This window comes from Mesorhizobium sp. EU05-FHT14A09 (genome assembly GCF_058790995.1).
Genome location: NZ_JBYTDF010000001.1, coordinates 845,342 through 956,933 on the forward strand (window position 1 = coordinate 845,342; position 111,592 = coordinate 956,933).

At 61.0% G+C, this 111,592-nt stretch carries 104 protein-coding genes, 2 tRNA genes and 1 pseudogene (2 of these 107 cut by a window edge); 52 read left to right on the forward strand and 55 right to left on the reverse strand.

The genetic code is table 11. The annotated features are described in order from the left end of the window. From AC3WTO_RS03825 to rpsF, 6 genes are all read right to left on the reverse strand, one after another. A protein-coding gene (locus AC3WTO_RS03825) for a small ribosomal subunit Rsm22 family protein (RefSeq protein WP_492459355.1) crosses the window boundary here: on the reverse strand, positions 1-574 show its 5' portion. The gene continues 416 nt to the left of window position 1, outside the view; 574 of the gene's 990 nt are visible here — the first part of the coding sequence; it begins with the start codon at positions 572-574; its stop codon lies off the left edge, out of view. A gap of 2 nt (positions 575-576) precedes the next feature. Beyond that, entirely contained in the window at positions 577-900 is a 324-nt protein-coding gene (locus AC3WTO_RS03830) for a YnfA family protein (RefSeq protein WP_492459356.1), read from the reverse strand. 72 nt (positions 901-972) lie between these two features. Continuing rightward, positions 973-2,250 carry a cyclopropane fatty acid synthase gene (locus AC3WTO_RS03835; protein ID WP_492459357.1) on the reverse strand — a complete coding sequence of 426 codons (1,278 nt, stop codon included), beginning with the start codon at positions 2,248-2,250 and terminating at the stop codon, positions 973-975. A 156-nt stretch (positions 2,251-2,406) separates the two neighbouring features. Continuing rightward, the gene (rplI, locus tag AC3WTO_RS03840) at positions 2,407-2,991 is read right to left on the reverse strand and encodes a 50S ribosomal protein L9 (protein WP_492459358.1); all 585 of its coding nucleotides are present in this window, start codon (positions 2,989-2,991) and stop codon (positions 2,407-2,409) included. A 194-nt stretch (positions 2,992-3,185) separates the two neighbouring features. Then, positions 3,186-3,434: a 30S ribosomal protein S18 gene (gene rpsR, locus AC3WTO_RS03845; protein ID WP_024923879.1), complete on the reverse strand. Its 249-nt coding sequence runs from the start codon at positions 3,432-3,434 to the stop codon at positions 3,186-3,188. After that, positions 3,434-3,919 carry a 30S ribosomal protein S6 gene (rpsF, locus tag AC3WTO_RS03850; protein ID WP_492459360.1) on the reverse strand — a complete coding sequence of 162 codons (486 nt, stop codon included), beginning with the start codon at positions 3,917-3,919 and terminating at the stop codon, positions 3,434-3,436. The genes rpsR and rpsF overlap by 1 nt, the downstream gene beginning before the upstream one ends. Positions 3,920-4,280: 361 nt before the next feature. On the opposite strand from rpsF, the gene AC3WTO_RS03855 reads away from it, so the two are divergent. Together AC3WTO_RS03855 and AC3WTO_RS03860 are read left to right on the forward strand one after the other, a co-directional pair. Continuing rightward, positions 4,281-4,508 carry a DUF4287 domain-containing protein gene (locus tag AC3WTO_RS03855; protein WP_492459361.1) on the forward strand — a complete coding sequence of 76 codons (228 nt, stop codon included), beginning with the start codon at positions 4,281-4,283 and terminating at the stop codon, positions 4,506-4,508. A 142-nt stretch (positions 4,509-4,650) separates the two neighbouring features. Further along, positions 4,651-5,382: a class I SAM-dependent methyltransferase gene (locus AC3WTO_RS03860; protein ID WP_492459362.1), complete on the forward strand. Its 732-nt coding sequence runs from the start codon at positions 4,651-4,653 to the stop codon at positions 5,380-5,382. 6 nt (positions 5,383-5,388) lie between these two features. On the opposite strand, the gene AC3WTO_RS03865 is transcribed toward AC3WTO_RS03860, so the two are convergent. The 5 genes from AC3WTO_RS03865 to topA all read right to left on the reverse strand — a co-directional run bounded on the left by AC3WTO_RS03865 (position 5,389) and on the right by topA (position 12,709). Then, entirely contained in the window at positions 5,389-6,573 is a 1,185-nt protein-coding gene (locus AC3WTO_RS03865) for an MFS transporter (protein WP_492459363.1), read from the reverse strand. A 24-nt stretch (positions 6,574-6,597) separates the two neighbouring features. Beyond that, complete coding sequence (locus tag AC3WTO_RS03870) at positions 6,598-7,335, reverse strand: NUDIX hydrolase (protein ID WP_492459364.1); 738 nt, start codon at positions 7,333-7,335, stop codon at positions 6,598-6,600. Positions 7,336-7,408: 73 nt separating this feature from the next. Then, the gene (locus AC3WTO_RS03875) at positions 7,409-7,843 is read right to left on the reverse strand and encodes a DUF983 domain-containing protein (RefSeq protein ID WP_492459365.1); all 435 of its coding nucleotides are present in this window, start codon (positions 7,841-7,843) and stop codon (positions 7,409-7,411) included. Further along, positions 7,843-10,143: a ribonuclease R gene (rnr, locus tag AC3WTO_RS03880; RefSeq protein WP_492459366.1), complete on the reverse strand. Its 2,301-nt coding sequence runs from the start codon at positions 10,141-10,143 to the stop codon at positions 7,843-7,845. Before rnr ends, AC3WTO_RS03875 begins: the two co-directional genes overlap by 1 nt. Before the next feature lie 4 nt (positions 10,144-10,147). Beyond that, positions 10,148-12,709: a type I DNA topoisomerase gene (gene topA / locus AC3WTO_RS03885; protein WP_492459367.1), complete on the reverse strand. Its 2,562-nt coding sequence runs from the start codon at positions 12,707-12,709 to the stop codon at positions 10,148-10,150. A gap of 502 nt (positions 12,710-13,211) precedes the next feature. On the opposite strand from topA, the gene AC3WTO_RS03890 reads away from it, so the two are divergent. From AC3WTO_RS03890 to AC3WTO_RS03905, 4 genes are all read left to right on the forward strand, one after another. Beyond that, on the forward strand, positions 13,212-13,958 hold the full coding sequence (locus AC3WTO_RS03890) for a cytochrome c biogenesis CcdA family protein (RefSeq protein ID WP_492460029.1): 747 nt from the start codon (positions 13,212-13,214) through the stop codon (positions 13,956-13,958). Between the two features lie 286 nt (positions 13,959-14,244). After that, complete coding sequence (gene glmU, locus AC3WTO_RS03895) at positions 14,245-15,594, forward strand: bifunctional UDP-N-acetylglucosamine diphosphorylase/glucosamine-1-phosphate N-acetyltransferase GlmU (RefSeq protein ID WP_492459368.1); 1,350 nt, start codon at positions 14,245-14,247, stop codon at positions 15,592-15,594. A 249-nt stretch (positions 15,595-15,843) separates the two neighbouring features. Continuing rightward, positions 15,844-17,667 carry a glutamine--fructose-6-phosphate transaminase (isomerizing) gene (gene glmS / locus AC3WTO_RS03900; protein WP_492459369.1) on the forward strand — a complete coding sequence of 608 codons (1,824 nt, stop codon included), beginning with the start codon at positions 15,844-15,846 and terminating at the stop codon, positions 17,665-17,667. Positions 17,668-17,773: 106 nt separating this feature from the next. Beyond that, positions 17,774-18,526, forward strand: coding sequence for a DUF502 domain-containing protein (locus tag AC3WTO_RS03905; protein WP_492459370.1), 753 nt, complete (start codon positions 17,774-17,776; stop codon positions 18,524-18,526). Here AC3WTO_RS03905 and recG read toward each other — a convergent pair. The 3 genes from recG to AC3WTO_RS03920 all read right to left on the reverse strand — a co-directional run bounded on the left by recG (position 18,478) and on the right by AC3WTO_RS03920 (position 22,910). Then, a complete protein-coding gene (gene recG, locus AC3WTO_RS03910) occupies positions 18,478-20,586 on the reverse strand; it encodes an ATP-dependent DNA helicase RecG (RefSeq protein WP_492460030.1) in 2,109 nt (702 codons plus the stop codon). The genes AC3WTO_RS03905 and recG overlap by 49 nt on opposite strands. Positions 20,587-20,660: 74 nt before the next feature. Next, complete coding sequence (locus AC3WTO_RS03915) at positions 20,661-22,526, reverse strand: RiPP maturation radical SAM C-methyltransferase (RefSeq protein ID WP_492459371.1); 1,866 nt, start codon at positions 22,524-22,526, stop codon at positions 20,661-20,663. Positions 22,527-22,655: 129 nt separating this feature from the next. Continuing rightward, positions 22,656-22,910 carry a hypothetical protein gene (locus AC3WTO_RS03920; RefSeq protein ID WP_492459372.1) on the reverse strand — a complete coding sequence of 85 codons (255 nt, stop codon included), beginning with the start codon at positions 22,908-22,910 and terminating at the stop codon, positions 22,656-22,658. Positions 22,911-23,109: 199 nt separating this feature from the next. Between AC3WTO_RS03920 and AC3WTO_RS03925 the strand changes: the two genes are divergently transcribed. Together AC3WTO_RS03925 and mfd are read left to right on the forward strand one after the other, a co-directional pair. Continuing rightward, on the forward strand, positions 23,110-23,412 hold the full coding sequence (locus AC3WTO_RS03925; protein WP_492459373.1) for an FAD assembly factor SdhE: 303 nt from the start codon (positions 23,110-23,112) through the stop codon (positions 23,410-23,412). Positions 23,413-23,419: 7 nt separating this feature from the next. Then, complete coding sequence (mfd, locus tag AC3WTO_RS03930) at positions 23,420-26,908, forward strand: transcription-repair coupling factor (protein ID WP_492459374.1); 3,489 nt, start codon at positions 23,420-23,422, stop codon at positions 26,906-26,908. Here the strand turns inward: mfd and AC3WTO_RS03935 are convergent. Then, complete coding sequence (locus AC3WTO_RS03935) at positions 26,905-27,579, reverse strand: DsbA family oxidoreductase (protein WP_492459375.1); 675 nt, start codon at positions 27,577-27,579, stop codon at positions 26,905-26,907. The genes mfd and AC3WTO_RS03935 overlap by 4 nt on opposite strands. A gap of 115 nt (positions 27,580-27,694) precedes the next feature. After that, complete coding sequence (locus AC3WTO_RS03940; RefSeq protein WP_492459376.1) at positions 27,695-29,509, reverse strand: extracellular solute-binding protein; 1,815 nt, start codon at positions 29,507-29,509, stop codon at positions 27,695-27,697. Between the two features lie 288 nt (positions 29,510-29,797). On the opposite strand from AC3WTO_RS03940, the gene AC3WTO_RS03945 reads away from it, so the two are divergent. Both AC3WTO_RS03945 and AC3WTO_RS03950 read left to right on the forward strand, forming a co-directional pair. After that, positions 29,798-30,421, forward strand: a complete 624-nt coding sequence (locus AC3WTO_RS03945) for an invasion associated locus B family protein (protein WP_492459377.1) — start codon at positions 29,798-29,800, stop codon at positions 30,419-30,421. Between the two features lie 199 nt (positions 30,422-30,620). Then, positions 30,621-31,667: a glycerophosphodiester phosphodiesterase family protein gene (locus AC3WTO_RS03950; protein ID WP_492460031.1), complete on the forward strand. Its 1,047-nt coding sequence runs from the start codon at positions 30,621-30,623 to the stop codon at positions 31,665-31,667. Between the two features lie 71 nt (positions 31,668-31,738). On the opposite strand, the gene rpsI is transcribed toward AC3WTO_RS03950, so the two are convergent. The 3 genes from rpsI to AC3WTO_RS03965 all read right to left on the reverse strand — a co-directional run bounded on the left by rpsI (position 31,739) and on the right by AC3WTO_RS03965 (position 33,326). Continuing rightward, a complete protein-coding gene (gene rpsI, locus AC3WTO_RS03955) occupies positions 31,739-32,215 on the reverse strand; it encodes a 30S ribosomal protein S9 (RefSeq protein ID WP_129410384.1) in 477 nt (158 codons plus the stop codon). Positions 32,216-32,217: 2 nt separating this feature from the next. Beyond that, positions 32,218-32,679, reverse strand: coding sequence for a 50S ribosomal protein L13 (gene rplM, locus AC3WTO_RS03960; RefSeq protein WP_129410383.1), 462 nt, complete (start codon positions 32,677-32,679; stop codon positions 32,218-32,220). A gap of 218 nt (positions 32,680-32,897) precedes the next feature. Next, positions 32,898-33,326 (reverse strand): winged helix-turn-helix transcriptional regulator, encoded by a 429-nt coding sequence (locus AC3WTO_RS03965; RefSeq protein ID WP_492459378.1) that lies wholly within the window; start codon positions 33,324-33,326, stop codon positions 32,898-32,900. 156 nt (positions 33,327-33,482) lie between these two features. Between AC3WTO_RS03965 and AC3WTO_RS03970 the strand changes: the two genes are divergently transcribed. Further along, entirely contained in the window at positions 33,483-34,340 is an 858-nt protein-coding gene (locus AC3WTO_RS03970; protein WP_492459379.1) for an SDR family oxidoreductase, read from the forward strand. A 51-nt stretch (positions 34,341-34,391) separates the two neighbouring features. Here the strand turns inward: AC3WTO_RS03970 and AC3WTO_RS03975 are convergent, their stop codons facing one another. Continuing rightward, positions 34,392-34,847, reverse strand: a complete 456-nt coding sequence (locus AC3WTO_RS03975; RefSeq protein WP_492459380.1) for a carboxymuconolactone decarboxylase family protein — start codon at positions 34,845-34,847, stop codon at positions 34,392-34,394. A 113-nt stretch (positions 34,848-34,960) separates the two neighbouring features. Between AC3WTO_RS03975 and AC3WTO_RS03980 the strand changes: the two genes are divergently transcribed. Then, the gene (locus tag AC3WTO_RS03980) at positions 34,961-35,836 is read left to right on the forward strand and encodes a sigma-70 family RNA polymerase sigma factor (RefSeq protein WP_492459381.1); all 876 of its coding nucleotides are present in this window, start codon (positions 34,961-34,963) and stop codon (positions 35,834-35,836) included. Positions 35,837-35,842: 6 nt separating this feature from the next. On the opposite strand, the gene AC3WTO_RS03985 is transcribed toward AC3WTO_RS03980, so the two are convergent. After that, the gene (locus AC3WTO_RS03985; RefSeq protein ID WP_492460032.1) at positions 35,843-36,289 is read right to left on the reverse strand and encodes a PaaI family thioesterase; all 447 of its coding nucleotides are present in this window, start codon (positions 36,287-36,289) and stop codon (positions 35,843-35,845) included. 171 nt (positions 36,290-36,460) lie between these two features. Here AC3WTO_RS03985 and AC3WTO_RS03990 point away from each other — a divergent pair, with 171 nt between their 5' ends. The 5 genes from AC3WTO_RS03990 (at position 36,461) to AC3WTO_RS04010 (ending at position 40,439) form a co-directional block, all read left to right on the forward strand. Beyond that, positions 36,461-37,279: an enoyl-CoA hydratase gene (locus AC3WTO_RS03990; protein WP_492459382.1), complete on the forward strand. Its 819-nt coding sequence runs from the start codon at positions 36,461-36,463 to the stop codon at positions 37,277-37,279. A 53-nt stretch (positions 37,280-37,332) separates the two neighbouring features. Beyond that, positions 37,333-38,097 (forward strand): GNAT family N-acetyltransferase, encoded by a 765-nt coding sequence (locus tag AC3WTO_RS03995; RefSeq protein WP_492459384.1) that lies wholly within the window; start codon positions 37,333-37,335, stop codon positions 38,095-38,097. Beyond that, entirely contained in the window at positions 38,094-38,615 is a 522-nt protein-coding gene (locus AC3WTO_RS04000; RefSeq protein ID WP_492459385.1) for a CoA-binding protein, read from the forward strand. The genes AC3WTO_RS03995 and AC3WTO_RS04000 overlap by 4 nt, the downstream gene beginning before the upstream one ends. Before the next feature lie 146 nt (positions 38,616-38,761). Further along, the gene (locus AC3WTO_RS04005; protein ID WP_492459386.1) at positions 38,762-40,045 is read left to right on the forward strand and encodes an O-acetylhomoserine aminocarboxypropyltransferase; all 1,284 of its coding nucleotides are present in this window, start codon (positions 38,762-38,764) and stop codon (positions 40,043-40,045) included. Between the two features lie 43 nt (positions 40,046-40,088). Continuing rightward, positions 40,089-40,439, forward strand: a complete 351-nt coding sequence (locus tag AC3WTO_RS04010; protein WP_492459387.1) for a cupin domain-containing protein — start codon at positions 40,089-40,091, stop codon at positions 40,437-40,439. A gap of 130 nt (positions 40,440-40,569) precedes the next feature. Here AC3WTO_RS04010 and AC3WTO_RS04015 read toward each other — a convergent pair whose 3' ends face one another. The 5 genes from AC3WTO_RS04015 to AC3WTO_RS04035 form a co-directional block, all read right to left on the reverse strand. Further along, entirely contained in the window at positions 40,570-41,382 is an 813-nt protein-coding gene (locus tag AC3WTO_RS04015) for a methyltransferase domain-containing protein (protein ID WP_492459388.1), read from the reverse strand. Positions 41,383-41,506: 124 nt separating this feature from the next. Next, the gene (locus AC3WTO_RS04020; protein WP_492459389.1) at positions 41,507-42,754 is read right to left on the reverse strand and encodes a cytochrome P450; all 1,248 of its coding nucleotides are present in this window, start codon (positions 42,752-42,754) and stop codon (positions 41,507-41,509) included. 10 nt (positions 42,755-42,764) lie between these two features. Beyond that, positions 42,765-43,091, reverse strand: a complete 327-nt coding sequence (locus AC3WTO_RS04025; RefSeq protein ID WP_492459390.1) for a barstar family protein — start codon at positions 43,089-43,091, stop codon at positions 42,765-42,767. 259 nt (positions 43,092-43,350) lie between these two features. Continuing rightward, positions 43,351-44,106, reverse strand: a complete 756-nt coding sequence (locus AC3WTO_RS04030; protein WP_492459391.1) for an SDR family oxidoreductase — start codon at positions 44,104-44,106, stop codon at positions 43,351-43,353. 308 nt (positions 44,107-44,414) lie between these two features. Further along, on the reverse strand, positions 44,415-44,990 hold the full coding sequence (locus AC3WTO_RS04035; protein ID WP_492459392.1) for a TetR/AcrR family transcriptional regulator: 576 nt from the start codon (positions 44,988-44,990) through the stop codon (positions 44,415-44,417). Between the two features lie 51 nt (positions 44,991-45,041). Between AC3WTO_RS04035 and AC3WTO_RS04040 the strand changes: the two genes are divergently transcribed. Then, positions 45,042-45,731 (forward strand): DUF4336 domain-containing protein, encoded by a 690-nt coding sequence (locus AC3WTO_RS04040; protein ID WP_492459393.1) that lies wholly within the window; start codon positions 45,042-45,044, stop codon positions 45,729-45,731. Positions 45,732-45,801: 70 nt separating this feature from the next. On the opposite strand, the gene AC3WTO_RS04045 is transcribed toward AC3WTO_RS04040, so the two are convergent. Then, the gene (locus AC3WTO_RS04045; RefSeq protein ID WP_492459394.1) at positions 45,802-46,392 is read right to left on the reverse strand and encodes a hypothetical protein; all 591 of its coding nucleotides are present in this window, start codon (positions 46,390-46,392) and stop codon (positions 45,802-45,804) included. A gap of 239 nt (positions 46,393-46,631) precedes the next feature. Here AC3WTO_RS04045 and clpP point away from each other — a divergent pair, with 239 nt between their 5' ends. The 4 genes from clpP to hupB all read left to right on the forward strand — a co-directional run bounded on the left by clpP (position 46,632) and on the right by hupB (position 52,088). Further along, the gene (clpP, locus tag AC3WTO_RS04050; RefSeq protein ID WP_448114207.1) at positions 46,632-47,261 is read left to right on the forward strand and encodes an ATP-dependent Clp endopeptidase proteolytic subunit ClpP; all 630 of its coding nucleotides are present in this window, start codon (positions 46,632-46,634) and stop codon (positions 47,259-47,261) included. A 303-nt stretch (positions 47,262-47,564) separates the two neighbouring features. After that, entirely contained in the window at positions 47,565-48,839 is a 1,275-nt protein-coding gene (gene clpX / locus AC3WTO_RS04055; protein ID WP_492459395.1) for an ATP-dependent Clp protease ATP-binding subunit ClpX, read from the forward strand. A gap of 270 nt (positions 48,840-49,109) precedes the next feature. Further along, a complete protein-coding gene (lon, locus tag AC3WTO_RS04060; protein WP_492459396.1) occupies positions 49,110-51,518 on the forward strand; it encodes an endopeptidase La in 2,409 nt (802 codons plus the stop codon). A gap of 297 nt (positions 51,519-51,815) precedes the next feature. Beyond that, on the forward strand, positions 51,816-52,088 hold the full coding sequence (hupB, locus tag AC3WTO_RS04065; RefSeq protein ID WP_129410362.1) for a DNA-binding protein HupB: 273 nt from the start codon (positions 51,816-51,818) through the stop codon (positions 52,086-52,088). Positions 52,089-52,179: 91 nt separating this feature from the next. Here hupB and AC3WTO_RS04070 read toward each other — a convergent pair whose 3' ends face one another. Together AC3WTO_RS04070 and AC3WTO_RS04075 are read right to left on the reverse strand one after the other, a co-directional pair. Further along, a complete protein-coding gene (locus AC3WTO_RS04070) occupies positions 52,180-54,264 on the reverse strand; it encodes an O-antigen ligase family protein (RefSeq protein ID WP_492459397.1) in 2,085 nt (694 codons plus the stop codon). A 287-nt stretch (positions 54,265-54,551) separates the two neighbouring features. Then, positions 54,552-54,628, reverse strand: a tRNA-Asp gene (locus AC3WTO_RS04075). A gap of 211 nt (positions 54,629-54,839) precedes the next feature. Between AC3WTO_RS04075 and AC3WTO_RS04080 the strand changes: the two genes are divergently transcribed. Then, positions 54,840-54,915: transfer RNA gene (locus AC3WTO_RS04080), tRNA-Val, on the forward strand. A gap of 139 nt (positions 54,916-55,054) precedes the next feature. Here AC3WTO_RS04080 and AC3WTO_RS04085 read toward each other — a convergent pair. From AC3WTO_RS04085 to AC3WTO_RS04105, 5 genes are all read right to left on the reverse strand, one after another. After that, a complete protein-coding gene (locus AC3WTO_RS04085; protein ID WP_492459398.1) occupies positions 55,055-56,098 on the reverse strand; it encodes an ABC transporter permease in 1,044 nt (347 codons plus the stop codon). A 31-nt stretch (positions 56,099-56,129) separates the two neighbouring features. Further along, positions 56,130-57,665 carry a sugar ABC transporter ATP-binding protein gene (locus tag AC3WTO_RS04090; RefSeq protein ID WP_492459399.1) on the reverse strand — a complete coding sequence of 512 codons (1,536 nt, stop codon included), beginning with the start codon at positions 57,663-57,665 and terminating at the stop codon, positions 56,130-56,132. A 91-nt stretch (positions 57,666-57,756) separates the two neighbouring features. Beyond that, positions 57,757-58,689 (reverse strand): sugar ABC transporter substrate-binding protein, encoded by a 933-nt coding sequence (locus tag AC3WTO_RS04095; protein ID WP_492459400.1) that lies wholly within the window; start codon positions 58,687-58,689, stop codon positions 57,757-57,759. Positions 58,690-59,062: 373 nt separating this feature from the next. Beyond that, positions 59,063-60,367, reverse strand: a complete 1,305-nt coding sequence (locus AC3WTO_RS04100; RefSeq protein ID WP_492459401.1) for a M23 family metallopeptidase — start codon at positions 60,365-60,367, stop codon at positions 59,063-59,065. Positions 60,368-60,487: 120 nt separating this feature from the next. Then, a complete protein-coding gene (locus tag AC3WTO_RS04105) occupies positions 60,488-60,955 on the reverse strand; it encodes a peroxiredoxin (protein ID WP_492459402.1) in 468 nt (155 codons plus the stop codon). Between the two features lie 208 nt (positions 60,956-61,163). Between AC3WTO_RS04105 and AC3WTO_RS04110 the strand changes: the two genes are divergently transcribed. Continuing rightward, entirely contained in the window at positions 61,164-64,562 is a 3,399-nt protein-coding gene (locus AC3WTO_RS04110) for a YhdP family protein (protein WP_492459403.1), read from the forward strand. Between the two features lie 12 nt (positions 64,563-64,574). Here the strand turns inward: AC3WTO_RS04110 and tyrS are convergent, their stop codons facing one another. Then, positions 64,575-65,825, reverse strand: a complete 1,251-nt coding sequence (tyrS, locus tag AC3WTO_RS04115) for a tyrosine--tRNA ligase (protein ID WP_492459404.1) — start codon at positions 65,823-65,825, stop codon at positions 64,575-64,577. Positions 65,826-65,929: 104 nt separating this feature from the next. Here tyrS and AC3WTO_RS04120 point away from each other — a divergent pair, with 104 nt between their 5' ends. The 5 genes from AC3WTO_RS04120 (at position 65,930) to AC3WTO_RS04140 (ending at position 70,995) form a co-directional block, all read left to right on the forward strand. Then, positions 65,930-67,054: an anhydro-N-acetylmuramic acid kinase gene (locus tag AC3WTO_RS04120; protein ID WP_492459405.1), complete on the forward strand. Its 1,125-nt coding sequence runs from the start codon at positions 65,930-65,932 to the stop codon at positions 67,052-67,054. A 153-nt stretch (positions 67,055-67,207) separates the two neighbouring features. Next, positions 67,208-67,942, forward strand: coding sequence for a glycosyltransferase family 2 protein (locus AC3WTO_RS04125; protein WP_492459406.1), 735 nt, complete (start codon positions 67,208-67,210; stop codon positions 67,940-67,942). Next, positions 67,935-68,267, forward strand: coding sequence for a lipid-A-disaccharide synthase N-terminal domain-containing protein (locus tag AC3WTO_RS04130; RefSeq protein ID WP_492459407.1), 333 nt, complete (start codon positions 67,935-67,937; stop codon positions 68,265-68,267). Before AC3WTO_RS04125 ends, AC3WTO_RS04130 begins: the two co-directional genes overlap by 8 nt. A 121-nt stretch (positions 68,268-68,388) precedes the next feature. Further along, positions 68,389-70,029: an ArnT family glycosyltransferase gene (locus AC3WTO_RS04135; RefSeq protein WP_492460033.1), complete on the forward strand. Its 1,641-nt coding sequence runs from the start codon at positions 68,389-68,391 to the stop codon at positions 70,027-70,029. A gap of 99 nt (positions 70,030-70,128) precedes the next feature. Further along, the gene (locus AC3WTO_RS04140; protein WP_492459408.1) at positions 70,129-70,995 is read left to right on the forward strand and encodes a phosphatase PAP2 family protein; all 867 of its coding nucleotides are present in this window, start codon (positions 70,129-70,131) and stop codon (positions 70,993-70,995) included. Between the two features lie 90 nt (positions 70,996-71,085). Here AC3WTO_RS04140 and AC3WTO_RS04145 read toward each other — a convergent pair. The 3 genes and pseudogenes from AC3WTO_RS04145 to AC3WTO_RS04155 all read right to left on the reverse strand — a co-directional run bounded on the left by AC3WTO_RS04145 (position 71,086) and on the right by AC3WTO_RS04155 (position 73,043). Next, positions 71,086-71,733 (reverse strand): annotated as a pseudogene (locus AC3WTO_RS04145) (FMN-binding negative transcriptional regulator). A gap of 79 nt (positions 71,734-71,812) precedes the next feature. Beyond that, complete coding sequence (locus AC3WTO_RS04150) at positions 71,813-72,250, reverse strand: acetyltransferase (RefSeq protein ID WP_492459409.1); 438 nt, start codon at positions 72,248-72,250, stop codon at positions 71,813-71,815. 118 nt (positions 72,251-72,368) lie between these two features. Further along, positions 72,369-73,043, reverse strand: coding sequence for an alpha/beta hydrolase (locus AC3WTO_RS04155; RefSeq protein WP_492459410.1), 675 nt, complete (start codon positions 73,041-73,043; stop codon positions 72,369-72,371). 244 nt (positions 73,044-73,287) lie between these two features. Here AC3WTO_RS04155 and AC3WTO_RS04160 point away from each other — a divergent pair, with 244 nt between their 5' ends. The 7 genes from AC3WTO_RS04160 to sufA all read left to right on the forward strand — a co-directional run bounded on the left by AC3WTO_RS04160 (position 73,288) and on the right by sufA (position 80,704). After that, positions 73,288-74,448: a cysteine desulfurase family protein gene (locus AC3WTO_RS04160; RefSeq protein WP_492459411.1), complete on the forward strand. Its 1,161-nt coding sequence runs from the start codon at positions 73,288-73,290 to the stop codon at positions 74,446-74,448. A 180-nt stretch (positions 74,449-74,628) separates the two neighbouring features. Beyond that, positions 74,629-76,158: a Fe-S cluster assembly protein SufB gene (sufB, locus tag AC3WTO_RS04165; protein ID WP_492459412.1), complete on the forward strand. Its 1,530-nt coding sequence runs from the start codon at positions 74,629-74,631 to the stop codon at positions 76,156-76,158. 295 nt (positions 76,159-76,453) lie between these two features. Next, the gene (gene sufC / locus AC3WTO_RS04170; RefSeq protein WP_379072684.1) at positions 76,454-77,209 is read left to right on the forward strand and encodes a Fe-S cluster assembly ATPase SufC; all 756 of its coding nucleotides are present in this window, start codon (positions 76,454-76,456) and stop codon (positions 77,207-77,209) included. Between the two features lie 10 nt (positions 77,210-77,219). Next, complete coding sequence (sufD, locus tag AC3WTO_RS04175; protein WP_492459414.1) at positions 77,220-78,488, forward strand: Fe-S cluster assembly protein SufD; 1,269 nt, start codon at positions 77,220-77,222, stop codon at positions 78,486-78,488. Positions 78,489-78,596: 108 nt separating this feature from the next. Next, positions 78,597-79,832: a cysteine desulfurase gene (locus AC3WTO_RS04180; protein WP_492459415.1), complete on the forward strand. Its 1,236-nt coding sequence runs from the start codon at positions 78,597-78,599 to the stop codon at positions 79,830-79,832. A gap of 5 nt (positions 79,833-79,837) precedes the next feature. Continuing rightward, positions 79,838-80,230, forward strand: a complete 393-nt coding sequence (locus AC3WTO_RS04185) for an SUF system Fe-S cluster assembly protein (protein ID WP_492459416.1) — start codon at positions 79,838-79,840, stop codon at positions 80,228-80,230. An 87-nt stretch (positions 80,231-80,317) separates the two neighbouring features. Next, positions 80,318-80,704 carry a Fe-S cluster assembly scaffold SufA gene (sufA, locus tag AC3WTO_RS04190; protein ID WP_492459417.1) on the forward strand — a complete coding sequence of 129 codons (387 nt, stop codon included), beginning with the start codon at positions 80,318-80,320 and terminating at the stop codon, positions 80,702-80,704. A 124-nt stretch (positions 80,705-80,828) separates the two neighbouring features. On the opposite strand, the gene AC3WTO_RS04195 is transcribed toward sufA, so the two are convergent. Next, entirely contained in the window at positions 80,829-81,326 is a 498-nt protein-coding gene (locus AC3WTO_RS04195) for a GFA family protein (protein WP_492459418.1), read from the reverse strand. Positions 81,327-81,539: 213 nt separating this feature from the next. Between AC3WTO_RS04195 and AC3WTO_RS04200 the strand changes: the two genes are divergently transcribed. After that, positions 81,540-81,863 (forward strand): TfoX/Sxy family protein, encoded by a 324-nt coding sequence (locus AC3WTO_RS04200; RefSeq protein WP_492459419.1) that lies wholly within the window; start codon positions 81,540-81,542, stop codon positions 81,861-81,863. A 30-nt stretch (positions 81,864-81,893) separates the two neighbouring features. Here AC3WTO_RS04200 and AC3WTO_RS04205 read toward each other — a convergent pair whose 3' ends face one another. The 3 genes from AC3WTO_RS04205 to AC3WTO_RS04215 form a co-directional block, all read right to left on the reverse strand. After that, positions 81,894-82,313, reverse strand: a complete 420-nt coding sequence (locus AC3WTO_RS04205) for a hypothetical protein (protein ID WP_492459420.1) — start codon at positions 82,311-82,313, stop codon at positions 81,894-81,896. Positions 82,314-82,418: 105 nt separating this feature from the next. Beyond that, positions 82,419-83,336, reverse strand: a complete 918-nt coding sequence (locus AC3WTO_RS04210) for a pseudouridine-5'-phosphate glycosidase (RefSeq protein ID WP_492459421.1) — start codon at positions 83,334-83,336, stop codon at positions 82,419-82,421. Positions 83,337-83,400: 64 nt separating this feature from the next. Then, positions 83,401-84,345, reverse strand: a complete 945-nt coding sequence (locus AC3WTO_RS04215; protein ID WP_492459422.1) for a carbohydrate kinase family protein — start codon at positions 84,343-84,345, stop codon at positions 83,401-83,403. 263 nt (positions 84,346-84,608) lie between these two features. Between AC3WTO_RS04215 and recA the strand changes: the two genes are divergently transcribed. After that, positions 84,609-85,694, forward strand: a complete 1,086-nt coding sequence (recA, locus tag AC3WTO_RS04220) for a recombinase RecA (RefSeq protein WP_492459423.1) — start codon at positions 84,609-84,611, stop codon at positions 85,692-85,694. Positions 85,695-85,884: 190 nt separating this feature from the next. Then, positions 85,885-88,545 (forward strand): alanine--tRNA ligase, encoded by a 2,661-nt coding sequence (alaS, locus tag AC3WTO_RS04225; RefSeq protein WP_492459424.1) that lies wholly within the window; start codon positions 85,885-85,887, stop codon positions 88,543-88,545. A 67-nt stretch (positions 88,546-88,612) separates the two neighbouring features. Here alaS and AC3WTO_RS04230 read toward each other — a convergent pair whose 3' ends face one another. The 4 genes from AC3WTO_RS04230 to AC3WTO_RS04245 all read right to left on the reverse strand — a co-directional run bounded on the left by AC3WTO_RS04230 (position 88,613) and on the right by AC3WTO_RS04245 (position 92,413). Beyond that, positions 88,613-89,596, reverse strand: coding sequence for a glycerophosphodiester phosphodiesterase family protein (locus tag AC3WTO_RS04230; protein ID WP_492459425.1), 984 nt, complete (start codon positions 89,594-89,596; stop codon positions 88,613-88,615). A gap of 207 nt (positions 89,597-89,803) precedes the next feature. Beyond that, on the reverse strand, positions 89,804-90,640 hold the full coding sequence (locus AC3WTO_RS04235; protein ID WP_492459426.1) for a ribonuclease E inhibitor RraB: 837 nt from the start codon (positions 90,638-90,640) through the stop codon (positions 89,804-89,806). 118 nt (positions 90,641-90,758) lie between these two features. Next, positions 90,759-91,580: an aldo/keto reductase gene (locus AC3WTO_RS04240; protein WP_492459427.1), complete on the reverse strand. Its 822-nt coding sequence runs from the start codon at positions 91,578-91,580 to the stop codon at positions 90,759-90,761. Between the two features lie 191 nt (positions 91,581-91,771). Further along, the gene (locus AC3WTO_RS04245; protein ID WP_492459428.1) at positions 91,772-92,413 is read right to left on the reverse strand and encodes a glutathione S-transferase family protein; all 642 of its coding nucleotides are present in this window, start codon (positions 92,411-92,413) and stop codon (positions 91,772-91,774) included. 127 nt (positions 92,414-92,540) lie between these two features. Between AC3WTO_RS04245 and AC3WTO_RS04250 the strand changes: the two genes are divergently transcribed. After that, the gene (locus AC3WTO_RS04250; protein WP_492459429.1) at positions 92,541-93,383 is read left to right on the forward strand and encodes an AraC family transcriptional regulator; all 843 of its coding nucleotides are present in this window, start codon (positions 92,541-92,543) and stop codon (positions 93,381-93,383) included. 106 nt (positions 93,384-93,489) lie between these two features. On the opposite strand, the gene AC3WTO_RS04255 is transcribed toward AC3WTO_RS04250, so the two are convergent. Continuing rightward, positions 93,490-94,701: an NADP-dependent isocitrate dehydrogenase gene (locus AC3WTO_RS04255; protein ID WP_492459430.1), complete on the reverse strand. Its 1,212-nt coding sequence runs from the start codon at positions 94,699-94,701 to the stop codon at positions 93,490-93,492. 214 nt (positions 94,702-94,915) lie between these two features. Here AC3WTO_RS04255 and AC3WTO_RS04260 point away from each other — a divergent pair, with 214 nt between their 5' ends. Continuing rightward, a complete protein-coding gene (locus tag AC3WTO_RS04260) occupies positions 94,916-95,542 on the forward strand; it encodes a LysE family translocator (RefSeq protein ID WP_492459431.1) in 627 nt (208 codons plus the stop codon). 53 nt (positions 95,543-95,595) lie between these two features. On the opposite strand, the gene AC3WTO_RS04265 is transcribed toward AC3WTO_RS04260, so the two are convergent. Further along, the gene (locus AC3WTO_RS04265) at positions 95,596-96,582 is read right to left on the reverse strand and encodes a hypothetical protein (RefSeq protein ID WP_492459432.1); all 987 of its coding nucleotides are present in this window, start codon (positions 96,580-96,582) and stop codon (positions 95,596-95,598) included. Between the two features lie 286 nt (positions 96,583-96,868). Between AC3WTO_RS04265 and AC3WTO_RS04270 the strand changes: the two genes are divergently transcribed. The 3 genes from AC3WTO_RS04270 to AC3WTO_RS04280 all read left to right on the forward strand — a co-directional run bounded on the left by AC3WTO_RS04270 (position 96,869) and on the right by AC3WTO_RS04280 (position 98,807). Continuing rightward, positions 96,869-97,744: an RNA methyltransferase gene (locus tag AC3WTO_RS04270; RefSeq protein WP_492459433.1), complete on the forward strand. Its 876-nt coding sequence runs from the start codon at positions 96,869-96,871 to the stop codon at positions 97,742-97,744. 9 nt (positions 97,745-97,753) lie between these two features. Then, entirely contained in the window at positions 97,754-98,554 is an 801-nt protein-coding gene (murI, locus tag AC3WTO_RS04275) for a glutamate racemase (RefSeq protein ID WP_492459434.1), read from the forward strand. 64 nt (positions 98,555-98,618) lie between these two features. Next, positions 98,619-98,807 carry a DUF3008 family protein gene (locus AC3WTO_RS04280; protein WP_492459435.1) on the forward strand — a complete coding sequence of 63 codons (189 nt, stop codon included), beginning with the start codon at positions 98,619-98,621 and terminating at the stop codon, positions 98,805-98,807. A gap of 41 nt (positions 98,808-98,848) precedes the next feature. Here the strand turns inward: AC3WTO_RS04280 and AC3WTO_RS04285 are convergent, their stop codons facing one another. Continuing rightward, complete coding sequence (locus AC3WTO_RS04285; protein WP_492459436.1) at positions 98,849-99,487, reverse strand: NAD(P)-dependent oxidoreductase; 639 nt, start codon at positions 99,485-99,487, stop codon at positions 98,849-98,851. Between the two features lie 147 nt (positions 99,488-99,634). Between AC3WTO_RS04285 and AC3WTO_RS04290 the strand changes: the two genes are divergently transcribed. From AC3WTO_RS04290 to AC3WTO_RS04305, 4 genes are all read left to right on the forward strand, one after another. After that, on the forward strand, positions 99,635-100,042 hold the full coding sequence (locus AC3WTO_RS04290) for a winged helix-turn-helix transcriptional regulator (protein ID WP_492459437.1): 408 nt from the start codon (positions 99,635-99,637) through the stop codon (positions 100,040-100,042). Between the two features lie 304 nt (positions 100,043-100,346). Further along, the gene (gene rpsD, locus AC3WTO_RS04295) at positions 100,347-100,964 is read left to right on the forward strand and encodes a 30S ribosomal protein S4 (protein WP_326891463.1); all 618 of its coding nucleotides are present in this window, start codon (positions 100,347-100,349) and stop codon (positions 100,962-100,964) included. Between the two features lie 150 nt (positions 100,965-101,114). Beyond that, positions 101,115-101,981 carry a tRNA 2-thiocytidine(32) synthetase TtcA gene (gene ttcA / locus AC3WTO_RS04300; protein WP_492459438.1) on the forward strand — a complete coding sequence of 289 codons (867 nt, stop codon included), beginning with the start codon at positions 101,115-101,117 and terminating at the stop codon, positions 101,979-101,981. Continuing rightward, positions 101,971-102,795: an inositol monophosphatase family protein gene (locus AC3WTO_RS04305; protein ID WP_492459439.1), complete on the forward strand. Its 825-nt coding sequence runs from the start codon at positions 101,971-101,973 to the stop codon at positions 102,793-102,795. Before ttcA ends, AC3WTO_RS04305 begins: the two co-directional genes overlap by 11 nt. A 91-nt stretch (positions 102,796-102,886) precedes the next feature. Here the strand turns inward: AC3WTO_RS04305 and AC3WTO_RS04310 are convergent, their stop codons facing one another. Both AC3WTO_RS04310 and grxD read right to left on the reverse strand, forming a co-directional pair. After that, on the reverse strand, positions 102,887-104,155 hold the full coding sequence (locus tag AC3WTO_RS04310; protein WP_492459440.1) for a multidrug effflux MFS transporter: 1,269 nt from the start codon (positions 104,153-104,155) through the stop codon (positions 102,887-102,889). Between the two features lie 113 nt (positions 104,156-104,268). Next, on the reverse strand, positions 104,269-104,604 hold the full coding sequence (grxD, locus tag AC3WTO_RS04315) for a Grx4 family monothiol glutaredoxin (RefSeq protein ID WP_129415847.1): 336 nt from the start codon (positions 104,602-104,604) through the stop codon (positions 104,269-104,271). A 367-nt stretch (positions 104,605-104,971) separates the two neighbouring features. On the opposite strand from grxD, the gene AC3WTO_RS04320 reads away from it, so the two are divergent. Next, a complete protein-coding gene (locus AC3WTO_RS04320; protein ID WP_492459441.1) occupies positions 104,972-105,655 on the forward strand; it encodes a phosphodiester glycosidase family protein in 684 nt (227 codons plus the stop codon). A 2-nt stretch (positions 105,656-105,657) separates the two neighbouring features. Here AC3WTO_RS04320 and AC3WTO_RS04325 read toward each other — a convergent pair whose 3' ends face one another. Then, positions 105,658-106,110: an Lrp/AsnC family transcriptional regulator gene (locus AC3WTO_RS04325; protein ID WP_492459442.1), complete on the reverse strand. Its 453-nt coding sequence runs from the start codon at positions 106,108-106,110 to the stop codon at positions 105,658-105,660. Positions 106,111-106,446: 336 nt separating this feature from the next. Between AC3WTO_RS04325 and AC3WTO_RS04330 the strand changes: the two genes are divergently transcribed. The 3 genes from AC3WTO_RS04330 to AC3WTO_RS04340 all read left to right on the forward strand — a co-directional run bounded on the left by AC3WTO_RS04330 (position 106,447) and on the right by AC3WTO_RS04340 (position 109,629). Further along, the gene (locus AC3WTO_RS04330; RefSeq protein WP_492459443.1) at positions 106,447-107,271 is read left to right on the forward strand and encodes a transporter substrate-binding domain-containing protein; all 825 of its coding nucleotides are present in this window, start codon (positions 106,447-106,449) and stop codon (positions 107,269-107,271) included. A gap of 91 nt (positions 107,272-107,362) precedes the next feature. Then, complete coding sequence (locus tag AC3WTO_RS04335; protein WP_492459444.1) at positions 107,363-108,661, forward strand: NAD(P)/FAD-dependent oxidoreductase; 1,299 nt, start codon at positions 107,363-107,365, stop codon at positions 108,659-108,661. Continuing rightward, positions 108,658-109,629, forward strand: a complete 972-nt coding sequence (locus AC3WTO_RS04340) for an amino acid ABC transporter permease (RefSeq protein ID WP_492459445.1) — start codon at positions 108,658-108,660, stop codon at positions 109,627-109,629. Before AC3WTO_RS04335 ends, AC3WTO_RS04340 begins: the two co-directional genes overlap by 4 nt. A 32-nt stretch (positions 109,630-109,661) precedes the next feature. Here the strand turns inward: AC3WTO_RS04340 and AC3WTO_RS04345 are convergent, their stop codons facing one another. The 3 genes from AC3WTO_RS04345 to purL all read right to left on the reverse strand — a co-directional run. Then, positions 109,662-110,288 (reverse strand): HAD-IA family hydrolase, encoded by a 627-nt coding sequence (locus tag AC3WTO_RS04345; protein ID WP_492459446.1) that lies wholly within the window; start codon positions 110,286-110,288, stop codon positions 109,662-109,664. Continuing rightward, a complete protein-coding gene (locus tag AC3WTO_RS04350) occupies positions 110,285-110,518 on the reverse strand; it encodes a BolA/IbaG family iron-sulfur metabolism protein (RefSeq protein ID WP_492459447.1) in 234 nt (77 codons plus the stop codon). The genes AC3WTO_RS04345 and AC3WTO_RS04350 overlap by 4 nt, the downstream gene beginning before the upstream one ends. A 384-nt stretch (positions 110,519-110,902) precedes the next feature. Beyond that, positions 110,903-111,592, reverse strand: the end of a protein-coding gene (gene purL, locus AC3WTO_RS04355; protein ID WP_492459448.1) for a phosphoribosylformylglycinamidine synthase subunit PurL. 1,536 nt of this gene lie beyond the right edge of the window; the window shows 690 of its 2,226 coding nt (coding positions 1,537-2,226); its start codon lies beyond the right edge, outside the window; it ends in the stop codon at positions 110,903-110,905.

Consider the following 111,592-nt stretch of genomic DNA (forward strand, 5'->3'; position numbering starts at 1 on the left):
CTGGCGTGCCGGGTTCCACGATGATCAGCGTTCCCGTGGTGAGTTGCCATAGGCGTTCGATCAGCCGGGGCAGAGCAACTGGCGCGATTTCGTCCATGACATAGGCCATGGTGACGAGGTCGGCAGGCGGCATGTCGGCCAGATCGATGGTGACGTCGCCGGCGTGCCAGCGGATCTGCGGCCCGTCGATGCTTGCTGCCAGCGTTTGGCCCACCTTGCGGGCGGCATTGCTCGCTTCCAGCAGCGTTGCGGCTTCGACCGACGCCCATTGGTCCGCCGCCGCCCACAATACGGTCCCTGGGCCTGCACCGATGTCGAGCATCGTCTTCGGAGCAAAATCCGGCAAGCTGTCGGCGAGCGCCTCGAGGCTGCTGCGCACAGCGGCGTAGGTGGCCGGCAAGCGAGTGGCGAGATAGGCCTTGGCGGCGACGTCGTCGCCCATATGCAGGCGTCCGTCACGCACCTCCGCGCGATAGCGGTCGGATAGCGTCCGGGAAGCCTGCTTCAAGGTGGCTAGCGGCACATTGTCCAGCAATTGCTCGACGGCCTGGCGCAGTGGGATGGGCAGTTCCATGCCTAGACGCTCCTCGGCGCGAACAGGATCACCGACGCTCCCGCCACGCAGACCGCAGCCCCAATCATATCCCAGCGATCGGGACGAACGCCTTCAGCGAGCCATAGCCAGAGCAGGGATGCAGCGATGTAGATGCCGCCATAGGCCGCGTAGGCACGCCCGGCGGCGTCCACCGGCGCCAGCGCCAGCAACCAGGCGAAGGCAACAAGAGAAGCGAGACCCGGCAGCAGCCATAGCGGTGATTTCTCCAGTCGCCACCAGGCCCAGAACGAAAAACAGCCGGCAATTTCCGCGATCGCCGCAACGACAAAGAGGAGGATGTTCATCCTCCTCTCTTAGTCCATATCAATAGCCATGGCATCAGTCCGGCAAGACGCCGGGCGTGGAATATTCGCGCCTTATTCCTTCACTTTGCGGCGCCGGGCCGGCTTGGCGAACAGTGGCCTCTGCGGTGCATCACGCACTTCCAGGGCCTTTTCGCATTTGCTGATGTAGTCGCGTGTCACGGGGAGAACATCGTTCTTGCGCGTGAGCTGGATCTGGAACACGACGAGGTCCTGCCAGCGGAAGGACGCTTCGGAGCCGGACAAGTAGAATTCCCACATGCGGCAGAAGCGCTCGTCATAGATCGCCTTGACCTTGTCGCGATTGGCCAGGAAGCGCTCGCGCCAGTGCTTCAGGGTATCGGCATAGTGCAGCCTCAGGATCTCGACATCGGTGACGGCGAGGCCCGAACGTTCGATATGCGGCATCATCTCCGACAGGGCCGGGATGTAGCCGCCGGGGAAAATATGCTTGCGGATGAACGCGTTGGTGGTGGTGGCCGGCCCAGTCCGGCCGATCGTGTGCAGCAGCATCACGCCATCCGGCTTGAGCAGCTTCGCACTCTTGTCGAAGAAGGTCTTGTAGTGGTTTATGCCGACATGTTCGAACATGCCGACCGACACGATGCGGTCGAAGCGCTCTGACAGGTCGCGATAGTCGCGCAGTTCGAAATGGACGCGGCGATCGAGGCCCTGCGCGTGGGCGCGGTCGGTCGACACCTGATGCTGTTCGGTGGAGAGCGTGACGCCCAGCACATCCGCTTCGAAGGCTTCTGCGATGTAGAGGCCAAGCCCACCCCAACCCGACCCAATGTCAAGCACGGTCTGGCCGGGTCTTACTTTCAGCTTGGCGGCGATATGCCGTTTCTTGGCAAGCTGCGCTTCTTCCAGCGTCATGTCGGGCCGCTCGAAATAGGCGCAGGAATACTGCATGTCGGTGTCGAGGAAGAGCTTGTAGAGATCCCCCGACAGGTCATAGTGATGCGCGACGTTACGGCGCGACTGGCGGGCATTGTTGAGCTGCTGCAGCGGACGAATGGTCAGTCTCGCCGAGTTGACCAGTTTGCCCCAGGTCGACTCGATCCAGGAGATGCCGGTGTTCTGATAGACGAGGTGCAGGAACGACAACACGTCGCCTTCAACGAAGTCGAGATCCTCTTCCATGAACGCTTCCGGGATGGCCAGGGAAGGGTGCAAAGTTATGGCGCGCTCGGCGTGGCGCGTATGGATCACCATATGCACCTTCGGGCCGCTGCCATCGCCGAAAGTGCGGGTTGCCCCATTCGGCCCGGTTATGACCAGATTGCCTCTGCGAACAACGCGTTCGGCAATGCGTTCCAGAAAAACATTCATGACGTGCCCTCAAAGAACGATAGTGACAGCAGAGCTGTCCAATCCGTCAAAAAAGGCGGAAGCGTCAAAAAGTTCCGTTGGCATAAAAAAACCGGGCGCCAGGCCCGGTTTCTTGATCCAGTAGCAGCACTGGCTTTATGACAGATCTCTAAAAGATCAGGCGTTCTCTTCGTCGCCTTCGAAATCGGCGTTCGGATCGAAGAAGCTGTCCGGACGAGCGTTTTCGTTGATGTCGTCGCCATAGATGGCTTCGGCGGTGGTGAGCATCTCGCCCTTGGACTGGCGCTCGGCCTCTTCGGACGAACGGGCGATGTTCAGCGTCACGGTGACTTCGACTTCCGGATGCAGCGCGATCGCCACATTGGTCAGGCCGATGGTCTTGATCGGGTGGTTCAGCTCGACCTGGTTGCGGGCAACCGTGAAGCCTTCGGCGGTGAGCAGGTCAGCGATGTCGCGGGTCGAAACCGAACCGTAGAGCTGACCGGTCTCACCGGCCGAACGTACGATGATGAAGCTCTTGCCGTCGAGCTTGTCGGCGATCTGCTGGGCTTCGGACTTGCGCTCGAGGTTGCGGGCTTCCAACTGGGCGCGCTGACCTTCGAACTTCTTCTTGTTGCCTTCGTTGGCGCGCAGCGCCTTGCCCTGCGGCAGCAGGAAGTTACGGGCAAAGCCGTCCTTGACCTTGACGGTGTCGCCCATCTGGCCGAGGCGGGAAATACGTTCGAGAAGAATGACTTCCATTGTTTTCTCCATCTGCGTCGTAGCCGACGCTGTTCGGGAGACAGTCAGGAAGAGAAGGGCGCTTTGGCGCCGGTTTCGCTGTCCTGCCTGTCGAGGCAGTTAGGGCTCGCGCCCAACTTGGGATTTTCGGCATACCCGCCATGCCCATCATGGTCGGGGAAAACCCGCGGGCGTTGCCGCCCGCGGGTAAACTGTTAGCGAACCACGTAGGGCAGCAGGCCGAGGAAACGGGCGCGCTTGATCGCCTGGGCGAGTTCGCGCTGCTTCTTCTGGCTGACGGCGGTGATGCGCGACGGCACGATCTTGCCGCGCTCGGAAATGTAGCGCTGCAGCAGACGCACGTCCTTGTAGTCGATCTTCGGAGCATTGGCGCCGGAGAACGGGCAGGTCTTGCGACGGCGATGGAACGGGCGCCGGGTCGGGATCTGGTTGATGTCGACCATTATTCTGCACCCCCTTCAAAGCTGCGCTGCGGACGCGGGCCGCGATCGCCACCGTCACGGTCGCCGAACGAGCGCGGACCACGATCGCCGCGGTCGCCGAACGAACGCGGACCACGGTCGCCACGGTCACGGTCGCCGAAGCCACCGCGCTCGGAACGCTCTTCGCGCTTCTGCATCATTGCCGAAACGCCTTCCTCGTGCTTCTCGACCTTGATGGTCAGGAAGCGCAGGACGTCTTCCGACAGACCCATCTGGCGTTCCATTTCGCTGAGCGCTGCCGGCGGGCAGGTCAGGTCCATAAGGGTGTAATATGCCTTCCGGTTCTTCTTGACCCGGTAGGTGAGGGACTTCAGTCCCCAATTCTCGACCCGGCCAATTGAGCCGCCGCCTGCGGTGATGACGCCCTTGAAACGTTCAACGAGCTCATCGACCTGCTGCTGCGACAGATCCTGCCGGGCAAGGAACACATGTTCGTAAAGAGCCATTTGTCTTGCCTTTCTTCGTTTCTCTCCCGGTTCCCGGCGGCTAAAGCCTCTGCAACTTCTCTTTATCCGCGAAGCGGAGAAGAAAGGAGCACGACGAGACGGTCGAGAGCGGAGACACGGGAGGCGGAAGCGCTTTCGCTCCACACGGCGGTTTCCTGGGAAACCTCCGGCCCTCCGTTCAGCCCCCAGCTGGGACCGGCAGATTGGGCGCGTCTATACAGCAATTTGGCTGGAACACAACCCTGACCGGCCGTGCTGCGGCAAATCACGCAGATACGGCCTGGGGATGGCGCAAATCACGACCATTGCGGGAAGCGATGGCGCATCTCATATTCCGCCGTCTCAACAACCGGAGAAGTTCATGTCTTTCCAGGCCTATCTCGATACGATCAAGACCAAGACGGGCCAGGGGCCGGATGATCTGATGCGCCTGGCCGACGCAAAGGGGCTTTCGGAAGGCGGAAAGCTCAAGCCGGGTATCAAGGCAGGGCAGGTCATCGAGTGGCTGAAGGCGGACTATGATCTCGGTCATGGCCACTCCATGGCCGTTTATGCCCTGCTGACTGGCAAGAAGAAGCCAGGCGATTGAGAGACAGGTTCGCAGGGACCTGCATGTAGCCTCTGTTGATCTGCAGGCGGTCTCTGGAATATCAGCAGGTGGCGATTGGACATTGTACGGCGTGCGAGAATGAGCCATCAGGGCGGTTTCGTCTCGAAACAGGGAGCCCGCCATGACCGCCGCGAAGACAGATCACGATCATTGGTCCGCTGTCGCGTCGGAATGGATCGAATGGGCGCGCGCGCCCAATCACGACGCCTTCTGGGCCTACCGGCCAGCCTTGCATGAATTTATCGGCAAAGGCGCCGGCGATGCGTTGGAAGTCGGCTGCGGCGAGGGGCGCGTTTCGCGATTGCTCAAGGAGCGCGGGTATCGCGTGACAGCGACGGATACGGTCGAGGCTTTTGTCGCCGCCGCCGAAGAGGCCGGTTCAGCCGACCGCTATGAGGTTGCGCCTGCCACGGCTCTGCCGTTCGAACAAGCCAGCTTCGACTTCGTCATGGCTTATAACGTGCTGATGGACGTCGACGATGTGCCCGCAGCGGTGCAGGAGATACGGCGCGTGCTGCGGCCCTCAGGCACACTGTTCGTCTCTATAGTACATCCCTTTGCCGATCGCGGCCGCTTCGACCGCGAGCGTCCACATGCGCCTTTCGTGGTCGATGGTGCCTATTTCGGCCGCGAACATTTTGAGGGTGCTGAGGAACGGGACGGCTTGCGCATGCGTTTTGCCGGCTGGTCGCAGCCGCTGCAGAATTACATGGCCGCACTGGAAGCAGCCGGATTGGCAGTCACTTCGCTTCTCGAACCGACGCCTGACACCGGGCCGCAATGGGCTGCCTTGCGCAACTGGGATCGGATTCCGCTGTTCCTGTGGCTCAAAGCTCGGCCGCTTGCGGCCTGATGTCCGTCAGCCTCTGCTCGACTTCAGGATGAGGCGCCCGACCGCCAGCAGGATATAGGCACCGAAGAACAGGGAAAGCGCGCCGCCGAAGCCGGATGGCCCGAAGGCGTCCATGCCGAGGCCGATGGCTTGTGGCCCGAGCACCATGCCGACACCGTAGCAGAGCACGAAGGCGGCGTTGGCCGAGGCGAGCTCGTGGCCGGAAAGCTGCGAACCGAGATGGGCGAGGCCGACAGTATAGAGCGCCGCCACCACGCCCCCCCATACGAACAGCAGGGCAGCCATCAGATGCCAGTTCGAGGCGAGGTGCGGCATGACCAATGTCCCGAGAAGCCCGACCGCAGCACAGCCGAGCAGCAGATAGCGGCGGTCGCCGACACGGTCGCTCACCATGCCGATCGGGATCTGCAGCAGCACGTTGCCAAGCCCGATCATGGTGAGCAGCAGCGCCGCGTCTGCCTCCGAATAGCCTATGCGGTTGCCATAGATCGGGAAGAGCGCAAAGCCCCCAGTTTCCACAGCGCCGAACACGAGAACGGCAGCGGTCGCGGTCGGAACCAGCCAGATGTAGCGTAGGAAGCCGCTGGTTTCTTCGCCCTCCGGCCGGATTGGCGGGCTCTCCTTGCGTGCAGCCAGCACGGGGATCGCTGCGATGGCCACAAGCACGATAATGACGCCGAAGGGCAGGAAGCCGGTGCTTCCGATCCGCGAGAACAACCAGGGTCCGGCGGCAAAACCCAGAGAAAGCACGGTGGCGTAGATGCCGAGCACCAGGCCGCGACGCTTTGGTGGCGCTGAAGTGCTGATCCAGAATTCGGACAGGATGAAGAGCACCGTCAACGCGATGTGAAGCACGATGCGCAGCGGAAACCACATCCAGAAGGCCGGTGCGAAATGGAAGCCGACAAAGGCCAGTGCCCCGGCTGCGATCATGATCAGCATGGACCATGCGACACCGAGGCGTGTGGCGATCGGCGTCGCCAGCGGTGCTCCCGCGATCGAGGCAAGGCCGGCGACCGCCGTATTCAGGCCGATCATCGAGGCGGAGTGGCCGCGCGATTCCAGGATCACGCTGAGCAGGGGCATGCCGAGGCCGATCGCAATGCCTACTACGCTGATCGAGGAAATGGCCGCCGTCATCGGCAGCCAATGTACGCGCTCCTCGTCCTGCGCCATGGTTTCGTCCGTCATGCCAGCCTGATTATGGATTTCGTCTTAGAGAACGTCGCGCACGAAACGATTGTGGAGCATGCGGTAGAAGGGCACTGCCCCGCCGGGCCGCAACAGCGGGTCGTCACTGAGCCGCTTTTCCAGTTCGTCCAGGATCGTTCGCGTGATTGTCGGAATGTCGGCCTTCTTCGCCTCGGCCAGTGGCAGCCAGACCAGTTCCTCAAGCTCGTTGGTCGGACCATTCGGCAAGGCGACGGCCACGTCCTCGCGCCACGCGGCGAGGAAACGGGTATCGAAACGGCGCACGCGCCCGGGCGGGGTGATTGCGCGGGCGATGAAGCGCACGGCCTCCAGTGAAGGCTGCACGTCGTGTTCGACGAAACCCTGCCAGTCGCGTTTGCTCGTGGTGAGGGCGCCTTTGCGACCGATCAGCAGGCCGGCTTCCTCGTAGGTTTCGCGGATCGCCGACAGGGCTATGGCGCGGGCGCGGGTTGGCCCGGTACGCCCGGCGCGGGTGGTCAGTTTGGCTTCGTCATCGGGGTGCAGCGCGGTTGCGACTGGGACACGGCTGTCGGCCGGATCGGTGCGGCCACCTGGAAAGACAAATTTGCCGGGCATGAAGGCATGGGCCGCGTGGCGGCGACCCATCAGCACGCGGAATTCGTTGCCGTGGCGATCGAGCAGAATGAGCGTCGCTGCGTCGCGCGGACGCTTTGGCCCATTCCCAAGCGCGGATTCGTTGCGCTCGGCCTTGTCGACTTCCGCCTTGGTCATCCCTTGCATGCGACCGACCTAGCGGAAACTCATGTCAAATTAAAGGGGTGGTCTGGGCTTGTGCATTGCACCAGCCCAGACGTCAGGTCTCGGGATGACCTTCGACGTGGTCGACCTCGCCGCCGAAACCATGCATGTAATAGGCCCATTGCAGACCGATTACGGCGCCTTTGATCGGCTGCAGAAGCGCCAGCGACATGATGATGGTGAGTGGCGCCCAGATTGCCAGATGCTGCCACATGGTCAGTGTCGAGGTCGCCTCAATACCCATGAAACCGCCGAGGATGACGTGGCCGACGATCACGATCACCAGATAGGCTGGCAGATCGTCGGCGCGGTGATGATGGAATTCTTCGCCGCAGGCCTCGCAATGATCGAAGGTCTTGGTGAAGGCGCGGAACAGTTTGCCTTCGCCACAGTTCGGGCAGCGGCACAGGAACCCGCGCTTCATCGCTGTCCACAGCGGGCGGGTTGCCCTGCCGGAATGCTGGTCGCCGCCGAAAACCTGCTGTTGCATCATCGTCTCCTGCCGCGCGGTCCAGAACGCGATTGCGAGGCTCGGGCGCGGCCCTTTGCCTTGTGAAACGACCGTTTCGAGCCGGGCAGTGGTTTTGGTGCACTCAGCATTTCGAAGCGCATCGCGCCGGCCAGCGGCGCTACTTCGATAAGGCGAACCTCGACACGGTCCGCAAGCTGATATCCCTTGCCGCTGCGTTCCCCGAAAAGCGAACGCGCCGTTTCATCGAATATATAATAATCGTCACCCAAGGATGACACCGGGATAAAACCATCTGCGCCAAATTGTGGCAATTGGACAAAAAGTCCAGCCTTGGCCACGCCGGAGATGCGCGCATCGAATCGTTCATCGACACGCTCGGCCAGATAAGCCGCGATGAGACGATCGACGGTTTCGCGTTCGGCAGCCATGGCGCGACGCTCGGCTGCCGAAATCAGCGCACCGGTCTCGGCCAGTCTCTCTTCTTCGCCACGCGTCAGTCCGTCGGGTCCCAGGCCAAGTGCCGCGATCAGGCCGCGGTGCACGATCAGGTCGGCATAGCGGCGGATCGGCGAGGTGAAATGCGCGTAACGGTGCAGGTTCAGCCCGAAATGGCCGATGTTGTCTGGATTGTATTCGGCCTGGCTCTGTGAGCGCAGCACCACTTCGTTGACGAGCGCTTCGTTGTCGGCGCCGCGCACGCGCTCGAGGATCGCGTTGAACTGGCTTGGGCGCATCTGCGCGCCGCGCGCCAACGACAATCCAAGCGTCTGCAGGAACTCGCGCAGCGACTCTTGCTTGGCAAGCGTCGGACCATCGTGGATGCGGTAGATGAGGGGTTGCTTCTTGGCTTCCAGCGTCTCCGCGGCGGCAACGTTTGCCTGGATCATGAACTCTTCGATCAGCTTGTGCGCATCCAGCCGCTCCGGGACGATGACGCGGTCGACGGTGCCGTCCTCCTTCAGCAGGATCTTGCGTTCCGGCAGGTCGAGTTCCAGCGGCTGGCGGGCATCGCGGCCGCGCTTCAGCACGGCATAGGCATCCCACAACGGCTTCAGCACGTTCTCAAGGAGAGGCCCGGTCTTGTCGTCCGGAACGCCGTCGATGGCGGCCTGTGCCTGCTGGTAGGCGAGCTTGGCTGCAGACTTCATCATCACGCGATGGAAGCTGTGGCGGATCTTTCGCCCTTCCGCCGAAAAGGTCATGCGTGTTGCGATGGCCGGGCGGTCCTCGCCTTCGCGCAACGAACAGAGATTGTTGGAAATGCGCTCGGGCAGCATCGGCACGACGCGATCCGGGAAATAGACGGAATTCCCGCGCTTGAGCGCTTCGCGGTCGAGCGCGGAATTCGGCCGCACATAGGCTGCGACATCGGCGATGGCCACCGTCACGACCACGCCGCCGGGATTGTTCTCATCCGTGTCCGGTACCGCGTAGACCGCGTCATCGTGGTCCTTGGCGTCCGCCGGATCAATGGTGAGCAGCGGCAGATCACGCCAGTCTTCGCGCCCCTGCAGTGTCACCGGCTTCAGCGCCTCTGCCTCGGCAAGCACATCGGGCGGGAAGATATGCGGGATGTCGTGGGCGTGGATGGCGATCATCGAGACCGCTTTTTCGCTGGTCAGCGACCCCAGAACCGCCAGCACTTTCGCTCGTGGCAGGCCGTAGCGGCCGGAGCGCGACGGTTCGACTTCCACCAGATCGCCGTTGCGGGCGCCGTTCTGGAATTCCTGGTCGACGATGAGCTCGGGCTGACGCCGCTCCACGGGTTCGATGCGGAGCGTTCCGTCCTTCAGGACACGGAAGACGCCGAGCACCGCATCCTTGCGTTTCTCGAACACCTTTATGATGCGCGCCGTGTAGGCCGGCCCGGTCGGATCGTCGGTCGGGAATGTCTTGGCCAGAACCCGGTCGCCGATACCGGCGACGGGGCCGGTGCGCGACACGCGGATCGAAATCAGCGGTGGCTCGCCATTGCCTTGATGTTCTGCCGGTCTGCCGAGCAGGCCGCCCTCATCGTCGCGTCCGATCACGTCGAGCACGGCGACATGAGGCAGCGCCCCGGGGCGAATATGCCGCTTGCGGGTCTTTTCCAGAAGACCCTCGTCCTGCAGATCGCGCAGCTCGTCCTTCAACCAGGCACGGTCGTCGCCGCGCAAGGCAAATGCCTTGGCGATCTCGCGCTTGCCGGATCGATCGGGGTTTTCCGCGATGTAGCGCAGGATCTCGTCGCGCGAGGGGCGGTACTGGTCGCGTGTCCCCCGGCGGGTATCGGCAGCGCGGGGATCGCCATGGCTTCGTCCGGAGATCCTGCGCGCCAATTGCCTATCCCTTCTTCTTGCCGCGGAACGGCTTCTTGCCGCCTCCGCCCTTGGCTTCCTTCTCGGCGATCAGCGCGACCGCCTCGTCAACCGTCACCGTCTGCGGATCCTTGCCCTTGGGCAGGGTCGCATTGATCTTGCCGAAATTGACATAGGCGCCGTACCGGCCGTCACGCACGGTGATCTTGCCGCCACCTGCCGGGTGTTCGCCGAGCTCCTTGAGCGCTGCCGGCGTGCCGCCATTGCGCCCACCCGGGCCTTTCGACTGCTTCTCAGCCAGCACCGAGACTGCGCGATTGAGGCCGATGGAGAACACGTCCTCGATGCTTTCGACATTGGCATAGGTACCATCGTGCAGCACGAACGGGCCGTACCGGCCAAGGCCAGCCGAGATCATTTTGCCGGTCTCTGGGTGTTGGCCGACATCGCGCGGCAGCGACAGCAGGGCCAGAGCCTTCTCGTGATCGATCGTCGCCGCCGTCCAGCCCTTGGGCAGGCTGGAGCGCTTGGCGTCCTTGCCTTCACCACGCTGCACATAGGGGCCGAAACGGCCGGAACGCAGCGTAATCTCTTCGGCGGTGTACGGATCCTTGCCGAGCAGCTTGGTGCCGTCTTCGACTGCGCCGTTCTCGCCATTGCTGTTCGGGCCGTCCAACTGGCGAGTATAGCCGCATTCGGGATAGTTCGAACACCCGACGAAGGCTCCGAACTTGCCGAGCTTCAGCGACAGGTTGCCGCTGCCGCATTTCGGGCAGATGCGCGGATTGGACCCGTCCTCACGCTCGGGGAAGACCAGCGGTGCCAGTTCTTCGTTGAGCGCGTCGAGCACGTCGGTGACACGCAATTCCTTGATGCCGTCGACGGCACCCGAGAAATCCTTCCAGAAATCGCGCAGCACGTCCTTCCAGGCGAGCTTGCCGTCGGAAATCTCGTCGAGCTTCTCTTCAAGCGAGGCGGTGAAGTCATACTCCACATAATGCTCGAAGAAGCCCTCCATGAAGGCGGTGACCAGCCGGCCCTTCGACTGCGGCATCAGCTTGCGGTTCTCGATCTTGATGTAGTCGCGATCTTCCAGCGTCTTCAGCGTCGCGACATAGGTCGAGGGGCGGCCGATGCCGAGCTCTTCCATCTTCTTGATGAACGAGGCTTCAGAGTAGCGGGGCGGCGGCTCGGTCGTGTGCTGCGTGGCGCTGACCTTTTCGCGCTTCAGCGTCTCCTCGGCGCGGATTTCGGGCAGACGGCGGTTCTCCTCGTCTTCCGAATCCTCTTCCTTCTGGTCGGTATAGGCGGCGATGAAGCCGTCGAAGCGGGTGACGGAACCCACCGCGCGCAAGCCGGCGATCTTCGCGCCGTTGCGTGCTTCGATCTCGACCGTGGTGCGTTCGATCTCGGCCGACTGCATCTGGCTGGCGATCGCGCGCTGCCAGATGACTTCGTAGAGCCGTGCCTGGTCGGAATCGAGATATTTGCGCATCTCGGCCGGGGTACGGTTGAAGTCGGTCGGGCGGATCGCCTCGTGGGCCTCCTGCGCGTTCTTGGCCTTGGTGGTGTAATGACGCGGCTTTTCGGGCAGGTATCTGGCGCCGAATTCCTTGGTGATGGTGTCGCGGGCCGCCGAAATAGCCTCGGGAGCCATCTGAACGCCGTCGGTACGCATATAGGTGATCAGGCCGGCCGTTTCACCGCCGATGTCCATGCCTTCATAGAGGCGCTGTGCCACCTGCATGGTGCGCTGGGCCGAGAAGCCGAGCCGCGATGAAGCCGCCTGCTGCAGCGTCGAGGTGGTGAAGGGCGGCGCCGGATTGCGCTTGGTCGGCTTGGCCTCGACCGACAGAGCCCGGAATGATGCGCCTTCCAGCATCGCCTTGATGTCGTCGGCCATGATCTGCGAGGAGATGTCGAGCTTCTGCAGCTTCTTGCCTTCATAGGCCGTCAGCCTGGCTTCGAAGGTCTCGTTGCGCGGTGTGCCGAGGATCGCGGCGATCTGCCAATATTCCTCGCGCACGAAACGTTCGATTTCGGCCTCGCGGTCGCAGACGAAACGCAGCGCCACCGACTGCACGCGGCCGGCGGAGCGGGCGCCCGGCAGTTTGCGCCACAGCACCGGCGAAAGCGTGAAGCCGACCAGATAGTCGAGGGCGCGGCGAGCCAGATAAGCATCCACCAGCGGCGGGTCGATTTCGCGCGGGCTGGCGATGGCATCGAGCACCGCCTGCTTGGTGATGGAGTTGAAGGCGACGCGCCTGACCGGCTTGTCCTTCAGCACCTTTTTCTGCTTGAGAACCTCCAGCACGTGCCAGGCAATAGCCTCTCCTTCGCGATCCGGGTCGGTTGCGAGGATCAGGCCGTCGGCATCCTTCACGGCCTTGGCGATGTCGGTCAGCCGCTTGGCCGAAGCCGTGTCGACCGCCCAGGACATGGCGAAATCCTCGTCGGGTTTCACCGAACCATCCTTGGCGGGCAAGTCGCGGACATGGCCGAAGGAGGCCAGAACCTTGTAGTTCCGACCCAGATATTTGTTGATGCTTTTAACCTTGTTCGGCGACTCGACGACGACGATGTCCATGAGCGGCTGCGTTCCCGTGCGGCGCCAAACCTGGAAATGGAGGCGCCGGAAGCTGAAAAATCCGCCCGTCACATGGCCGTGCTTTTCAGTCCGGTCAAGAGGTCGCCTCAAATTGCATGCCTCGAGCGGGTCGTAACTGACGCTTCTGAAGACGATCTTCTGCGGTCCGAGGCGCGTATGGACAGTCCAGTCGATGGGCGACTCTGGTCATGTCGACGCGGGTCTGTGTTGACTTGGAAGAAGTCGCGATCTTGCGACAGACGGAACTGCAACAGGAACTGTTGTCCATGTCGAAGTCGAAGCCCGACCCGTGAGGTATGCCCAAGGTGCCGGCGGAACGGAGGCAGGGCCGAGGGTACTGGCAAGCCGCATCCGCAAACTTCTCGCCTCACGATTTCGTCATCATCGACGAGTTGTTCTGCGCTGACTTGCCACACAATGGTGATTGGAGACCGGGCCACGGCGAGGCTATATCCTGCTGCGCAACGGACGGAGCATGAATATGGCGTTGGATGTCGGCTATGTCAGCGCGATCGGGGCAGGGGCCATCTCGTTCCTGTCGCCATGCGTGCTTCCGCTCGTGCCGCCTTATCTGTGCTATATGGCCGGCGTTTCCGTCGATGATTTCCGTGGCAATGCTGGCGTCGTCGCCAAGGCCGGAGCCCGCGGCGCCCTGATCTCCGCCTCCATTGCGTTCGTGCTCGGCTTCTCCACTGTCTTCATAGCATTGGGCGCCGGGGCCTCGACCATCGGTCGGTTGCTGCGCGTCTACCAGGAGCCGCTGGCGATGATTGCCGGCGCGCTCATCATTTTGATGGGCCTGAATTTCCTCGGCATCCTGCGCATCCCGCTTCTGTCACGCGAGGCACGCTTCCAGTCGCAGGGCAAGCCCGCCAGTGCGGTTGCAGCCTATATCATGGGCCTGGCCTTCGCTTTTGGCTGGACGCCCTGCATCGGTCCTGTGCTCGGGCCGATCCTGACGCTGGCTGGCGGGCGCGAGACGGTAGGCGAGGGCGCATTGCTGCTTGCCGCCTATTCGCTTGGCCTCGGCATTCCCTTCCTGATCGCCGCGCTGTTCTCAGGCGCTTTCATGCGGTTCCTGGGCAAGTTCCGCGTTCATCTCGGCCGGGTCGAGAAGGTTATCGGCGCGTTGCTGGTGGTTGCCGGCGTCTTTTTCCTGACCGGTGGCGTCCAGGTGATGGCTTACTGGCTGCTCGAAAACTTCCCCGCGCTCGGGCGTCTCGGATAGCTAGAGCGTTTCCGTTTTTCACGGAAATGCGGAAACGCGCTAGCTTTTGTTTTGACGCAATTCCGGACGGAAAACCGCTGCGCACTTTTCCTGGAATTGCTCCAGTCCGAAATTTAACCGTATTGGTACCAAACTGTGCCGATGTTAGAGCAATTCCGGCAAAACTGCGCAGCGGTTTTGCGTCCGGAACTGCGCCGAAACAACAAGATGGAGCATTGAAGGCGATTCTGTTTTCGTCGGAAATGCTCTAGAAGGCATTCGTCTTTCCCGCATTTGGTAGCCGCTCATGACATCCAGAACCTGCCTGTCCATCATCCTCGCCGCCGGTGAAGGCACGCGCATGAAAAGCGCGCTGCCGAAGGTCCTGCACCAGATTGCCGGTCTGCCGATGGTGGCGCATGTGGTCAAGGCTGCGGAGACAGCGGGTGCCACGGATATCGCCTTGGTCATCGGCCACGGTGCCGATGCGATGCGCAAGGCGGCGGAAAAATTTGCGCCAAAAGCCGGAACCTTCGTTCAGGAGCAGCGCCTGGGTACCGCACACGCGGTTTTGGCTGCTCGCGAAGCCCTGGCCAAAGGATATGACGATGTCCTCGTCATGTTCGGCGACACGCCCCTGATCGATGCAGCGGCGCTCGGCGAGGCGCGGACCAGGCTCGCCGAAGGCGCGGCTGTCGTGGTCATCGGCTTTCGCCCGCCAAGCCCTGCCGGCTACGGCAGGTTGCTCGAAAAAGGCGGCAAGCTCGTCGCGATCCGCGAGGAGAAGGACTGTACCGATGAGGAACGCAAGATCGGTTTCTGCAATGCCGGCATGATGGCAGTATCGGGCAAGCACGCGCTCAACCTGCTGGACGAGGTCGGCAATGCCAACGCCAAGGGCGAATATTATCTGACCGACATCGTCGAGATCGCCAACAGCAAGGGACTGGATGTCGTCGCGACCGAGGCCGGCTATGAAAACGCACTCGGCATCAACAATCGTGCCGAGCTCGCCGAAGCCGAGGCTATCTGGCAGAAGCGTCGCCGTCGCGAAGCAATGCTTTCGGGTGTGACGCTGATCGCGCCGGAGACGGTTTATTTCTCGCACGACACCGAGATCGGCCAGGACACGCTGGTCGAACCCAATGTCTTCTTCGGCCCCGGCGTGAAGATCGCCGCTGGCGTGAAAGTCCACGCCTTCAGCCACCTGGAAGGCGCGACAGTCGCAGCCGACGCCGACATTGGACCTTATGCGCGCCTACGGCCGGGGGCCGACCTGGCGGCCAAGGCCAAGGTCGGCAACTTCGTCGAGGTCAAGAACGCCAGGATCGAGGCAGGCGCCAAGGTCAATCACCTGACCTATATCGGCGACGCGCGTGTCGGCGCAGGTGCCAATATCGGCGCTGGTACCATCACCTGCAACTATGATGGCTATTCCAAGTTCTTTACCGATATCGGTGCCGGTGCTTTTGTCGGCTCGAACTCGTCGCTGGTCGCGCCGATCAAGCTCGGCGACGGTGCATATATCGCTTCTGGAAGTGTGATTACCGAAGATGTTCCCGAGGATGCTTTGGCATTCGGCCGCGCACGCCAGAAAACCTTGCCCGGCAAAGGCAAGGAACTACGTGAACGGCGGGCTTCTGCTGTCAAGAAATAGGAATTTGTTGCGACTGGACTTCGCAGGGAGCCTGTCATACGAGGCTTCTTAACAGGTCCAGTGCAATACTAGGAAAAGTGCGTAGCGGTTTTCCGTCTGGAATTGCGCAAAAAAGTTAGAGCGTTTCCGGAAAAACCGGCAACGCTCTAAGTCAAAAGACTGGACGAAACGCAATGTGATTGTCGTGGATGACAGCGGTCGACTAAACAGCGGCCGGGTGATCGCCAAGAGGAATCGGGGCAGTTTTCTATGTGCGGAATTGTTGGAATTGTCGGCCATTCTCCGGTCGCGCCGCTGATCGTCGATGCGTTGAAGCGGCTTGAATATCGCGGTTACGATTCAGCCGGTGTGGCGACCATAGAGCATGGCGAACTGTCACGCCGCCGTGCCGAGGGCAAGCTGGTCAATCTCGAGCGCCGGCTGCAGGCCGAGCCGCTCGATGGCACCATCGGCATTGGCCATACCCGTTGGGCGACGCACGGCGTTCCCAATGAAACCAACGCCCATCCGCATTTCTCCAACGGTGTGGCGATTGTCCATAACGGCATCATCGAGAATTTCGCCGAGCTGCGCACCGAGCTTTCGGCTGACGGCTATGAATTCGCCTCGCAGACCGACACAGAAGTCGTGGCTCACCTGGTTTCGCGCGAAATGGCGCGCGGCGCCAAGCCGGTGGAGGCTGCCCACAACGCGCTGAAGCGCCTTGAGGGTGCGTTTGCGCTCGCCATCATGTTCAAGGGCGACGAGGATTTGATTGTCGGTGCCCGCAACGGTCCGCCGCTGGCTGTCGGCCATGGCGAAGGCGAGATGTATCTTGGTTCGGACGCCATCGCGCTGGCACCGTTCACCAACTCCATCACCTATCTCGAAGACGGCGACTGGGCAGTGGTGCGCCGCAACGAGATCACCATTTTCGACATGGGTGGCAACAAGGTCGAGCGCAAGCGCCAGCAGTCGATCGGCACCTCGTTCCTCGTGGACAAGGGCAACCATCGTCATTTCATGCACAAGGAAATCCACGAGCAGCCGGAAGTCATCTCCCACACGCTGGGCAATTACATCGACTTCACCAACGGCAAGGCCAAGGCGCTGGACCTGCCATGGGATTTCGCCAAGATCGATCGCATTGCGATTTCCGCCTGTGGCACTGCCTATCTTGCCGGCCTGGTCGGCAAATACTGGTTCGAGCGTCTCGCTCGGCTCCCTGTGGACATCGATATCGCCTCGGAGTTCCGTTATCGGGAAATGCCGCTGTCGAAGAACAGCGCCGCACTTTTCATTTCACAGTCCGGCGAAACTGCCGACACGCTGGCATCGCTGCGCTATTGCCGCAAGGAAGGCGTGCCGATCGGCGTCGTCGTCAACGTGCGTGAATCGACCATGGCGCGCGAAGCCGATGTCGTCCTTCCAATCCTGGCTGGCCCGGAAATCGGCGTTGCCTCGACCAAGGCCTTCACTTGTCAGCTTTCGGTGATGGCGGCGCTTGCCGTGCGCGCCGGCGTTGCTCGTGGCTTCATCTCGCCTGATGAAGAAGCGAAGCTGGTCAAGCAGCTCGCCGAGGCTCCGCGTCTGGCCAGCCAGGTCATCAAGCTGGAGGAGCAGATCGAGAAGGTCTCACGCGATCTCGCCCATCACCGCGATGTGCTTTATCTCGGCCGGGATACCAATTTCCCGCTGGCGCTCGAAGGGGCACTGAAGCTCAAGGAATTGTCCTACATCCACGCCGAGGGCTACGCGGCGGGCGAACTCAAGCATGGGCCGATCGCACTGATCGACGAAAACATGCCTGTCGTCGTTATCGCCCCGTATGACCGCATCTTCGAAAAGACCGTCTCGAACATGCAGGAAGTGGCCGCCCGCGGTGGCAAGATCATCCTGATCACCGACAAGAAGGGTGCCGAGAAGTCGACGGTGAAGACCATCGACACCATCGTGTTGCCCGATGTGCCGGAAATCATCGCGCCGATCCTCTATGCGCTGCCTGTGCAGATGCTGGCCTATTTCACGGCGGTTTTCATGGGCACCGACGTCGACCAGCCACGCAATCTGGCCAAGTCCGTCACGGTGGAGTGACGGCCAACCGTGGTGATCGGGCTGGCGCGATAGTGATTGTCGCCCATCTGTGTTGATGCTCTAAGATAGGTGCAACGCACAATCTCAGAGCACGGCCAAATACGGAATGTCGGATACACCCCGAACATCAGCGATAACCCGGCTGAGGAACTATTTCCTCGCCGGATTCGTCGTGTGCGCACCGCTGGCGATCACCGCCTATATCGCGTGGTCGTTCATCGGCTGGGTTGATTCCTGGGTCAAACCCTACATTCCATGGCGCTATAATCCCGATACCTATCTGCCGTTTCCGGTTCCTGGTTTCGGGCTCATCGTGGCGCTGGTGCTGATCACCCTGATCGGTTTCCTTGCAGCCAACATCGTCGGCCGCGCCATCGTTACCTTCGGCGAGCGCCTGCTCGGCCGCATGCCGCTGGTGCGCGGCATCTATGGCTCGCTGAAACAGATCTTTGAAACCGTGCTTTCGAACAAGAGCGAGATGTTTCGCCAGGTTGGCCTGGTCGAATATCCGCGCAAGGATGTCTGGTCGCTGGTCTTCGTCGCCGGCGAAAAGCACACCGAAATCAATGAGAAACTGGATGTCGGCGGTGACCCGCTGATCGGCGTCTTCATGCCGTGCACGCCGAACCCGACGACGGGTTTTTTGATGTATGTTCGCAAGTCCGAGATCGTCATGCTCGACATGACCATCGAGGAGGGCGCCCGCCTCATCGTCTCAGCCGGGCTTGTCGCGCCCGATCCGAGGAAAAAGGTCAAGGGACCGGACGGGCAGCTGATCGAGCTCGGCAACCCGACTGCCGGCACTTTGCCTCAGCCGGCCCGCAAGAGCCGCACCGCCTCGTCGCGCCCGAACAAATAAAGCAGCAGTCTAAGCGCCTCGCCGCGTTCGTCCTGAAGCTCGGGATCGCGCGAAAGGATCAGCCTGGCATCGTCGCGCGCTGCTTCCAGCAGATCGGCATGAACATCGATGCGCGCCACCTGGAAACCCGGCGTCCCAGACTGGCGGGTGCCGAGAAGCTCGCCTTCGCCGCGCAGCTTCAGATCCTCTTCCGCAATGATAAAGCCGTCCTCTGTTTCGCGCATCACGGAAAGCCGGCGTTTCGCGGTCTCGCCGAGGGGATCCTTGTAGAGCAGAACGCAGCTCGACGGTTTCGAGCCGCGGCCGACGCGGCCACGCAACTGGTGCAACTGGGCAAGGCCGAAGCGCTCAGCATGTTCGATAACCATGATCGTGGCGTCCGGCACATCGACACCCACCTCGATGACGGTCGTGGCAATTAGCACGCGGGTTTCGCCCTCCTTGAAGGCGCGCATGGCTTCATCTTTCTCCGCGCCTTTCATGCGGCCATGCACCAGCCCGAGGCGATCGCCGAACACCGGCTTGAGTGAAGTGAAACGGTCCTCCGCCGACATCAGCTTGATTTCTTCGGATTCCTCGACAAGCGGGCAGATCCAGTAGATCTTCTGGCCTTCCGCAACCGCGTCGCGGATGCGGCCGACCAGTTCTTCCAGCCGCTCCAGCGGCAAGGTAACGGTGCGGATTGGCTGTCGGCCGGCTGGTTTTTCAGTGAGTTTGGAAACGTCCATGTCGCCGAATGCGGTCAGCACCAGCGTGCGCGGGATCGGCGTTGCCGTCATCACCAGCATGTCGGGGGCATCACCCTTGGCGGTGATGGCCAGCCGCTGGTGCACGCCGAAGCGGTGCTGCTCATCGATCACCGCGAAGACCAGGTTCTTGAAAGACACGGTTTCCTGGAACAGGGCATGGGTGCCGACGACGATATCGATCGAACCGTCGGCAAGTTTGGCCAGCGTCTCGGTGCGTTCGCGTCCCTTTTCGCGGCCGGTCAGGATGGCCGTTGTGAGCCCGGCCTTTTCGGCCAATGGCGCGATGGTGGCAAGATGCTGGCGCGCCAGGATCTCCGTCGGTGCCATCAGCGCCGCCTGGCCACCCGCCTCGACCGCGCGTGCCATGGCCAGCAAGGCAACCACCGTTTTGCCGGAGCCGACATCACCTTGCAGCAGGCGCAGCATGCGTTCAGGCGTGGCAAGATCGGTGAGGATCTCGGCGAGGGCGGCTTCCTGCGAAACCGTCAACGAATACGGAAGCGCCTTGCGCAGCCGTTCGATGACCCGGCCGTCGCCATTCAGCGGCCGGCCCGACAGTTTGCGGATGCGCGACCGCACCAAGGCGAGCGAAAGCTGGCCTGCGAGGAATTCGTCATAGGCGAGCCTGCGCCAGGCAGCGCTCTCGGGCTGGGCATCGATCGGACTCTCGGGATTGTGCACCCGGCCGAGCGCCGCTGCGAATGACGGGAAGGTATGGCGCCGCATGAAGCCGGCATCCTGCCATTCCGAAAGCGCGGGCACGCGCTCCACGGCCTGGCCGATGGCGCGCCGCAGCACCTTCGAAGACAACCCCGCGGTGAGCGGATAGACCGGCTCGACCAGCGGCAGGCTGTCTGCGTCGCTGGCCAGCGCGATATGGTCCGGGTGAACCATGCTCGGCCGGCCGTTGAACCATTCCATGCGCCCCGACACCACCACCAGTTCGCCTTCCGGCATCGCCTTTTCGAGGTAGCTGGCATGGGCGTGGAAGAAGGTCAGCGTGATCTCGCTGGTGTCGTCATGGGCAAAGACCCGGTAGGGCACCGATCTGTTGCCGCGCGGCGGCGGCTGGTGTCGGTCGATCCGCACCTCCAGTGTGACGATCGCGCCTTCGGTCGCGTTCGCGATGCCCGGGCGGTTTCGTCGGTCGATGACCGAGTTCGGCAGCACGAACAGAAGATCTCCGACGCGCGCCCCCCGGTCGCCGAGATCCACCGGCAACACCCTCTCGATGAGAGCCGCCACTTTCGATCCGACACCGGCAAGCGTCGTGATGGGCGAGAACAGCGGATCGAGCAGGGAAGGGCGCATCATCGCAATAAGCGCGGAACCGGGCGCATGTGCAAGGCATCTGCGATCGGTTCCTGCGCCTTAAACTGCGGTTGTCATGCGCCAGCGGCTTTCAAGGGGGGAACTCTTGCTGTTTCAGGGACATAACGATCGAGACCCGCCGCTTGGGTGCGGGGTGTTTCGAATCTTTCGAGCAGATATTCCGTTGCGGTTGCCAGTGGCAGCAGCAATCCATGGTCATCGTGCAGATAGCCCCAGTCGCGCCCGCGCCGGAGCATCGCCTGGTCACCGACACCCGAAAGATAGGCCGACATCGTCGCTTCGTTGAGGATCTCGGCATCGACATGGGCGCAGGCGCGTGTGTCTGCAAGCAGGTAACGACCGGGCGACAGGTCGAGCACGCATAGGACCGGCATGACGCGGTCCGGCGTCCAGGCTGCTTTCCAGGCCTCGACACCGTCGCCTAGCCGACGCGCCAGGTCCGGCCTGCGGCGCAGGCTTGAATCATAGTCGCCGATGAAATGATAGGCGATGTCATCGGCCCGCTCGATTGCCGGGAACGCCAGGGCGTAGGCCGGGATGGGGCGGACATTGGTGATCTTGTAGTCGTCCTTCCTGTCGAAGTACGGGCTGAACCGTTCGATGCTGAGTTGGCCGACCCCCACCGGCGGCTGCAGGTGTTGCAGCAGGGGGATCAAGTCCGCGGTCACCTCATAGGCGACGTCGTCGTCGCCGGGGAAGTCGGTGAGCAGGTTCCAGGCTGCTTCGATGCCGAGCGCCCGGGCGAAACGCAGGCAGTCGAGATTGATCTTCAGCGTGCTGCCTTTGCGCATCAGTCTCAGCACCGAGGTCGCAAGCGACTCGATGCCGGGCTGGATGCGCTCGACCCCGGCGGATTTCAGCAGCTTCATCTTCTGGAAGGAGAGATTGGCCTTCTGCTCGTAGAAGATGCCGACCTTGTTTTCGGCCTTTGCCAAGGCTGGAAGAAGGGTCGAGAAGTAGGAGTGCGGCATGATGTTGTCGACCATCATGATTCTCGTCGCCTGGTGCCGCGCAACGAGGTCATTGAGTTCGCTGAACGCCTTCTCCGGCGATTTCTGCCGGTGCTGCATGCCGTTGGCGTTGAGGCCGCAGAAGGTGCAATGTTGCTTGGCGCCCCACCAGCAGCCGCGACTGGTTTCATAGGGCAGCCAGATTTCCTCCGGACGCAATCCGTCGGGACGAACATCGCAGGCTACGGTTTGCGCCAGTTGCGAAAAATAGTCATCATAGTCGGGTATCGGCGAGTCATCGAGGGTCTCGAGCGGTTCGCCGCGAATGATCTTCTCATTGCCCGGCTTTTGATCGCGCAGATTGATCAGGAAATTGACGAAAGAGACGTCGCTTTCGCCTGAGAAGATATGGTCGATCGAGCCTGCCAGGGGCTGGATGCCTTCGGACATGATGCCGTCGACATTGGCGCCACCGAGCAGGAATGTCTTGTCCGGCGCGGCTTGTTTGGTTCGCTTGGCGATGGAAAGCGCAGCAAGCGTCTGTTCGAAGACGGTGCTGAAGCCGATAATGGTCGCGGGCATCGCTCCGAGTTCCGCGGAGAAGTCATCGGCCCATTGTTTCGCGGTTTCCTGCAGCCAGTCCAACGTCACGGCAGACGGGGCGGTCGCTGCGGTGATGACACGCTCGACCTCGGGTTCCATATGCCCATGCGCCTTGGCTCCGAACATGGCACGAGCGAAAATCCGCTCTCCGATCAGCAGGCCCGTCGGCGTCCCGCAAAGCTTCTGATAGCGGCGAACGCCGATGCGGCTGGCGAAGGAAAGGTTGGCATAGAGCACTCTGGCTTTGTAGCCGGCCTGCGTGGCGCGCGCGGCAATCACGTGAGGACCGAGGGCCGGCCTGTCCGGGCTCGCGAAGGGCGGCACGACCACAAGGATGTCGGCTGTTCTGTAGTCTGCGTCGAACATGGTGCACCTGTGTTTGTTGTCGAGGAATTCCCTCCGCGCCGCATCGCTACGCGTGGCGCGGAGGGGTTTGCACGATGAACGCATGCTGGATAGACGGCGGTTCGGTCCGCCGCGGGATTGTCGTTGCCGTCAGAATTTGACGCCGACCGACACCGTGACTTCGGTTTCCGCGGCTTCGGAGCCGGTGAGCGCGCCGCCTGGGCGCGTCCTCAGCTTGGCGACTTCGCGGGAGAGCCGGGTGGCTTCAGCGTCCGAGATGACCAGACCCTTGGCCTTCAAGGCTTTCGACGGATCGCTGAGAAAAGTGTCGCCGAACTTTACATCGGTACTTTTGAGGCTGGCGGCAGTGGTCTTGATGGGACTTTTGGTGACTGCTTTGACCATGATCATGCTCCCTCTTGTGACCAGGTGGTTGAGTGCACCGTAAATCTCATCACGAAGTTGTCCGCGTGACTGTGAGATCGGTCACAGTCACTTGCGATGTCAGCAACGGCGGGGTCGGAACGCACTTCGACCGGCGCACAGGCTGACACTGCCGCCTATCCACGCTATATGCGCCCTGCAAGTAAGGGATGCCGCCGCCATGACCGCAACGACAGGATCGAACGCAAGACTGGCGAACAGCGAGCTCGACCCGCACCGCAAGAAGCTGCTGTTCCGTTCCTGGCATCGTGGCATGAAGGAGATGGACCTCATCCTTGGCAACTTCGCGGAGCGCGAGATCGGCAACTTGACCGCCGACGAGATCGGCCAATATGAAAGGCTTCTCGAGATCTCCGACACGGTGCTGATGCCTTGGCTGACCGGTGGCGAGCCGGTTCCCGGCGACATCGACTTGCCGATCCTGGAAAAGATCCTGACGTCGCGCCAAACACTCGAATTCTGAAACGACCATGAGCCTGATACCCAAAATCGGCCTGCCAAAGGGCCGCGCCGCCTCCTATATCGTTGATGGCGTCGCCGACGGCTTCGAAGCCTTTGCACTGGTGCAGGCGGCGAACGAAATCGCACCGGACGGGCCGTTGCTGTTCGTTGCGCGTGACGGTCAGCGCCTGCCGGCCATTGTCGAAGCGCTCGGCTTTGCAGCACCTGGCCTGCCGGTACTGGAGCTGCCGGCCTGGGACTGCCTGCCTTACGACCGTGTTTCTCCGGGTTCCGATGCTGCCGGGCGCCGGCTGGATGCTCTGGCGGCGATGATCGCACTGGCCAGGAAGCCACATCGCGCCATCGTGCTGACCACCGTCAACGCGCTGTTGCAGCGCATGCCGCCCGCCGAATTGCTGGAAAGTCAGACCTTCCACGCCAGGCCCGGCAATCAGGTCGATATGAACAAGCTGATTTCGCGGCTGGAGACTTCCGGCTTCGAACGCGTGCCGACGGTGCGCGATATCGGCGAATTCGCCGTGCGTGGCGGCATTCTCGATCTCTATGCTCCGGGCTGGAGCGAGGGGCTACGCCTCGACTTCTTCGGCGATACGCTGGAAACGATCCGCAGCTTCGATGTCGCCAGCCAGCGCACAACGGGCCAGCGCAAGTCGATGACATTGCAGGCGATGAGCGAGGTGGCGCTGACGTCCGAAACCATCAGTCGATTCCGCCGTTCCTACATCGAAGCCTTCGGTGCGCCGTCACGCGATGACGGGCTTTATGCGGCGGTCTCGGAAGGGCGTCGCTTCGCCGGCATGGAACACTGGTTGCCCTTCTTCTACGAACGACTGGAAACGGTTTTCGACTACCTGCCGGACGCGCCGGTGGTCTTTGACCATCTGGCGCATGAGGCGCTCACCGAGCGCCATGATCTCATCCACGACCACTACGAAGCACGGCGCAAGCAGGCCGATGCAGCACTCAAGGATGCTGTGCCCTACAAGCCGGTGGCGCCGGCGCTGATGTATCTGGCACCGGACGATGTAAAGGCGGCGACTGAACAGCGCGAACAGATCGAACTCACGCCCTTCGACGCGCCGGACGCCGGCGGACGCAAGGTTTTCCATGCTGGCTCCCGTGCGGGGCGGTCCTTCGCTGAGGAACGCGCCGATCCCAATGCCAATGTCTTCGACGTGGCAGTCAAACATATCGCCGAGGAGCGCGCCGCCAGGCGCCGCGTCATCGTCGCCGGCTGGACCGAGGGCTCGCTCGACCGGCTTGGCCAGATTCTGGCCGAGCACCATCTCGGCAACATCAAGCAGGTCGCTTCGCTGGCAGAAGCGGAAAAGCTGGCGCCGGGCGAGGCGGGCCTCGCCGTTCTGCCGCTGGAGACCGGCTTCGAGACCGACGCGCTGGTGGTGGTTGCCGAACAGGACATCCTGGGCGACCGGCTGGTGCGCCGTTCTAAGCGCAAGAAGCGGGCTGCCGATTTCATCGCCGAAGCCACTTCATTGTCGCATGGCGACATCGTCGTCCACGCCGATCATGGCATCGGCCGGTTCGTCGGCCTGAAAACCATCGAAGCCGCCGGCGCGCCGCACGACTGCCTCGAAATCCGCTATGCCGGCGACGACCGGCTGTTCCTGCCCGTCGAAAACATCGAGCTTTTGTCGCGCTACGGTTCGGATTCGGCTGAAGCCTCGCTCGACAAGCTGGGCGGTGGTGCCTGGCAAGCGCGCAAGGCGAAGCTGAAGCGTCGGCTGCTCGACATGGCCGGCCAGTTGATCCGCATCGCCGCCGAGCGTCAGATGCGGGCGGCGCCCGCCATGGTTCCCGCTGATGGGCTCTATGGCGAGTTCGCGGCGCGCTTCCCCTATGAAGAAACCGACGACCAGCAGTCGGCGATCGATGCGGTCACCGAGGATCTTTCCGCCGGCCGGCCGATGGATCGCCTGATCTGCGGCGACGTCGGCTTCGGCAAGACGGAAGTGGCGCTGCGCGCTGCCTTCATTGCCGCCATGGAGGGTTTCCAGGTTGCGGTGGTGGTGCCGACGACGCTGCTGTCCCGCCAGCATTTCAAGACTTTCTCGCAACGCTTTTCAGGCCTGCCGATCCGCGTACGCCAGGCGTCGCGGCTGGTTGGCACCAAAGAGCTGGCGGAAACCAAGAAGGGCATCGCCGACGGCACCGTCGATATCGTCGTTGGCACCCATGCACTGCTGGGGTCTTCCATCTCGTTCAAAAACCTCGGCCTGCTGATCGTCGATGAGGAGCAGCATTTCGGCGTCAAGCACAAGGAGAGGCTGAAGGAGCTGAAGAGCGACGTGCACGTGCTGACGCTGTCGGCGACGCCGATCCCGCGCACGCTGCAACTGGCGCTGACCGGCGTACGCGAACTGTCGCTGATCGCCACGCCGCCGGTCGACCGTATGGCGGTGCGCACTTTCATTTCGCCGTTCGATCCGCTGGTCATCCGCGAGACGCTGCTGCGGGAGCGCTATCGTGGCGGCCATTCCTTCTATGTCGTGCCGAGGATTTCGGACCTCTCCGAGATCCTCGATTTCCTGAAGGCCGAGGTGCCGGAGCTCAAAGTGGCCGTCGCCCATGGTCAAATGCCGCCGGGCGAGCTCGACGACATCATGAACGCTTTCTATGACGGCCAGTACGATGTCCTGCTCTCCACCACGATCGTGGAGTCGGGTCTCGACATTCCGACGGCCAATACATTGATCGTGCATCGTGCCGACATGTTCGGTCTGGCCCAGCTCTATCAGCTGCGCGGGCGCGTCGGCCGCTCCAAGGTGCGCGCCTATGCGCTGTTTTCGCTGCCGGCCAACAAGAAGCTCACTGACACTGCCGACCGCCGCCTCAAGGTGTTGCAGTCGCTGGACACGCTGGGCGCCGGCTTCCAGCTTGCCAGCCATGATCTCGACATCCGCGGCGCGGGCAATCTGCTGGGTGAAGAGCAATCCGGCCACATCAAGGAAGTCGGTTTCGAACTTTACCAGCAGATGTTGGAAGAGGCGGTCGCGGAAGTGAAGGATTCCGGCGAGGTCACCGACACCGGCTGGTCGCCGCAGATCACCGTCGGCACCGCCGTGATGATCCCCGAGGGCTACGTGCCGGATCTGCAGCTCAGGCTGGCGCTTTACCGCCGCCTCGGTGACCTTGAGTCGACCGAAGAGATCGACGCTTTCGGCGCCGAGTTGATCGATCGTTTCGGACCGTTGCCGGAAGAGGTCAAGCACCTGCTCAAGATCGTCTTCATCAAGGCGTTGTGCCGCAAGGCCAATGTCGAGAAGCTCGACGCCGGTCCCAAGGGCGTCGTCATTCAGTTCCGCAAGAAGGAATTCTCCAATCCCGTGGGCCTGGTCAAGTTCATCGGCGAGCAGGGATCGCTCGCCAAGATCAGGCCGGACCAGAGCGTGGTGTTTGCCCGCGACTGGCCGACGGCGGAGAAGCGCCTCGCGGGTTCAGCCGTGGTGATGACGCAACTGGCGAAACTGGCGGGCTAGCCCACCTTCTCCAGCTCTCCGCGTGCCTTGGCTTCGGCAACCTGACGGATGGCGTCGGTGAGCGTGTCGATGTCCTGCGCGCCCATCACCGCATAGCGTCCTTCGATCAGGAAGCATGGCACGCCGGTGATGCCCATGCGAGAGGCGGTCGCGATCTCGGCGCGCACGGCTTCGGCGTCCGCGTCGGTCGGCAGCAGCGTCTCGACGATGGAGACGTCCATGCCGGCTTCCCGCGCCGCCTCGATCAAGACGTGAGGATCGCCGGTATTCTCGCCACGCTCGAAATAGGCGCTGAACAGCCGGTCGACCAGCTTGTTCTGGACGGCGACGCCAGCCGTGCCGGCCCAGCGGATGACGCGGTGCGCATTCAACGTGTTGGGAGCCACCTTGATAGCATCGAAGTCGAAGGAAATGCCTTCCACGGCGCCCAGCGACATCAGGTTGGCATGGATCTGCTTCAAGCGATCGCCATCGCCGAACTTGGCCTGCATGTAGGCTTTGCGGTCCTTGCCTTCCGGCGGAATGGACGGGTCGAGCTGGAACGGCCGCCAGCGCACCTCGATATTCACGTCCTGCAGCCCTTCAATGGCATGCTGCAGCCGCTTCTGGCCGAGAAAGCACCAGGGGCAGACGACATCGGACACCACGTCGATGCTCAGGGTCTCGCTCATCGCTTTGTCCTCTCGCGGTAAAGCAATTCCAGAAGAGCGCGTCGCGGTTTTGGTCCGGAATTGCGTAAAACAAGAATTGGAGTGTTGCCGGTGGAAGCCGGAAACGCTCCAGGGTTCAGTTTGGTTTGCGCCACCATACCGGCAACTGGTAGCCGAACAGCGGCGTTACCTTCGGATGCTCCAGATAGGTCCAGTAAGCGACCCACTGGTCTGGATTGTACTGCATTGGCACCATATAGTTGCCCGAGATCAGCAACCTGTCGAGCACGCGCACGGCGGCGACGAAATCCTCTTTGCTGCGCGCGTTGAGCATGGCGTTGATTGCGGCGTCAACAGCGGGCTCGGCAACGCCGGCCAGATTGAACGATCCATCGACCTTTGCCGCTTCCGATCCCCAACGCCCCCGCTGCTCGATTCCAGGCGACAGCGAATTGTTGAAGCCGCTGGCACCGATCAGGACGTCGAAGTCGTAACGCTGTTTGCGCGACTGGATCTGGTCGCCGTCGAGGGAACGGAGCGTGACAGTGATGCCGAGTTTGGCCAGTGTTCGCTGGTAGAGCGAAGCAAGCCGTTCTTCGTCCTGAGACGAGGTGAGGATCTCGAATGCGAAGGGCTGGCCCTGTTTGTCGAGCATTTGGCCGTTTTCGATATGGTAGCCTTGGCTCTTCAGGATATCGAAGGCCGCCTTGAGTACCTTGCGGTCCTGGCCACTTCCATCCGTCACCGGAGGCAACCAGGTGCCGTCCATGACGTCGGCGGGCACACGGCCGGGATACGGCGCCAGAAGCGCTTTTTCCCTGTCGCTGGCCGGATGACCGAGCGCCGAAAGTTCCGAACCCTGCCAGAAGCTTTTCAGGCGCGCGTAGCGATTGTTGAACAGGTTCTTGTTGGCCCATTCGAAGTCGTAGAGCATGCCGAGCGCGTGGCGCACCTCGGCATTGGCGAATTTCGGCAGGCGGGTGTTGAAAAGAAAGCCGGTGACCACCGGCGGAATGCCGCTCTTGAAGGTTTCCGCCACGACTTCGCCGCGCTTGAAGGCGGGGAAATCCATGTCGCGCTCGCGCTTGACCGGATCGGTCTCCATGTTGACGGCACAGATCCCCTTCTTGAAAGCTTCAAGCTGAGCATTGGAGTTGAGGAAATATTCGATCGTGATGCGGTCGAAATTGTCGAAGCCACGCTTTGAGGGGACATCCTTGCCCCAATAATCCGGGTTGCGCTTGAAGATGATGCGTTGGCCGGGAACGACTTTGTCAACGGTATAGGGGCCTGAACCGATCAATGGCTTCAGAGTCGTCTTGTCGAACGTTTCTTTGTCGAAGGCGTGTTTCGGAATGATCGGTGTCATCGCGATGATCAGCGGAAATTCGCGGTCCGACAGCTCGTTGAAGGTGAAGCGGACGCTGCGATCGCCGGTCTTTTCAAGCTCCTCTACCCGCTTCATGCGATCGGAATAGGGTGGGCGACCCTTTTCGGTGAAGACGTCATAGGTGAACAGAACATCCTCTGGCGTCACCGGCTGTCCGTCCGACCATTTGGCGTTCGGGTCGATATGGAACTCTATCCATTTGCGCTCCGGGTCCATGTCGACGCTGTCGGCAAGCAGGCCATAAAGGCCGAAGGGCTCGTCGAAGTTGCGCTGCATCAGCGGTTCGAAGACGAGGTTGCCGTAGATGGTGTCGATCATGCCGCGCGCGGTCGTGCGCAGGCTCTTTATGATGAACGGGTTGAGATTGTCGAAGGAGCCGACCACGCAATAGGTGACGTTCCCGCCCTTCGGGGCATCGGGATCGGCATAGGGGAAATGCGCGAACCCGGCTGGAAGCTCCGGCTCGCCCTGCATGGCGATACCATGTTTAGGCTCTGCCAGGGTTGATGCGCTGGCAGCCAGGAGAAAAGCGGCGGTCAGCCAGTAAAACGAGCGGCTCATGCCGAATCCTCGAACGGAATATGTGATTCGAAGCGCAACCTAGCATGAGCTGTGGCCGTACCGTGGCCATAGTCGAGAAATGGCGGGGCCGCGCCTGCACGCCGGCTGAGGAAGTTGGCAAAGAACAGAACGCTCAAACTGGGCAGGAAATGCTCTGGTGGGCTGGATTCGGGAACAATGCCGGTGTAACACGCCGGGCGAAGTCATTCTGTTGCCTCATTTGGGCAAGAGGTAGCACGCCAAGGTCTGAAGGCCGCTACGGGGATCAAGGTAGAGGAAGTTCATCATATGAAGAGCCTGAACAGCAAAGCTCATCGTCTTTCGCTCATGGCCGCTGGCGTCGTCGGCATCCTGGGTGCGGGCGTTCCGGCTGCTTCCGCTCAGCAGCAGATCCCGCAGGGCTGGTTCAAGGCCTGCACCAAGCAGGAAGACGTCGATATCTGCAACGTGCAGAACATCCAGACCGCCGGCAACGGCCAGCTGATCACCGGTGTCAGCCTGATCGACCTGCGCGGCAAGGTGAACCGCAAGGTGTTCCAGGTTACCGTGCCGAGCGGCCGTCTCGTTCCGCCCGGCATCGCCCTGCAGATCGACAACAACAAGGCCCAGAAGCTCGACTATGTCATCTGCTTCCCGGACCGTTGCGTTGCCGAGGTGCCGCTGACCGATCAGCTGGTGACCTCATTCAAGAAGGGCCAGCAGATCACGCTGACCTCGATCAATTTCCAGGCGCAGCCGAATCCGATCAAGATTCCGCTGGCCGGCTTCGGGACCGCCTTTGACGGCCCGGCCATGCAGCAGTCCGATATCGAGGACCGCCAGAAGAAGCTGCAGGAATTCGTCAACAAGAACAATCAGGACTTCTCCAAGAAGCTCAAGGAAGAGCAGGAAAAGGCCAAGACCGCGCAGTAATCGCCGCCCGGCCCCAAGGCCGGATGACGCTGAATGAAAAAAGCCCTGGTTTCGACCAGGGCTTTTTGTTTGTGGGCAGCGCCGCTCGCGCTTCCGAAGCCGGCTTCGTTCACGCCGTCGTCATGCCGCGCCGCTAAGAGCGGCTCCGATCCAGGCGGTTTCAATCGCCTTTTCCGGCATGGAGCGATTCTTGATGCGGATGGCACGCTTCGGCGCGGTATTGGCCGCGATGCTGACGATGACACCCGGTGCCGGCGCGGGGCAGGATCATACGGCGCTCGTCCTCGACCGGCTGCAGCATGCCAACCAGTGGCGTGATCATGTCATGGTCGTGGCGCATCGCGCCGGCGGTCTGCAGGGCGGCAAGGCACGTTTCCCGGAAAACTCGCTGGCTGCCATCGAGGATGCGATTTCGGCCGGTGCGGAAATGATAGAAGTCGATGTGCGCCGTTCAAAGGATGGTACGTTCATCGTCATGCATGACAGCTGGCTCGATCGCACCACGACGTGTAAGGGCGAGGCTGCCGAACGCACGGTGACCGAACTCAAGGGCTGTCGGCTTGTGATCGAGGCTGGGCGCGTCGAGACGAATGAAGCGGTCTCGACACTCTCCGAACTGCTTGCAGTCACGCGCGGTCGAATCCTGGTGAATGTCGACAACAAACTCGGTACCGATGCGTTGCCCGGCATCATCGCCGAGGCGAGGGCGCTTGGCATGGCTGAACAGGTCGTGGTCAAGGAGAATATCTGGAACGATGCCCGTATCGCCGAGGTGGGAGCGACGCTGAAAGCCGCGGGCATGGGCTTTCAGTTCATGCCGATCATTGCCGACGATGCCGTGCGTGATTCAGCTTTCGTCGAGAAGGTTGCCCGCACCTTCAATTCCCATGCGATGGAACTGATCAATTGGCGCAACGGCGCCGAAGCGCTGACCGCAAACGGCGGCGCGCTGTTTTCGACGCGCATGCGCGCGGTTGCCGTGCGCGGCGGCTGGCATTTGTGGGCGAACACCTATGCCATTCTCAACAAGCCGGGTGGATTCCTGGCCGGTGGTCGCGGCGATGAACTGGCTGTTGCGGCGGGAATGCCTGCCGAGAGCTGGGGGTTCTGGGCCGAACGCGGCGCCACCATCATCCAGACCGACGAGCCCCGCGCAGCGATCGAATGGCTGGCCGCCAAGGGTTATCGCGTATCCTACGGCGAGAGCCGGCCCGAAATGCCGACGACAACAGCCAGCATCAATTGAGTGTGCGCACGCCGGCTACGTAAGCAAAAAGGCCGCCCGGAGGCGGCCTTTTCGATTTGGATCCGAAACGCTTATCGCTTCGAGAACTGGAAGCTGCGGCGGGCCTTGGCCTTGCCGTATTTCTTACGCTCGACGGTACGGCTGTCACGGGTCAGGAAGCCGCCCTTCTTGAGAACGGCGCGCAGCGCCGGCTCGTAATAGGTGAGCGCCTTCGAGATGCCGTGACGCACGGCACCGGCCTGGCCGGAGAGGCCGCCGCCGGTAACGGTGGCGACGATGTCGTACTGGCCGGCGCGGTTGGCCGCGATGATCGGCTGGTTGAGGATCATCTGCAGGACCGGACGCGCGAAATAGGCGCCGAATTCCTTGTCGTTGACAGTGATCTTGCCGGAACCGGGCTTCACCCAGACGCGGGCGATGGCGTCCTTGCGCTTGCCGGTGGCATAGGCGCGGCCCGACTTGTCGAGCTTCTGGACGTGGACCGGAGCGGCCGGCTGCGCGGTCTGCGCGACCGAGCCGAGTTCTGCGAGCGAGGAAAGCTCAGCCATTATCAAGCCCTCTTGTTCTTGGCGTTCAGCGCGCCGACGTCGAGCGTCACAGGCTGCTGGGCGGTGTGCGGATGCTCGGCGCCTGCATAGACGCGGAGGTTCTTCATCTGGCGACGGCCGAGCGGACCGCGCGGGATCATGCGTTCAACGGCCTTCTCGACAACGCGCTCCGGGAAGCGGCCTTCGAGCAGCTGGCGCGCAGTGCGCTCCTTGATGCCGCCGGGGTGACCGGTGTGCCAGTAGTAGACCTTGTCGGTATACTTCTTGCCGGTGAAAACGACCTTGTCGGCGTTGATGATGATGACATTGTCACCGTCGTCGACGTGGGGCGTGAAGGTGGGCTTGTTCTTGCCGCGGAGGATGTTGGCGACGAGCGATGCCAGACGACCGACGACGAGACCCTCGGCGTCGATCAGCACCCACTTCTTCACCACGTCCGCAGGCTTCTGCGAAAAGGTTGCCATGGTTAAATGCTTTCGTTTCGAACCTTCAAAGAAGGCGTTTCTTGTTGCTTTCATTGCCGGCTGGCTTCCGCCCGCCCGCAATAACAAAACGGCGGCCTTTGCGGGCCGCTGCTTTGCGTTGGCTTATAGGAGAGGGTCTTGGCGTCGTCAAGCGACGGGAAACCGACGCGTTTCTGAAAAAGTATTTAAAAACAATAGCTTGGTTTTGTGGTATTATTTTACCGCATTCCGGCAGGCTGGATGAGGGGGCGTTTTGCGCCATTCGAGGCCTCGCGGCCGTCTGTGCAGATACATTCTCGATCGAAGCGTTCCTGGGCTGCGATCACCGCTTCGATATTGGCTTCAGCCCACTCCGTGATGGCCGAGAGCTTCTCCGCGAGCGTGTTGCCCAGCGGGGTGATCGAGTATTCCACGGTGACCGGCACGGTGGCGAAGACCTTGCGCGCTATCAACCCATCGCGGCCGAGCCGTTTCAAGGTCTGCGACAGCACTTTCGTCGAGATGCCTTCGACGTCGCGGCGCAATTGATTGAAGCGCACCGGTCCGTCCGAGATTTTCCACAAGACGAGCGCGGTCCATTTGTCCGCTATGTGATCGAGCAACAACCTTGTCGGGCAATTCTCTGCGTAGACGTCATAGTTGCGCATGGCTGCTTGTCCGTTGAGGCAATTACCTGCCGGTAACTTGGGCGCTGTACGCGCCACCTTGTAACCGGACGGTGCCTTCTTTTTATGCACGTTTCCTTTGGCTAACAAGCTTCAGTTTGAAACTCGCTTTCAAAAAGAAAGCGTCAGGAGTTTGATATGTCCAAGGGAAAGATTCTCGTTCTGGCGGCGACAGGCAATGTCGGGGCACCGCTGGTGGCCGAATTGCTGCGCAGGGGAGAGCGGGTCAAGGCGGCAAGTCGTGCGGCATCCCCGAGCCTGCCGGCAGGTGCCGAACCCGTTCGGCTCGACTTGTCCGATCCGCGTAGCATCGAGCCGGCGCTGGACGATGTCGACCGCATCTATGCCGTTTCGCCAGCGGGTTACCTCGACCAGCTCGGACTGCTGAGGCCCGTGGTGGAGGCAGCAGCGCCACGCAAGATCAAGGTGGTTCTCCAGACGGCGATCGGCGTCGACGCTAGCGACGCCATCCCTTTCCGGCAACTGGAATTGCAGCTTGAGCGTTCCGGTACGCCTTTCGTGATCCTGCGTCCTAACTGGTTCAGCGACAATTTCGCGACCTATTGGGCGGCTGGCGTGCAGTCCGGCGAAATTCGCGTGCCGGCCGGCGAAGGCAAGACGAGTTTCGTCGATGCCCGTGATATCGCCGCTGCCGCCGCCGGGGCACTGGTAACCGAGCGCCATGACGGCAAGGCCTTCGCGCTGACCGGTTCCCGGGCGTACAGCTACACCGAAGCAGCTGGGCTGCTATCGAAGACGCTCGGGCGGACAATCCGCTACAGTTCGGTCGACGATCAAACCTTCATCTCCGAGACGGTGGCCGGTGGACTGTCACGGGGATACGCCGAGCTTCTGGCGGCAATTTTCCATCCCGTTGCCGAGGGATGGGTAGCCGCGACGAGCGATGCCGTGGAAGTGCTGTCGGGCGCCAAGCCACGCTCGCTCGAGGAATCGATCGGCGACATTGTTCACCGGCTCCAGGCTCAGGCCGCATAGCAATAAATGGATCGGAGGCCGGGTGTCTCGGCCTCCGATCCATGTCTCACATCAATTCCAGGCGCCTGCAACCTGCCGCACGCTGGCGTTCAGCCGGTTCCAGACATTGATCTGCGCGATCTGCAGCAGAAGCCCGGATATTGCCTTCTCGTCGTAATGTTGTGCAGCCTCATTCCAGACATCATCCGGTACTGCGTCCGAACGATCGGCAATGCGGGTGACAGCTTCGGTGAGCGCAAGCGCGGCACGCTCGGCATCGTTGAAAAACGGCGTGTCGCGCCAGGCTGCCACGGCGAAGATCCGGCGGTCGGTTTCACCGGCCTTCTTCAATTCCTGTGCGTGCATGTCCACGCAGACACTGCATCCATTGATCTGGCTGGCGCGCAGATGGACCAGTTTGACGGTGATCTCCGAAAGGCCGCTCTTTTCCGTTGCCTTGTTGAGCGCGATCAGCGCCTGCATTGCTTCGGGAATAACAAAGACGGGGTTCTTCATTCGCGCCTGCATGACTTTAATCTCCATGTTAGATCGGGTTCGCGACGATTTCCGTGCCCGTTGGTCACATCGGCCGGAGTTCGTTCGTCATCGGCATGACGCGCGGCAGACAGGGAATGTGACCGATGGACGAAAAAAAGATTCTGGCGGGCCAGTTCGAGGCAAATCGCGCTCAGCTTCGGGCCGTCGCCTTCCGCATGCTCGGCTCGCGTTCCGAGGCCGAGGACGCCGTGCAGGAAGCGTGGCTGCGCCTGAACCGGACCGACGTCGGCGATATCGCGAACCTCGGCGGCTGGCTGAGAACGGTGGTGGCTCGGATCTGCCTGGACATGCTGCGCTCACGCAAGTTGCGTCGCGAAGATTCGATAAGCGATGCCGAGCCCGAGCTGCCGTCAGAAGCCGGTACCGTGTCCTACGATCCCGAATATCAGATCGCCATGGCCGATTCCGTTGGTCTTGCCATGCTGGTGGTGCTGGAGACGCTCGGGCCGGCGGAGCGGGTCGCTTTTGTCCTGCACGACATGTTCGATCTGCCTTTCGAGGACATTGCCCCGATCGTCGGGCGCACGACCGATGCAACACGCAAGCTGGCCAGCCGCGCGCGACAGCGCGTGCAGGGTACTGCGGTCTCGCCCGAAGCGGATCGTGCCCGGCAGCGTGGGGTGGTTGAGGCTTTTATTGCCGCTTCGCGCGACGGCAATTTCGAGGCTCTGCTCTCCATTCTCGATCCCGAGGTTGCATTCCGGGCCGACGGAGCAGCGATGCGCCTGGGTTCGGAGGCAGAATTGCGCGGCTCGGCCGCCGTTGCCCAAGCGTTCAACGGTCGTGCCCGCGGTGCAAGACCGGCCCTGCTCGATGGCGAGTTGGGCATCGTGGTCGAGGTCGATGGCCGCAGATTGCTGGTCTTGCGCGTCACCCTCATCGGCGACCGCATCGCCAGCATCGAAGCGGTCGCGGATCAGGAAAGTCTGGCCGGGCTGGACGTGTCGATCCTCGACTGACTGTGCTTAGCGCCTGGGTGGGATCGAATAGGTGCCGGTTGCCTGCGCGACCGTATGGCCCGTTGCTCCCGCGACGATGTCGATGTCGTAGACCATCAGGCTTTTGCCCAGTTTCAGGATGCGGCAATGGCCGAGGATCGGGCCGGCCTCGGCCTTGCGCATGAAATTGATGCTGAGATTGGTGGTGACGGACAGCGCATCCGGGCCTGCGTGTGAAAGGACGCAAACATACCCGCCGATGTCGGCCAGCGTGAACAGGCAAGGGCCGGAGACGGTACCGCCGGGTCGCAGGTGCCGCTCGTCCGCATTGAGGCGAACAGTGCAGCCACCAGGAAAGATGTCGACCGCCTCATAGGCGAGATAATCGTCGTTGAGCTGCGGGTAGACCGATTTCAGGAGTGCGTTGGCCTCATCGGCCGTGAGCACCGGCTTGAGATCGTCCTGCATCGGCATGGCATTGTCCGTTCGCTGTCGTGGTGCTTCGGCCTTCGCCATGCGCCTGTTATGGTTTCCAAAATCAGAAAGCACGCTCAAAGCCTTCCCTTCAATCGGCAGCGTGCTAGTTCTTTTGTTCCATACTGAACGAATCCGACGGTTGGGTCGTCGAGCAGCGGAGATCAGGACGTGGCTGAAATCGTCGCCATCAAGACCGAACCCGTCGGGCCGGTACTGGTCGAGCAGGCCAACGGCATTGCACGGATCACGCTTGCCAGCCCGCCCGCAAATGCCTTGTCGCTGGCTGTCATGGCTGCGTTGCAGGCGGAATTCGATCGGCTGCGTGAGGATCCGTCCGTGCGCGTCATCGTGCTCGCCGCTTCCGGCAAGGTATTCTGTGCCGGACACGACCTCAAGGAACTCACCGCCAACCGCAATGAAGGCGACCGCGGCAGGGCCTTCTTTGAGAAGACTTTCGCCGCATGCTCGACCTTGATGCAGACCATCGTGCTTCATCCGAAGCCCGTGATCGCAGTGGTCGATGGATTGGCGACGGCCGCCGGCCTGCAACTCGTCGCCAGTTGTGATCTGGCGATTGCTTCGCACGAAGCGACATTCTGCACGCCGGGCGTCAACATCGGCCTGTTCTGCTCGACGCCGATGGTGGCGCTGTCGCGCAATGTCTCACGCAAGCAGGCGATGGAGATGCTGTTGACCGGCGAAACCATCGATGCGGCAACCGCAAAGGAATTCGGCCTGATCAACCGCATCGTGCCGCGCGACTACTTGAATCAGGTCGTGACCAAGTACGCACAAACCATTGCTTCCAAATCGCCTATGACGATCCGCATCGGCAAGGAGGCTTTCTACGCACAGGCCGAGATGGGGCTGTCGGATGCCTATGACTACGCTGGGCGTGTGATGGTGGAGAACATGCTGGCGCGCGACGCCGAAGAGGGCATCGGCGCCTTCATCGGTAAACGGCAGCCCGAATGGAAGGGCGAGTGATGCGGCGATCCGGCTATTTTGCTAGTGCCTGCACACCGGGCATTTCCTAGCACATGAGCCAAGGCCTCGTTCTCGACATCCGACCCAACACCGTCTGGCACGTCGAGGAGGCCTGCCGACAGGCCTGGCCCGCGGCGGTGGAGCAGCTTGCCGACGGCTGGTTGCTGCGTCGTTCGGGCGGCGGCATTCGCCGGACCAACTCCGCCAATCCGCTTGCTGGCGAGCGCCATTGCGACACAGCTCTCATCGACAGGGTCGAGGCGTTCTACCGTGGCTTTCGTCAGGTGCCGGTCTTCCGTCTCACCGATTTCACGCGTGAGATTTCGGTTGAGCTTGACCGGCGAGGCTACACCACGCAGGCGAGCACTCTGACCTTGCTGGCTTTGTTGGCAGCCGCGCCAACCCTTGATGCCGAAGGCTCGACGCTGACAACTGAACCCACTGAAGCCTGGTTCGATTTGCGAGACCGTCTGGCCAAGGATCCATTGATCTTCCGGGACATGGTGGCTTCAATCGGCCTGCCAAAGGCTTTCGCCTCATCGCGGGCCGGGGGGCGCACCGCTTCGATTGCCTACGGTGTGCTCTGCCATGGCATGCTGGTGGTGGAATCCGTCGCCACCCATCCGGATCATCGCGGCAAAGGGTTGGCCAGACGCACGGTCAGAGCCCTGATGAACTGGGCGCGCGGCGCCGGAGCAGATAAGGCCTGCCTGCAGGTGGTCGCAGACAATCACCCGGCACTTGCGGTTTACCGGGCTTTGGGGTTCAACACCGCGCTCTACAGCTATCATTATCGTTTCGCACCGGACGCCGCATGAACCACGACACCTATGACAATGCCTACATCGCCGGCATCCTGAATTCGGTGAAGACCATCGCCATCGTCGGCGCTTCCGCCAATGACGTGCGGCCGAGCTGGTTCGTGCTGAAATACATGCTGGACAAGGGCTTCTCGGTGTTTCCGATCAATCCCGGTCACGCCGGCAAGGAAATCCTTGGCCGGATGACCTATGCCAGGCTAGGAGACATCCCTCAACCTGTCGACATGGTCGATATCTTCCGTGCGCCGGCTGCAGTGCCGGGCATCGTTGATGAGGTTCTGGCGCTCGATCCGCTGCCCAAAGTGATCTGGATGCAGCTTGGCGTGCGGCATGACGAGGCCGCCGGGAAGGCCGAGGCCGCAGGCATCAAGGTGGTGATGAACCGTTGCCCGAAGATCGAATATGGCCGGTTGTCCGGCGAGATTGGCTGGAACGGGGTCAATTCGGGGGTGCTTTCCTCCAAGAAGCCCATCATGCGTCAGGGTTTCCAGAGTTTCGGCGTTCGCCAGAGGTAGCCAGCAAAAATATTCCACGGTTTTGCCAAAGCGCTGGCTGAAGGTTTGAAAAATAGCGTTCATCAGGCAAAATCTTCTTTGCATTCGGCGCGCGGCTCGACCAAGAATGCCCAGCGATTTTTTGGGGCAATTTGAGGAGGTTTTCGATGAGCCAGCGCGCACCCGGTTTCAACACGCTCGCGGTTCACGCGGGAGCCAAACCTGATCCAGCCACCGGCGCTCGCGCCACGCCAATCTACCAGACCACATCCTACGTCTTCGACGATGCCGATCACGCAGCTTCACTGTTTGGCCTGAAGGCGTTCGGCAACATCTATACCCGCATCATGAACCCGACCCAGGCCGTGCTCGAAGAACGCGTCGCGGCACTGGAAGGCGGCACGGCCGCACTCGCCGTGGCATCGGGCCACGCAGCGCAACTGCTGGTCGCGCATACACTGCTGAAATCCGGCGAGAATTTTGTCGCAGCGCGCCGTCTCTATGGCGGCTCGATCAACCAGTTCGGTCATGCCTTCAAGAATTTCGGCTGGGAAGTCCGCTGGGGCGACACCAACGACATCTCTACCTTCGAGAAGCAGATCGATGAGAACACCAAGTTCATCTTCGCTGAGAGCCTGGCCAATCCGAACGGTGAGTTTGTCGACATTGAAAAACTGGGCGATATTGCCCGCAAGCACGGCATCCCGCTGGTTGTCGACAATACCTTGGCTACGCCCTATCTGGTGCGACCGATTGAGCATGGCGCGGACATCGTCGTGCATTCGCTGACCAAGTTCATCGGCGGCCATGGCAATTCGATTGGTGGCGTCATCGTTGACGGCGGCACCTTCGATTGGTCGAAGTCCGGCAAATATCCGATGCTGGCTGAGCCGCGCCCCGAGTATGGCGGCCTTGTCCTGCACGAAACCTTCGGCAACTTTGCCTTTGCCATCGCGACCCGTGTGCTCGGCCTGCGTGATTTCGGCCCGGCTATCTCGCCCTTCAACGCCTTCCTGATCCTGACAGGTCTGGAAACACTGCCATTGCGCATGCAGCGCCACTGCGACAATGCCTCGACCGTGGCCGCCTGGCTTGCCAACCATCCGAAAGTGTCGTGGGTGTCCTATCCGGGCCTGCCGACGGACAAGAACAACACCCTGCACAAAAAGTACTCGCCATTGGGCGCGGGCGCTGTCTTCACCTTCGGCCTCAAGGGCGGCTACGACGCCGGCGTGAAGTTTGTCGAAGCGCTGGAACTGTTCTCGCATCTGGCCAATGTCGGTGACACCAAGTCGCTGGTCATTCACCCGGCCTCGACCACCCATCGCCAGCTTTCCGACGAACAGAAGGTCGCGGCGGGTGCGGGTCCGGACACAGTACGCCTGTCGGTCGGCATCGAGGACGTCAACGATATCGTCGCGGATCTCGAACAGGCGCTCGCCAAAGTCTGATCGGCATGGCACAGAAGGCTCCGGATCATACCGGAGCCTTTTCATGAGCGAGCCGAAATTTCTCACCATTTCCATTGACGGCATCGAGCCGGAGCATGGCGCGCCGGCGTCAGACCGTCTCGTCTCGGGCGATCCGAAGTTCCGCACCTGGAATGCCGAGGAGCGCGAAGGCGGCCTCTATGCCGGCATCTGGGAATCGACTCCGGGCAAATGGCGTATCGTCTATGACGAATGGGAGTTCTGCCACATCCTCTCCGGTGTCTCGGTGATCGCGGAGGAGAGAGGCGAAGCGCGTACTGTACGGGCCGGCGACAGTTTCGTGCTCAGGCCCGGCTTCAAGGGAAGCTGGGAAGTGCTTGAAACGACTCGCAAGGAATACGTCATCAAGCTTTGACGATATGCCTGCCGCATGACCCCGAATATCGGCATCGATTTTCGGACACGGGGCGGCCTGCGTTACCCGTCATGCGCCAAAATCAAAATGCTGGAGCGACCTTTGCGCGTCCAGAAGGACGCGCGGCGCTCTAAGCCGGTATCCGCCCCGACACCCTGAAGAAAGTGTGTGACGTCACCAGCACGTCCGGGTTTGCGAGGTAGGCCTCGAGCGTGGCCATGTCTGTCTCGAGCTCGTTTTGCGTGATGAAGCCCTGATCGACCATCTTCTCGCGCACATTGTTGACGAACTCACAGAGCATCGGCCTACGGTCGTGGCCGAGCGGGTAGACATGATAGACGGCGTCGACCTGAATGTCGGTCAGGCCCGCTTCACGAAACAGACGATGCGTGCGCCGGCCGATGAAAAGGTCGATGCCCTGTGCCGTCGAATAGGCGACATAGGCGCTGAGAAGCCGTTCCCATTCCGGCAACGGCGGGTCGCAGAAATGGGCGACGAAATCGGCCTCGAAACTGGCAATCCAGCCGCCCGGTCGCACCAGCGCAACCATCTCGCGGACGATACGCTGCGGTTCCGGCACATTGACCAGGACGAGCCGCATATGCGCACCGTCGAACGAACCGCGTTCCAGCCCGGTCGCGTAGGCGTCGCCTTCGCGCACTTCCACTTGGCGCAGCGCGTGATCGGCCACGAAGCGGCGTGCCATTTCGACGAAATGGGGGCTGCGCTCGAGGCCGACGACCGAACCGGTGACGCCGACACGCTTGCCAAGCAGATGCAGCACGCCACCTGGGCCGCAACCAAGGTCGATGACCCGCTCACCCGGCCTGATGCCGATGCGCTCCAACTGCGCGTCGGAATCAGGCGCCAGGTTGGCGATCTGGCGTTTCAGTCTTGCTTCCTCGGCCGGGCCACGGCCGAGCAGATATTTGTCCTGCCGCATGTTGCACGCTCCCCCTCATCGAGACGTACGGCGACCTGAAACAATGCCCTCAAAAATTCAAAATAGCACAAAAACGGTGTTGCGGGCGTGGGGGACTTCACAAAGCTTTATGGAAAAGGCTCAGTCAGGCCCTGACTCCGAGCCTTTCCAGTCCGTGAAAATGATAGGTATCTCGGAACTGCGGTTCTTCCGCGAAGTGCAGGGTCGGCAGGCGTTCGAACAGCGTTTTCAGTGAGACCTGCAACTCCAGCCTGGCCAAGGGTGCGCCGATGCAGAAATGGATGCCGGCGCCGAATGAGACATTCTTCTGGTCGCTGCGCTCCGGGACGAAGAGATCAGCTCCGGCAAAGGTGGAAGGGTCACGGTTGGCCATACCGAGAAGGAGGCCGACCTGTTCCTTCGGCTTGATCGTCACTCCTGGGACGATCTCGATCTCCTGATAGGCGTAGCGTGTGAACATGTGGAGGGGAGCGTCGTAGCGCAGGCATTCCTCGACCGTGGCGGCGGTCGCCTCCGGTGAGGTGAAGAAGCGGCGCGCATCACCGCCTTGGGCAAGGATCGAGCGCACGGCATTGCCGGTCTGATGGACCGTTGCCTCATGTCCCGCGTTGAGCAACAGGATAGTCGAGGAAACCAGTTCATCTTCGGTCAGCTTCTGGCCATCTTCCTGGGCGGAGATGAGCAGGGAAAGCAGGTCTTCGCCTGGCTGCTTGCGCCGTTCGGCAACATAGCCGCGCAGGAAATCAGCGAATTCGCGCGAAGCGCGGTTGGCAGTATCCTCGGTCTCGCGGGTACGGCCATGCATGTACATCGCCACCATCTGATGCGACCAGTCGAGCAGTCGCGGCCCCATTTCGACAGGCACGCCGAGCATTTCAGCGATGATGGTGATTGGAAGCGGCGCAGCATAGGCAGGCAAGAGGTCCACCGGCATGCCTGGCTCGAAACGATCGATCAGTTCGTTTGCGAGCGCTTCCACGCGCGGCCGCAGTCGTTCCACCTGGCGCGAGACAAAAGCGCGGTTGACCAGTGTGCGCAGCCGGGTGTGCACTGGCGGTTCCAGTTCGAGCATGGAGTTGGCTTCGATCGCGTCGAAGGCCGACAGATGGCTGCGATCCTGGTCGAGGCCACGGCTGTCCGGAATGCCAGCGGGGTTCTGCCGGCCAAAGCGGCGGTCGCGGAGCAGACCGTTGACCGTGTCGTAGCCGCCCAGGCACCAGAAGCCGAATTCCTTCCAGAAGAATGCCGGGCTGTTGGCATGCAGCCAGGCGTAGGCCTCATAGGGATCCTGGACGAAAGCCGGCTCGTGCGGATCGAGACTGACGTGCCGGCTGGCCGGGTCGAAGGAGAGATAGGCTGGCTTGGTCGGCATATGTTGGGTCTCAGATTGCAAAGGAAAGGCAGAGGATCGGGCCGGAGCTCGCCTCGATGCGGCGCCAATTCACGAACGCAGTACTTTCGCACAGGGCAATGAGCAGATCAGGCCGGCTGCGTTTGAGCGCTTCAGCCTGCTCCAGCTGAATGACGACGATGCCGCCTTTTTCCACATGGATGGTTGAAAGGCCAGCATCCGGTTCGTCCAGATGGGACATGCAATCGATCCAGGCATCCCAGTTGTGGCCATAAAAGTCTGGGAATCCAAAGGCTTCTGCAAAAACTCCATGCAGATCGGTGACATTGGAACAGTCGATGCGCACGCGGCGATACAAGAAACCCTCCCGGATGTGGGCCGATAGGACTTCGACCTGAACAGATCGAGCCCGGTCGGTAAATCGACTTCCTGCCTCATTTCAAGCCGCGCTGGCCGATGCGGTGCCGCGCGGCCAGCAGGACAAGCCCCAAAAGCGCCGTAAGATAACCACCCAGCAGGAAGGGTGCCGCGACTCCGGCTTCAGTTGACAGAAAAAAGCCGGGCCAATGACCCGACTTCTTTCGCGGTCGCGGGAGAGCGCTCCCCGCCGGCGGACCTCAAGCAGGGTTCATGGCTGCAAAGGTGGTCTCGTAGCTGCCATCGCGTTCGGCCCAGCGCCGGGAGCGATCGCGTTCGACGAGGACTTCGCCTCTGGCGTGCTCCCCCAGTTCAAGCAGATGCATCACCTCGGAGACATAAGCATGGACAGCCATGGCCCGTGGATCGGTTGCTTGCTGAACGCCAGTGAGCTCAGTTTGCACATAGGGCGGGGCAAGCTCAAGCACTTCGACGGGAACGTTGCGAAGCTGATGCCGCAGCGATTGCAGCCAGGAATGAAGGAAGGCCTTGCTTGCACAATAGGCCGGAAAGTCGGCGCGCGGCACAAAAGCCAGGTTTGAACTGGTGGCCATGATCGTCGCATTCGGCTGTCCTTTCAGGAGCGGCAGGAATGCCGCCGCGGTGCGCAGCACGCCAAGTATGTTGGTTTCCACAATTGCCTCGGCATCCAACACACTCCAGTCGTGTGCGGTCATGTTTTCTGGCCGCGAAATACCGGCATTGGCGATCAGCACGTTAAATTCGGGAAAGCGCTCGCCTAACTCGGCGCGGAGCCGAGCCAGGAAGGCGGCGTCGGTAACATCGAGGAGCATCCCGAACAGGCCGGGTCGCCCGGCCGTGACTTCGTCAAGCAGCGACTGCCGTCGTCCTGTAATGATCACGCAGTTGCCTCTGGTATGGAAAGCTTCGGCAAACGCGCGGCCGATGCCGCTGGTTCCGCCGGTGATGAGGATAGTGTTGCCAGTCATTTTCATGAGCTTTTGCCTTTCAGGTCGTTGCTGAGAAAGGCGGACGGTGGTCCTGGCAGCACCGCTGGACAACAAGCAACGCGGCAAGAGCATGCTTGCCGGAGCACCTGTCGAGCGAGCCAAACGCGATCGAGTTGGAAATTGGGACATACCGTTGCGCCTTCGTGATCGAGATTTCCCAGCCGGGACCTTCTCGAAAGGGCGCGTTGGATGACGGTAACGCCTACGGCAGAGCCATCCAGGCAACTGCGGGTAGACGGCTATCGCAGCCGCGCGTGGCCGTCAAGCATGCGCTGGGCACACCCGATGCGGGCTTACGACCGTTCGCCGATACCCTCGACAACGATACGGATAAGACGGCGTATCTGACTGTGATCCAACGCTGCTCCCGCCAGGGAATTCAGCATCGCCTGGCCATAGATGCCAAGCAGGACCAACGCCATGTAGTTAGCATCCTCGTCCCGGCGAACCAGGCCCTGCCGCTGGCCTAAGGCAAGGATATCCCGGACGAGACCCTGAAAGGACGCCTGTTCGGACGGTGGCTCCAGGGAAGGTCGTATAGAAGGCGCAAGCGCCAGGCGTGCCAGCGACGGGTTGGCCATGCACCAGCTTGCGCTGTCCGAAAGGACGAGTTCCAGCAGTTCGATGACATTGGTGTTGCGCGCGATCAGCTCGCGGTAGCCGGCGTCGTTCGCTTCGACGCGAGCGATGAGTTTGAGGGCAATGTCCTCCTTTGAGCCGAACAGATTGTAGACCGTCTTGCGGGTCAGTCCGGCCCGCTCGGCGATGTCCTCGACGGAGGTGTTTTCAAAACCGAATTCTTGAAACGCCGCATCAGCGGCATCAAGGATCAGATTCCTGGATCGCTCAGTGCGTTTCAAACTTGGCATTTTTATACATATGTGTAAATTTACTCATCTGTAAATATTCGGTGGCTTTCCATGCTGATGCAGTTCGGGCCCGAAATCTGGCTTGCCGATGGCTCGACCGTAACAGCCGCGGCCGGTTTTCACTATCCGACGCGCATGGCTGTCATTCGTCTTTCTGGAGGGCCGTTGTTCGTCTGGTCGCCGATTGCCCTTACGGCTGAATTGCATGCCGCGGTCAGCGCGTTGGGAGAAGTGGGTTATCTCGTCCCGCCCAATTCGCTGCATCATCTGTTTCTTGCTGACTGGCAGCGCGCCTTTCCACAAGCGAAGACTTGTGCCCCACCGGGGTTGCGCGAGAAGCTACCGGATATCCCGTTTGATGGAGACCTCGCCGAGATCGGCCAGTCGGCCTGGAACACGGATGTGAAGCAGGTCGTCATGGGCGGAAATCTCATCACCACCGAAGTCGTGTTTTTTCACCTGGCGAGCCGCACCGTTCTTTTCTGCGATCTGATTCAGCACTTCAAACCCGGCTGGTTCTCGGGCTGGCGCGCGGTCGTGGCGCGACTTGATCTGATGACCGGGGCCGAGGTGTCCGTGCCGCGCAAGTTTCGGATCGCATTCACCGACAGGCAAGCGGCTCGTACCTCAATTAAGAAAATCCTGGCTTGGCCTGCGGGCAACGTGTTGATGGCTCATGGCGATCCGATAACGCAGGATGGACAAGCATTCCTGCGCCGCGCGTTCCGCTGGCTGCTTTGAACACGGCCATTCGCTCGGCCATCGGGCAAAGCCGGAGCAAATGCCCCGGCTTTGCTGGCGAGCAGCCTGCCTAGTACTGGCAGTGGCGCGGAATGTGCACCCTGCGCCAGCCGGTCTGGCCTTCGGAGACCATCACGCGGCGCGCGACTTGCCGATAGGTCGGTGGCACCTCCAGCACGCGCTCGGAGCCCGGCTGGATGACAACCTGCTCGGTCTCATAGCCATATTCCGCTGGGATAACGATCCGGCGGCGCGCTTCCGGCTGAATCACGACGGTTTCGGCCACGCGCTCATAGCGCGGCTGGTATTTGATCTTGCACAGCACGCGGCGGCCGTTGATCCAGCGCCATTCCCAGCCATAGCCGCCATCTGAGACCTGCACGGTGCGGTAGCGGGTGTCGACCACGGCGGGGATCACCTCATAGGTGACGCGCGCAGGACGAACCACTACCGCGCGCTGGCGCGTTCCGTAGATCGGAGGCGTCCTGACCACCCGGCTGTAGCCTGGGCTGACCTGTTCTTCCCCATAGATCGTGTCATAGACTGGACGGGTCCGGTACGGCTCGTAACATTCGACTGCACGGCCGCCGGCCACTGTTTCCGAGGCTGTGCCGAGCATGATGAGCGCGGACACGGCCAGCGAAAGCTGCTTCTTCAACATATGCCACCCCTTTTTACGCGAACTGACGCCGCTCGCTGCAACTCTAGCGGACAGCGACCCGCGGGAAAGTGAATTCTTTAAAATTCGTTAACGGCGCCAAAGCCATAAATTGCGCTGGCCGGATGGCTAGGCGGCCCGGTCTTGCGCTAGGGTGAGCCGGCATCCTATCTACGGAAACGACCGTCAGCATCGATTCCGGCCATTCGGCGCGGAAATCCCATTCAGGCAAGGGACCATTTATGAAGAGCCCCATCGAAACCTACATGAACCTCGTTCCGATGGTGGTCGAACAGACCAATCGCGGTGAACGGGCTTACGACATCTTTTCGCGTCTCCTGAAGGAGCGCATCATCTTCATCACCGGCCCGGTCGAGGACGGCATGGCGACGCTGGTCTGCGCGCAGCTGCTTTTCCTGGAAGCCGAGAACCCGAAGAAGGAAATCAACCTCTACATCAATTCGCCTGGCGGCGTGGTGACCTCCGGTATGGCGATCTACGACACCATGCAGTTCATCAAGCCGGCAGTCTCGACGCTCTGCATCGGCCAGGCCGCCTCGATGGGCTCGCTGCTGCTCTGCGCCGGTCACAAGGACATGCGCTTTGCCACGCCGAATGCCCGCATCATGGTGCACCAGCCGTCGGGCGGCTTCCAGGGCCAAGCTTCCGACATCGAGCGCCACGCACAGGACATCATCAAGCTGAAGCGCCGTCTGAACGAAGTCTATGTCAAGCACACCGGCAAGGACTATGAGACCATTGAAAAGACACTGGACCGCGACCATTTCATGACTGCCGACGAGGCCAGAGACTTCGGTCTCATCGACAAGGTCATCGAGAGCCGCGACCCGGTGGAAACGGCTGCCAGCTGATCCTCGGTCCCGCTAAAATTGTCAGTTGTCGGCGGCAGGCCACGCTTTTGGTGTGGTTTGCGGCATTTCAGCCACAATTGGCTGTTTCCTCGACGAAGACGATTGCCTACGTTAAGGCTATGTTGATTTTCGGCGGCTTAGCTTTCCGTGGGGCTGCAGGAATCATTGCCACGTTTTCTGATTTGTGTTTCGTACGGAATGCGTTGCAGGAGCCAGACCACTGGCCGGCGCGGATTCCCGCGATAGATATGTAGGTGTGCCAAAGCCAAACCATCGGCGGGTGCCCATGAAAGGACTGGGACGATGAGTAAGGTCAGCAACAGCGGCGGTGACTCCAAGAACACCCTGTATTGCTCCTTCTGTGGCAAGAGCCAGCACGAGGTGCGCAAGCTGATCGCCGGACCGACGGTGTTCATCTGCGACGAATGCGTCGAATTGTGCATGGACATCATCCGCGAGGAGAACAAGACCTCGATGGTGAAGTCGCGCGAAGGCGTGCCGACACCTCAGGAAATCCTGAAAGTGCTGGATGACTATGTCATCGGCCAGCCTTATGCCAAGCGCGTGCTGTCGGTGGCGGTCCACAACCACTACAAGCGCCTCGCGCACGCCGGCAAGAACAACGACGTCGAATTGGCAAAGTCGAACATCCTGCTGATCGGTCCGACCGGCTGCGGCAAGACGTTGCTTGCCCAGACGCTCGCCCGCATCATCGATGTGCCCTTCACCATGGCCGATGCCACGACGCTGACCGAAGCCGGCTATGTCGGCGAGGACGTCGAGAACATCATCCTGAAGCTGCTGCAGTCGGCCGATTACAATGTCGAGCGTGCCCAGCGCGGCATCGTCTACATCGACGAGATCGACAAGATCAGCCGCAAGTCGGATAACCCCTCGATCACCCGCGACGTGTCGGGCGAGGGCGTCCAGCAGGCACTGCTGAAGATCATGGAAGGTACGGTCGCTTCCGTGCCGCCGCAGGGCGGCCGCAAGCATCCGCAGCAGGAGTTCCTGCAGGTCGATACCGCCAACATCCTGTTCATCTGCGGCGGTGCGTTTGCGGGGCTCGACAAGATCATCTCTGACCGTGGCCGCAAGACCTCGATCGGCTTTGGTGCGACCGTGGCTTCTCCGGAAGAGCGCCGCACCGGCGATCTGTTCCGCCAGGTCGAGCCCGAGGATTTGCTGAAATTCGGCCTGATCCCCGAATTCGTCGGTCGTCTGCCGGTTCTGGCGACGCTCGAGGATCTCGACGAGCCGGCGCTGATCCAGATCCTGACCGAGCCGAAGAACGCTTTGGTCAAGCAATACCAGCGCCTGTTCGAAATGGAGAGTGTGGATCTGACTTTCCACGAGAATGCGCTGTCGGCGATCGCCAAGCGCGCCATCGAGCGCAAGACCGGCGCACGTGGTCTGCGTTCGATCATGGAAGCCATCCTGCTCGACACCATGTTCGAGTTGCCGGCTCTTGAGGGCGTTCGCGAAGTCGTGATTTCGGAAGAGGTCGTTTCGGGCAACGCCCGGCCGCTCTACATCTATTCCGAGCAGAAGGAAAAGAAGGGCAACGTCAGCGCCTGACGTTGTTTTTCCCAAGGTCGAAACGGCGCCGTTTGGCGCCGTTTTCATTTCGCGGACAAGGACACCGCAGACGGCGCTGCCTAGCACTAAAGGCAGGTGAAGATGGACCTTGATCTTTGCCGGTGTCTTATCCACTTAACAAGCGAAGGCCACGGGCCGAATTCTGTGCTGCAAAACTCCCGTCACAATCGGTGGTAGGCGGAATGGTCCGCGGTCGTTAATATGAGATTCGCGATTGGCCAAAGGCGATCGCGAAGGAAAGGTTGGACAATGGCCAAAATATCCAAGGCTACCGGTGACGGCGCCTTTGCAGTTCTCCCGCTTCGCGACATCGTGGTGTTCCCACACATGATCGTACCGCTCTTCGTTGGGCGTGAAAAATCGATCAAGGCTCTCGAAGAGGTGATGGGCCAGGAAAAGCAGATTCTGCTTGCCACGCAGATGAATGCCGCCGATGACGATCCCGAGCCCGATGCGATTTACGACATCGGTACCCTCGCCAATGTCTTGCAGCTTCTGAAGCTTCCCGATGGCACCGTGAAGGTGCTGGTTGAGGGCGTCGCGCGCGCCAAGATCGTGACCTTTACCGACCGCACCGACTATCATGAGGCCAAGGCCGGTGTTCTGGCTGAGCCGGAAGAGGAAGAGGTCGAGGTTGAGGCACTGGCACGTTCCGTGGTCTCGGACTTCGAGAACTACGTCAAGCTGAACAAGAAGATCTCGCCTGAAGTGGTTGGCGCGGCCAGCCAGATCGACGACTATTCCAAGCTCGCCGACACGGTTGCCTCGCATCTCGCCATCAAGATCCCTGAGAAGCAGGAGATGCTCGCTACGCTTTCCGTCAAGGAGCGTCTCGAGAAGGCGATGGGCTTTATGGAAGCCGAAATCTCCGTCCTGCAGGTGGAGAAGCGCATCCGCTCGCGCGTCAAGCGCCAGATGGAGAAGACGCAGCGCGAGTACTACCTCAACGAGCAGATGAAGGCGATCCAGAAGGAGCTCGGCGAAGGTGAAGACGGTCGTGACGAAGCTGCCGAGATCGAGGCACGCATCAAGAAGACCAAGCTGACCAAGGAGGCTCGTGAGAAGGCTGAGGCGGAGCTGAAGAAGCTGCGCACCATGTCGCCGATGTCCGCCGAGGCCACGGTCGTGCGCAACTATCTCGATTGGATACTGTCGATCCCGTGGGGCAAGAACTCCAAGGTCAAGCAGGACCTGAACTTCGCGCAGGACGTGCTCGATACCGACCATTACGGCCTCGATAAGGTCAAGGACCGCATCGTCGAGTATCTCGCCGTGCAGAGCCGCCAGAAGAAGCTGAAAGGGCCTATCCTGTGCCTCGTCGGACCTCCCGGCGTTGGCAAGACATCGCTCGGCAAGTCGATCGCCAAGGCGACTGGACGCGAGTTCATCCGCATGGCGCTGGGCGGCGTGCGTGACGAAGCGGAGATCCGTGGCCACCGTCGTACTTACATTGGCTCGATGCCCGGCAAGGTCATCCAGTCGATGAAGAAGGCAAAGAAGTCTAACCCGCTCTTCCTGCTCGACGAGATCGACAAGATGGGCCAGGACTTCCGCGGTGATCCGTCGTCTGCGCTGCTCGAAGTGCTCGATCCGGAACAGAACGCTACGTTCATGGACCACTATCTGGAGGTCGAATACGACCTCTCGAGCGTGATGTTCGTGACGACGGCCAATACGCTGAACATCCCTGCGCCCCTGATGGATCGCATGGAGATCATCCGTATCGCCGGTTACACCGAGGACGAGAAGATCGAGATCGCCAAGCGGCACCTGCTGCCGAAGGTGGTGCGTGATCACGCGCTGCAGCCGAAGGAGTTTTCGGTTTCCGAAGACGCCATCCGCGCTGTCATCCAGACCTACACCCGCGAAGCAGGTGTTCGTAGCCTGGAGCGCGAGCTGATGAAGCTTGGCCGTAAGGCTGTGACCGAGATCCTCAAGACCAAGAAGAAGTCTGTGAAGATCACGGCAGCCAATCTGGCTGACTATCTCGGCGTCGAGCGCTATCGCTTCGGTCGTGCGGAGGCTGACGATCAGGTCGGTGTCGTTACCGGCCTGGCCTGGACCGAGGTTGGCGGCGAGTTGCTGACCGTGGAAGGCGTCATGATGCCCGGCAAAGGCAAGATGACAGTGACCGGCAACCTGCGCGACGTCATGAAGGAATCGATCTCGGCGGCGGCATCTTATGTCCGCTCCAGGGCGCTCGATTTCGGCGTCGAGCCGCCGTTGTTCGACAAGCGCGACATCCACGTGCACCTGCCTGAGGGTGCTACGCCGAAGGACGGTCCGTCTGCGGGCGCCGCCATGGCCACCGCCATCGTATCGATCCTGACCGGCATTCCGGTTCGGGCCGATGTGGCGATGACTGGCGAGATCACGCTTCGCGGTCGCATCTTGCCGATCGGCGGCCTGAAGGAGAAGCTGCTCGCGGCACTGCGTGGTGGCATCAAGAAGGTGCTGATCCCGGAAGACAACGCCAAGGATCTGGCAGAGATTCCGGACAACGTGAAGAACGGAATGGAGATCATTCCGGTCTCCCGTGTCGGCGAGGTGCTGCGGCACGCGCTGGTCAGGATGCCTGAACCGATCGAGTGGGTGGAGCCCGTCAGCACACCGGCAAATGCCGATGTTGACGACGCCGGAAAGTCGCTTGCCCACTAGGTGCAGCGTGGCTTTCGGCGCGTGCCGGGGATACTCTGCGGCTGTTCGGCTGCAGCTTGTCCTTGCCGAGAATCGAGTTCGATTTTTGGCTTGGTGCATGACCATCGGCTAAGAGTGCAATGCACAAACGAAAAGCTGGGCCCTGAGCCCGGCTTTTTTGTTGAAAAAGCCCGGTTTTCCGGGCTTTTTTCGTTCTTTTGTCGGTCTTTTGGCTTGGTTGTCGGAACGCTTCTTTCTAAAGTCCAATCCCTGCCGGATGAGTCGCAAGTTCCGGTTTTCTCATGGAAGGGAATTTTGATGAACAAGAACGAACTGGTGTCCGCTGTCGCCGATGCCGCGAAGATCTCGAAGGGTGACGCGCAGTCGGCGGTGGATGCGGTGTTTGCCGTTATCACCGGCGAGTTGAAGAAGGGTGGCGATGTCCGTCTGGTGGGCTTCGGCAATTTCTCGGTTTCGAAGCGCGCTGCCTCGACCGGCCGTAACCCGCAGACCGGTGCCGAAGTGAAGATCCCGGCCCGCACGGTGCCGAAGTTCACGGCCGGCAAGGGCCTGAAGGACGCCGTCAACTAAGGCGCGCTGTTTGTTCAGAACTGCGAAAAGCCGGGCCTAGTGCCCGGCTTTTTTGTTGCCCGAGTGCAGGGCATGGCGCATGAGACCCAGATCAGAAATATGTTTGCGGCTGCACCTGCTTGGCACGCTGACGCAGGTAGAAGCAGTAGAAGCCGAACGCCGCTGCAAACCACATATAGGCTTCGCCGATCGCCAGACGGTTGTTGGAATTGCTCAGCAGTGTGATGGCGAAGAAAACCAGCGTCGAGATGTAACAATGCCACGCAGCCGGTTCGATCAGCTTCGTCCGCGCAGCCTGCTGCACCTGTCTTGCTGCCCAGACGAAGAGGAATGCGAAGAACGCCAGGCCAACGATGCCGTAGCGCACAGCGATTTCGAGATAGCCATTATGGAAGACGTCGTAGATTGCACCGCGATAAGTTCGGTTCTGCCATTCAGTAAGCCAGGCGGAGCTTGGGCCGAAAACCGGATAGCGCTTCCATATATCGAGTGCGTCGGCCCAAAGCATGACACGTTCTTTGGCCGAAGCCGGCGTTAGATCGCTATCAATGGCATGTTTGAGAGCGCTTCCAACACCGTTGCTGGCGACATCGGATATGAGTGTTTTGACGAAGGCTACAGTGTCACCCGCAGTCACCGACAAAATGCCGTAAGAGAAGAAAACTCCAGCAACGATCAAAGCCATTACGCCGGCACCAACCAGCCGTTGACGGCTGTCGCCACGAGCCAAGGTTAACAGCACGAGCAAAACAATCGAAACAGCGAGAGCGAACCAGACGCCTTTCGAGCGCAGGACGACAATGTTGGCGACCGTAAAGAGCATCACCGCAACGGCGAGCAATTCCCAAAGGAATTTTCTTGTTGTCGGGATATCGTTTCTTTGACTCGTGTAGACCGCAAATTGCACCGCGCACAGAAAGATGAAGCCTGCCGCGACGGCTGCGTGGATGGTATTGTTGAACAGTCCGGGACCGGGCTGGGAACCTTGTAACAGGGCCGCGTAGTCCGTGCCGACAGCGAGAAACGCGAGGCTGACTGCCAAGAAACAGGTTGCAACGACCGCAGGCCGCCTGACATAGGCCAGCAGCGCGAAGCCGGTCGTCGCATAAAGCGCCGGAAACAAATAGATGCCTTCGGATGAACCGAGCTGACCGCTTGTGAAATAGACGACGGCAAGGCGGGCGAACACATAGAACGTCCAGCCGAAACAGAGATATCCGACGCCACCGATCAACGGTTTGCCGTACGTCCAGAGATCCTTGCCCAGCCAACGGAAAATGCCCGCCAGAAAAAGCAGGATGCCGGCGTAGCGATAGGTGTCAGCCTCTCGCCAGACTGATGAGACAAAAGCCAACACGAGAATTGTCGCAAGGATCTGCCACAACAGAGGTTGTCTGGACGCCGCAAAGTCCACGACTTCGCTGTCCAATGGCGGACGCAGAAAGACGTGATGGAGGCGTCTAAACTGATCCTTTGCGCGGAAAGAGGCAGTTCCCAGCCGTTTCCACCAGGAAAACCTGGCGCCTTTGTAGCTTCCTGACGGCCCTGCAATGCTTGACACGGCGCTGCGAGAGGTAAAGCTCAGCACGTTCTTTCGGGTGGAATAGACTTCGAGCCCGGAATCCCAGAACCGTTCCAGGGCGATATCCCACGGCAGATTCATCGTAGCGAGTTGTGCGATCAGCTTCTGCGCGCCTTGGCGCGTCACAAGATACGCGGCAGCGGATCCCTGGGGGCCATGGAGGGCCCGTCCGATTTCATCACCCTGCGACGTCGTGACGGCTCGAATAAACAGTCCGGTCCTGTGGGTGGTGAGCTTGATGGCATCGAAATCAGGGACTGCAGCTATGATGGCTTCGATCCGGCCCAACGTATCCTCGTTGAAGGCGACGTCGTCCTCGATGATCAGCCCATATGGAGCATCTTCGGCCAGGAAGGTCCGCAACGCTGTCAGATGGCTCTGGTAGCAGGCATACTCCGTGGGCAGGATCTCTCGACCGCTTCGTGCCCTCGCAGTTGCTAAGTCTACACCACTCCAGTTTTCGACCGGCAGCCCCCGGCCATCGACGGCCGCAATGCGGCGCAGGGAAAGTCCCGCAGCGCTGGCGTTGCCCGCCAATTCTTCCCAGCGGTCGACCTCGGTGTCGAGATTGATGGCGAAGACAGGGAGATCCATATTGCCGTTCTAATGTTTCGGTTGTGATGCACGCTTTATAAGCAGAATCACTGCCTTGGCCAGCGCGGCAACGCTAGCCATTAAATCGTAGAGATTTTGGAAGCGTTGATAATTATACCGACTTTTTGCGCCCACTGTGCTGTGGTCCACAGTCGCTCCATCTCAGGACGTCGTGTTGCGAAAACGAACTGTTCCCTGGCAGGCAACCAAAGATGCTGTATCCAGTCCTGTGAAGGGAGCGCCACAGGGCGCTATTGAGATAGAATGGTTTTCTCTGAAAATAGAAATGGCGCGAGTGACGGGGCTCGAACCCGCGACCTCCGGCGTGACAGGCCGGCACTCTAACCGACTGAGCTACACCCGCGCACTGGCGACACTTGTCTGTGTCGTCGTTGGCGGCTGGATAAGGGGTTCGCTGGCAGGTGTCAAGCGGCCCATCACGGCTAATTGCAGTTCATGCGAAGGTTTTTTGACAGGCCTCTGGAAAGCCGCACAATCGCACGCTTAACATCCTGTAATCTCGTCATTTGGTCTTGCGAAGCGTTCGCTAACTGCTTAAAGGTCCGCGCCGGAGCGGGCGATTAGCTCAGTTGGTAGAGCGCTTCGTTTACACCGAAGATGTCGGCGGTTCGAGTCCGTCATCGCCCACCAGTTTCTTCACGACAACGATCCGAATTTTGACCGGCATGCCGCGGACGCCACCGTCCGGTGCAGACGCCTTATGCTGTGCGCAAGGCAAACGCCGCGACGGAGGCCGGCGCGGCGAGAGACTGCCTTGGGAGGAGACTGTTCAGGCTTTCTTGCGCCTGTTCTGGCGTTGCTGATCGATGATGACGGCGGCCACGATGATGATGCCCTTGATGATTTCCTGGTAGTAGGCACCAACCTTGAGGAAGGTGAAACCCGAAGTCAGCACGCCCAGAATGATGGTGCCGATCAAGGTGCCGGAGATTCGTCCAACGCCGCCCGAAAGGGACGTGCCGCCGATCACGGCTGCCGCAATCGCATCGAGTTCATAGGCGACACCCATATTGGGTTGGCCGGAAGCCGCACGCGCCGCCGTGACAACGCCGGCGAGGCCAGAGAGCAAGCCGGCAATGGCATAGACCTTGATCAGATGGTTGCCGATGTTGATGCCTGATACGCGTGCCGCTTGTGGATTGGCGCCGATCGCATAGGTGAACTTGCCGTAGCGCGTGTAGCCAAGCGCTACATGGAAGACCACCGCCACCAGCAGGAAAATGATCACCGGGAGAGGCAGCGGGAAGCCGAAGATGTCGAAGCTCTTGCCGAACCAGGTGAATTCATCCGACAGCAGGGCTACCGGCTGGCCCTGCGTGTACCATTTGGCAAGACCGCGGGCCGACACCATCATGCCAAGCGTGGCGATGAAAGGCGGGATCTTGGTCTTGGCAATGATGAAGCCATTGACCCAGCCTGCGAGCAGGCCGACGGCAAGGCCGGCCAGTATGGCAAAGATCGGCGAGATGTCTGTCAGCGACGGATAGACAGCGCGTGGATTGAGCGATGTCTGTGCCAGACTGGCTGCCACCATGGCGACGAGGCCGACAACCGAGCCCGAAGACAGATCGACGCCACCGGTGATGATGACTTGGGTGACACCGACCGCGATGATGCCGATGACGGACACTTGCAGGATGATGATGGATAGGCGCTGCTTGTTCATCAGGAAGCTGTCGCCAACCAGAATCCAGCCGAGGATTTCAAACACCAGCGCTATGCCGATGAGGACGGCGAGGATCGATACCTCCGGCGGGAGCCGCTTCTTGGATCCGATCACGCGTGTGGGGCCTGCAGCATCGTTCGTTGTCATGTTTGTCTCCACCAAGGTGGGGCAGCAAATCTCAATGAGATGCCAGCTCCATGATTTTCACTTGATTGGCTTCGTCGCGGTCCAGAAATCCGGTCACTCGACCTTCGTGAACCACCATGATGCGGTCGCTCATTCCGAGCACTTCCGGCATTTCGGATGAGATCATGATGACTGCGACACCTTCTCCCGCCAGCTTGGAAATCAGGCGATGGATTTCCGCCTTGGCCCCGACGTCGATGCCCCGGGTCGGTTCGTCGAGGATCAGAATTTTCGGCTTGGTCAGCAGCCAGCGTGCAATCAGGACCTTCTGCTGGTTGCCGCCGGACAGATTGTTGATCGGCTCCGACATATCGGGCGTTTTGACGCGCAGCGCATTGCTGATGTCGATCGAATCCTTGGCGAGGCGCTTCTGTTCGACAAAACCCTTTTTGACATAGCCAGACTGCAGCACGGCGATTTGGGTGTTCTCCTGAATATCGAGCAGAAGAAAACAGCCGGTATCCTTGCGGTCTTCCGTGAGGAAAGCCATGCCGTGGCGCATCGCTGTGGCAGGACTGTCGATGCTTGTCTCCTCGCCGAACAGTTCGATCGTTCCGGAATTGGCGGGGGTCACGCCGAAGATCGTCTCGGCGATGTTGGAGCGCCCTGATCCGACAAGCCCAGCAATGCCCAGGATTTCGCCGGAGCGAACTTCGAAGCTGACATCCCTGAAAACGCCGTTGAGTGCGAGACCTTTGACTGAAAGCACCACATCGCCGATCGGCACCGTTTCTTTCGGGAACATCTGGGTGATTTCGCGGCCGACCATCATCCGGATGATGTCGTCACGTGTCACCTCACTCGACTTTTTGGTGGCGATGTACTTGCCATCGCGGAACACTGAGAATTCGTCTGCGATCTCGAACAGCTCATTCATCTTGTGCGTGATGTAGATGATGCCTTTGCCCTGTTCGCGCAGGCTGCGAATGATCTTGAACAGGTGTTCGACCTCGCGCTCGGTCAAGGCCGATGTCGGTTCGTCCATGATCAGCACGTCGGATTCGTAGGACACCGCCTTGGCGATTTCGATCATCTGGCGATTGGCAACGCTGAGTGTGCCGACCTGGGCATCTGGATCGAGATCAATGTTCAGGCGCTTGAACAGCGCGGCAGTTTGGGCATGCATCTTGGCATGGTCGACGAAGCCGAAACGGGTGATTGGCTCGCGCCGGATCCAGATGTTTTCCGCAACTGTCATCGGCGCCATCAGGTTGAGTTCCTGATGGATCATGGCGATGCCTCTTTCGAGGGCATCGAGCGGGCTTTTGAGGCGAATATCTTTGTCGTGAAAGCGGAACGAACCGGAGTCAGGTGTATAGATTCCGGCAATGATTTTCATCAGCGTCGACTTGCCGGCGCCATTTTCGCCCATCAGGGCATGAACGCTGCCGCGGCGCAGGCGGAATTGTACGTTGTCGAGGGCAAGGACCCCTGGAAATTCCTTACGCACATCCTCGACCTCGAGGATGTAGTCGTCGATGGGAACGATGCCGGTGTCGTGCGTCGTGGCTGTCACAGGGCTCTGCATGCCGATCAGTCCTCCCAGACCCGGTTCAGATGCACGGTCGATAAATGAAGGGAGAGACGCGCCGCGCGTGCGGCGCGCTCGCCATCAACGGTCAGTTCTTCGAGATGTACTGATCCATGTTGGCTGGGGTCACCAGTTCGAACGGGACCCATACCGGCGATTGCACAGTTTCGCCCTTCGCGAGCTTCATTGCGGTGTCGATTGCGCCTCCGCCTTGAGCTGCCGCATTCTGGAAGACCGTTACATCAAGATCCCCGGCCTTCATGTAGGCGAGCGCTTCCTGCGTTGCGTCGACGCCACCGACGATCACGCTCTTCATATCCCAGCCGGCAGCCTTCATAGCGTTGATGGCGCCGATGGCCATGTTGTCATTGTTGGAAATGACGGCATCCGGCTTGTGACCAGCTGCGATCCAGTTGGTCATCAGGTCCTGGGCCTTGACCGGATCCCAGCCGGCGGTCTGTTCATCGATGATCTTGATGAACGAGCAATCCGGGGTCGCGATCACGTCATGCACGTCCTTGGTGCGCATCACAGCGGCCTGGTTGGCCAGGTCGCCCTGCATCACCAGGATTCCTGCCTCGGTCTTGCCTGCCTCTTTAAGTTGGCGGCAGACTTCCTTGGTCTCAAGGGTGCCGGAATCGACTTCATTCGATCCGACGAACGCGCCTTTGCCGAGCTTGTCCATGTCGATCGGTTGGCGATTGACGTAGACGATCGGGATACCGGCCTCATTGGCGAGTTTGGTCATGCTCGCCGTGGCCGAAGTGTCGACGGGGTTGACGATCACTGCATCTACCTTGGCTGCGATAAAGTTCTGCACCTGGCTGAGCTGCTTATTAACGTCATCGTCCGCGATCTCGATCTGGACCGGTTGCTTGGCATCTGATGCCGCTTTTTCGATGCCCTTGCGCAGCACTGTCAGAAAGGTATCCGAATTGGCCATGGATACACCGATGTCGCCAGCTGCTGCGGTGCCGGTCATAAGGGCGGTCGCAATCGCACCCAGTAAAAACTTCTTCATTTCAGTTCTCCTCCACAAATGGTGTCCGGTCGCACCTGACAATCCGGATTGCTGCTCCCAAAATCATTCCGCTCCGCACTGCTCCTGCCCCAGGGGTGGGCAAGGACATTCCGATTGACGCGCCTCCATAGCATCGATTGGAACGATTGAAGCGTATTGCAATTCCATGGAATATTCATTCCATTTTGTGACGCGTTCGTCAATATGGAATTTGGGTGAGCGATTGGAGGGGGCTGCAGGCGTGAGGAGGGATGGTGGTCAAGCAAGCGAACGTCTTGCTCCGCGCTGCCGGAGCTCGCTCGTTTATCCGCCACTGCGGTGAGGATCTTGAGGCCTGAGACGATACGACGGCGTTCACGCCATCCGATGAGACCTAGAGATACTTCTCGACTTTCTTGCCGATTCTCAGGAACCGCAACGGATCAATGGCATCGCCATCGTGCCGAACTTCATAGTGCAGATGTGGGCCGGTCGAGCGACCGGACGAACCGGTCTGGCCGACGACGTCGCCTGCTCTCACGCTCTGACCGACAGCGACATCGACGCGGCTGAGATGGGCGTAGCGGGTGGTGTAGCCTTGGCCGTGGTCGACTTCGACCATCCGGCCATAACCACCGTTCCACCCGGCCTTGGTGATCACGCCGGCCGCAGTAGCGCGGGCAGGGGAACCGAGGGGAATGCGGAAGTCCATGCCCGAATGCAGTGCCGCGGTGCCGAGCAAGGGATCCGTCCGCACGCCGAACGGGCTGGTCACAGCTCGGCCGGGTGCCGGATTGGCCAGGGGCAGGCGTCGCGCTTCTTTCCTCAGGTGATCCAGTTGGTCGAGCGCCTCGTCGAGTTCCTTGACCTTGGTGTCGAAAAGCGTCGCTCGGTCGATCGGTACGAGTGGCCCGCCGACATCGGTCTCGTCTTTGCCGAAATCAGCGTCAACCGGTAGTCCGGCTGCCTGCAATGCATCCTTGATGGCATCGGCATTCTGGTAGGTCGTGTCGGCAAGCCGAGTGAGGCGCTGCAATTGCTCAGTCTCGATCGCTTGCAGAGATTGGTTGATGGCCCCAAAAAGTTTGTCGGCGCGGTCGGCGGAGGATGCGTTTGCAGGCAGGTCGGCGCGAGTGGACCAGCGCGAAAACGCTGGCAGCTGCGGGCTGGTGAGGCTGGCCAGAGCGGCAAGCTCCGGTGTTGCCTTGTCGCCGATCAGCGCTGCATGGTCTTCTGGTTTTGTCTGGTCAGCCGGCGTTGGCGCCGGGCTCTGCAGTTCGGGGCTGATCGTTTCGAGGGTCTCTGCGCGTTCAAGAATGGGACCGAGCCGACCATGGCGCTGGCTGAGCTGGCTCTGGCGCGCCAGCAATTCACCAACCTTGGTTTCCATCAACTGCTGATCGAGCAATTGCCGGCTGGTGATCCGGTCCACCTGCGCGCGCAACGCGGAGATGCGGTCCTCATAGGCCTGTTGCATGCGAGCTTGGCGAGCTGTCGTCGCGCCGATCAGATCGTCGCGAAAAACGAGATAGGAAGTGGCCAGCAAGTAACCGATGACAACGGCGGCTACGGCCGATCCCAGGCATGCAATCATCCAGGGGCGAACCGTGAAATGCCGGATTTCATCGCCTCGAGCGATGATGACCGTATGCGGCTCTTTGCGCCTGCCGAACAATGCCGACTGACTGTTTGCGCTCACCGAACCAAGCTTTCGTTTGCTTCCCAACAATGCCTATTAGGCACTTGTTATGGTTAACAAAGCCTTCTCCCGCATGATGCCCGCCGTTGGAAGGCCGTTGGTGTCGCGCCAGACGCCTGTCTAGAGAGTTTTCACTGCTTCGAGAACCGATTCGGCGTGTCCCTTGACGCGGACCTTCCGCCAGATGTGGGCTATGCGGCCGTCACGCCCAACCAGGAAGGTGGCGCGTTCCACCCCCATATAGGTGCGACCGTACATCTTCTTCTCCACCCACAGGTGATAGGCCTCAATCACCTTGCGTTCCTCGTCAGAGGCGAGATCGACTTCCAGCCCGTGCTTGGCCTTGAATTTGTCGTGCTTCTTCACGCTGTCGGGTGAAAGTCCGATCACCACCGCACCAGCTTTCCCGAAATCGGATTTGAGTTGCGAGAAGCTGATCGCCTCATTGGTGCAGCTCGGCGTGTCGTCCTCGGGATAAAAATAGAGAACCACCGGCTTGCCAGCGAAAGAAGAGAGCTTGAAGCTGCTGCCGCCGTCGCCGGGGAGAGTGAAATCGGGCGCGATATCGCCCACGTTGAGATCAGCCATAACCATGCCTTTGTTTGAACTTAAGCGCCAAGCTACGCTACGGTGTCTACGAGAGGCAACCTCGGCTGGCATCCGCATGACCTTCAATAAATCGGTGCGCGGTGGAACGCAAAGCTGGATTCTGCTTTTGACGTTCGCGCGCTACGGCGGCTCGCTATAGTGTCGGCGAGGAATCGGCGGCCAACGAGGGCTGAAGACGGAAGACTAGGTGAATCAAGAACTCCCGAGGCCCGAGAAGATCCGGTTCAGGCGCGACGAGATTGCAGATCTCCGCACCTTGCCTTCGGCCAATGCCGTGCCACCGCTTGGCCGCGCAAGGTTTCGTCGGGGCGCTCGTCTTTTCACTCGTTTCCTGTTCGGTCTTGGCATGCTGGTCGTGCTGGTGGTCGCGGGGATTTATGTCGTCGGCGCCAGCGGCATCGGCTCGGAACGATTACGGCAGGCTGCGGAGCAAGCCATTGAAGGAATGGCCGGCGTCGACGTTCGTGTTGCCGTCGGACCGGCCAGCATAACGCTCGACAAGGCGAGCTTCCTTGCCCTGCAGGTTCGTGATGTGAAGCTGACTGCCAGCGATGGCAAGCCGATGGTCGAAGCTGGATTGATGCGCTTCGGCGTACGCCTGCTTCCGCTTCTGTCAGGCGACGTGCAACTGACCAGCGCCAGGGTCTCCGATGCGCGCTTGTTTGCCGACGCAATGCCTTCGCAAGGAAACAGCGACTGGGCTGTGTCTTTGCGCAACGCGGATGGACTGGTTGACCCTGACAAGATCGTCGACACTGTTTTCGGCGCTGTCCATCAGGCGCTTGACGCGATCCGGCTGGATTCGATCCGTTTGATCGATCTCGAAAATGTCGCGGTGGTGCTTTCTTCGACCGGCGACGTGCGCCTGGTAACGGTCGCCGACGCGACGGTTTCACAATCCGGTTCCGCTGGTGTGCAATTTTCTTCCAGGCTCGATGTCGACGGCCGCAAGCTGACGCTCGAGGCCTCCGCCGGCCGTGATCCCACGGCACGCAAGGTAAAGGCGCTTCAGGCCGACATCCTGGTCGAGCCGATCGAAGTCGATGCCGCGACCGCCGGCCAGCCGAGCGGTAATGTCGGGGCGGTCACATTGCATATGCAGGGGACGGAAGGCGAGGGCGACGCGCAACCACGCCTCAGCCTGTCTGGTTCGTTGGCCGGTGCCGTGCTTGACCTCGGCGCACGCGGGTTGCTGCCGGTCGAAGCCAAGCTGAAGGCAACGTTGATACGCGGTGCCAACAAGATCGGCATCGACGGTCTCGACTTGCAGGTTGGTCGATCGGATTTCGATATTGAGGGCTCGCTTGGGCCGAAGCCGCGTCAGGGTACCGCAGGCGACGAACCTTCCTATCGTTTCGACCTCGTCAGCAACAAGTCGATGCTGGCACCGGTCGATTCGTCGGAACCGGCGCTTGATTTCGTCGGACGCATCGCCGGCGACTACCAGACCGTAAGCCGCAAGCTCGTCGTGCCGACGATCGCGGTCCGATCGGGGACGTCGGGCGAGGTTCTGGGCAACGCAGCCTTGGAGTTCGTGCCCGGCAAAGCGCCTGGCGTCTCGATGGCGTTGAACGTTCACGACATGCCGGTCTCGCACGTCAAACAACTCTGGCCATGGTTCTCGGCGCGCGGAGCTCGCGAATGGGTGCTGGAGAACCTTTTCGGCGGCAAGGTCGTCGAGGCCAGCTTGCAATACCAGGTGGCACCCGGGCGGGCAGGAAATGGTATTCCGCTCGACCGCAACGAGGTGTTCGGCCGCTTCCAGCTTGAAGGATCGCGATTCGATACCGCCGGGCAGATTCCGCCCATCCGCGATGCCAACGGCGTCGTCGAGTTTCACGGCAACGATGTCGACATTTCTCTGTCCAGCGGCACAGTGTACATGCCCAGCGGTCGCCTTGTCGCTGCGACCAACGGCACACTGAGCGTCAGGAATGCCAATATACCGCCTGTCATTGGAGCGTTGAACATCGACGTTGCGGGCAATGCCGACGCTGTCGCCGAACTGGCTTCCTATGAACCGATCAATGCAATGCGCCATGTCGGACTGAAGCCGGAGGAGTTGTCTGGAACGGTCACCGGCAACGTCAAGGCGGATATTCCGCTGCAGAAGGGCATCGACACGTCGAAGCTCGGCTGGCTGGTCGCGTTGGACTACAAGGACCTCGCCGTGTCCAAGCCGATCGACGACCAGATGGTCACTGATGCCGATGGCAGCATCGTGGTCGACCCGAAAAGCGCTACGGTCAAGGCGCGCGCACTGCTCAACGACATTCCCGCCGAGATCGGTCTGGTTGAGCCTCTCGAAGCAGATGGACCGCCGCGTTCCCGCAAGGTGACGCTGACGGTCGACGACAAGCTCCGCCAGACCTTGATGCCGGGCCTGTCTGCCATGTTGTCCGGCACGATGAAGATCGCGCTCGACAAGAGTGATAACGCCAACCAGGACGTTGTCGCCGACCTGACCAATGCCAAGCTGAACATTCCCTGGGCGGGATGGAGCAAAGGCCCTGGTGTGCCGGCAACAGTCTCCTTCACCATGGAGAAAACCGGGTCCACCACACGGCTCACTGATTTTGATCTCGACGGCAAGACCTTCGAGGCGCGGGGGTCGGTTGAGCTCTCCAGCGGCGAACTCGTTTCGGCCAACTTGTCCCATGTGCAGCTCAACCGTGGCGATGACGTCGCCGTCTCCATCAAGCGTTCCGGCAAGGGCTATGCCGTCAAGGTGAGTGGCGAAGCGCTCGATGCGCGCGCACTGGTCAAGCAGTTCACTTCGGACACAGAAAGCGCCACCAAGGGCGCAGAGGGTGATGCGATCTCCGTAACGGCCGATGTAAGGTCGCTGACAGGCTTCAACGATGAAGTCGTTTCGAACTTCACCCTCGACTACAGCGGCGCCGGAGCGAAGGTGAACGGACTTACTGTGAAGGCGCAGGCGCGCTCCGGGGCGACCATCGATGTCTCCAACAACACCGTTGGCGGCCGCCACACGCTGGATATGAAATCCGGGGATGCGGGCGCGGTGCTACGCTTCCTCGATATCTACAAACATATGGAAGGCGGGGCGATTGCCGTGGCGCTGGCCGGCACTGCGGACGGGCCGATGCGCGGCACGGTGGATGCCCGCAACTTCCAGATCGTCAATGAACCGAAGCTGGCGTCGATCGTCTCGACGGCACCAAGCGGCGACAAGCGTTCGCTCAATCAGGCGGTGAAGGCCGATATCGATACCTCACGTGTTCAATTCGAGCGCGGCTATGCCGAGATCGTCAAAGGCAACGGATATCTCAAGGTGGCGAATGGTGTGCTGCGCGGCCCGCTGATCGGAACCACTTTCCAGGGCACGCTCTATGACCAGAGCGACAACATGGACATGACCGGCACATTCATGCCGGCCTATGGCATCAACCGCATCTTCGGCGAACTGCCACTGGTTGGCGCCCTACTGGGCAATGGCCGCGACCGCGGCCTGATCGGTGTGACCTACCGGTTGAAGGGCAGCGCCAAAAAGCCCGATCTGCAGATCAATCCGCTGTCGGTGATCGCGCCCGGCATCTTCCGCTCGATCTTCGAGTTCCGGTGAGGAGCGGCCGAGTTAGATCGGCCGCACCAGGATGTGTTTTTTCTTGCCGAGCGAAAGCTTTACGATCTTTTCCGGACTCAGGTCCCGAAGTGTGACGGAGCGCCGTTCGTCGGTAATCGCCTCGTCGTTGACGCGTACCGCGCCGCCCTGGACGTGGCGGCGTGCTTCGCCGTTGGATGCAGCGAGGCCGGCCCGCACCAGCAGAGCGAGGAGGCCTATGCCTGCCTCCAGTTCGGAGCCCGGCACTTCGATTGACGGCAGATTGTCGGCGACCGCGCCTTCCTCGAAGGTCTTGCGCGCCGTCTCGGCAGCGTCCTCTGCCGCCGCACGTCCATGCACGATGGCGGTCACTTCCGTGGCGAGGATCTTCTTGGCTTCGTTGAGTTCGGAGCCCCCAAGTGCCTCCAGCTTCGCGATTTCGGCGAGCGGCATGCGGGTGAAGATCTTCAGGAAACGACCGACGTCTGCGTCTTCCGTGTTGCGGAAGTACTGCCAGAAATCATAGGGGCTGAAGAGATCGCCGTTCAGCCAGACCGCGCCTGAGGCCGACTTGCCCATCTTCTCACCGGAGGATTTGGTGAGCAGCGGCGTGGTCAGTGCGTAGAGCTGCGGGCCGCCCATGCGGTGGCTGAGATCAACGCCGTTGATGATGTTGCCCCACTGATCGGAGCCGCCCATCTGCAGCACCGTGCCGTAGCGCCGGCTGAGCTCGGTGAAGTCGTAGCCCTGCATGATCATGTAGTTGAATTCGAGGAACGACAGCGACTGCTCGCGGTCGAGCCGAAGCTTCACGCTGTCGAAGGACAGCATGCGGTTGACCGAGAAGTGCCGGCCGACGTCGCGCAGGAATTCGACATAGTTGAGCTTCAGCAGCCAGTCGGCATTGTTGACCATAGTCGCCGGGTTCGAGCCGTCGTAGCGCAGGATGTTGCCGTAGACCTTCTTGATGCTCTCGATGTTGTTTCCGATCTGTTCAACCGTCAGCAGCTTGCGCTGCTCGTCGCGGAACGAAGGGTCTCCTACCATCGACGTGCCACCGCCCATCAGCGTGATCGCTTTGTGGCCGGTTTCCTGCAGCCAGTAGAGCATGGTCACGGTGATCAGGTTGCCGATATGGATCGAGGTCGCGGTGGCGTCATAACCGACATAGCCGCTGATCTGGCCTTTCGTTGCCAACGCATCGAGCCCTTCCGGGTCGGAGATCTGGTGAATGAAGCCACGTTCGTCGAGAACGCGCAGAAAGTCGGACTTGAAGGCGGCCATGACAGGATTCCGGAAAACAACAAGAAAACAGCGCGGCTCTTGGCGTGCGCCATTCCGGGGCTTTAGCATCGCCGGGCCTGGAATCACAAGAATATAGGTCAGGAATGCCTCAATTCTGCGCAATAGGTCTGATGAGCGGCACCTCGATGGACGGCATCGACCTCGCCATGCTGCGCAGCGACGGCGAAAATACGCTCGAGCGCGGCCCATCCTTCTTCGTGCCTTACGAGGCTGCCTTCCGCCAGCGCATCGCGGCCGGGCTGGAGGAGGCCAAGGCCATTGTCAGGCGCGAGGAGCGTACAGGCACGCTTGTCGACCTCGAGCGGGAGATCACGGAGAGGCATGCCGACGCGGTCGAGCGCTTTCTGTCAGGGGAAGCCAGGAACTGGGCCCGACCTGACCTGATCGGCTTCCACGGCCAGACCGTTCTGCACAGGCCGCATCTGGGCCTGACCGTTCAACTGGGTGACGGGCCGTTGCTCGCCGCACGCACCGGCTTGCCGGTGGTCTATGACATGCGCGCCAATGACATGCTTCATGGTGGGCAGGGAGCCCCGCTCGTTCCCACCTACCATGCCGCGCTGGCCAAGGCATTGCCGCAACCCTTTGCAGGCGAATATCCGGTTGTGTTCGTCAACATCGGCGGCATTTCCAACATCACCTATGTCGGGGACAGCGGCGATCCCATTGCTTTCGACACCGGCCCCGGCAACACGCTGATCGACCAATGGGTGTCGCGCGAAGGCGGCGTGCCGTTCGACGCCGGTGGCGCGATCGCCAGCGAGGGCGGCGTGATCATCTCGGTTGTCGAGCGCTATCTCGACAGTCCGTTCTTCGCGAAATCTGGGCCTAAGTCATTGGATCGCAATGATTTCACGCTCGCCGAGGTCGAGGGACTGGAACTCGCCGACGGCGCCCGCACATTGGCGAGTGTGTCGGCCGAGGCGGTTCTGAAATCAGCCGACCATATGCCGCAGGCGCCGAAGCTGTGGATCATATGCGGTGGCGGCCGCAAGAACCCGCATATCGTCGGCGACCTGCGTGCCGGTGCGCAAAAGGCGGGGGCACAGGTGATCCTCGCCGAGGACGCCGGCTTCGACGGCGATGCGACGGAGGCGGAAGCCTGGGCTTATCTGGCCGTGCGGGCCGAACGCCGCCTTCCCTTGACGTTTCCAACCACGACCGGCTGCCGCGAAGCGGTGACGGGCGGTGTGATCACGCGTCCGTGAACGGGAAGGGGGCATCTCTGATGCTTGCCACGATCTGGCCGCTGGCGTAAGGAAAGCCCGCGTTCCGGTGGACGCGCCGCCGTTCCAGAGCACGCGTCGGGCCGACCGCGTTGCTTGACATTCGTGAAGCTGTTCCGGTCGATCTGATTGCCAATGGCGGACGCCTTGATCTCCATCGTTATCCCAGGCCGCAACGAGGCGGCCAATTTGCCTCTGCTGATCGACGAGATCGCAGCCGCCATGAGCGGAAGAGATTTCGAGGTGATCATCGTCGATGACGGATCGACCGATGACACAGCAGCGGTGCTGGCCGCCCAGGCTGCCGCGCGGCCGTTTCCGGTTCGTCACATCCGCCATGAGAAATCCTCGGGACAGAGCCTTGCGGTGCGTTCCGGCGTGTGGGCGGCACATGGTGACATCGTCGCCACCATCGATGGCGATGGCCAGAACGATCCGCAATACATTCCGGTTCTGGTCGACGCGCTGCGCGACGCCGGACCGGAGGTGGCCGCTGCCCAGGGACAACGCCTGAAGCGGCGTGACAGCAAGGCCAAGCAGCTTGCCTCGCGCTTTGCCAATTGGCTGCGCAATGCCATTTTGCACGACGAAACCCGCGATACCGGCTGCGGCCTGAAGGCCGTACGTACCGAGATCTTCCGCAAGCTTCCGTTCTTCGATGGCACGCATCGCTTCGTGCCGGCATTGATCATCCAGGAAGGTTACGGGGTTGTGCACCGTGATGTGGTCGACCGCTCGCGTCGTCACGGCAAGTCCAATTACGGCATTTTCGATCGTGGCCTTCAAGGGGCCGCCGATCTGCTCGGAGTTTGGTGGTTGCGGCGCCGGCGTCGGCGCATGCCAAGGGCGAGGGAAATCACGCATGGATAGTGTGTTCCAGGGGCTGATGACCTGGCTGCACGAAGTCTTCGTGCTGCAGTTCGACGGCTGGGTCCTGCTCGGCTTCATCGCCCAGTTCTTCTTCACCATGCGTTTCGTGGTGCAATGGGTGGCCTCCGAACGGGCCAAGCGCTCGGTGGTGCCGATCGCCTTCTGGTTCTTTTCGCTCGGCGGTGGCGGCCTGCTGTTGGTCTATGCGATCCAGCGCCGTGATCCGGTGTTCATCGCGGGGCAGGGGTTGGGTCTCTTCATCTACATCCGCAATCTCTGGCTGATCGCGAATGAGCGTAAGGCTGCCATGAGCAAGGTCGACTAACTCAGGCGATTTCGAAGAGGTCGGCCATGACCGGTAGATGCAGCAACTCTTCGAAATCGCCTTCAATGGCGCGGGCGTCCACGGCGGGTCAATCTTTCGATAGGAGATCAAGCGCGTGGAGATGACCAGAAAATATCTGTTTCTGTTTCTCTTCAGCCTCGTGCTTTCGGCATCGGGGCTGGCCAGCCTGCCGGTGGTGGATCGCGATGAGGCGCGTTTCGTCCAGGCCACCAAGCAGATGGCCGAGAGCGGCGACTATATGGACATCCGCTTCCAGGAGGCTTCGCGCTACAAGAAACCGATCGGCATTTACTGGCTGCAGTCGGCAACCGTAGCGCTGAGCGGCGAGGGAGCCGCGGCACCGATCTGGATCTACCGTCTTGTCTCTGCCTTGGGTATCGCGATCGCTGTCGTTGCGACGGCCTGGACGGCCACTGCGCTGTTCGGCGCCAATGCGGGCCTGGCGGCGGGCCTGGTGGTCGCCGCCATCTTTGCCACCGCCTTTGAAGGGCGTATCGCCAAGACCGACGCTTTCCTGCTTGCCTGCTGCGTGCTGGCGCAAGGTGCGTTGGCGCAGATCTATGTCGCGGCGCGGCGCAACGAGAGGTCGGCGGCCTACTTGCCCTGGCTGTTCTGGATAGCGCAGGGACTGGGCATCCTGATCAAGGGGCCGATCACACCGGCGCTGTCGCTTCTCACCATCCTGGTCCTGCTCGCTTTCGAGCGAGATGCGCGTTGGCTGTCGCGGCTGAAGGCCGGGCGTGGCTTGCTGCTGACGGCTCTCATCGTCGTGCCCTGGCTTGCCATCATCACCTGGAAGAGCGGTGGAGCCTTCTGGCAGGAAGCCGTGGGCAAGGACCTCGTCGGCAAGGTTGCCGACGGTCAGGAATCGCACGGCATGCCTCCGGGTTACTATTCGCTGACCTATTCGCTGTTCATGTGGCCTTTCAGCCTGATTGCGCTCGGTGCCGGGCTGGCTGCCCTCAACCACATGCGCGGCGACCCGCGCCTGCGGTTCTGCCTTGCCTGGTACATACCGTTCTGGGTCCTTCTCGAACTGGTTCCCACCAAGCTGCCGCATTATGTGCTGCCGGCGTATCCCGCTGTTGCGCTGCTGGTCGGCTGGCTGTTGACCCTGACGCCGGAGCAGGCGGCTCTGAAGCGCTGGCAAACCTGGCTCTATTGGGCGACGGCCTTCGGCCTCGTCGTCGTCACGCTCGGGCTGGCGGCGATCGCGGTGGGGGCGCCGCTTTATCTCACCGGCGCATTCAATCCGTGGAGCATTCCAGCAGCCGTTTTTGCGCTCGCGGCAGGCTATCTGGCATTCCCACGCCAATCGCAGCTGTCGTTGAATCGCATTGGAGCGGCAGCTGCCGCGGCGGGCGCGGCATATGCCGTCCTGATCGGCCTCATCGTGCCGACCCTGACACCGATCTGGTTGACCCCGCGCATTGTGGCCGCGATCCAGAACAACAAGCCATGCGAGACTTCGGTTCTGGCATCATCGCAATATCATGAGCCAAGCCTGATTTTCATGGCCGGCACCAACACCAGATTGACCGATACGCAAGGGGCCGCGGCTCACCTGGCAACCGACCCGACCTGCGCTTTGGCGCTCGTTCCCATTGCCGACGAGCCGGCGCTGCAATCCGCACTGACAGGCTCGGGCAAGACGGTGACACGCCTGACAGAAATCGACGGCACCAATTATTCGTCCGGCGACAAATTGGCGCTCGGACTCTACAAGGTCGCCAAGCCTTGACCATTCGTTAGCCAGACCTTGATGATCTGTCATGATAGCGTCACTCTACCGATGTGTTGCTGCCGCTGATCGGCGGAACTGGGGTAAGGGGCTTTGACTATGAAGGACGCAGGCGCGCCATCGCGGCCGCTGTTGCTGCGCATGCTTGCGCGCAGCCGAGAGAACACCGCCATCACCTTTGCCGTCATTGGTCGCCGTTTCCGCCAGCGGCCGGCGCAATACGACCGGATTTTCTGGCTGCCCTGGACGATAGGATGCGTACTTCTGGCGGGATTGGCCGCGATCTATCTCGATCACGCGTCGATACGCGAGTGGCATCCGGCTTTGAATGCGTTCGCGGAGATGTCGACCCCCCTGGGTCTGGGGGAATGGTATCTCTGGCCGGCCGCTGCATGGGTGCTGGTCGCCAATCAGATCGACTGGTCGCGCCTGGGGCGCAAGCAGCTTGTTGCCGTCTATAACCGTACCTCCATTGCGCTTTTCGTGCTCGTTGCTGTCGGGTTGCCGGGATTGCTGACAGTCGTCCTGAAGATCTTGTTCGGTCGCGCGCGCCCCGCGCTCTACGCGGAATATGGGGCGTTCTCATTCCATCCGTTCACGGTGAAAGCGATCTTTGCTTCTTTTCCCTCCGGGCACGCCACCACGATCGGTTCGGTCACAGCCGTCCTGGTGCTTTTGTTCCCGCGTGGGAAATATTGGTTCCTGCTCCTGGGCCTATGGTTCGCCGCGACGCGCATCTTTGTCGGAGCTCATTACCCTAGCGATACCGTCGTCGGTTTTGGCCTTGGTTTTGGCCTGGCGGTGGTGGCAGCGATTGTCTGCGCGCGCCTCGGCTTCCTGTTCCGCTCAAACCCGGCAGGTCTTCCCCTTTTGCGGCGGACTGTCTGGCGCACGCCAAGACGCGACAGGGTTTCGGGAGGGCATGTCGTTCAAACCCCGCCTGCTGCCAGGCACCTGGCCGGGTAGAGCTATTCCAGCAGAAGCGTGTAGCGGTTTTCCGTCTACAACTGCGTAATAACAAAGAGTTGGAGCGTTTTCGTCAGGGGTGAAAACGCCCTAGTCGAGCCCGCCATAGCGACGTACCAGCGCGGCCATGTCGGGCGAATACGGCGAAGCTTCGTGATCAAGGCCGGCCTCAACGCCTACGCGGTCCGCAACCGGCCGGTTCTGGCTCACCTTCCATTTGCCGGTGATGGCTTCAATCGTGATCTCCACGCCCACGATGCCCTTGATCTGCGACTGGATGAATTCAGGTGGGGCATCCTTCACCGCCCAGGCCTGCTCCCGCCCATCTTCCTGTTGGCCGGTGAGATCGGCGATCTGCCGGGCAATCCAGGCGCCGTCGTCCATGATCTTCGCGGTCCCGCGTACCTGCACGATGGCATAGTTCCAGGTTGGCACCACCTTGCCGGTCTAGCGCTTGGTCTCGTACCAGGACGGGGTGACATAGGCATCACTGCCCTGGAAGACGATAAGGATTTTTGCCGACGGATTGTCGGCAAGCAGCCGCCAATGCGGATTGGCTTTGGCCAGATGCGCTCTCAGCATACCTTGCGCACCGCCTTCCGCATCCAGCAGAAACGGGACCGGGTCCGCGGCGGGCCCGTCTACGCTGTTGGAAATCAACAGTCCCAGCGGATGCGCGCGGACCAGTGCGTGCAGGATTTCGAGGCGGGTCTCGTTGAAATGCTGCGGCTGGTACAAGGGCAAGTCCTCTTATCCGGGACCAGCTTGACGCCAACGCGCTCCGTCGGCAATGCGCCTGTTGCAGCCGACGACTGTCTCAGCCCAGTTGCGCCAGATGCAGCAGCGGAAAGGGTTTTCCTGAACCATCGAGTTCGGAGCGCCCCACCTGCGTGAAGCCACATTTGAGATAGAAGGCCAGCGCGCCGGGATTTTGTTCGTTGACGTCCACATTCAGACGTCCCTTCAGCGCAGCCGCGTGCTCGACCAACTGTTTGCCGACGCCCTGTCCATGGTGGGCGGGATCGATGAACAACATTTCGAGATTTGCGCCGTCGAGCCCCGCAAAGCCGAGCAACTGGCCGTCCTCGTTCTCGGCAACATAGACCTCCAGCGCCGGTATGTGCAGGTCACGCAGCCGTGGCAGGAAGAACTGGATGTCGTCCTCAGTCAGGAAATGATGCGTGGCGCGCACGGCGGCGAGCCAGATATCAACCAGGCGCGCAGTATCGCGCTCGGCGAACGGTCTTATTTTCATGTTCGGTCCCGCTGCCGGCGGAGCCGGCAGATATGTTCAGAGCGTTTCCGTTTTGCGGAAACGCTCTTCTTAAGCAATTCCGGACGGAAAACCGCTACGCGCTTTTCCTGGAATTGTTCTAGCGGAGTCGCTTCGGCCGCGGATCGGCCAGCTCGCCGGCCAGGCGGCGGTCGAGATAGTCCGCGCATTCCTCGATCAGCAACTCTGCATCGTTGGCGAAGAAGTGGTTGGCGCCCGGAAGCGTCTTCTGGGTGATGGTGATGCCCTTCTGGGTATGCAGCTTGTCCACCAGTCCCTGCACGTCCTTGGTCGGTGCGACCTTGTCGGCATCGCCATGGATGATCAGGCCCGATGACGGGCACGGGGCCAGGAAGGAGAAATCATAAGTATTGGGCTGTGGCGCTACCGAGATGAAACCTTCGATCTCCGGACGGCGCATCAGCAGTTGCATGCCGATCCAGGAGCCGAACGAATAGCCGGCCACCCAGCAGCTCTTGGAATCGGGATGCAGCGACTGCACCCAGTCGAGCGCTGCTGCCGCATCGGAAAGTTCGCCGGTGCCGTGGTCGAATTCGCCCTGGCTGCGGCCGATGCCACGGAAATTGAAGCGCAGCGTGGTGAAGTTGCGTTTCTGGAACATATAGAAGAGGTCATAGACGATCTTGTTGTTCATCGTGCCGCCGAACTGCGGGTGCGGATGCAGGATGATGGCGATCGGCGCGCTTTTTTCCTTGGAAGGTTGGTAGCGACCCTCAAGGCGCCCGGCCGGACCGGCGAAAATGACCTCTGGCATGAATAACTCCTGGTGTACGCTATATGGTGTTAGAACAATTCCCGCTCCGGCCCCAATCCAAGCTTGACGCAAGGCGAGCGCCTACCTAGAAGCTAGTTTAGAACTGTTCAAAACTGCATGGCCGAGATGTAAGGCTCTGCCATTGCTGCCGCAAGCCGCGTAATAGGACGGCTGGCCTTGGAATTTCAAGGAAATAACGCTTCTCGTCGCGAGAGCGGGTTTTGAAGGGAAAACACCGGGTAAAATGGCCGAGCCTCGCGCCTATCTCGACTATAATGCCAGTGCACCGCTGCTTCCAGCGGCGCGCGCGGCGGTGGTCGTTGCGCTGGATGCGGCAAATCCCTCCTCAGTGCATGCCGAAGGTCGCGCTGCGCGGCGCCTGATCGAAGATGCGCGCCGCGATGTGGCAGCACTCGTCAATGCCAAGCCGGATCATGTAATCTTTACCTCCGGTGCGACCGAGGCGGCAGCGACGCTTCTTTCTCCGGACTGGCGTATGGGGCGTGCTGCTCTGCGCATGGCGTGCCTTTACGTTTCCGCAGCCGAGCATCCCTGCGTGCTGAACGGTGGCCGTTTCACCCAGGAGAAGGTCACGCGCATCGGCGTGACGCGCGATGGCCTCATCGACCTTGAAGCTTTGACGTTGGCGCTTGCCGGCCACGACAAGGCCGATGGACTGCCTCTGGTTGCGATCCATGCTGCCAACAATGAGACCGGTGTCATCCAGCCGGTCGCTGAGGTCGCCACCGTTGTGAAAGCGGCGGGAGGTGTCCTGGTGGTGGATGCAGTGCAGGCGGCAGGCCGCGTTCCGCTCGATATGTCAGCGCCTTACGCGGATTATTTGATTCTTTCTTCGCACAAGCTTGGCGGACCCAAGGGCATTGGTGCCATCGTTGCGGCGTCTGATCTAATGATGCCGATTTCGCTGGTTCCCGGCGGTGGCCAGGAGAAAGGTCATCGCGGCGGTACGGAGAACCTCGCCGGGATTGCCGGTTTCGGCGCAGCTGCGCGCGAAGCGCTGGCTGGGCTGGCCGATATCGAGGGCGTCCGGCAGCGTCGCGATACCATCGAGGCCATCGTGAGCGAATTGGTGTCCGATGCCGAAATTTTCGGAAAGCGCGTGGAACGCCTTGCCAATACGACGTTCTTCGCTATTCCGGGCGCCAAGGCCGAGACGGTGCAGATCGCTTTCGATCTTGCAGGCGTCGCTTTGTCGGCAGGCTCCGCCTGTTCATCCGGTAAGGTTGGCCCCAGCCACGTGCTGAAAGCGATGGGGCATGGCGAGGAGGGTGGAGCGCTGCGCGTCTCGATTGGCGCCGCAACGACCGCCGAGGACGTCGAACGGTTTCGCAAGGCGCTGGCCGGCATTGCCGCTCGCCGCGCCGCACGGGAAAAAGCCGCCTGAAAAGGCGGAGAGAATTCAGGCTTCGGCCTGGTAGAGCCGTGTGTTCCAATTGGCCGGGTGTTTTCTTGGCCGGAGCGCACTATATGGAACTTACGCCGCCAAGCACGGCCCGTATCGGGCCGGCGGTGCCATAGTTTGAAAACGGCCGGGCCTTGACCTCGGCATGGATGGAGAACGCTTATGCCTGCCGTGCAGGAGACGATCGATCGAGTCCGAAAGATCGACGTCGACCAATATAAATATGGCTTTGAGACGACGATCGAAACCGACAAGGCCCCCAAGGGCCTTTCGGAAGACATCATCCGTTTCATTTCCGAAAAGAAGAATGAGCCGGAGTGGATGCTGGAATGGCGTCTGGAAGCGTATCGCCGCTGGCTGACGCTGGAAGAGCCGACCTGGGCGCGTGTCGAATATCCCAAGATCGACTTCCAGGACCTCCACTACTACGCGGCACCGAAGAACCAGTCCGGTCCGAAGTCGCTGGACGAGGTCGATCCGGAGCTGCTCAAGGTTTATGAGAAGCTCGGCATTCCGCTGAAGGAGCAGGAAATCCTCGCCGGCGTGCAGAAGGAAAAGGCACCGGTCGATGGCCTGTCGGACGAGGATGCAAGCGACAACGTCTACAAGTCCGGCCGTGTCGCGGTCGATGCCGTCTTCGACTCGGTTTCGGTCGTGACCACCTTCAAGGAAGAGCTAGCCAAGGCCGGCGTCATCTTCTGCTCGATCTCGGAAGCCATCCGTGAGCATCCGGAGCTGGTGAAGAAATATCTGGGCTCGGTCGTGCCGACCTCGGACAATTTCTATGCCACGCTGAATTCCGCGGTCTTCACAGACGGCTCCTTCGTCTTCGTGCCGAAGGGCGTTCGCTGTCCGATGGAACTCTCGACCTATTTCCGCATCAACGAGAAGAACACCGGCCAGTTCGAGCGTACGCTGATCATCGCGGAAGAAGGAGCATACGTCTCCTATCTGGAAGGCTGCACCGCACCGCAGCGCGACGAGAACCAGCTTCACGCCGCAGTCGTCGAGCTGGTCGCGCTGGATGATGCCGAGATCAAATATTCGACCGTGCAGAACTGGTATCCCGGCGACGCACAGGGCAAGGGCGGCATCTACAATTTCGTCACCAAGCGTGGCGACTGCCGCGGCCACCGTTCGAAGATCTCGTGGACGCAGGTCGAGACCGGTTCGGCGATCACCTGGAAGTACCCGTCCTGCATCCTGCGCGGCGACGAGAGCCAGGGTAACTTCTATTCGATCGCGGTGTCGAACGGCTATCAGCAGATCGATAGCGGCACCAAGATGATCCATCTCGGCAAGAACACCAGGAGCCGGATCATCTCCAAAGGCATCGCTGCCGGCTTCAGCCAGAACACCTATCGCGGCCAGGTCTCGGCTCATCGCAAGGCAACCAACGCGCGCAACTTCACCAACTGTGACTCGCTGCTTATCGGCGACCAGTGCGGCGCACACACGGTTCCCTACATGGAAGCCAAGAACTCGACCGCCAAGTTCGAGCATGAGGCAACGACGTCGAAGATTTCCGAGGACCAGAAGTTCTACGTCATGCAGCGCGGCATTCCCGAAGAGGAAGCCATTGCGCTGATCGTCAACGGCTTCGTCAAGGATGTCATCCAGGAGCTGCCGATGGAGTTCGCCGTCGAGGCGCAGAAACTCATCGGTATCTCCCTGGAGGGAAGTGTGGGGTAGTGAGCGCGAGCCCCAGAATCCATCGAATTGCCGACGCGATACAGTGGGCAATGATCGGTGTTTTGGGCTTGCTCCTCACGGCGGCAATAGGCGGAGCCGTCCTGGTATTGATTGGTGCCATCGGTGGATGGTCAGAACTCAAGGCACTGGGCGGTTATGTAGCCGGAACTGCTGCTGGTTGTTTTTTTCTCGGGTTGTTTGTGATGCCGCCGTTTTTCAGGTTCGTGTCCGACCTCTCGAGAGTGACTGACCGCGATGATGCGCGGTGAAGAAACAGAATTTTGAAGGTAAGAAGATGCTTGAGATCAAGAACCTGCATGCCCGCATCGCCGATGACGGCACCGAGATCATCCGCGGCCTGAACCTTACGGTGAACAAGGGCGAAGTCGCCGCCATCATGGGCCCGAACGGCTCCGGCAAGTCGACGCTGTCCTATATCCTCGCCGGCCGTGAGGACTACGAGGTCACCGAAGGCGACATCCTCTACAACGGTGAATCGATCCTGGAGATGGATCCGGCCGAGCGCGCTGCCGCCGGCATCTTCCTGGCGTTCCAGTATCCGATGGAAATACCGGGCGTAGCGACGATGGAATTCCTCAAGGTGGCGATGAACGCGCAGCGCAAGGCGCGTGGCGAAGAGCCGCTGAAGGTGCCGGAATTCCTAAAGCTGGTGAAGGAGGCCGCCGCCTCGCTCGACATGGACATCGCCATGCTGAAGCGCCCGCTCAATGTCGGCTTCTCCGGTGGTGAGAAGAAGCGTGCCGAGATCCTGCAGATGAAGCTGCTCGCGCCGAAGCTGTGCGTGCTCGACGAGACTGATTCCGGCCTCGACATCGATGCCTTGAAGATCGTCTCCGACGGTGTGAATGCGCTGCGCTCACCCGACCGGGCGATCATCGTCATCACCCACTACCAGCGCTTGCTCGATCATATCGTTCCGGACAGCGTGCACGTGCTCTACAAGGGCCAGGTCATAAAGTCGGGCGACAAGTCGCTGGCGCTCGACCTGGAGGCTAACGGTTATGCCGGCGTGATCGGCGAGGCTGCGTGAGGGAGCTGTCATGAATGCACATGTTCAACCACAGCTGACCCAGGCCGAGACCGCGTTGATCGACGCCTTCGGCGAGCGGCAGTCGCTGCTGCCGGGCGATGGCGAGGTCATGGTTCGCCGTGACAATGCCATCGAGGCGCTGAAGTCCGGCCTGCCGACGAAGCGCGTCGAAAGCTGGCATTACACCAACCTGCGCACCTTGCTGCCGGCCGTGCCGGCTTTCGATGCATCGGCAAAGGCCAAGGCTATCGCGCCGGTCATCGAAGGTTCGACCGTGGTTTCGGTGCTGAATGGCGCATCGGCATCCAAGTTCCCGACGGTCGAAGGCGTTTCGTTCGCTCGCCTGTCGGACAAACTGATCGACGGCAGCTTCGCGCCGGCGCTCGATCTTTATGGTGCGGATGATACCATCGGCGCGCTGAACACCGCTTTCGTTGCCGATGGCGTGTTTGTTGAAATCGCCGATGAGGTCGAACTGGAAAAGCCGATCGAACTCCAGAACGTGCAGGCCGGTGGCCAGAGCCACGTGCGGTTGCCGGTCCATATCGGCAAGGGCGCCAAGGCGGTCATCGTCGAGCGCCAGACCGGCGAGGGGGCTGCGCTTACCTCGTCCGTCAGCCAGCTGACGCTGGAGGAGGGCGCCGAAGCAACCTGGCTGATCGTGCAGGAGCAGCCGGAAACCGCTTCACATCTTGCCCAGTTCAAGGCGTCGATCGGCAAGGACGCCAAGCTCACTTTGTTCTTCCTGAACGCTGGCGGCAAGCTGGTGCGCCAGGAGGTCGTCGTGGCAACCACGGGCGAAGGCGCGGATTTCAAGCTGCGCGGCGTCAACCTGCTTGCCGGCGACACGCACACCGACGTGACCATGGTGCTCGACCATGCCGTGCCGCACACGACATCGACGGAAGTGATCCGCAATGTCGTCACTGGCAAGGCGCGTGGCGTCTTCCAGGGCCGCATCAACGTGCACCAATACGCGCAGAAGACCGACGCCAAGATGGCCTGCAACACCTTGCTGCTGTCGGACGATGGCGAGTTCTCGACCAAGCCGGAGCTGGAAATCTTCGCTGACGACGTCCAGTGCGGTCACGGCGCCACCGTCACAGAGATCGATCACGGCCATCTTTTTTACCTGATGGCGCGCGGCATCGACGAAAAGAGTGCGCGTGGCCTGCTGGTGAAAGCCTTTGTCGCGGAAGTGATCGAGGAACTGGAAGACGAGCAGATCGTCGAGACGCTGGAAGCCAAGCTCGACGAATGGTTCGCGACGCATGGGTAGCAGTGAGTAGCGAATAGTGAACAGGGAGTGGCGGAAGGAACACCGCTACTCCCGAACACCACCGACTGCTGACTGCCCACCATCCGCTGTGGGTAGGAAATGGACCACGTGCTGAACACCACCGCCCCCTACGACGTCGAGGCGATCCGCCGCGATTTCCCGATCCTGTCGCGCGAGGTCTATGGCAAGCCGCTTGTCTATCTCGACAACGGCGCCTCTGCGCAGAAGCCGCAGGCGGTGCTGGACACCATCCAGCACGCCTATTCGCAGGAATATGCCAATGTCCATCGCGGCCTGCATTTCCTGTCGAACGCCGCCACCGATGCCTATGAAAAGGCACGCGAAACTGTGCGGCGCTTCCTGAATGCGCCAAGCACCGACAACATCATCTTCACCTCCAACACCACGGCAGCCATCAACACGGTGGCTTATGGCTGGGGCATGCCGAATATAGGCGAGGGTGATGAGATCGTGCTCTCGATCATGGAGCACCATTCCAACATCGTGCCATGGCATTTCATCCGCGAGCGCCAGGGCGCCAAGCTTGTCTGGGTGCCGGTGGACGATTTCGGGGCATTCCATATCGAGGAATTCGAGAAGCGGCTCACTGACCGCACCAGGCTCGTCGCCATCACCCAGATGTCGAATGCTCTGGGCACAGTGACGCCGATCAAGGAGATCTGCCGGATCGCGCACCAGCGCGGCATTCCGGTCCTTGTCGACGGCAGCCAGAGCGCCGTGCACATGCCGATCGACGTGCAGGACCTCGATTGTGACTTCTTCGTCTTCACCGGTCACAAGGTTTATGGCCCATCCGGCATCGGCGTGCTCTACGGCAAGAAGGAGAGGCTTGAGGCCATGCGGCCCTTCATGGGCGGTGGCGAAATGATCGTGGAGGTGACGGAGGATGTCGTCACCTACAACGATCCACCGCATCGCTTCGAAGCCGGCACGCCGCCGATCGTGCAGGCGATCGGTCTTGGGGCTGCGCTAGAATACATGGAAAAGATCGGCCGTGAACGCATAGCCGCGCATGAGGCCGACCTGAAGGCCTATGCGCATGAGCGGCTGCGGTCGATCAACTCGCTGCGCATTTTCGGCGACGCGCCCGACAAGGGCGCCATCATCTCCTTCGAACTCAAGGGCATCCACGCCCATGATGTTTCGATGGTCATCGATCGGCAAGGCGTTGCCGTGCGTGCAGGCACGCATTGTGCGCAGCCACTGTTGAAACGCTTCGGCGTGACCTCCACATGCAGGGCATCCTTCGGCATGTACAACACCCGCGCCGAGGTTGACGCGCTGGTCGAGGCGCTGGAAAAAGCACGGAAATTCTTCGGGTAAGAGCCATGGAAGACGCCGCGATCACTGAAACGGAGACACCGCAGACGGCTTCGGCTGACGCTGCACCCGTCTCGGCCATTCCCGCCGACGAGCTGGCGCGTATCACCGACGACATCGTTTCGGCGCTGAAGACGGTCTACGATCCTGAGATTCCGGCCGACATCTATGAACTTGGGCTGGTCTACAAGATCGACATCGAGGACGACCGCACGGTCAAGATCGACATGACGCTGACGGCGCCTGGCTGTCCGGTGGCTGGCGAAATGCCTGGCTGGGTCGAAAACGCCGTTGGCACCGTGGAAGGTGTTTCCGGCGTCGAGGTCAAGATGGTGTTCGACCCGCCATGGACGCCGGACCGCATGTCGGAAGAGGCTCAGGTCGCGGTGGGGTGGTATTAGGCCGTCTTGCACGGCTGCGAAAACTTCACCATCTTATAGATAGACTCGTTCCGTGGGCCTTGAACCCGCGTGAAACTGGAGAATGACATGGGACGCTTCGCCGTCATCTCAATGACCGACAGGGCCGCCGAGCGCGTGCGCGAGATCATGGCCACGCGCGAGAATGCGCATGGCATTCGCCTGGGCATCAAGAAGGGCGGCTGCGCCGGCATGGAGTATACGGTCGACCTGGTGACCGAGCCGAACGCCAAGGACGACCATGTCGAGCGTGACGGCGCGCATGTCTATGTCGCGCCCGAAGCGGCATTGTTCCTGTTCGGAACCGAGATGGATTTCGAGCGCACCACGCTGCGCACCGGTTTCACCTTCCGCAACCCGAACCAGTCATCGGCCTGCGGCTGCGGCGAATCCGTGGAGTTGAAGCCCGCGGATCTCAAGGCACTGGCCGAGGCTCGCGCCCAAAGCGTCGCCTGAGATTTTCCGCGTCGTAGTGCAGCGGGCGGAACGCGCATTTTTCCGCCTCAACGGGTAGGCACTTGAGGATTTTCTCGAGCGAAGGCTGATCGCTTCTTTCTTCCCGTAAACGGGAGAAGAGAACTCACTCCACCCACATGCCTGTCCTGCGATGCCAGTCGGCGATCGATTCTTCAGGGTAGAGATCGAAGACCTTGTCGCCGTCGCGAATGTCAGGCTCCACCCAGCTGCTCTTGTATTTCAACATCAGGTGCGTACGCTCAAGCGGCTCGGGCAGGTCGGTATCGACAGCCGATGCGAACGGATGCACCAGTTCCGGCCAGGTAGGATCGTAGAGCCATAATGCCGAGCCGCAGTTCCTGCAGAAATTGCGTTCGCCCGTGGATGTCTCGCACACAGGGCGTTCGTCGTCCTGGATCTCGGCGCGGTAGACACCGAGGTTCTCCTTGCCGGTTATCTGCAGGCTGACGGAGACGGCGCCCAGGTTGATTGCGTATCCGCCGCCGCCTTGTTGCTTGCGGCAGATCGAGCAATAGCAGAGCTGATAAGGCGCCGGTGTGTGGCTTTCGACCTCGAAGCGCACTGAGCCACAACGGCAGGAACCTTGAAGAAGCAAGGGCATGATTGTTTCCTCTATTTTTGGCCTGAACCTTACACGTTCTCTCTGCAAAACCTGTCAGGAGAGCTTTGGTTGCGCCGTGACATTCACTCGAGCGTTTCCGTTTCTAACGGAAACGCGGAAACGCTCTAACTCTTTGTTTTGACGCAATTCCGTACGGAAAACCGTTAGACACTTTTCCTGGAATTGCTCTGAGGTTCGTGACAGGATCAAGCCATGGACAATGATGCGATTTCCGACCTTTTCGCCGGCCTGGGCCCAGTCAGCATCCGCCGGTTGTTCGGCGGCAAGGGCATTTATTTCGACGGTGTCATCGTGGCTATCGAACTGCGTGGCGAGCTGATGCTGAAGGGCGATGCCGAGCTCGGCCAGGAATTCGACGCTGCGGGCTGCACGCAATGGACCTATGTTGGCTCGCGCCATGGCAAGCAGGTGGCGATGCCGTATTGGACCTTGCCGGACGGTGCGGCTGACGATCCGGATGAAATGGCAGGCTGGGCGAGAAAGTCCTATCAGGCTGGCCTGCGCTCCGGAAAGTGAACAGGCCAGACTGCAGGGATGCCGCTGAAATCAGCTGCAGGAAAACGCGTTCATTTTCTTTTCGAAATCGATGTCGACGTCGGATGTCAGCTTGCCGTTGAGGGCATAGCCTTGAAATACGGAATACGCGGCTGATGCCGTAAAGCCGTGGTTTTCAAGGAATTTCACGTTTTCTGTTTCCGCTCCCATCGAACCCAGCTTGTCGAACCGGGCGTACCATTTGCTGTAAGCGGTATAGGGTTTCTTGTTGTAGGGAGCCTTGCTCTGCAGGCCGTCGTCGATCCACTTCTTGAAGCTTTCCTGTTTCAGGAACGCCTTGCCTTCCTTGATCTGCCTGGCCACCTGCTGCTCATAGGCCGTACATTTGGTCGCGGCCTGACTGCTCGCCACACCCGTGAACAGCGCCGCGGCGCACAAAGCCGCGACGGTCAGTTTTTTCTTGATCAGCATTCTGTCCTCGTCCCTATGTCACCCGCCGGAAGCATCGTGAACACAGTTGCGTGGCATAGGGAAGACGCGGCCTAGGACGCGGCTGCCTTTTCTACAGCGCAGTGATCAAAGCGCCTTGGCGACCTGTGCCGCGACGCGGGCATTGTTTTCCACCAGCGCGATGTTGGTCTTCAGGCTGCGGCCGTTGGTGATCTCAAGGATCTTGCCGAGCAGGAATGGCGTCACCGATTTGCCGGTCACGTTCTGCGCTTCCGCTGCCTTCTGCGCGGCCTCGATATAGCCGGCCATCTCGGCGGCGGGGATCTCGTCGGCAACAGGCACCGGATTGGCTACCAGCAAGCCACCATCAATGCCCAGCGCCTGGCGGGTCTTGAACAGCCTGGCGATCTTTTCGGGCGCATCCAGCGTCAGCGGCGCGCGGAACGGCGATTGCCGCGACCAGAAGGCCGGCATGGTTTCGCAGCCATGGCCGATCACCGGCACGCCACGCGTTTCCAGAACTTCCAGCGTCTTTTCGATGTCGAGGATGGCCTTGGCGCCTGCCGATACCACGATGACCGGCGTGCGTGCCAGCTCATCGAGATCGGCAGAGATGTCGAAGCTCTTTTCCGCCCCCTTGTGCACGCCGCCGATACCGCCGGTGGCGAACACCTTGATGCCGGCCATATGCGCCGCGATCATCGTCGCGGCCACGGTCGTGCCGCCGGTGCGTCCTTCCGCGACGGCGAAGGCGAAGTCGGCGCGTGACAGCTTCATCGCGTCACCGGTCATGGCGAGCGATTCCCTTTCTCCGTCGGACAGCCCGATCTTGATGCGGCCATTGACGACAGCGATCGTCGCAGGCACCGCCCCTTCATCCGAAATGATCTTTTCGACATTGGCCGCCATCGCGCCATTGTCTGGGTAGGGCATGCCGTGGGTGATGATGGTCGATTCCAGTGCCACCACCGGCCGCCCAGCCTTCAGCGCCTCGGCCACGGGGCCATGGATATCGATATAGGGGCGGGCGGTTTCGAGGATCATGAGAAGTCTCCGGTCGGCGTCACGCAGTTGGCGAACAGCCGTTCAACAGGGGGATATGCCGCCCTCATGCCACTTCCTGCGCGTCGGGCACAAGGGCCAGGGCTGCGGCAAAGGATGCCTGGGTGAAGTCAGGCACGGCGAGCGGGCTTTCGATGGCGAGCCCCGCGGCGGCAACGCCTTCGCGCAAGGCGAGGCGCAACGGCAGGCCGCGCAGCAGGGCCGCGGTGGTGGCACCGGCCAGCGCGTCGCCCGCGCCGGTCACATCGATGACCGCCTTCGGCGGGGGCGGGGTAATCGAAAAGGCGCCGTCCTTGTCGAAGCCGAGCGCGGGGCGGTCTCCCGCCGTCACCACGCCGCCACGCATGCCGATCCCCCTCAGACCTGCCACCAGCTCTTTCTCTGGCGCTTCGCGTGACAGGCCGGTCAGTGCCGCTGCCTCGCGGCGGTTCATGAAGACCAGGGCCGGCCGCTCGAACAGCGATGTGAGCCGCACCACCTTGGCCGGCGAGATGGCGATGACGAAGATCGGTCGGTCTCCGGCCTGCGCCATCAACCTTTCGAGCGCCGCAGTCGGCAGGTTCGCATCGCACAGGATCGCCTCCGCCACCTCGATTGCAGCGCGGATGTTGGCGCGACGCAGCTGCTTCGCAAAAGCGAGGTCGTAGAGCCCCATGTCGGCAAACCCCACCACGAGCTCGCCCTCACTGTCGAGGATCGCGGTGTAGCTCGGCGTGGCACGGTCGAGGAAAGTGACCGAAAGGTCCTTGATACCCGCCTGGGCGATCGTGCGTGCAACTGTCTCGCCCGCTGTGTCGCCGCCGCGGACCGACATCAGGGAAGCGGAGATGCCGCGCCGCACCACTGTGCGCAATGCATTGAAGACACCACCACCGACATCCTCGCGCATTGAGCCGGGGTTGGACGCTGCCGGTATATAGGAGCCGCTGACCTGACCGCGCCGGTCGATATGCGCGCCACCAATGGCGAATAGTCTTGGCATCGGACTCATGCAGGCACCGCGCCGCGATTGGTCATGTTATGGTCGGTTGGTGCGGTCGTGCCGAATCGGCGACCGCCTTGTCGCGTCAATGTGATGTCCGTGCGCCAGAATGCTTTTCGGGTGCCGTGGGTAAAACAAAAAAAGAACAAATACGGATTTACTATATTTTTCAAAACGTTGATGCGCCTTGCCAAAACGGAACAAAAAGAGTACATAATCCCAAGGGATCCCGGACTGTCCGGCCTTCATTGACGACCAAGGGGTGATGTATCATGGCTCAGAATAGCTTGAGGCTTGTAGAGGACAATTCGGTGGACAAAACAAAAGCGCTCGACGCTGCGCTGTCGCAGATCGAACGGGCATTCGGCAAGGGCTCGATCATGCGGCTCGGTGCCAACGAGCAGGTGGTCGAGATCGCCACGGTGCCGACAGGCTCGCTGGGACTCGACATTGCGCTCGGCGTCGGCGGCCTGCCGCGCGGCCGCATCATTGAAATTTACGGACCGGAAAGCTCGGGCAAGACCACGCTGGCGCTGCACACGGTGGCGGAAGCACAGAAGAAGGGCGGCATCTGCGCTTTCGTCGATGCCGAACATGCGCTCGACCCGGTCTATGCCCGCAAGCTGGGTGTCGATCTGGAAAATCTTCTGATCTCGCAGCCGGATACCGGTGAGCAGGCGCTGGAGATCTGCGACACGCTGGTGCGCTCCGGTGCCATCGACGTGCTGGTCGTCGATTCGGTCGCAGCCCTTACCCCGCGCGCTGAAATCGAGGGCGAAATGGGCGATTCGCTGCCGGGCCTGCAGGCTCGCCTGATGAGCCAGGCGCTGCGCAAGCTCACGGCTTCGATCTCGCGCTCCAACACCATGGTCATCTTCATCAACCAGATCCGCATGAAGATCGGCGTCATGTTCGGTTCGCCCGAGACGACCACCGGCGGTAACGCGCTGAAGTTCTACGCCTCGGTGCGCATCGACATTCGCCGCATCGGCTCGATCAAGGATCGGGACGAGGTCGTCGGCAACCAGACCCGCGTCAAGGTCGTTAAAAACAAGCTGGCTCCGCCCTTCAAGGTCGTTGAATTCGACATCATGTATGGCGAAGGCGTGTCCAAGACCGGTGAATTGATCGACCTCGGCGTCAAGGCCGGCATTGTCGAGAAATCGGGAGCATGGTTCTCCTACAACTCCCAGCGTCTGGGCCAGGGCCGCGAAAACGCCAAGCAATTCCTGCGTGACAATCCGGATCTTGCCCGGGAGGTCGAGCTGGCGCTGCGGCAGAATTCGGGGCTGATCGCGGAGAAGTTCCTCGACAACGGCGGCGACAGCGACAACGATCTCGACGCTGCAGAAGGCTAGGGGCGCGGTCTGCCCTGTTGCCTGGTGACATTGTTTGACCGCCGGCCTTGTGCCGGCGGTTTGCATTTCGGGCGATAGCCTGGCGGTTGCGCGGCTTTTCCTGTTTCTGGACAGGCTGGAAGGCTGCCGCTAAAAGGCCTAGTCCATTTCCGCCGGCCCGGCCGGCGGCTTCACCATAAAGGCAGTTTCGATGAGTGGCGTGAACGATATCCGGTCGACCTTTCTCGACTATTTCCGCAAGGAAGGGCACGAGATCGTCGCCTCCAGCCCGTTGGTGCCGCGCAACGACCCGACATTGATGTTCACCAACGCCGGCATGGTGCAGTTCAAGAACGTCTTCACGGGCCTCGAGAAGCGGCCTTACTCGCGCGCCGCCACCGCGCAGAAGAGCGTGCGTGCCGGCGGCAAGCACAACGACCTCGACAATGTCGGCTACACCGCCCGCCATCTCACCTTCTTCGAGATGCTCGGCAATTTTTCGTTCGGCGATTATTTCAAGGAACGCGCGATCGAGCTCGCCTGGAACCTGATCACCAAGGATTTCGGGCTGAACAAGGACAAGCTGCTCGTCACCGTCTATCACACCGACGAAGAGGCGGCCGGCTACTGGAAGAAGATTGCCGGTTTTTCGGATGACCGCATCATCCGCATCGCGACATCGGACAATTTCTGGGCGATGGGCGATACCGGTCCGTGCGGTCCATGTTCGGAGATCTTCATCGATCGTGGCGAGCACATCTGGGGCGGCCCTCCCGGCAGCCCGGAAGAGGATGGCGACCGCTTCCTGGAGTTCTGGAACCTGGTCTTCATGCAGTATGAGCAGGTCACCAAGGAAGAGCGCATCGACCTGCCGCGGCCGTCGATCGATACCGGCATGGGCCTGGAGCGTATGGCTTCCATCCTGCAAGGGGTGGAGACGGTTTTCGAGACCGATCTGTTCCGTCATCTGATCGATGCGGCTTCGTCCGCGCTCGGGCAGGGGCCGAACACCGAAAACGTCGCTTCCTATCGTGTGATCGCCGACCATCTGCGTTCGTCGTCCTTCCTGGTGGCCGATGGCGTGCTGCCCTCCAATGAGGGGCGTGGCTATGTGCTGCGCCGCATCATGCGCCGCGCCATGCGCCATGCGCAGTTGCTCGGCGCCAACGAGCCTTTGATGTGGAAGCTGGTGCCGGCGCTGGTGCGCGAAATGGGCCAGGCCTATCCCGAACTGGTGCGCGGCGAAGCACTGCTCACCGAAACGCTGAAGCTCGAGGAAACACGCTTCCGCAAGACGCTGGTGCGCGGCCTTGGCCTGCTCGAAGATGCCACAGGCAAACTCGGCGCCGGCGACATGCTGGACGGCGAGACCGCCTTCAAGCTCTACGACACCTATGGTTTCCCGCTGGACCTGACGCAGGACGCGCTGCGTCAGCGCAGCATCTCGGTCGACCTCGCTGGTTTCACCGACGCGATGGAACGGCAGAAGGCGGAAGCGCGTGCGAGCTGGGCGGGTTCAGGCGAAGCGGCGACCGAGACCGTGTGGTTCTCGGTGCGCGACAAGACCGGCGCGACCGAATTCCTCGGCTACGAAACCGAAAAGGCCGAAGGCATCGTCACGGCCATCCTGCGCGACGGCAAGGTCGTCGATGATACAAAGGAAGGCGACAGTGTCGCGATCATCGTCAACCAGACGCCGTTCTATGGCGAGTCCGGCGGCCAGATGGGCGACACCGGAACCATCACCGGTGAAGGCTTCCGCATCGACGTCACCGATACGCTGAAGAAGGCCGATGGTCTTTTCGTGCATCAGGGCAAGGTGACCAGGGGCGCGCTGAAGACAGGCGCTGCCGTCGAACTCGAGGTCGATCATGCGCGCCGGACGCGCCTGCGCTCCAACCACTCCGCCACGCACCTCATCCATGAGGCGCTGCGCGAGGTCCTGGGCACCCATGTCGCCCAGAAGGGTTCGCTGGTGGCGCCGGAGCGGTTGCGCTTCGACATCTCGCATAACAAGCCGATCTCAGCGGAAGAGCTGGAAGAGGTCGAGCGCATGACCAACGAGATCGTCGTCCAGAACAGTCCGGTGACGACCCGGCTGATGTCGGTGGATGATGCGCGCGCCGAGGGCGCCATGGCGCTGTTCGGCGAAAAGTATGGCGACGAGGTGCGTGTCGTCTCGATGGGCACGGCACTGCATGGCGAGAAGGCCAACCGGCCATATTCGATCGAACTTTGCGGCGGTACCCATGTCAAGGCCACCGGCGATATCGGCCTGGTTCGCATCGTTTCCGACAGCCCGGTTGCAGCCGGCGTTCGCCGTATCGAGGCGCTGACCGGGGAGGCAGCACGCCGCCATCTCGACGAGCAGGACCGCCGCCTCAAGGCGGTTGCTGCGACGCTGAAGATTTCTCCAGCCGACGTGCTTGCGCGGGTGGAAACCCTGCTCGACGAACGCAAGAAGCTGGAGCGCGAGTTGAGCGACGCCCGCAAGAAGCTCGCCATGGGCGGTGGTTCCGCCGGTGCGGCCGAAAACGCCACCGAGACCGTGGCGGGTGTCGGCTTCCTCGGCAAATCGGTCAGCGGTGTTTCGCCGAAGGACCTGAAACCGCTCGCCGACGAAGGCAAGAAGGCGTTGGGTTCCGGCGTTGTCGTGCTGGTCGGTGAAGCCGAAGGCAAGGCCAGCGTCGTTGTCGCCGTTACCGACGACCTGACCGGTCGCTTCAGCGCCGTCGACCTGGTGCGTGTGGCGTCCGCAGCACTTGGCGGGCAGGGCGGCGGCGGTCGGCCCGATATGGCGCAGGCCGGTGGTCCGGACGCCTCCAAGGCCGATGAGGCCATTGCCGCGGTCAAGGCGGTGCTGGCTGCTTAGGCGGCCAGGCTGTCCTTCAACCTGCGATTTGAACGATCAACGGTGCCGGAAGCGATTCCGGCATCGTCTATTTAGAGCTAGAGGCAGTCACCGCAGGCCCTATGCGGTCGATGCGGTTGGTCCAGATCGCGCCGTCGAAGCGGGCGGGCAGCTTCCGGAACGTCGCGATGTCATCGACGCCGGCAGAATGCCTCGAGCCGTCATTGTCGCCGAGGATCACCAGCGTCGAGCCGTTGGCGTCCAGGCGCTGGCTGAGCCGGTGCGGAAAGCCCCAGGCGAAGGGCGCGTAGTTGGCCGGCAGCATGAACAGCGTCCTGCGGCAATCGTCGGGCACATAGCCACTCCAACCGAGCGCGGCATACCGCATCAGACAGGGAACGACGCGGTCTGTTCCCAGCACCACGGCATCGGGCAGGGCGGTTCGGTAGGCATCGATCGCCTTGCCGCCACCATAGACCATGATGTGTTTCTGCCGCTCCGGCGGCAGTGCGCCGATTATCCTGGCCAGCAGCCGGCCTTCGGTTATGTCGTCGCTCTTGATGTTGATCAGGAAGCGCTTGTCCGGAAATGTGGCGAGCACCTCGCCGAGGCTCGGCATCTGGCCGATGCCCTTGCCACGGAACGGGAAGGTCTTGCCGCCATCGGCGGTGTAGCCGTAGCCGATGTCGAGCGCCTTCAGTTCCTTGAGGCTCTTTTCGCGCGTCACGCCCTTGCCGTCGGTGCGACAGTCCACGGTCCAGTCGTGGAACACGGCAAAGTCACCATCGGTGGTCGGATGGACGTCGAGCTCGACGGTGTCGGCGCCTGCCGCGAACGCCGCCCGAAACCCCTCGATGGTGTTTTCGAGATGGGGATGTTCGGGCGGATAGATGCGTTCGGCCGTGCAGGTGTCGTTGCCGATACCGACCGGAGAAAAGGTCTGGCCGAGCCCGCGGTGCGCGATCAGCATCGGCCGTCGGTCCGTGCTGCCGGCGAGCAGGCTGCTGTTCATTGCCCATATGCCGCCAGCGGCAATGACGGCCCCGAGCAGGGCGATGGTCCTCTTGCGCATGATTCCCCCGAATTTCGCGGGAGACTATGCGCTGAACCGGGACGAAATCTGGACCAAGCTGCGCCGGTTTGAAGGCAACTGCTAGTTCACCATGTCAGGCGCTTTCCAGCCAATTCTGATGTGAGGGCAATGTCACACCGGAAGACGGCGTGAGCCTTATTGCAAGCAGTTGAAATCAAGGCGCAGAAACGTATTTCGCAAGGACCGCTAATCTTTCTGGTTGTTCGTCGAGGTTGTGGGCTGTGAAACGACCATTGTTTCCCAGCCATCATAGTCGACCCTAGATTTCTCAGCCATATCGACGAGAACAGGCGTCAGCTCCCGGAATGCTGGCAAATCGACCGGCATTTTACGTGAAAGAACGACGCCGACCGGATCATTTAGCCAATGGTCAACCGAAAAACCGTGGACTTTGAGATCGTCAGAAAGCGTCTCCAGAGATTCGCGTTGACCGTAGAACCAGAAATCCGTCTTCCTCAGCGTGCGCCCATCGTCCCCTTTTTTCTGTAAATGAGAGATAACGTCTTTATCGCCATTCAATTGGGTCTCGAGCGGCGATGGTGTTACAAGACGGACCAATGCTTGGCGATCGCTCACTTCCGATGCTTCGCAGGAGAAGTTCGGCACTTGTGCTTCTTGAAGCAGCCGCGATAAATCGAGCGGGTCACGGTGCACAATGAATATGCGGCGCTGGCCTTGCCCCGTTGCGCTCGCAATATGTAGTGCGCCCGCTGATAGCAACGCCGGCTCGCCATCGAATTTGTCTTCGATGGCATAAAGGCGCTCTGTGCCTTTTGGCATTCCTCGGTCATTTACATTCGCGGTCCGGCAAGTGACGACGGTCGCATGCCCGTTGAGTAGCAGAGCATCGGCAGTGGCATTGCCTGTCCTGGCAACAACCACGAGCGGTTTACCATCAGATGCCACCCGCTCGTAGATCATCCAACGATCGCTATTTGCGGAAACCGCCTTGTCGGCCGGAGCCACGAGAGTTGACGAGACCGTCAGAACGCCAAGCAGCAGAGAGGCGATCTTTCTCGTCATCTGTGACTGCAAAGCTCCCAACCAATTCCGGCAAGTTGAAGCCAACCGAGAAAGACTGTCAACGTTCGGCGGCTGCAGCATGCGGCAAGGTTTGGTTGCCTTGCGCTCCGCACGGCCTCTAGCCCATCGCAAACGTATCAGGATCCGGCCCGATCTTGCCCTTCACATCATCGAGCTTTTCGATCGCGGCGATGTCTTCCGGCGCCAGTTTGAAATCGAAGACCTGGAAGTTCTCGACGATGCGCGATGGCGTCACCGACTTCGGAATGACGACGTTGCCGATGTCGAGATGCCAGCGCAGGATCACCTGGGCGGCTGTCTTGCCATGCTTCTTCGCCAGTGCCACGAGCGCCGGGTCCTGCAGCAGCGTGCCTTGGCCGAGCGGGCTCCAGGCCTCGGTCGCAATGCCTTCCCTGGCGTGGTAGGCGCGCAACTCCTGCTGCTGGAAACGCGGGTGCAGTTCCACCTGATTGATCGCCGGGATGACACCGGTCTCCGCCTTGAGACGCTCGAGATGGGCGATCTGGAAGTTGGAGACGCCGATCGAAGCGACGCGGCCTTCCTCGCGCAGCTTGATCAGCGCTTTCCAGCTGTCGACATAACGATCGCGGGACGGCACCGGCCAGTGGATGAGATAGAGGTCGATCGTGTCGCGGCGCAGCTTCTTGAGGCTGGCGTCGAAGGCTTTCAGCGCCGAATCGTAACCCTGTGCGGAATTCCAGAGTTTGGTGGTGAGGAAGATATCGTCGACTTCGGAGGCAGCGAGCGCGTCACCGACGCCTTCCTCGTTGCCATAGATGGCGGCGGTGTCGATCGAACGGTAGCCGGCTTCGATCGCAGCACTCACGGCGGCATTGGCGCCGTCGTTCGGCACCTGCCAGACGCCGAAACCGAGTTGCGGGATGGCCTTGCCGTCGTTGAAACGGATTGTCGGGCTCATGGGTCTCTTTCCTGAAATGTCTTGAAAGGACAGCGATTGAAAGGCGTCCACATCGGGCAAAGGCATGCAGATGCTGAAGGACGCTCGCGACGAGAACAGCCGCTGCTTTATTTGGGGCGCTTGACAGCCGAGGGCAAGAAACCGCGCTTCGGTTTTGGAAGCTTATGGCGAAAAATCTTTCGAATGTCAGGCTAGCTGGTTGGCGTTGAGGCCATGAAGCTTTCCCGTCCCCGCATCGCCTGCCACCAATCCAGAAGGGCGGGATGCCTGGCAAGCATCGGCGCTGCGATCCCGGCCTGCATGAAATAGGCAAAGATCGGCGCCGCATGCAGGTCAGCCAGGGTCAACTGCGCGCCGAGCAGCCATGGGCCTGGTGGTTTCAGTGCGGCGAGGGCAGCGAGGCAGGCTTCGGCACGGGGCAATGCGGCCGACACGACCGTTTCGTCCTGCGTCTTGCCCTCGCGCGGTTTGGAGACGGTCTCGACATAGATGTCCCACACCAGGGTACGATAGGCGTAGGCGTCGAGCAGGCTGACGATCTGGTTCATCACCGCGCGTTCGCGTGGCAGAACGGGCTGCAAGGCAGGGCTATCGAAAGCCTCGTCGATATAGCGGGCGATCGCCGTCGTTTCGAACAGCGTCAGCCCGTCATGTTCGAACGCCGGGATCTTCGCGAAAGGATGCAAGGCGCGATACCAATCGGGCGGTCCATCTGCGGCGAAGATGTCGACCGGTACGAGATTGTATTCGACGTGCTTCTCCGCCAGGGTAAGCCGCGCGATGCGCACATAGACGCTGTAGTCCGCCCCGTAGAGCGTTGGTCTGTTGTTCATGATCAGGGTCTCCCTGTCTGGCTGCATAGCACGCGGCGGCGGCTGCTTCCTGCGCTTTGCAAGTCAGCAGGATTTGTCAAAAGCGGCTATGGTTGTTTCCAGCCGATCGATTTGCATGAGGCCTGACATGAATGGCGAAACGGCATGGGCAGTCTACGAAACCCGTCTGAGACGGGTCTCGACCCACATCCACGAACACCTCGACGAGGAACTGGATATGGACGGCCTGGCTGAAATCGCCTGCCTGTCACCCTATCACTGGCATCGGATCTATCGCGCCATCTACGGTGAAACCGCCGCGGCAACCGTCAAGAGATTGCGGTTGCATCGCGCGGCCGGCGACATCGTCGGGACGGATCTCGGCATCAGCGAAATTGCAAAACGATCTGGCTATCCCAATGTCCAGTCGTTCAACCGCATCTTCAAGGCGGTCTACGGCATGCCGCCCGCGCGCTACCGGAAAGAGGGAAGCCACACACTCTTTGAAAGCAAGCAGAGAAAGGCTTCCATGATGTTTGATATCTGCATCCGCACGCTCAAGCCGACCGAAGTGGTCGGCGTTTCCCATCAAGGTTCCTACATGGGCATCGGCAAGGCGTTCGAGCAGCTGTTCGGAACGCTTTATGCCCGTGGCCAGGGTCATCCGGCGCAACGCATGATCGGCATCTATCTCGACGATCCCGATGTCGTGGCCGTCGACAAGCTGCGTTCTTATGCATGTGTCGAGATGGACGCAGCGGTGCAACCGCCATTGGAGCGGCGCACGCTCGAAGGCGGTGAATACGCCGTGCTGCGCCACAAGGGACCCTATGCCGAGATGCACAAGGCCTACACCTGGCTCTATGGCGAATGGCTGCCGCTGTCCGGCCGCAAGCTGCGCGACACCGTGATGTTCGAAGAATATCTCAACAATCCGCGCGACGTATCGCCGGCCGAGTTGTTGACCGACATCAACCTGCCGCTGGTTTGACGGGCGATGGCCTGCTCCCGCAGGCAAGGGGAGAAGGCCCCGATGGTGTAGCCAACAAAAAAGCCCCGGATCGCTCCGGGGCTTTTCATTCTCCGTCCTGTCAGGATCAGGCCATCGCCTTCTGCAGGTTCTCGTCGATCTTGTCGAGGAAGCCGGTGGTCGACAGCCACGGCTGGTCGGGGCCGATCAGCAGCGACAGGTCCTTGGTCATGTAGCCGCTCTCGACGGTCTGGATGCAGACCTTTTCCAGCGTCTCGGCGAAGCGCTTCAGTTCGGCATTGTCGTCCAGCTTGGCGCGGTGTGCGAGACCGCGGGTCCAGGCGAAGATCGAGGCGATCGAATTGGTTGAGGTTTCCTCGCCCTTCTGGTGCTGGCGGTAGTGGCGGGTGACCGTGCCGTGCGCGGCTTCCGCTTCCACCGTCTTGCCATCCGGCGTCATCAGCACCGAGGTCATCAGGCCGAGCGAGCCGAAGCCCTGCGCCACGGTGTCCGACTGCACGTCGCCGTCGTAGTTCTTGCAGGCCCAGACATAACCGCCCGACCACTTCAGCGAGGAGGCGACCATGTCGTCGATCAGGCGATGTTCGTACCAGATCTTCTTTTCCTTGAAGGCGACCTCGAATTCTTTCTCATAGACTTCCTGGAAGATGTCCTTGAAGCGGCCGTCATAGGCCTTGAGGATGGTGTTCTTGGTCGAGAGATAGACCGGATAGCCGCGCAGCAGGCCGTAGTTCAGCGAGGCGCGCGCGAACTCGCGGATCGATTCGTCGAGGTTGTACATGGCCATCGCCACGCCGGCGCCCGGCGCGTCGAACACGTCATGCTCGATCACCTGGCCGTCGTCGCCGACGAACTTGATCGAGAGCTTGCCCTTGCCGGGGAACTTGAAATCGGTCGCCTTGTACTGGTCGCCGAAGGCGTGACGGCCGACGATGATCGGCTTGGTCCAGCCCGGCACCAGGCGCGGCACGTTCTTCATGATGATGGGTTCGCGGAAGATGACGCCGCCCAAGATGTTGCGGATGGTACCGTTCGGGCTCTTCCACATCTTCTTGAGCTTGAATTCCTCGACGCGGGCTTCATCGGGCGTGATGGTGGCGCATTTCACGCCGACGCCGTACTTGTTGATGGCGTTGGCGGCGTCGATGGTGACCTGGTCGTTGGTGGCGTCGCGGTGCTCGATGCCGAGATCGTAGTAGTCGAGGTTGAGGTCGAGATAGGGGTGGATCAGCTTGTCCTTGATGAACTGCCAGATGATGCGGGTCATCTCGTCGCCGTCGAGTTCGACGACGGGGTTAGCCACCTTGATCTTCGCCATGGAAAGAAGCCTCGCTGCTGGTCGGGAAGGGCCTCGCGCACGGCTCGGCCAAGAGATGCGGCCCCTATATCAAAGCGTGATTGGGGGTGCAAACGCTGAGACGAGATGATTGAGCGTTCGGTGGCAATCCTCCGCAGACGCTCCGCGACCGCCAGCACGTTGCTTTTCGGCGGAAACGGTGGTGCTGTTGGCAACCATAGACGGGAGCTGACGCATGATCGATCCGGCAACACTGGTTTCTTATGTCGCAATCGTGTTCGGCTTCGTCTTCATTCCGGGGCCGGCGACGCTTCTCACCGTCGCGCGCTCGACCAGTTCGGGGACAAAGGTGGGCGTCGCGACCGGTGCTGGCATCGCGGCAGGTGACCTCATCCACACCGTGCTGGCCATCGTCGGCATTTCGGCCATCATCGCGGCATCGGCCATGCTGTTCTCGATCGTGAAATATCTCGGCGCCGGCTATCTGTTCTACCTCGGCATCCGCGCGATCCTGGCCAAGGCGCCGACGGAACTGGCCGCGAACGCCTTGCCGATCAGCGCTGGCAAGGCTTTTCACCAGGCGATCCTGGCGGAAGTGCTCAACCCCAAGACGGCCTTGTTCTTCCTGGCCTTCCTGCCGCAGTTCGTGCGGCCGGAGAATGGACCGGTTCCTTTCCAATTGCTCAGCCTCGGCATGATCTTCGTCGTGCTGGGGCTGATGAGCACGTTGGTGTTCGCATATAGCGCCGGGGCGCTCGGCAATCTGCTGCGCCGCAATCCGACGATCCTGAAATGGCAGGGCAAAGTCGTTGGCGGCATCTATTGTGCTTTGGGCGTGCGCCTGGCGCTGCAGCATCGCTGAATCGACGGCGCTTGCATCCGAGTCTTTTGTCTATGCCGGCGCATTCGATCGGTTCATTCCGGATGGATCGCCCATTTGGCGCAGATGATGCTTTGGCTGGGGTCATCCCAGGCATCGGGTATTATCTCTTTGAGATTGCCGTAAGCGGATAGGAATTTTTCCTTATCCTTCGCGAGGCATGCAAATCTTGCGTATGCATTGAAGTTGAGTTGATCTGGGTACGCTTTAACCAAATCCTGGAAGCCACGGTCGAGATCACTCCATTTTACATCGAACAGGTCAGCAACGTCCTTTCCATGACCGGATGCAGCCCAGTAACCCCGCGCGATAAAGGATTTTCCATCTGCTTCCTGCGTGTAGATCGCAGCTTTTTGTATGAAGTTGTTTAGTTTTGAGGCGTCTCCACCCCAATTGGGAGTGTTCCGTGTGATCGCGTAGAAATATGTTTGATAATAATACGGCTCTTTTTTCGATGCTTCGGCAATTAGCTGATCAAACTCCGGATCCGGCCATCCTTCTTCACTAGCTAATCTGACCATTCGCGCATACCATTCCGGATCTTTGGTCGCATATCCTCTAATTTTCTGAAGCTGGTCTCGTGCCCTTTCATGGTATTTCCAATACCCGTCGATCTGCTCTTTGGTTAAGTCGTTGTAGTATCCGCCTCCTCGCAAGAACCAGGCATGCTCTGAGAGTATGATCGAATATGCTATTCCTGCCGTGATCGACTTTGGTCGCGTATTCAGCCATGCCTGTGCGCGGGCTTCGAGGCGCTCGAAGGAAGAGCTGCTGTCATTTTCCGCAAGGGGATCGCCAGAAAAACTTTGGTAGAAAAAGGTCAGCTTCCATAGGCCGCTCTCGGTGCGCTCGCGACTGTTACGAAAGTGCTCCGCCATATTTTCAAGCTCATCGAAGTCTCCTTTGGCTAATGCGGTTTGAGCAGCCTTTCGGATGGTTTCACGTTCGGTGAGTTCATCAGAAAGAGCAATCGAGTTAAAGAAAAAAATGAACAGTATATTGATTATGAAAACCGATTTCATAGGTTTGATGTCTCAATGGCGGCCTGTCTTTTCTATGATTGATTTCCTTTTAAGTAAGCTGAAGACATCTGTTAAAATTGAATCGGGGTGTGTGAGAGTGAGACCCCTGTATATCTGTGTCTTTTCGATTTTTGCTACCGGGAAATTGGGAGCTTAACACGCGGTTGCAAGGTGTGGGATGTCAGGTTTGGCGTGGAGGCGAATGGTTTCCACAATTGGCCAAAGCTTCATTTTCGCGGCCGGATGTGGCAGGGGTCGCGACAGTGCCGCAAATGAGCGTTTTGTCATGACGAATTCCCCTGAACAGGCGGCTGGGCCCGCCATCATCCTGGTCGAGCCGCAGCTTGGCGAGAACATCGGCATGGTGGCGCGTGCCATGGCGAATTTCGGCCTGAGCGAGCTGAGGCTGGTCAATCCGCGCGACGGCTGGCCAAGCGAAAAGGCACGCGCCGCAGCCAGCCGGGCCGACCACGTCATCGATGCGGTCAAGCTTTACGACGACCTGCCTTCGGCCATCGCCGATCTCAACTTCATCTTCGCCACCACGGCGCGCGAGCGCGACGGCTTCAAGCCGGTGCGGGGACCGGTGGAAGCGGGCAGGTCGCTGCGGGCCCGCACGCGTGACGGCCTCAAGACCGGCATCCTGTTCGGGCGCGAGCGTTTCGGGCTCTACAATGACGAGGTCGGCCTTGCCGACGAGATCGTCACCTTTCCGGTCGATCCGGCCTTTTCTTCGCTCAACATCGCGCAGGCGGTGCTTTTGATGTCCTATGAGTGGATGAAGTCCGGCCTGGAGAACGAAACCGATACCAATTTCGCCAGCCCTGAGATGCTGCCGGCGACCAAGGAGCAGCTGCACGGGCTGTTCGGACATATCGAGGCGGCGCTCGACGCACGCGGCTATTTCCGGCCCGCCGCAAAGAAGCCCAAGATGGTCGACAATCTGCGTGCCGTTCTGACCCGCGCCGGCTTCGCCGAGCCGGAGCTGAAGGTGCTGCGTGGTGTTGTTGCGTCGCTTGATTATTTCTCGCCGAAAGAGCCGCGTGGCGCCGGCTATCCCGAACGCAAGGCCAAGGTCGATCGTGCGGCGCATCCCTCCGAAGACGGCGACGATGCCGACACGCTGCCGCCTGTCGGTGGCAAGGGGCTGGACAACGACTGAGGGCGTGAGATGAACGAGCAGCCGATCCTGATCTTCGATTCCGGTGTCGGCGGGCTCACCGTGCTGCGTGAAGCGCGCGTGCTGATGCCTGACCGTCGCTTCATCTACATCGCTGACGACGCGGCCTTTCCCTATGGCAATTGGGAGGAGCCGGCCCTGAATGCGCATCTTCTGGCATTGTTTGCCGAACTGCTCGAGCGCTACCGGCCGGCGATTTCGGTCATCGCCTGCAACACGGCCTCTACCTTGGTCATCGATGCGCTGCGCGAGGCATTCCCCAGCCATCTTTTTGTCGGCACCGTTCCGGCGATCAAGCCGGCGGCCGAGCGCACGCGTTCGGGGCTCGTTTCGGTGCTGGCGACGCCGGGTACCGTCAAGCGGCAATACACACGCGACTTGATCGGCAAATGGGCGCAGAAATGCCATGTCCGGCTGGTCGGCTCGACTGCGCTGGCCAGCCTTGCCGAGATCTACATGCGCGACGGCTTTGTCGACGAAGAGGCGGTGCGCGCCGAGATCGCGCCCTGTTTCATCGAGCAGGACGGCCGTTTCACCGACATCGTCGTGCTGGCCTGCACGCATTATCCTTTCCTGGTCAACCGCATGCGCAAGACAGCGCCATGGCCGGTCGACTGGATCGATCCGGCCGAGGCCATTGCACGCAGGGCATTGTCGCTGCTTGAGGATGGGCAGCCGAAGGAGGCCGCCGAGCTTGCCGGCAACGGCGTCGATTTCGCCGTCTTCACCTCCGGCAAGACGAATTTCGCGACACGGCGCCTGATGCAGGGCTTCGGTCTGACCGCGTCCTGAACTTTACCGGAACGTGCGGCTTGGTGGGCCGTTTCCCGATCAGACGGAAACGGGAGATGCGACCATGCCAGCCACTTCGAAAGCGCAGCAGCGCGCTGCCGGCGCCGCACTCGCCGCCAAGCGCGGTGAGATCAAGAAGAGCGAACTCATCGGTGCGTCGAAAGAGATGTTCGAATCGATGACCGAGAAGGAACTGGAAGAGTTCGCCGAAACCAAGCTCGACGGCCTGCCGGAGAGGAAGTCCGAGGACTGACCGCCCGGCAGGGAAATCGTTGTCTGGACAGATCGCTTGGCTTAGTACCCGAGCGTGAAACGCTTGCCGGTGTGCTTCGGTTTCTCGGCTTCGTCGAGGATGGCGTAGGCCAGATCCTCGACCGAGACGTGGCTTTCGCCCTTGGCGTCGAGAACTGGCTCATCGCCGCCGAGGCGGAATTTGCCGGTGCGTTCGCCAGGCGCGATATGCGCGGCCGGCGAGACGAACGACCACTCCAGGCCGCTATCGCTGCGCAGTTCGGCAAGCGCGTCGCGGGCGGCGCGGGCGCCGTCCTTGTAGGCGGCCGGGAAGTCTGGCGAGTCGACGATCTGGCTGCCGTCCGGCGCGAGCAGGCTGCCGGCGCCGCCGACGACGATCAGGCGCACGCCCGCCTGCTTGGCAGCAGCGGCGATGGCGCGCGAGCCGGCAAGATGTTTGTTGTAGATGTCGGGGTCGCCCCAACCGCCATTGAAGGCGGAGATGACGACATCATGGCCGGCGAGCAAGGCTGCCAGTTGCTTGACGTCGTTGACATCGCTTTTGACGGCGGTGACGCCCGCCGCTGCAGCCACCTTTTCCGGGCTGCGCACGATGGCGGTGACGCTGTGGCCGCGCTGGGTCGCTTCCTTGAGCAAGGCGCCGCCGACAAAGCCGGAAGCGCCGATGAGGGCGATCTTCATGGATGGTCTCCTTGTCCTGTCTCTTCCCTTTGCCGGGGAAGATGGATATCTCGAGTAATCAGGTTATCACCGGTAACTACATAGCTGCGACGGGTCGTCGCGAAAAGAACGCATGATTTCGTGCCCAGGTTACACGAAGGGAACCGCATGAACGCCAGGACCAATGAAGTGGGCGTGCCGCTTCTCCACACCACGCCGGGTTTCGCCACCGACGCCGACGGCAACTGCCCGATCCGCGAAGTGCTCGACCGTGTCGGCGATACCTGGAGCATTCTGGTCATCCTCAATTTGCAGCCGGCATCGATGCGTTTCAATGCGCTGAAACGGGCGATCGAGGGCATCTCCCAGCGCATGCTGACGGTTACCTTGCGCTCGCTCGAGCGTGACGGCCTTGTCAGCCGGACCGTGCGGCCGACCACGCCGCCGGAAGTGGACTATGCGCTGACGGAACTCGGCCAGTCGCTGGCGGTGCCGATCGCGGCACTCGGCGCCTGGGCCGCCGGCAATCGTGACAATCTGCGCACCGCTCAGGCCGCCTTCGACGCTGCTGCCTGAGCGAAAGGGGCTGCCTGCGTCAACTTTGCCCGGCAAAGCCCTGTTGGCTTGCTTGACAGAAAGATGACAGCGGTCTATTGAAACCGCGCAACGCCGGGCCGTGAGGTCCGGTGCTTTGTTTTATGCCGCAAGATCTGAAGATACCATTGGTTTCCAGGGTTTTGCATCACTGACGTGTCCCGTGGGTTTTCCAGTCGCTTGCGCGGAAAATCCTGTCAGGTCTCGAAAACGGAGGCCAGAGGAGGGCGCGTTTCCTTCACCCGGACCGCGGTGGTTCGGGTGTGTTGTTTTGAAAGGGAATGCGATGAGCAAACGCGAATCCGCTAAGTACAAGATCGATCGCCGTCTTGGTGAAAACATCTGGGGCCGCCCGAAGTCCCCGGTCAACAAGCGCGAATACGGCCCCGGCCAGCACGGCCAGCGCCGCAAGGGCAAGCTTTCCGACTTCGGCCTGCAGCTGCGTGCCAAGCAGAAGCTGAAGGGTCACTATGGTGACGTTTCGGAAAAGCAGTTCCGCAAGACCTATGAAGAGGCCAACCGCCGCAAGGGCGACACCTCCGAGAACCTGATCGGCCTGCTCGAGTCGCGCCTGGACGCCGTCGTCTATCGCGCCAAGTTCGTGCCGACCATCTTCGCAGCACGCCAGTTCGTGAACCACGGCCACGTCAATGTGAACGGCAAGCGCACCAACATTGGTTCGTATCGCTGCAAGCCGGGCGACGTCATCGAAGTGCGCGAGAAGTCGAAGCAGCTCGTCATCGTTCTGGAGTCCGTCGGCCTCGCCGAGCGTGACGTGCCGGACTACATCGAAGCCGACCACAACAAGATGGTCGCGACCTTCGCCCGCGTTCCGGGCCTGGCGGACGTTCCGTTCGCTGTCCAGATGGAACCGAACCTGGTCGTCGAATATTATTCGCGCTAATCCAGTTCGCGAATTTCGAATGCAAAAGGCCGCCTTCGGGCGGCCTTTTTTGTTTCAGGCATTTGTTTGGCAGCGCGAGCCCCGGTATAAGGCGCGGCATCAGAGCCGCGTATCGACTGGATGCGCCAAGATCCTGCGGAACGTAACGCCATGAACGCACCAGCAGACCCGATTCCCGATCTCGATGGCGGTTGCCATCCGCTGTTTCGCGATGTGCCGTCGTCGGTCGAGTTCAACAAGCTGCGCAAGCGACTGCTTCGGCTGTCGCGTCAGGCCATGGAGGATTTCGCCATGGTGAAGCCGGGAGAACGCTGGCTGGTCGCCTTGTCGGGCGGCAAGGATTCCTACGGCTTGCTGGCGCTGCTGCTCGATCTCAAGTGGCGCGGCCTGCTGCCGGTCGAACTCATCGCCTGCAATCTCGACCAGGGCCAGCCGAACTTTCCCAAGCACATCCTGCCGGACTACCTGACGACCAACGGTATCCCGCACCGCATCGAATATCAGGACACCTATTCGATCGTCACCGACAAGCTGCCCGAGAACTCGACCTACTGCTCACTCTGTTCGCGGCTGCGGCGTGGCCACCTCTACCGCGTGGCACGCGAGGAAGGCTGCTCGGCGCTGGTGCTCGGCCATCACCGCGAGGATATCCTCGAAACCTTCTTCATGAACCTCTTCCACGGCGGCCGGCTGGCTGCGATGCCGCCGAAGCTCCTCAATGACGAGGGCGACATGATGGTGCTGCGGCCGCTGGCCTATTGCGCGGAGGAGGATCTGGAGAAATTCGCCAATGCGATGGCCTTTCCGATCATCCCCTGCGACCTCTGCGGCAGCCAGGAAGGGCTGCAGCGCAATGCCATGAAGGCGATGCTGGATGACATCGAAAAGCGCATGCCCGGCCGCAAGGACACGATGATCCGCGCCATGACCAATGTGCGGCCCTCTCATTTGCTCGATCGCAAGCTGTTCGATTTCGCTGCTCTGGCTCCTGCTTCCGGAAATACAAATGGGCTTTGACGACCGTGACATCGAATGGCTGACCGGCGTTCTGGCCGACACTGCCGAGCGTGAGATCATGCCGCGCTTTCGCCGTCTTGGCGCAGGCGACGTGCAGCAGAAGAAGTCGGCGGCTGACCTTGTCACCCAGGCCGACATCAATGCGGAGCGTGTGATTACGCAGGCAATCGCAGCGAGATACCCGGATGCCCTGATTGTCGGCGAGGAAGCCTGCGAGGCCGACAAGACGCTGCTGGCGAAGCTCGGTGGCAGCAAGCTGGCCTTTGTCGTCGACCCGGTCGACGGCACCTACAACTTCGCTTCCGGCGTGCCGGTGTTCGGCGTGATCCTGGCCGTGGTCAAGGACGGCGAGACGGTTGCCGGCATCATCTACGACCCGGTCGGCAAGGATGCGCTGATCGGTGTTCGTGGGGCAGGTAGCCATATGGTGAGCGGGCGGGGCAGAGAGCGTGTCGCGGTGGCCGAATCCGTGCCGTTCTCGTCGATGACGGGCGCGCTCGGCTGGCAGGCATTCGATGAACCGGAGCGTTCGCTGCTCGCCAAGAACCAGGCGAAGTGCCTGTCCTACATCGGTTATCGCTGCTCGGCGCATGAGTATCGCGTACTCGCCGCCGGTCACGCGCACTTCATCGTTCAGAATGTGATGATGCCGTGGGATCACCTCGCCGGTGTGCTGATCCACGAGGAGGCAGGCGGCTACGCTGCGCGCTTCGACGGCAGCGCCTACCTGCCTTCGCATGTTTCGGGCGGCTTGATCGTCGCGCCGGACAAGGCAAGCTGGGCCGAGATCAAGCGCGAGCTATGGGCGGAATAAAGAAGCCGGCAGGATGACTGCCGGCTTCTAAGCTTAGAGTGTTTCCGCAATTCCGGACGGAAAACCGCTACACCCTTTTCCTGGAATTGCTCTAGTGGGAAAGATCCGCGCTGACCGTCTGCTTGGCACTCGGCGCCGTGAACAGCTTGCCGCGTTCCGCGATCAGCACGAACACCAGCCCCAGTAGCCCGACACCGCAGAAACCGGCAGCCAGAGGCGTCACCGTTCCGTCGAAGGCCTGGCCGATGCCGGCGCCGATCAGGCCGCCGCCCAGCGTCTGGATGAAGCCCTGGATCGAGGCCGCCGTACCGGCAATGTGGCCAAGCGGCTCCATGGCGATGGCGTTGAAGTTGGAGCCGATCCAGCCGAACTGGAACATCGCCAGCGCAAACAGCAGCACGAACAGCGGCAGCGGTATCGGTCCAAGCAGAGACAGAACGAACCAGATCGTCGAGACGATGGTGAAGCCGATCAGCGCACCATGCGACAGACGCCGCATGCCAAGCCGCATCACCAGTCGCGAATTCACGAACGACGACACCGCCATCATGCCGGCAATCGCCGCGAACAGCACCGGGAACCAGTAACCGAGGTGATAGATGTCGAGATAGATCTGCGGTGCGGAGTTGATGAAGCCGAACAGCGCGGCAAAGACAGCGGTCGATGCCAGCGTGTAGCCAAGCGACAACCGGTTCGACAGCACGATCCCGAAGCCCTGCAGGACGGAGCTGATATCAACCTGCCGCCGATCCTCGGGATGCTGTGTCTCAGGCATGCGGATGAAGGTCCACAGCGCGATCGCTGTGGCCAGTACAGCCATCGCCATGAAGATCATGTGCCAGTTGGAGAAGATCATCACCAGTTGCCCGATCGAGGGCGCCACCACTGGAACCACCATGAAGACCATGAAGATCAACGACATGACCTCGGCCATGGCACGGCCGCCGAAACGGTCACGCACCATCGAGACGGCGATGACGCGCGTCGAGGCGGCGCCGATGCCCTGGATGAAACGCAGCAGCAGCAGGGTCTCAAAACTCGGTGCGAACACCGCGCTGGCAGCAGCGCAGATGTAGATGACAAGACCGACCAGCAGCGGCTTGCGGCGGCCGAAACGATCCGACAGCGGTCCATAGAAAATCAACGCGGCAGCAAGCCCGCCGAAATAGGCGGAGATCACATATTGCCGGTGGTTTTCGTTGGCAACGCCGAGGCTGGCCCCGATCTCCTGCAGGCCCGGCAGCATGATATCGATGGCGAGCGCGTTGAGCGCCATCAGCGCAGCGCAGATGGCGATGAATTCCCAGCGCGGAATGGCGAAGGCTTGTTGTCGGCCGTCTTGCTGGGCTTGCGTATCCATGAGGATCCCCCAATGCGAAAATGCCGATGCACCATCGGCGGCACATCGGCTAGATGTCCTGAAGCGGACGATTTCAATTCAGCCGGGCAGGGGGCCGCCCGGCAAGGAGCAGGTCAGGCGGCGCCTTTGACCTTGATGCCCTTCTCGTCGAGGAAGGCCTGCAACTCGCCGGCCTGGAACATCTCGCGGATGATGTCGCAGCCGCCCACGAATTCACCCTTTACGTAAAGCTGCGGGATGGTCGGCCAGTTGGAATAGTCCTTGATGCCCTGGCGCAGGTCGTTGGAGGTCAATACGTTGACACCCTTGTAGTCCACGCCGATGTAATCGAGGATCTGCACGACCTGACCCGAGAAGCCGCACTGCGGGAAGCCTGGCGTGCCCTTCATGAACAGGACGACGTCGTTGCTCTTCACTTCGCTGTCGATGTAGTCGTTGATTCCGCTCATGGGCCAAAATCCTTCTGCGCCCGGGGGAGTCGGGCTTGTAACATGTTCATGAGATAACCCCGACAGCGGGCCGAAACAAGATGTTTGCCTATCACCATTCCGAAATGGCGCAAGCAACGGCCGGTTACTGGGCCAAGCAGAACGCGGTTTCAACCTGCCGATGACACGCCGAACCTGGTTCATTTTACTGGTTTTGCTGCTGTCCGGCGCGTGTCTCGCCGGTTGGCTCGTCTTGCGGTCGCAGAGGACAGTATCCTCCAGCCAGCCTTCCACGCCACCGGTGTCATCTCCGCCGGTTGTACTTGCACCCCAGCCTGAACGGTCCACGCAGCAGTCCGCCTCGCCCCCGCCATCGACAAGGGGTGTGATGCTCGAGCCATGCCGTGACGTTGTCTTCGAGACGGTCGCGTATGTCGTGTGCGAGGTCGACCTGCGCCGCTACAGAGTATCGCTGCATCGACAGGATGCTGCGGCCAAACCCTACGGTTCCGTGGCGAAATTCACGGAAGCCATGCGCGCTGCCGAATCACCGGTGCTGCTCGCCATGAATGCCGGCATGTACCACAAGGATTTGTCGCCGGTCGGCCTGTTCGTCGAGAACGGCCGCGAGGAGACGCCGCTCAACCGGGAGGATGCGGAAGGTAATTTCTTCCTCAAGCCCAACGGTGTGTTTTATGTCGGTACCGACGGCAAGGCGGGGGTCCTGGAAACTGGTGTGTTCGCGGAGGCGAAGCCGGCAACGCAATACGCCACGCAATCGGGCCCGATGCTGGTGATCGACGGGGCGCTGCACCCACGCTTCGAGCCGAATGGCACTTCGCGATACATTCGCAATGGCGTCGGCGTTCGCGATCCGGAAACGATTGTGCTCGCGATCTCCCGTGGAGACGTCAGCCTGGGCAGCTTCGCGCGGCTGTTTCGCGATGCACTTGGTTGCCGCAATGCGTTGTTCTTCGATGGCGCCGTCTCGACGCTCTCCAACGGCACGGACACGATCGTCGGTGGCTCTTATCCCGCTGGACCGATCTTGGCGGTAAGGGACAGGAAGTAAGACTAAGACCGGTGGTAGTAGATGTTGCGGGCGAGCTTGGTCTCCAGAACGATATGGGAGACGGTTTTGATGATGCCGGCGATCTCGTTCAGCCCGTTGAGTTCGCGATTGAGTTTCTCGAGGGTTTCCGCAACGAGGTGCACGATAAGGTCCCAATCGCCGGTAATGGCGTGAACGGCTTGAACAGAGGTGATCGACTTGAGCTGCCGCGCGACATCCGGGTAGCTCTTGTTGTTGAGCGCCGCAAAGGTGAAGCAGTGAACGGCGTTCTGGCTGACACCCTGGGCAAGGCGCACCGAATAGCCTTCAATGACGCCGTTTTCCTCCAACCGGTGGATGCGTTCCTGCAGGGCGGTGCGTGAAACGCCGAGTTGCCGCGCCAGGGAGGCGACCGGCTCGCGGGCGTTCCTCTGCATCAGCGCCAGCAACTGGCGATCTTTTTCGGTCAGTTCCATGTTTCGCTCTTCTGCAGGCTGACGCGACGGTATTTGCCCGCGGCGCTCACGACGGCTGTCCATTGGGCTCGTGAAACCCTGGAAAACTGCCGGTCTCGGACGTCGAACTTCGACCACGATAGAAAACGGCCGGCGTTTTGTCGATTCAGCCGGCGAACTGACCGGTTCCACAAAAAATCAGACGGTTCGCCGGGTAGCGTCATGCGATCAGCCGGGGGACCTTAACTTCGAAAGCGTCTTGTTATCCGGCGATGTGCGGGCCTGCCGACATCGCGTGGCGGAGGACGAGAACGTTTTCAGGGGCAATCAAAAATCAATTCTAGAGGGAGGAAACTGGTGAAGAAGCTGCTTGCTGTGTTGGTTTTGGCCGTCAGCGGCCTGTCGGTCGCGGTCGCCAATGCCGGAGAAACGCTTGACCGGGTCACTGCGAAGAAGGCGCTTGTCGTCGCCACCAATGGCGGTTGGCCCCCTCAGGGTTATCTGGACGACAACAATCACCTCGTTGGCTTCGACATCGACGTCTCGCGCGAGATCGCCAAGCGGCTTGGTGTCGAAATCAGTTTCGAGACGCCAGACTGGGCTACGCTGACGGGTGGGCACTGGCAAGGACGGTACGACCTCGGCGTCGGTTCGGTGACGCCAACCAAGGCCCGCGCAAAGGTCATCGATTTCGTCGGTGTCTACTACTACAGCCCTTACGTCTATGTGGTGCACAAAGACAGCACCGCGAAGTCGGTCACTGATCTCAACGGCAAGATCATTGGCGTTGAAACCGCGACCACCTCAGAGGATTTCGTGCGCCGCCAGCTCGAGATCGACGCCCCTGGGCTGCCGCCTGTCGAATACAAGCTGGAGCCGGGCGAGATCCGGACTTTTGCCGATTCCATGCTGCCTTTTGACGATCTGCGGCTCGGCGACGGCGTGCGGCTGAACGCTGTGATCGCCCCAGAACAGACGGCGCAGAATGCCATCAAGAACGGCTATCCGGTGAAGATCCTGGAAGGCGACTATGCGTTTCGCGAGCCGCTGGTGGTGATCGCCGAAAAAAATGACCCGGACTGGACTGCCAAGGTCGGGGCTCTTGTTGCCGACATGAAGAAGGACGGCACGCTCGCGACTTTGACCACCAAGTGGTACGGCAAGAACTACAGCGCCGATTGACGAGACCAGAACAGCCGCGCCTGCGGACGGCCTTGGGCTGTCCGCAGGTAGCGTTCGCCATGCCGAAATCGCTTATCATCACAAGGCGCCGATGACCTATCCCGATACGTATTACAGCCGGACTGCAGTCGACCGTAAGATCAGGCCGCCACTGCGTGATGAAACTGAATGCGACATAGCCGTAATCGGCGGCGGGCTGGCCGCCTTGACGACAGCCCTGCAGTTGGCACGAGCCGGCAAGCTTGTTGCCGTACTGGAAGCAGAATCCATCGGTTTTGGCGCCTCCGGCCGCAATGGCGGTTTCGTGACGCCCGGCTTTTCCGCGAGGGGCGAGGCCGTCCTGGCCAGCGTTGGAACGGACGCAGCGCGGGCATTGCATGGCCTGTCGATCGAGGGAGTAGACTTCGTTCGTGACACGATCAGCGACCTCGCCATCACCGATGCCATGCCACGGGCCGGGTTGATCAGCGTCCTGCGTTATGACGGCGGTGATACGCTTGAACGGTATGCCGAGGAGGCCGCACGGGACTTCGGCTATCAGCTGGAATATCTCGAAACAACTGCCGTACGCTCGGTGCTGAGATCGCGGCGTTACTATCAGGCCCTGCGTGATGCGAACGCTTTCCACATCCATCCGCTCAACTATCTGCGTGCGGTCGCCGACGAAGTCGAACGCCTGGGCGGGCGCATTCACGAAGCCTCGGAGGTCATCGGCTGCGATCTTTCCGGACCTGTGAAACGGCTGTGGACGGCGCAAGGCAGCCTCCATGCCCGGCACATTGTCTTCGCCACCGGTGGCTACACCGGTCGGCTCGTTGAGCGGCTCGAGCGTGCCTACCTGCCGATTGCCACTTACGTGATGGTTTCCGAACCTGCCCCCGACCTCATCGCGCAAGCGGTCGCGACGACGGATGCCGTCGGCGATAACCGGCGCGCCGGCGATTACTACCGCGTCGTTGATCATGGCAGGCGCCTGTTGTGGGGCGGTCGCATCACCACGCGAGCTGCCGCGCCCGCAGCATTGGCCAATGAGCTGCGCCGCGAGATGGTCGGCACCTATCCGCAGCTTGCCGGACTCAAGACCGAGCTGGCCTGGTCCGGACTGATGTCCTACGCCCGTCACCAGATGCCCCAGATCGGGCAGCTGCAGCCCGGCGTCTGGTATTGCACGGCCTTTGGTGGCCACGGGCTCAACACCACGGCGATCGGCGGCAAGCTGATCGCCGAGGGCATCCTCGGCGTTTCGGACCGCTATCGGATGTTTGCACCGTTCGGGCTCGACTGGACGGGCGGTGCCTTCGGCCTTGCCGCAGCGCAACTGACTTACTGGAAACTACAGGCGCAGGACTGGTGGCGCGAGCGCCGCAGCGCTGAGGGAGTGACGACGTGATCGGTCGACTGTTGTTGAGCCATCCCCGGGCAACGCGCCATATCGCCGGGCTTTGCATTTTCACGCTGCTGACGGCCGGGCTCTATGCAATGGGCATAAAGTCGAATTGGGTCAAAGCGTTGATCCCAGCCTCGACAAATTGGCTGGACGCCAATCCCGCGGTGGGACAGCTGCTGTCGGCGTTCCTGATTGTGATGATTGTCGCCGTGAACTGGAAAGTCCTGCAGCGGTTGCCGCGCCGCCAGCAGATCGTCGGCGTGTGGATCGAGCTGTTTGCTCTGCTGATGCTGTTTTTCTATTCGTTCGACCTGTCGTTCGCTTTCATCGCCAAGAAGATCGGCTTCCTGGTCAGCCAGGGTGTTGTCACCACGCTCTACATTTCGGCGATTTCCATCGTCATCGCCACGATCATCGCGCTTGCCGGGGCAATCGCCAAACTGACGGGCAACGGCGTCGTCTATGGCCTTGCGACATTCTACACATCGCTTTTTCGCGGTCTGCCGCTGCTGATGCAGATCTACATCATCTATCTCGGCCTGCCACAGGTCGGTTACGTGATTGGCGCTGTGCCGGCCGGCATCCTGGCGCTGGCGCTGTGTTACGGTGCCTATATGACGGAGATCTTCCGCGCCGGCATCGAGAGCATTCCGCGCGGCCAGAGCGAAGGTGCCGCGGCGCTCGGGCTCAGCCCCGGCCAGACCATGGCGCTGGTGATCCTTCCGCAAGCGATGCGCATCATCATCCCTCCGACGGGCAATCAGTTCATCGCCATGCTGAAGGACAGCTCGCTCGTCTCCGTCGTCGGTGTATGGGAAATCATGTACCTCGCCCGCACCCAGGGGCAGACGGAGTTCCGTCACATCGAGATGCTGATCACGGCATCGATGATCTACTGGATGCTGTCGATCGTTCTGGAATTCCTCCAGGCCTATCTGGAAGAACACTTCGGCCGGTCACAGCGACGCTGACAGGGCCGATCCCGCGCGGCGTTATGGTTTGATCAGGCAAGCCGCGGCGCAATCCAGGGATGGCGCGCGAAATCGTCGAGCTCATGATAGAGCACAGCCTCCCAGCCATGCTGCCGCGCGGTCGCGATAACCTTGGCGGAATCGTCGAAGAACAGTGGCGGCTGGGCTTGTTGTCCGATCAGTCGCTCGACGTTTTCGTAGAAATGGGCGCTGTTTTTGCCGACGCCGAAGCGCGCGGCGTAGAACATCTCGTCGAAGTGGTGTCGCAATCCGACCTCGCTCCACAGGTGGAAAGCCCGGATGTGTTCCTGGTTCGTGGCGATGAACAGCCGCGTGTCGCCGGAACGGCGCAGCCTCTTGATCAGATCGAGAAGCGGCAGGTTCAGGCTGACGTCGCGTGTCAGCCAATAGGTCAGGAAATCAAGCGAGGAACCGCGAAAGCCAATCGTAGGCAGGAACGCGTCGAGTTTGTTGACGAGTGAAATCCGGCCTTCGATCACATCATCGAATTCCGCTCCGAAGAGAGGCGCAATATCCTCCCGGGCCACTCCCAGATCTTCCAGGAGATGCTGATCCCAACGTCTGCGGCGCGCCGGGTCAGGGTGGAAAAGACTGTGGATCAGGACGCCGTCAACATCGAAGAAGACGGCCCGCGTCACTCTGGTATGCTGGTCTGCAGGGCGAGGGCATGCAGGACGCCGCCCATGTTGCCCTTCAGCGCATCGTAAACCATCTGGTGCTGCTGCACGCGGTTCTTCCCACGGAAGCTCTCGGCCACGACTTCTGCCGCATAATGGTCGCCGTCGCCGGCGAGATCGCGGATCGTCACCTTGGCGTCCGGAATGCCTTCCTTGATCAGCCGTTCGATGTCGCGGGAGTCCATAGCCATGGGACGTTCCTTCTTCTTCAGTTCCCCATGACGCGAGGAAACCAGGATTCGTGAGCTTCGGTCAATTCACCAGTGTTGATCTCAAACCAACCGCTGATCGGGATTTGCGTGGCCACAAGGCTGAATATCGTTGGTCGGAAAACCGCTGTCTACTCCCCGTGGATCGAGACCCATTCAAACCGACGCCGGGAAAAAGCGAGATCGAAAGTGATCTCGTCAGGTGCGTTATACTTTCAACGGGCCGCCAGCCTGCCGCTCTCGCCGTGTTTCGTAGAATCCTGCAGACTAAATCCGTAAGACAGGCCGCGATCAGGTTGATCAGGAACTCCGCCATTTTCGATTTGCCGCCGCGTCAGCTGCCGATTCGTCATTTGCTCACGCGTCCTAGGCATCCATGAAGCGAGGAAACCAGGATTCGTGCGCCGCTTTCAAGTCTTTGATTGATATGGCGCGCGCGGCACCAAGTTTCAATTCACTGCCGCCGGTGTTGCCGATCCATGGCGCGAAGATGCCGAGGGCCTTGGCCTCGTTCCACAGCGCCTGCAACTCTTCCGACTGTCCGGCGAACTTCACCGTGACAAGATAGCGGCCCTGGTCTTCACCGAAGAAGACCGGGATCGGATTGGCATCGCTCAGGCCGGGTACGGTCGCGCCGATGCCGGATGCCATCGCCATTTCGGCAAGGCCCACTGCAAGGCCGCCATCCGACAGGTCGTGCACGGCGGTTGCCGCCCCGCTGCGGATCAGCTTGCGCACGAAATCTCCGACCTTCTTCTCATGTGCGAGATCGACTGGCGGCGGCGGACCGTCGCTGCGGTTGTGGATGTCGCGCATGTAGATCGACTGGGCGAGGTGGCTGCCCCAACCGGCGGGGCCGCCGATGAGCAGGATGACTTCGCCTTCGCCGGCGAAGCCCACCTTGGCCATCTTCGACCAGTCGTCGATCAGGCCGACGCCACCGATGGTCGGCGTCGGCAGGATGCCCTGGCCGTTGGTTTCGTTGTAGAGCGAGACGTTGCCCGAAACGATCGGGAAGTCGAGCGCGCGGCAGGCATCACCGATGCCGGTCACTGC

What these genes read in the sequence shown, in the direction of transcription:
- topA (WP_492459367.1), bottom strand. Translation starts at nt 12,709, where the DNA reads ATGGACATCGTCGTCGTCGAGTCGCCGAACAAGGTTAAAAGCATCAAC.
- AC3WTO_RS04030 (WP_492459391.1), bottom strand. Translation starts at nt 44,106, where the DNA reads ATGAAAATGACTGGCAACACTATCCTCATCACCGGCGGAACCAGCGGC.
- rpsI (WP_129410384.1), bottom strand. Translation starts at nt 32,215, where the DNA reads ATGGCTGAGCTTTCCTCGCTCGCAGAACTCGGCTCGGTCGCGCAGACC.
- AC3WTO_RS03890 (WP_492460029.1), top strand. Translation starts at nt 13,212, where the DNA reads ATGGCGTTGGATGTCGGCTATGTCAGCGCGATCGGGGCAGGGGCCATC.
- AC3WTO_RS04280 (WP_492459435.1), top strand. Translation starts at nt 98,619, where the DNA reads ATGCCAGCCACTTCGAAAGCGCAGCAGCGCGCTGCCGGCGCCGCACTC.
- AC3WTO_RS03870 (WP_492459364.1), bottom strand. Translation starts at nt 7,335, where the DNA reads ATGCAAGGGATGACCAAGGCGGAAGTCGACAAGGCCGAGCGCAACGAA.
- AC3WTO_RS04130 (WP_492459407.1), top strand. Translation starts at nt 67,935, where the DNA reads ATGGATAGTGTGTTCCAGGGGCTGATGACCTGGCTGCACGAAGTCTTC.
- AC3WTO_RS04045 (WP_492459394.1), bottom strand. Translation starts at nt 46,392, where the DNA reads ATGTTGAAGAAGCAGCTTTCGCTGGCCGTGTCCGCGCTCATCATGCTC.
- AC3WTO_RS03855 (WP_492459361.1), top strand. Translation starts at nt 4,281, where the DNA reads ATGTCTTTCCAGGCCTATCTCGATACGATCAAGACCAAGACGGGCCAG.
- AC3WTO_RS04150 (WP_492459409.1), bottom strand. Translation starts at nt 72,250, where the DNA reads ATGAAAATAAGACCGTTCGCCGAGCGCGATACTGCGCGCCTGGTTGAT.
- alaS (WP_492459424.1), top strand. Translation starts at nt 85,885, where the DNA reads ATGAGTGGCGTGAACGATATCCGGTCGACCTTTCTCGACTATTTCCGC.
- AC3WTO_RS04250 (WP_492459429.1), top strand. Translation starts at nt 92,541, where the DNA reads ATGAATGGCGAAACGGCATGGGCAGTCTACGAAACCCGTCTGAGACGG.
- sufB (WP_492459412.1), top strand. Translation starts at nt 74,629, where the DNA reads ATGCCTGCCGTGCAGGAGACGATCGATCGAGTCCGAAAGATCGACGTC.
- AC3WTO_RS04260 (WP_492459431.1), top strand. Translation starts at nt 94,916, where the DNA reads ATGATCGATCCGGCAACACTGGTTTCTTATGTCGCAATCGTGTTCGGC.
- AC3WTO_RS04335 (WP_492459444.1), top strand. Translation starts at nt 107,363, where the DNA reads ATGACCTATCCCGATACGTATTACAGCCGGACTGCAGTCGACCGTAAG.
- AC3WTO_RS04140 (WP_492459408.1), top strand. Translation starts at nt 70,129, where the DNA reads ATGAAGGACGCAGGCGCGCCATCGCGGCCGCTGTTGCTGCGCATGCTT.
- AC3WTO_RS04000 (WP_492459385.1), top strand. Translation starts at nt 38,094, where the DNA reads ATGAACCACGACACCTATGACAATGCCTACATCGCCGGCATCCTGAAT.
- rpsF (WP_492459360.1), bottom strand. Translation starts at nt 3,919, where the DNA reads ATGGCTCTTTACGAACATGTGTTCCTTGCCCGGCAGGATCTGTCGCAG.
- AC3WTO_RS04020 (WP_492459389.1), bottom strand. Translation starts at nt 42,754, where the DNA reads ATGCCGACCAAGCCAGCCTATCTCTCCTTCGACCCGGCCAGCCGGCAC.
- AC3WTO_RS04310 (WP_492459440.1), bottom strand. Translation starts at nt 104,155, where the DNA reads ATGGATACGCAAGCCCAGCAAGACGGCCGACAACAAGCCTTCGCCATT.
- tyrS (WP_492459404.1), bottom strand. Translation starts at nt 65,825, where the DNA reads ATGGCCGCCTTCAAGTCCGACTTTCTGCGCGTTCTCGACGAACGTGGC.
- AC3WTO_RS04160 (WP_492459411.1), top strand. Translation starts at nt 73,288, where the DNA reads ATGGCCGAGCCTCGCGCCTATCTCGACTATAATGCCAGTGCACCGCTG.
- AC3WTO_RS03830 (WP_492459356.1), bottom strand. Translation starts at nt 900, where the DNA reads ATGAACATCCTCCTCTTTGTCGTTGCGGCGATCGCGGAAATTGCCGGC.
- AC3WTO_RS03945 (WP_492459377.1), top strand. Translation starts at nt 29,798, where the DNA reads ATGAAGAGCCTGAACAGCAAAGCTCATCGTCTTTCGCTCATGGCCGCT.
- AC3WTO_RS04010 (WP_492459387.1), top strand. Translation starts at nt 40,089, where the DNA reads ATGAGCGAGCCGAAATTTCTCACCATTTCCATTGACGGCATCGAGCCG.
- rpsD (WP_326891463.1), top strand. Translation starts at nt 100,347, where the DNA reads ATGAGCAAACGCGAATCCGCTAAGTACAAGATCGATCGCCGTCTTGGT.
- lon (WP_492459396.1), top strand. Translation starts at nt 49,110, where the DNA reads ATGGCCAAAATATCCAAGGCTACCGGTGACGGCGCCTTTGCAGTTCTC.
- AC3WTO_RS04125 (WP_492459406.1), top strand. Translation starts at nt 67,208, where the DNA reads ATGGCGGACGCCTTGATCTCCATCGTTATCCCAGGCCGCAACGAGGCG.
- AC3WTO_RS03935 (WP_492459375.1), bottom strand. Translation starts at nt 27,579, where the DNA reads ATGAGCGAGACCCTGAGCATCGACGTGGTGTCCGATGTCGTCTGCCCC.
- AC3WTO_RS03980 (WP_492459381.1), top strand. Translation starts at nt 34,961, where the DNA reads ATGGACGAAAAAAAGATTCTGGCGGGCCAGTTCGAGGCAAATCGCGCT.
- murI (WP_492459434.1), top strand. Translation starts at nt 97,754, where the DNA reads ATGAACGAGCAGCCGATCCTGATCTTCGATTCCGGTGTCGGCGGGCTC.
- AC3WTO_RS04285 (WP_492459436.1), bottom strand. Translation starts at nt 99,487, where the DNA reads ATGAAGATCGCCCTCATCGGCGCTTCCGGCTTTGTCGGCGGCGCCTTG.
- AC3WTO_RS04305 (WP_492459439.1), top strand. Translation starts at nt 101,971, where the DNA reads ATGGGCTTTGACGACCGTGACATCGAATGGCTGACCGGCGTTCTGGCC.
- clpX (WP_492459395.1), top strand. Translation starts at nt 47,565, where the DNA reads ATGAGTAAGGTCAGCAACAGCGGCGGTGACTCCAAGAACACCCTGTAT.
- clpP (WP_448114207.1), top strand. Translation starts at nt 46,632, where the DNA reads ATGAAGAGCCCCATCGAAACCTACATGAACCTCGTTCCGATGGTGGTC.
- AC3WTO_RS04270 (WP_492459433.1), top strand. Translation starts at nt 96,869, where the DNA reads ATGACGAATTCCCCTGAACAGGCGGCTGGGCCCGCCATCATCCTGGTC.
- AC3WTO_RS03875 (WP_492459365.1), bottom strand. Translation starts at nt 7,843, where the DNA reads ATGCAACAGCAGGTTTTCGGCGGCGACCAGCATTCCGGCAGGGCAACC.
- AC3WTO_RS03985 (WP_492460032.1), bottom strand. Translation starts at nt 36,289, where the DNA reads ATGCCGATGCAGGACGATCTCAAGCCGGTGCTCACGGCCGATGAGGCC.
- AC3WTO_RS03965 (WP_492459378.1), bottom strand. Translation starts at nt 33,326, where the DNA reads ATGCGCAACTATGACGTCTACGCAGAGAATTGCCCGACAAGGTTGTTG.
- AC3WTO_RS04350 (WP_492459447.1), bottom strand. Translation starts at nt 110,518, where the DNA reads ATGGCTATGGACTCCCGCGACATCGAACGGCTGATCAAGGAAGGCATT.
- AC3WTO_RS03940 (WP_492459376.1), bottom strand. Translation starts at nt 29,509, where the DNA reads ATGAGCCGCTCGTTTTACTGGCTGACCGCCGCTTTTCTCCTGGCTGCC.
- AC3WTO_RS03905 (WP_492459370.1), top strand. Translation starts at nt 17,774, where the DNA reads ATGTCGGATACACCCCGAACATCAGCGATAACCCGGCTGAGGAACTAT.
- glmS (WP_492459369.1), top strand. Translation starts at nt 15,844, where the DNA reads ATGTGCGGAATTGTTGGAATTGTCGGCCATTCTCCGGTCGCGCCGCTG.
- ttcA (WP_492459438.1), top strand. Translation starts at nt 101,115, where the DNA reads ATGAACGCACCAGCAGACCCGATTCCCGATCTCGATGGCGGTTGCCAT.
- AC3WTO_RS03995 (WP_492459384.1), top strand. Translation starts at nt 37,333, where the DNA reads ATGAGCCAAGGCCTCGTTCTCGACATCCGACCCAACACCGTCTGGCAC.
- AC3WTO_RS04095 (WP_492459400.1), bottom strand. Translation starts at nt 58,689, where the DNA reads ATGAAGAAGTTTTTACTGGGTGCGATTGCGACCGCCCTTATGACCGGC.
- rplI (WP_492459358.1), bottom strand. Translation starts at nt 2,991, where the DNA reads ATGGAAGTCATTCTTCTCGAACGTATTTCCCGCCTCGGCCAGATGGGC.
- AC3WTO_RS04200 (WP_492459419.1), top strand. Translation starts at nt 81,540, where the DNA reads ATGGACAATGATGCGATTTCCGACCTTTTCGCCGGCCTGGGCCCAGTC.
- AC3WTO_RS04090 (WP_492459399.1), bottom strand. Translation starts at nt 57,665, where the DNA reads ATGCAGAGCCCTGTGACAGCCACGACGCACGACACCGGCATCGTTCCC.
- sufA (WP_492459417.1), top strand. Translation starts at nt 80,318, where the DNA reads ATGGGACGCTTCGCCGTCATCTCAATGACCGACAGGGCCGCCGAGCGC.
- hupB (WP_129410362.1), top strand. Translation starts at nt 51,816, where the DNA reads ATGAACAAGAACGAACTGGTGTCCGCTGTCGCCGATGCCGCGAAGATC.
- mfd (WP_492459374.1), top strand. Translation starts at nt 23,420, where the DNA reads ATGAGCCTGATACCCAAAATCGGCCTGCCAAAGGGCCGCGCCGCCTCC.
- AC3WTO_RS04135 (WP_492460033.1), top strand. Translation starts at nt 68,389, where the DNA reads ATGACCAGAAAATATCTGTTTCTGTTTCTCTTCAGCCTCGTGCTTTCG.
- AC3WTO_RS04185 (WP_492459416.1), top strand. Translation starts at nt 79,838, where the DNA reads ATGGAAGACGCCGCGATCACTGAAACGGAGACACCGCAGACGGCTTCG.
- AC3WTO_RS04205 (WP_492459420.1), bottom strand. Translation starts at nt 82,313, where the DNA reads ATGCTGATCAAGAAAAAACTGACCGTCGCGGCTTTGTGCGCCGCGGCG.
- recG (WP_492460030.1), bottom strand. Translation starts at nt 20,586, where the DNA reads ATGCGCCCTTCCCTGCTCGATCCGCTGTTCTCGCCCATCACGACGCTT.
- AC3WTO_RS04235 (WP_492459426.1), bottom strand. Translation starts at nt 90,640, where the DNA reads ATGACGAGAAAGATCGCCTCTCTGCTGCTTGGCGTTCTGACGGTCTCG.
- AC3WTO_RS03925 (WP_492459373.1), top strand. Translation starts at nt 23,110, where the DNA reads ATGACCGCAACGACAGGATCGAACGCAAGACTGGCGAACAGCGAGCTC.
- recA (WP_492459423.1), top strand. Translation starts at nt 84,609, where the DNA reads ATGGCTCAGAATAGCTTGAGGCTTGTAGAGGACAATTCGGTGGACAAA.
- AC3WTO_RS04035 (WP_492459392.1), bottom strand. Translation starts at nt 44,990, where the DNA reads ATGCCAAGTTTGAAACGCACTGAGCGATCCAGGAATCTGATCCTTGAT.
- AC3WTO_RS04230 (WP_492459425.1), bottom strand. Translation starts at nt 89,596, where the DNA reads ATGCGCAAGAGGACCATCGCCCTGCTCGGGGCCGTCATTGCCGCTGGC.
- AC3WTO_RS04215 (WP_492459422.1), bottom strand. Translation starts at nt 84,345, where the DNA reads ATGAGTCCGATGCCAAGACTATTCGCCATTGGTGGCGCGCATATCGAC.
- AC3WTO_RS04325 (WP_492459442.1), bottom strand. Translation starts at nt 106,110, where the DNA reads ATGGAACTGACCGAAAAAGATCGCCAGTTGCTGGCGCTGATGCAGAGG.
- AC3WTO_RS04005 (WP_492459386.1), top strand. Translation starts at nt 38,762, where the DNA reads ATGAGCCAGCGCGCACCCGGTTTCAACACGCTCGCGGTTCACGCGGGA.
- AC3WTO_RS04290 (WP_492459437.1), top strand. Translation starts at nt 99,635, where the DNA reads ATGAACGCCAGGACCAATGAAGTGGGCGTGCCGCTTCTCCACACCACG.
- AC3WTO_RS04240 (WP_492459427.1), bottom strand. Translation starts at nt 91,580, where the DNA reads ATGAGCCCGACAATCCGTTTCAACGACGGCAAGGCCATCCCGCAACTC.
- grxD (WP_129415847.1), bottom strand. Translation starts at nt 104,604, where the DNA reads ATGAGCGGAATCAACGACTACATCGACAGCGAAGTGAAGAGCAACGAC.
- AC3WTO_RS03915 (WP_492459371.1), bottom strand. Translation starts at nt 22,526, where the DNA reads ATGTTCGACGCAGACTACAGAACAGCCGACATCCTTGTGGTCGTGCCG.
- sufD (WP_492459414.1), top strand. Translation starts at nt 77,220, where the DNA reads ATGAATGCACATGTTCAACCACAGCTGACCCAGGCCGAGACCGCGTTG.
- AC3WTO_RS04155 (WP_492459410.1), bottom strand. Translation starts at nt 73,043, where the DNA reads ATGCCAGAGGTCATTTTCGCCGGTCCGGCCGGGCGCCTTGAGGGTCGC.
- AC3WTO_RS03865 (WP_492459363.1), bottom strand. Translation starts at nt 6,573, where the DNA reads ATGACGGACGAAACCATGGCGCAGGACGAGGAGCGCGTACATTGGCTG.
- rplM (WP_129410383.1), bottom strand. Translation starts at nt 32,679, where the DNA reads ATGGCAACCTTTTCGCAGAAGCCTGCGGACGTGGTGAAGAAGTGGGTG.
- rpsR (WP_024923879.1), bottom strand. Translation starts at nt 3,434, where the DNA reads ATGGTCGACATCAACCAGATCCCGACCCGGCGCCCGTTCCATCGCCGT.
- AC3WTO_RS04255 (WP_492459430.1), bottom strand. Translation starts at nt 94,701, where the DNA reads ATGGCGAAGATCAAGGTGGCTAACCCCGTCGTCGAACTCGACGGCGAC.
- AC3WTO_RS04265 (WP_492459432.1), bottom strand. Translation starts at nt 96,582, where the DNA reads ATGAAATCGGTTTTCATAATCAATATACTGTTCATTTTTTTCTTTAAC.
- AC3WTO_RS04245 (WP_492459428.1), bottom strand. Translation starts at nt 92,413, where the DNA reads ATGAACAACAGACCAACGCTCTACGGGGCGGACTACAGCGTCTATGTG.
- AC3WTO_RS04085 (WP_492459398.1), bottom strand. Translation starts at nt 56,098, where the DNA reads ATGACAACGAACGATGCTGCAGGCCCCACACGCGTGATCGGATCCAAG.
- glmU (WP_492459368.1), top strand. Translation starts at nt 14,245, where the DNA reads ATGACATCCAGAACCTGCCTGTCCATCATCCTCGCCGCCGGTGAAGGC.
- AC3WTO_RS04210 (WP_492459421.1), bottom strand. Translation starts at nt 83,336, where the DNA reads ATGATCCTCGAAACCGCCCGCCCCTATATCGATATCCATGGCCCCGTG.
- AC3WTO_RS04070 (WP_492459397.1), bottom strand. Translation starts at nt 54,264, where the DNA reads ATGGATCTCCCTGTCTTCGCCATCAATCTCGACACCGAGGTCGACCGC.
- AC3WTO_RS04120 (WP_492459405.1), top strand. Translation starts at nt 65,930, where the DNA reads ATGCCTCAATTCTGCGCAATAGGTCTGATGAGCGGCACCTCGATGGAC.
- AC3WTO_RS03860 (WP_492459362.1), top strand. Translation starts at nt 4,651, where the DNA reads ATGACCGCCGCGAAGACAGATCACGATCATTGGTCCGCTGTCGCGTCG.
- AC3WTO_RS03970 (WP_492459379.1), top strand. Translation starts at nt 33,483, where the DNA reads ATGTCCAAGGGAAAGATTCTCGTTCTGGCGGCGACAGGCAATGTCGGG.
- AC3WTO_RS03950 (WP_492460031.1), top strand. Translation starts at nt 30,621, where the DNA reads ATGGCACGCTTCGGCGCGGTATTGGCCGCGATGCTGACGATGACACCC.
- AC3WTO_RS04195 (WP_492459418.1), bottom strand. Translation starts at nt 81,326, where the DNA reads ATGCCCTTGCTTCTTCAAGGTTCCTGCCGTTGTGGCTCAGTGCGCTTC.
- AC3WTO_RS03920 (WP_492459372.1), bottom strand. Translation starts at nt 22,910, where the DNA reads ATGGTCAAAGCAGTCACCAAAAGTCCCATCAAGACCACTGCCGCCAGC.
- AC3WTO_RS04015 (WP_492459388.1), bottom strand. Translation starts at nt 41,382, where the DNA reads ATGCGGCAGGACAAATATCTGCTCGGCCGTGGCCCGGCCGAGGAAGCA.
- AC3WTO_RS03975 (WP_492459380.1), bottom strand. Translation starts at nt 34,847, where the DNA reads ATGCAGGCGCGAATGAAGAACCCCGTCTTTGTTATTCCCGAAGCAATG.
- sufC (WP_379072684.1), top strand. Translation starts at nt 76,454, where the DNA reads ATGCTTGAGATCAAGAACCTGCATGCCCGCATCGCCGATGACGGCACC.
- AC3WTO_RS04320 (WP_492459441.1), top strand. Translation starts at nt 104,972, where the DNA reads ATGCTCGAGCCATGCCGTGACGTTGTCTTCGAGACGGTCGCGTATGTC.
- AC3WTO_RS04040 (WP_492459393.1), top strand. Translation starts at nt 45,042, where the DNA reads ATGCTGATGCAGTTCGGGCCCGAAATCTGGCTTGCCGATGGCTCGACC.
- AC3WTO_RS04105 (WP_492459402.1), bottom strand. Translation starts at nt 60,955, where the DNA reads ATGGCTGATCTCAACGTGGGCGATATCGCGCCCGATTTCACTCTCCCC.
- AC3WTO_RS03835 (WP_492459357.1), bottom strand. Translation starts at nt 2,250, where the DNA reads ATGAATGTTTTTCTGGAACGCATTGCCGAACGCGTTGTTCGCAGAGGC.